Origin of the sequence: Pseudomonas sp. B10 (assembly GCF_900156235.1) — a bacterium.
Lineage (GTDB): Bacteria > Pseudomonadota > Gammaproteobacteria > Pseudomonadales > Pseudomonadaceae > Aquipseudomonas > Aquipseudomonas siliginis.
The window spans coordinates 744,828-860,170 of record NZ_LT707063.1 but is presented as its reverse complement, the minus strand read 5'-3'; the positions used below and the strand labels follow the sequence as shown (position 1 = coordinate 860,170).

Sequence of the window (115,343 nt, the reverse complement as noted above, 5' to 3'; positions counted from 1 at the left end):
CGCAGCGCTATTTGCTGCGGTTTCATCCCGACGCCGGGTTTGTCGGGCTGCTGGGTGAAGGCCTGCTCAGCTTCGACGAGAGTGCGCGGATCTGTTCGGTGAATGCGGCGGCGCTGGATCTGTTGGGCCTGAGCCGCGAGCAGATGGTCGGGCAGTCGTTGACGATGCTGCTGGAAACGCCGATGGAGCAGTTGCTCGATCAGGCCAGTGCTCAGGCGCACGTCTGCTGGCCTATGCGCCTGGCCGACGGGCGCTTGTTCTACGGCCAGTTGCGCGAACCGATCCGCTCCGCGCCGTTGACCCTTGCGCCTGTCCCGCCAATCAAGGATGAGCGCGTGTGCCTGGAAGACCCGCGCCTGCAACGCGGATTCGCTCGCGCGTTGCGTGTACTGGAGCGTGACGTGCCGGTGTTTCTGCAGGGTGAAACCGGCACCGGCAAGGAGGCCTTTGCGGCAGCGCTGCATCGCGCCAGCTCCCGCGCCGGCCAGCCGTTTGTCGCGATCAACTGCGCGGCGATCCCCGAGACGCTGATTGAAAGCGAGCTGTTCGGCTATCGCGGCGGCAGCTTCACCGGCGCGCGCAAGGACGGCATGGTCGGCAAGCTTGAGCAGGCCCATGGCGGCATTCTGTTTCTCGACGAAATCGGCGACATGCCCCTCGCGCTACAGACCCGTCTGCTGCGCGTGCTCGAAGAGCGCCAGGTTGTGCCGCTGGGCAGCGCAACGCCGCGACCGCTTGATGTACGCCTGATCAGCGCCAGTCACCAGAATCTGCCAGCCTGCGTGGCCGACGGACGCCTGCGCGAGGACCTGTTCTATCGCATTGGCGGTTTCGCCGTGGAACTGCCGCCGCTGCGCGAGCGTTCCGACAAGGGCCGTCTGCTCGACCTCCTGCTGCGCGAAGAAGCGGCGGGCGCCACTGTGCGGCTGCAAGCGGGAGTTCGAGAGCGCTTGCTGGCGCAGCCTTGGCCGGGCAACGTCCGGCAACTGCGCACCTGTTTGCGTACGTTGGTGGCGTTGGCAGTGGAAGGCCGGGTCACGCTGGAGGACGTGCACGAGTTACTGCCCGCAAGTGACGACCAACCTGTTGACGATCCACTGGGCGTATCCGAACGGCAAACTCTGCTCAGCATGATCGAAGCTGAACACTGGCATGTCGCGCGAGTTGCCCGTCGTCTGGGGATCAGCCGCAATACGCTGTACCGCAAGCTTCGTCAGCATGGGATCACCCGACCTGGTTGAAGACAATCGCGATCATTTGCGTTCATTCGCTGTTGATTGCGCGTATTGCCGGGAAATTGCTTGGATCCAATCATTGACTCACTATATCGCTCGCCGACAAGCGGTAGGCTCAGGCTATTGCTAGAAGTGATGGCGCAATGACATATTGCAGCACCTTTCCTCACTTCAAGATGTACCGAAAATGCGCCCCCTCAAGTCACTTGTTGCAGCGTCGTTGCTGCTCAGCGGGTGCAATGGAATGCCAGTCGCTTTTGTTCAGGATCCTGTTTTAGACCAAGCCTTTGTCGTTCACTCCGGCGCGCCTTTGCCTTACGTGCTGATGGGTTCGGCTGTGCAATGGAACGAAGACTTCGCTGTGACGGTGAAGCACATTCCTTACTTGTCGGGCACGGTTTTCCAAGGGCAGGCAGACGTGCAGTTCTTCCGCCACAAGGCCAATAGCGTGCCGGCGTGGCGCGGCTACAAGCCGGGCGAGGAGCTGACTTCGGTGGGCTTCAATTCGCTGTACATGTCGGTCAAGGGCACCGGCCAGGCGTTGCCGGCGATGGTTCGCCTCGACGTCAAAGAGGGCAACGTGCTTTACGGCACCCACAATGGCGCGCTGGCCAAAGGCATGTCCGGCGGGCCGGTGTTTTCCGCCGATGGCAAAGTGGTTGGCATCAACGTGGCGTTTCTCACCCGCGATGATGTCAGCCGCCTCAAGCGCAAGGACTTGCTCGATCAACCGCGCGTGAGCATTTTCCTGCCGTACGCGGAGATCAATCGCGAGTGGTCGCGCTATCAGGCCAGCATCACCCCGACAGCGCCTCCGGCGACCAAACTGGCCAGCCGCTGATCAGCGTTCGCGCAACGCTTCGCGGGCGCGGTTGAGTGGTTTGATCAGGTAGTCGAGCACGGTTTTTTCGCCGGTACGGATGTCCACCGTGGCGATCATTCCGGGCACGATGGCGAAGCGTTTGCCGGCCTTGTTGCGCAGTTCATCCGAAGCGGTACGGATAAACACGCGGTAGTAGAAGATCTCGGGCTTGGCTTCGTCCTGAATGGTGTCCGGCGAGATCGTCACCACCTCGCCGTCGAGGCTGCCGTAGATCGAATAGTCATAGGCGGTGATTTTCACTTTCGCCGCCTGGCCCGGGTGAATGAAGGCGATGTCGCGCGGCGAGATACGCGTCTCGATCAGCAGTTGTTCATCGAGCGGTACGATCTGCATGACCTGGCCGTTGGGCGCAATGACGCCGCCAATCGTGCTGACCTCGATGTCCTTGACGATGCCGCGCACCGGCGAGCGCAGGGTCAGGCGCGACAGTGAATCGGTGCGCCCACGGATCACCGCTTCGAGCATCTGCGCTTCGGCGTTGGCCTTGGCCAGGTCTTCGCGGGCGCGGACCATGTAATCGGAGCGGGCTTCGGTGGCCTTCAATTCCAGCTCCGAGCGCTGACGGGTCAGGCGCAGCACTTCGACCCGACTCGAGGCGCCGATCTTCGCCAGATTCTCGGTGATCGCCAGTTCGCTACGTACCAGTTTCAGCGAGCTCTGAATGCCGTCGAGGGTTTCCGCCAGACCTTTGCGCCGGGTCTGGTAAAGCTCGGTTTCGGCGCGGATCAGATCGGGAAATTCCTGCAGCGATGCGTCGAAGGTCAAGGGCTTTTCGCTGACTTCGGCCTGCAAGCGGTCGACGCTGGCCAGCGCCGCGCGGTACTTGGCCGCGCTTTCGCCGACGTTGGACTGGTTCTTCACCGGGTCCAGTTGCGCGAGGATCTGCCCGCGCTCGACCAAAGCACCTTCGCTGACATTGAGCTGTTCGAGAATGCCGCCCTCCATCGACTGAATGACTTGCTCGCGCGAGCTCGGCACCACTTTGCCGGTGCCGGTCGAGACCTCGACGATCTCGAACCACGCGGCCCAGGCAATGAAGCAGGCGAGCATCAGCGCGCACCCCCAGATCACCTTTGCGCCACCGGCAAGAGCGCGCTCATCGCGGCCGTCGAGGTAGGACATCGGGTCCGGCACGTCGGTCATCATCGGCTTCATACCGCCACTCCTTTACCCGGTGCGCGCAGCCGCGCGAGGGCCGCGTCGCGATGGTCATCGATGACGATACGTCCGTTGTCGAGAACGATGATCCGCTCGACCAGTTGCAACACACTGACCCGGTGCGTGGCGACCACCAGCGTTCGGCCCTGGGTCCAGGTCGCGAGTTTTTCCAGCAGCAAACGCTCGGTGACGTCATCGAGCGCGGCGGTCGGTTCGTCGAGCAGCAGCACTTGTGGCTGGCGGATCAACAAACGCGACAGCAACAGGCTTTGACGCTGACCTCCAGACAAACCCAACCCACCTTCAAGTACCAGATGATCCATGCCTTTGGGCAACTGCCGAGCGAAGTCCAGCGCACCGGTAACGGTCAGCGCGGCGATGATTTCCTGATCGCTGGCCTGACCAGCGCCGAGGGTGATGTTGTCGCGCAAGGTGCCGTGAAACAGTCGCGCCTGTTGCGACAGCAGGCCGACGTCGCGGCGCAGGTCGGCCGGATCCAGATGCGCCAGGGCGATGCCGTCCAGGGTGGTTTCACCGCTGCTCAGATCCATCGCGCCGCCCAGCGCTTGCAGCAACGTCGACTTGCCGGCGCCGTTGCGGCCGAGCAGGGCGATGCGCTCGCCGGGGCGAATGCTCAGGTCGATGTTGTTGAGCGCCGGGGTCGCTTCCTCGCTGTAGCGAAAACTGGCCTGACGCAGGCGGTAGTCGCCGCGAATCGCCGGCAGGTGCACGCGCTGACTGCCTTCGGGATGATCCACCGGCATCTGCATGATCCGGTTCAAGCCTTCGAGCGCGACCTTGGCCTGCTGCCATCGGGTGAGCACGTGGGTCAGTTGCGCCATCGGCCCCATCATCCGCGACGACAGAATCGACGCCGCGACCAGACTGCCGGTGGTCAGGTCGCCGGCAATCACCATCGGCGCGCCGAACACAATGACCACCGCAAACACTCCGCCTTGCACATTCTGCGTCCACGCCACCAGGCTGTTAGTCAAGGTGCGCAGGCGCAGGCTGCTGTCCGCCGAGGCGGCGTTGTACTGGTTCCACTGTTGCTGAAAACGCTGCTCGGCCTGCAATGCCTTGATGTCGTCGAGGCCCTGAATGCTTTCCACCAGCATGGCGTTGCGCAACGCCGCCTCACGCATTGATGCATTGGCCAATCGCGCCAGACGCGGTTGCGCGATGATCCCGGGCAGCAACATGAACACCAGCGCCACCAGTGGAATCAGCACCAGCGGCCCGCCGATCAAATAGAACACCAGCAGGAACAGCAGGAAAAACGGCATGTCCGCCAGTGCCGTGGCAGTGCTGGAGGTGATCAGATCGCGGATCTGCTCCAGTTCGCGCAACTGCGAAATGAACGAACCGGTGGATTTCGGCCGTGCGGAATTGCGCAGACGCAAGGCGTGGCCAAAGACCAGATCGGAGACGCGCAAGTCGGCGCGCTTGCCCAGCACATCGGTGATGCGCAGACGCAGAATGCGCATGAGGAAATCGAACAGCAGCGCCAGCATCACCCCACCGAACAACACGTACAGGGTCGGCAGCGACTCGGCCGGAATCACCCGGTCGTACACCTGCATGGAAAACAGGACCCCGGCCATGCCCAGCAGGTTCGCGACCAGTGAGGCGATCATCACTTGGCTGTAGGGCCGCAGATCGGTGAGGACGATGCGCCGGAACCAGTGCTCGTCGTAGGGCTTGATGTAATCGTTGGTGCGCACGTCCGCCACTGGTTGCGTCGGACGCAGAATCACCGTGCGCAGCGCCTGCTCGGCGAGCGCGCCAGCCTCCATGCGGCTCTGCAAACCCTGGTCGCCACTGAAGCAAATGCCCAGCTCGCCGGTTTCGCCGATGCTTTCGAGCACGCCGACCTGACCATCGCGCAGTTGCACCACCAGCGGCGTGCGCCAGCGGCTCAGGCTCTTGTTGTCGAAAACCGCAAACTTCACGCTCAAACCGGCCTGACGCGCCATGTGCCGAACCACTTCTTCGACGCGGCCTTCGCTGTGCACCGAGGCCAGGCGCACGCTTTCCGGCGAGACGTCGAGTCGGTAGTGGCGGGCGACCTTGAGCACCGCTTCCAGCCATGGCGAATAATCTTCGCGAGCTTCGGCAGCAGCGGGTTCGGGAACAGTGATGCTGGCATCGGTCATGGCAGGATCTCGACATTCTGGATGGCGCTGTGGTCGATGCCGAAGACCCGGCGAATCGCACCGCTGTTGTAGAAGCAGTCGATCTGCAGACGTTGCAGATCAGCCTGGGTGTTGACCAGATCGAAGCGCGACTGATGGATTTCCTGCTCGGCGTTGAGCAAGTCCAGCAGCGGCCGCGTGCCCAGTTCCAGGTACTGGCGGCCATACAACATGCGCGCCTCGGTGATGCTGGTCTGGCGAAATTCCAGCGAGCGCAGCCGCCGGTTCAGGCCCGAGGTTTGCGCCTGGGCTTCGGCCAGACCCTGGCGCGCTTGCAGACGGGCGAAGTCTTCGGCCGAATCCGCTGCGGTCAGCGCATGCCCGGCGGCGCGGCTGCGCGCACTGATCGCACCGCCCTGATAGATCGGCACTTCGAGGTTGAGGAAGATCCCGACCTGAGTGCGATCGGCCCGCGAGTTTTGATCGTCGTAGTGGTCGTCCAGGTATTGGTTGACCGACGGTTGCAGCGACAGGGTCGGGTAGGCCTCGGCTTTGGCCTGGGCCAGCTCGGCCTGGGCCTGGGTGCGTTGCGCAGCCGCCTGGAGAACGGCGGGCAGGGTGTCGGAGATCTGCGAGGCGTCGCAGGCCTGGGTCAGCGTCGGCGCGGCGGCATCGCTGACTGCTGGCGGCGTGCGCCGTCCGAGCAGACTGGTCAGAGTGGCTTGCCAGCGTGCGTATTGCGCCTTGAATTCCTGCAACGTCGCCGTCGCGCCTTCTGCGCGGGACTGCGCCTGGACCATATCGGAGCGGGTGCTGGCGCCCATGTCGCTGCGCTGTTTGGCCAGATCAACGATGCCGCCGATGCCCTGAATCTGCTCGCGGGCAACCTCGAGCAGACGCTGATAACGCTGCACTTCGATGTAGGCCCTGGCGGTGTCGCGGGCGATGTCGTCGATCGCCAGCAGAATTCCGGCCTGACTGCGCGCCACCCGGGCGCGGGCGGCGTCGACCGAACTGGAAACCTTGCCGAAGTCATACAGCATCTGCTTGAGGGAAATGTTCACCGACTGGCTGCCGGCATCGCTGCCGTAACCGCTGGTGTAGCCACCCTTGATGCCGCCGGTGACCTGCGGGTAATAGCCGGATTCGGCGACGTTGACCCCTTCGCCTTGCTGGAACAGGGTGCCGATGGCCTCGCCGATGCGTGGGTGCCAGTCCACGGCGAGCCTGACCGCTTGCTCCAGGCCCAACGCGTCCGCATCGGCAGACGCTTTGGAAGCAAGGGCAGGGCGCTGACGATTGTCATTGCCTGCCGGTTGTTGCAGTTGCGACGGGCTGATGCTGCGCAAGCTGCTGTCGAGATTGTCGTCGGCGCGAACGCCGGCGGTGAAAGCGGGGTAGAGGCCGATGGTCAACAGGACCACCGGCCATTTCTGGCGAAAAACTGACTCCACAGACTTCCCTTACTGTTGAGAGACCAACGTTCGATGTCTTGTTTCAAACCACTTGAATGCCGTTCTGTACCCACAAGTGGTGGCTCGGATCCTCCTGCGCCGTGTATTGAACATAGTCGATGCCGTCGGCCTGTTGCGTGCCATCGGCGACCCAGCCATCGGTCATGTGCACGCTGTCCCTGTCGTCACCCTTGATCAGCAGGGTGTTGTTGTCCGAGGACGTGATCGCCAGCAGATCGCTGAGATTCAGTGTCAGCGCAACGGCACTGGAATGGTTGAGGTCAAGGATTTCGACGTTGTGGATCTTGCTCTGCAGATCGCCGAGGTTGATCGACACGTCGCCACCGGCCCAGAGCAGGGTGTCAGTGCCGCTGCCGCCGTCCACCGAGGTGAATTGCTGATCGGCGATGATCAGCGTGTCGTCGCCACCGCCACCTTGCAGGGTCACGGCGCCACCGTGCGAGCCGTCGAGGGTGTCGTTGTCCTCGGTGCCCTGGATCAAGTCGCTGCCAGTGGCATGGGCCAGACCGAGGTCATCGCTGGCCAGTGCCGAGAACGCGGTGCTGGCGAATGCGCCGGCATTGTTCAGGTCGATGGTCAGCGTGGCGGTATCGACCGTGCCGTTGGGGTGGGTGAGCTGATAGGTAAAAGTGTCTTCCTGACCGATCACTGCATCGGTCAGGCCGGCCTTGAGCGTGTAGGTGTAGTTGCCGTTGGCCTGGACCACCAGGGTGCCGTAGTTACCGACCAGCGAGACGCCGTTGTAACCCGGCGCAACGTAACTGCCGGCGACCAGCACGCTGAGCAAGGTGTAGACCGAGCCCAACACATCGGCTCCGCCGCCAGCGGTGTCGGTGAGCAGATTGCCCGATACCGGCGTGTAGCTGCCGACCACGAACTGATTGTTGTAGGTCGCGACGTTGATCAGGCTGGTGTTGACGCTGGTCAGCAGGCCGAGGCCGCCCACTGCCACCCGCACCTGATAACTGCCGGCGGTCTGGTCGTCGAACTTGATCCCGTAGTTGCCGCCGCCGAGATTGACCAGCGCGTTGCCGCCGTAACTCTTGACCAGCACGTACTGGTTGGTGGCGGTGTTGAGCTTGTACAGGCCCACCGTCATCGAACCGAGCAGCGCCAACAGGTTGCTCGAATTGACCACCACGGTCAGGTCACTGACGGTATCGGCCGCGACCACGGTGTTGTAGTTACCGCTGCCGCCGCCCAGCAGCACATTGAACGTGCCAAGGGCAGAGTTGGTGGTGACTTCGCGGTTGATCAGGGTGACGTCAGTCGAGGCGATGTCCGCTGTGGCATCCACCACCAGTGCCGGGCTGCCAAGGTTGGCGTCATTCCACACTTCGCTGGCTTGCGGGCTGTCGATGCGCACGTACAGATTGGCGGTGTCGCTCAAGCCGTTCGGGTGCACCAGTTGATAGTTGAACACGTCGACTTTGCCGACGCTGCCGACACTGCCGTTCGGTTTGTAGCTGTAGTTGCCGTTGGCGTCGATGGTCAGCGTGCCGTACAACCCTTGCACCGTGGTGCCGGCGCCGGCGCTGACCCAGGCGCCGTTCTTGAAGATCTGCAACTGCGCGCCGTTGTCCGGGCCGGTCTGATCGGCCGTGCCATCGACGCCGACGTTGGTGATGACGTTGCCGGTCACCGCTGGCCCGGCAATGCCGTTGAACTGGGTCAGGCTGCTGACATCCAGTTGCAGCTGGGTATTGACCGTGGTCAGCACGCCTATACCGGTGCTTGAAACCGTCAGTCGATAATCGCCTGACAGCAGGTTACCGATGTCGACCCGCACGCCTTGGCCGGCGAGCGCGATCAGGTCGAGCAGGCCGCCGCTGCCGTTGACATCCAGAGTCACCCAGTTGCCGCTGGCATCCTTCACTTGCAGGGTGTAGACCACGCCATCGATCAGCGAAATCAGGCTGCTGGTGGTCAGCGTCAGGGTCGGATCAAGACGCGTGCCGCCGGCGACGGTGAAAGTGAAGGTTTTCGAGAATCCGGCCAGCAGCGTGGTGAACGAATCGTTGAAGGTCTGCGAGGCGGTGACCGGTGCCAGGGTGACGGTGCCGACGGCGAGGTCATCGCTGGCGATCACTGGCGCGTTGACGTCGACGTCCGGCGCAATGACGTTGGCGGCCACCGAAACGTTGCCGCGTGCGTCGCTGAGGTTGACGGTGAGGTTTTCACCGTTGATCTGCGCACTGCTCAGGGTGACGGTAAACACGCCGAGGTTGTTGACCGTAGCGGTGCCCAGGACGGTGCCGCTGGCCGACTTGATGGTCACGGTTGCGCCGGCTTCGCCGGTACCGGTGACGGTCAGGCCGTCGGCGCCGACCAGCAGCGCGGTGGCCGCCGCTGGAGGCGTCAGGTCTGGCGCCGTCGCGTTCGCCGCAGCCGATACGTTGCCGCTCGGATCGGCCTGGGTGACGCTGAGCACCTGGCTGTTGATCTGCGCCGAGGCCAGTGCCACCGAGAAACTGCCGTTAGCGGCGACGGTGGCGGTGCCGAGCACCACGCCGCCGACGCCTCGCACGCTGATGGTCGAACCGGGCACGCCGACGCCAGTGAGCACGGTGCCGCTGCCATTGACGCTGACGCCGGTCGGCGCGCCGGGCGCGGTAATGTCCGGCGCTGTCAGGCTGGCGTTGGGCGACAGATTGCCGGCCGGGTCGACCAGACGCACGGTCAACAGCTGCCCGTCGAGTTGCGCGGTGTTCAGGTTGAAGCTGAACGTGCCGCCACTGCCCACGGTGGTAGTGCCAATCAGCGCGCCGCCCGGGCCGTAGACGTTGACCGTTGCACCGGCTTCGCCCGTACCGCTCAAAGTCAGACCGTTGGCAGCGAGCGTCAGACCGCTGGCTGCAATCGGCGCCTGCACGTCAGGGGCCGTCAGATTGAAGACCTGCGACAGATTGCCCGTCGGGTCGGCCTGTTGGACGTTGAGCTGTTGGCCGTTCAGTTGCGCGCTGGACAGTTGCACGGTGAAGGTGCCCCCAGCATTGACCACGGCGGTGCCGAGGACGGTACCGGCTGCGTTGGTCACGCTGACGGTCGCGCCGGCTTCACCCGTGCCGCTGACCGCCAGCCCGGTGCCGTTCAGGCTGACATTGCTCAGCGGCGCCGGCGCGGTGGTATCGGCGACGCTGAGATTGGTAACCGGCGAAACGTTGCCCGCCGCATCGCTTTGCGTGACGCTCAGTTGCTGGCCATTGAGTTGGGCGGAGGACAAGGTCACCGAGAACGAGCCATTGCCCGCCACCGTCGCCGTGCCCAGCACCGTGCCACCAGCACCGCGAACAGTGACGGTGGCGCCGGCTTCACCGAGCCCGCCGAGCACCAGACCGGCACCGCTGAGGACCAGCGCCGTCGGAGCGGCCGGGGGAGTGATGTCGGGCGCGGTTACGTTAAGCCCCGGCGAAGTGTTGAGTGCCGCATCGGTCTGAGTCGCATTGAGCACCTGACCGTTGACCTGCGGCGTATTGAGCTGTGCGCTGAAAGTGCCATTGGCGCCAACCGTCGCATTGCCCAGCACCACGCCGCCAGCGCCGGTGATGGTCACCGACGCGCCGACTTCGCCGCGACCGGTAACCAAGGTGCCGTTGGCGTTGACCGCCAGATCGCTGAGTGGCGCCGGCGCCGAGGTGTCGCCTGCGGTGATTTCAGTCGGCAGCGAGGCACCCCCCAACGCAGTGTTGGCGGTGACTTCGAGGCTTTCGCCGTTGGTTTGCGCAGGCGTCAGCACCACGCTGAACGTGCCATCCCCGCCAGTGACGCCGGTGCCGATCAGGCTGTTATCCGGCGCGTAGACATTGATGATGGTGCCAATGGCCGCCGTGCCGGTCAGCGTCAGACCATCGGCCGTGAGCGCCAGATTGGCTGGAGCGTCCGGGGCCGGAACAGCCGGAACGATCAGGCTGGCATCTGCCGAAATGTTAGTCGCCACGTCGATCTGATTCACCGTAAGCACCTGGCCGGCAGTGATGCCCGGATCCAGATCGATCAGGAACGTGCCGTTGGCGGCCACTGTGCCGCTGCCGACAATGTTGCCCAGCGCATCGGTCACTTCGACACTCGCGCCGGCTTCGCCACGACCGGCGAGTTGGCTCAGATCGCCGCTGATGGTCAGACCGGTGACGGCATCTGGAGCGGTAGTATCAGCCGCCGGGTAGAGCAGCACTGGCGATGCGTTTTGCGCCTCGTCCGTCGCGATCACCGACAACAACTGACCGTTGGCCTGAGCCGGATTCAGCGTAACGGTGTAGGTGCCATCGCCCAATGTTACCGCCGTGCCGAGCACGGTGCCGGTGGCGGACAGCACAGTCACGGTGCTGCCGGCCTCGGCGGTCCCGGCGAGCAAGGTGCCGGCGCCGGTCAGCGATGTCACCGTTGGTGCGATCGGTGCAGTGCTGTCCGGCGTGTCGACCAGAACGGGCTCGGACTGGTTGGTTTGTGCGTCGGCCTGCACGACCGACAGTGCGCGGCCATCGAGTTGCGCAGCCGACAACGTGACGCTGAAACTGCCATCTGCCGCCACCGTCGCTGTGCCGAGCACCACCGCGCCGTCAAGCACGGTGACGGTTGCGCCGGGCTCGCCGGTACCGGTGACGGTCAAGCCGTCCTGGCTGACGTTGAGGTCGGCCACCTCCAGTGGATCGGTGATATCGCCCGCTTGCACGGGCGCTGTCGGCGATGTGTTGGATGCCAGATCGGTCTGATTGACGCTCAACAACTCACCGTTCACCTGCGGCGGGTTGAGGGTCACGCTGAACGAGCCATTGCCGGTCACGGTTGCCGAGCCCAGTACCGTGCCAGTCGCACTGAGCACGCGCACCGTGGCGCCGGCTTCACCGGTACCGGTCAATGTCACGCCGTCGGGCGCGAGAACGAGGCCGGTGGGCGCAGCGGGCAGGGTGATGTCCGGCGCAGTGACGGGCACGATCGGCGAAGGGTTGCCCGCGGCATCGCGCTGGATCACCGACAAGGCTTCACCGTTGAGCCGAGGCTGATCGAGGATGACGCTGAAACTGCCATCGGCCGCGACGGTGCCGGTGCCGACGATGGTGCCCACCGCGTTGGTGACGACCACTTGCGAGCCAGCCGCACCGGAGCCGGTGATCAGGCTGCCGCTGGCGTCGATATCGACATCGGTCAGCGCGGCAGGAGGCGTGCTGTCCGGTGCGGTCAGGGTGCCGGCAGGCGAGTTATTGCCGGCCGCATCCGCCAACACCACGAACAGCGCTTGGCCATTGGTCTGTGTTGGGGTCACCGTGACCTCGAAACGGCCATCGCTGCCCACGGTGCCGGTGCCCAGTTCGGTGCCATCGGCCGACGTCACGCGGACAATGGCGCCGACTTCGCCGGTACCGGTGAGCAGACCGCCATCGGCATTCAGTTGCAGATCGGCCGGCGTCGCTGGCGGGGTCAGATCCGGTGCGGTGACCGTCACCGGGGCGCTGACGTTGCCGGGTGGATCAGCCTGTTGCACGCTGAGGATCTGTTCATTGATCTGCGGCGGATTGAGGGTGACGCTGAAGGTGCCGTCGCCGAGTACCACACTTGTGCCGAGCAAAGTGCCGTTGGCATCGCGCACGGTCACGGTCGCGCCGGGTTCGCCAGTACCGATGACCAGCGCGCCGGACGAGTTGATATCGACGTTGTCCAGTGGATCAGGCGGGGTGAAGTCCGGCGTGGTCAGGTTCACTGCCGGCGAGTCGTTGCCCGCCGCGTCGGCCTGAACCACGGTGATCACTTCGGCGTTGGTCAACGCCGGGTTCAGTGGCAGGGTGAAGGTACCGGTCGCGCTGACCACGGCGGTGCCGAGCACGTTGCCGTCGCTGTCGATGACCCGGACCTGCGCGCCGGGTTCGCCGCGCCCGGTCAGGCTTGCGCCGTCGCCGCCGATGCTCAGTTGCGAAACGGCCGCTGGCGGTGTGCTGTCGACAGAAGTGAACGGCGTGGCTGCCGAGGTGTTGCCCGCCGCATCCGTCAGCGACACGGTCAGCGCCTGACCGTTGGCTTGTGGCGTAGTCAGGGTTATCGCAAACGTGCCGTCGATGCTCACGGTGCCGGTCCCGACCAGCGCTCCGGCGGCGTTGTACACGTTGACCGTGGTGCCGGCCTCACCGGTACCCGACAGCAAGGTGCCATCTGTGCTTGCCACCAGCGCCGCCGGCGCATTGGGCGCGATCAGGTCCGGGGCGATCAGGTTGACGCTGTTGGATTCGTTGCCGGCGGTGTCGGCCTGGCTCAGGCTCAAAGTCTGACCAGAGGTCTGTGCCGGGCTGAGGGTGACGCTGAAGGTGCCATTGGCCGCCACCACGGCGCTGCCGAGAACCACTCCACCCGTGCCGAGCACGGTCACCGTGGCGCCGGCTTCACCGCGCCCGGTCAGGGCCGTGCCGTTCGGTGCCAGGCTCAGTTCGCTGAGCGGCGTTGGCGCGGCGATATCGGCAGCGGTGTAATCGGTCGGGGATGAATTGATACCGGTGCTCGAGGTTGCCACGGCAGACAGCTCTTCACCGTTGAGTTGCGCGGCGTTGAGGGTGACGCTGAAAGTGCCGTTGGCCGCCACCAGCGCGCTGCCGAGCAACACGCCCGAGGCATTGCGAATGCTCACGGTGCTGCCGGCGGTGGCCGAGCCGGTGAGGGTCAGACCGTCGACGCTGAGGGCCAGATTGGTCGGTGCACTTTCCGCCAGATTGCCCGGTGCAGTCACCGGCGCCGCCGGTCCGGTGTTGCCGGCAGCATCGATCTGCACCACGGAAAGATTCGATCCAGCCACCGCTGCCGGGGACAACGTGACGCTGAAATTGCCATTGCTGGCAACGGTCGCAGTACCCAGCAAAACACCGCCGGCATCGCGAACTTCCACGCTGGCGCCGACCTCACCAATGCCGGTCAGGGTGGCACCATTGGCGCTCACCGCCAGATCGCTCGCTACCAACGGCGCCGTGCTATCGACGGCATTGACGATTGCCGGGGATGACGGATTGCCTGCCGCATCGGTGGCCGTCACGTTCAGCGACTGGCCGTTGGTTTGCGGGCTGTTGAGGGTAATCTGGAAAGTGCCGTTTGCGGCCGCCGTGGTGGTACCGAGAAGATTGCCCTGACTGTCGCGCACGGTCACCGTGCTGCCGGCCTCGGCGTTGCCCGACAGTTGCACGCCGGCAGCATTGAGCGTCAATGCGCTCGGAATCGCCGGCGCGGTCAAATCCGCGGCGATGACTTCAACCGCCGTCGAAACGTTGCCCGGCGGATCTTCCTGAGTGACGGTCAGCACTTCGGCATTCAGTTGTGCTGCGTTGAGGGTGACAGTGAACGCGCCGCCACTGCCGACCTGCGCGGTGCCGAGCAAGGTGCCGTCGGCGCTACGCACAGACACCGTGGCGCCCGGTTCGCCGTGGCCGGTGACGGTAACACCGTCGGCATTCACCGCGACTTGGGTCAGTGCAGCTGGTGGGCTGATGTCGGGCGCATTGACGCTGGTCGACGGCGAGACATTGCCGGCAGGGTCGGTCTGGCTGATCGCCAGCGCCTCGCCGTTGGTCGGCGCTGGCGCCAGGGTCACGCTGAACGCGCCGTCCGCGCCAACCACGGCACTGCCGAGCAAGGTGCCGTTGGCGGTGGTGACATTGACCGTCGCGCCAGCTTCACCCGTGCCGCTGAGGGTGCTGCCATCGGCGCTGATCAGTGGATTCTGCACGGCGGCCGGCGGGGTGCCGTCGACGGTGATCACGCCAGTGGAAGTCGAGGCGTTGCCATTGGCGTCGGTCAGGGTGACCTGCAGGGTTTCGCCGGTGTTCTGCGCGTTGGGCAAGGTGACCTGGAAGTTGCCGCTCTGATCGACCACGCCGGTGGCCAGAACATTGCCGGCGGCATCGCGCACGGTCACGGTGCTGCCGGCTTCGCCCTGGCCTTTGACCACGGTGCCGACGTCATTGATCGTAACGCCAGTCGCTGCAGCTGGCGGTTGCAGATCGGTAGCGATGATGCCCGCGGGTTGCGACAGGTTGCCGGCGGCGTCGCTTTGGATCGCGGTAAGCGCCTGGCCATTAAGTTGTGCCGGCGTCAGCGTCAGGCTGAACGTGCCATTGCTGGCGACCAGTGCAGTACCGAGCACGGTACCTGTGGCGTCGGTGACAGTGACCGTCGCCCCGGCCTCTCCGCGTCCAGTGAGTGTCGTGCCGTTGGTATTCAGCGCCAGATTGGTCACAGCGTCCGGCGCCGTGCCATCGACCGCCGTCACCGTGCCCGGAATCGACACGTCACCGTCGGGACTGGTGGCCGTCACTTGGAGAACTTGCGCATTGATCTGTTTGCTGCTGAGCAACAGGGTGAAGCGGCCGAAGCTGTTGATCAGACCTGAGCCGAGCACCGTGCCGCTGCTGCTGGTCACCGTCACGGTGCAACCGGGCGTTCCGGCGCCGGTCAGGGTGAAACCATCGGCACTCAAGGCCAGATCGGTCGGGGTCGCGACCTGGCTACCGTCCAGTCCTGCCAGCGGCACGACGGGCGAATCATTACCGCCGCCATCCGTGCTGATGACTTCCAGATTGCCGCCAGGCTCGGCCGGTGGACTGAGGGTCACGACGAAGCGGCCGTCCTCACCCGCCGTTGCGGTACCCAGCACGAGACCGCCGCCAGCGATGCTGACGGTGACCGTCGTGCCCGGTTCGGCAAGTCCCGACACTTGCGTGCCGGCGGGGTTGAGCGCGAGATCGCTGACCGGCGCCGGCGGCGTGCTGTCCGGCGCGGCAACGGTGCCTGGCAGCGAACTGTTGGCGCCGTCCGACACCACGACTTGCAAGGCTTCGCCATTGGTCTGCGCCGTATCGAGGTCGACCGTGAAGGCGCCCGTGCCGTCAGCGGTTGCGGTGCCGATGACGTTGCCGCCGGCATCCAGCACCTGCACCGTGTTATTGGGCTGCGTGGTGCCGGTGACCGTGGCCCCTGCAGGATCGACGACCAGCCCGGTCGGTGCAGGCGGGGCGGTGATGTCCGGTGCGGTGACCGGCGTGGCTGGCGAGGGCAGGGTGCTCGCGTCGGTCTGGATCACGTTCAGCACCTGACCGTCGAGCTGAGCCGGGCTCAGGTTGACGCTGAAACTGCCGTCGCTGGCGACCACCGTAGAGCCGAGCACCGTGCCGTCGGGCGCGCTGACGGTTACGGTGCTGCCCGCTTGCCCGGTGCCGGTCAAGGTCACGCCGTTACTGGCGAGCACGACATTGTCCGGCGCCAGCGGCGCGGTGGTGTCCGTCGCCGTCAGTGGTGTGCTGGGGGAAACGTTCACGCCATCCGATTGGCTGACTTGCAGTTGTTGGCCTTCGATCTGCGGGCTGTTCAGCGGCACTGTGAAGGCGCCGGTGCCGTCGACGATCGCGGTGCCCAGCACATTGCCGGCCGAATCCTTGACCGACACGGTGGCACCGGGTTCGCCGGTGCCGCTCAGTTCAGTGCCGCCTGCATTCAGCGACAGATTGGAAGGGGCAGTGGGGGCCTGGATATCCGGCGCTTCAACTGGAACTGCCGGCGAGCCTGAAGGCGAGCCATCGGTCTGCACAACGCTGAGGTTCTGGCCATTGGTTTGTGGCGAGGACAGGGTGACTTCGAACCGGCCGTTGCTGCCGACCAAAGCTGTTCCCAGCACGGTCCCGTTGGTGTCAGTGACAGTAACGGTGGCGCCGATCTGACCCGCGCCTGAGACTACGGCGCCATTGGCGGAAATGCTCACATCGGTCACGGCTACCGGTGTGGTCAGATCGGGTGCGATCACGTTGACCGGCGCCGATGGATTGCCATCTGCGTCGGTCTGGATCACTTGCAGCTGTTGCGCATCGGTCTGTGGTGTGGAAAGTGGAACGGTGAAATTGCCGTCGGCGCCCACCGTGCCGGAGCCGATGATATTGCCGGCCGGATCGCGCACAGTGACCGACGCACCCAACTCACCCTTACCGGTGAGCGTCTGCCCCTGAGCGTCGAGCGCAAGATCGGAGACGGCCGTCGGCCCTTGGGTGTCAGGCGTCACGTAGTTCAGTGGTGCGGAAGTGTTGCCAGCGGCGTCGCTGGCACTGATCTGCAGTGTTTCGCCATTGTTCTGCGGACTGCTCAGTTGCAGGCTGAACGTGCCGTCCGCCACGACAACGGCCGTGCCGAGCAGATTGCCGTTGGTGTCACGCACCGTCACGGTCGAACCGGCCTGGCCGCGTCCGCTTAACTGCGCGCCATCGATGCTCACTGCGATGTCACTTGGTTGGGTCAGCCCGTCGAGGTCAACCGCGATGATAGTCACTGCTGGCGAAGGGTTGCCGGCGGCGTCGGTGACCAGCACGCTCAGCGCTTCACCATCGATTTGCGCGGCATTGAGTTGCACAGTGAACGAGCCATCGGCGGCGACCAGAGCCGTGCCGAGCAGCGTGCCTTGCGCATTGGTGACGCTGACTGTGCTGCCGGGTTCGCCACGGCCGGTGACCGAGAGGCCATCGCTGCTCACTGCCAGATCCGTCGCAGTGCCGGGGCCGGTGATGTCCGGTGCATTGAAGGTCACGGTCGGCGATTGCGCACCGGCGCTGTTGACCGCCACGATACTGAAGGTTTCACCGTTGGCCTGCGCACGAACCAGCGTCAGCAGGAAAGTGCCGTCAGCAGCCACCGCCGCACGCCCGAGCAATTCGCCGTTGGCGGCACGGACCTCAATGGTGGTGCCGGCTCGGGCGGTGCCGGTCAGTTGGCTGCCGTCGCTGCTCAAATCGAGATTGCCTGGCGTCGTCGGTTCGACGATCTCCGGCGCGCTGACCGTTGCGCCGGTCGAGATATTGCCTGCCGCATCGGTTGCATTCACGGTCAGCGGCTGGCCGCCGGTTTGCGCGGGGCTGAGGGCGACGCTGAAAGTGCCATCCGCCGCCACCACAGCGCTACCGAGTAGCGTGCCATCGGCGGCGCGCACCTGGATGGTCGAGCCGGCTTCACCGGTCCCGCCGAGTTGCGTGCCATCGGCGCTCACGCTGAGATTGCCTGGTGCGGTGGGCGCGGTGGTATCCGGCGCAGTGACCGTACCCGGTGTCGAAACGTTGCCCGCAGGGTCGGTGAGCGTCACGTCGAGCGGCTGGCCATTGTTCTGCGGCGTACCCAGGTCGACCTGGAAACTGCCATCGGCGCCAACGGTTCCGGAACCCAAAATGTTGCCGGCTGCATCGCGTACCTGAACGACACTGCCAGCTTCGCCAAAACCACTCAGTACCCGGCCATCGGCCGACAAGGTTAACCCGGTCGCGGGCGCAGGAGGCGTCGCGTCTCCACCGCCACCACCACCGCCGCCGCCCCCACTTCCGCCGGCAGCGGCTGCCGCACCACCCGCCCCCAACAGGCCAAGCCCGGCAATCGCCCAGGCCGGCGTTGCGCCATCCACCACACCGACGCCAGCGATCAGCTCGTCCAGCGAATTGATTTCCTCAAAGGTAAAGCCATTGAACGGCTCGGCGCTGTAGCGCGCCTGCCACAGCGTCGCGTCGTCGCCCTGAAAGACAATGTCATTGGGCACGCCGTCAGGGCTGGTGACAAAGAAATTGGAGATTTTGATTTGCTCGCCAGACTTCAGATTGACGATCAAATCCTGACCGCTGCGACTGGTCGACGCCAATTGATCGGGCCGAACCGGCATTTGTACAACTGAAGGCTGACTGAGCTGAACATTGCCCCAGTTCTGGGCAGTGAGCTGAGAATTGGCTTTGTCGGCAATGACGATGTTGTCCATTACTACTCCCTGTAAATGGGTGGGGCGGACGTCCACGGATGGTTTTAAAACCATAGATAGGGAGTGTCGAATGGGGCTGCCTGATTTTTGACGAGCGTATGGATGGGCCATTTGCCCACGTTTATCTATCTGAAAATATGCTCTATTCAGGTCGTTACCGTTTGTCGGGACGTTGGATCCAAGCGGTTTTTAGGTGCAACAAAATGTGTCGTTTTCGACATTATCCAAAGGTGCGCTGGAAAAGGTCCGGGCGGAATCGCCGAGGGTGATGGCTAAGCGATATTGAATTTCTCAAAGCGCAGGCCACCCTCCGCAGTTGCCTGTCTGCGAAGGTATTAATCAAAAAGCGTAGAAGGGGAGGAAGGCTTTGTATAAGAAATCCCGTTGTACCGTTTCAGCTGTTCTTTCTATCCCTCAGCAGTTAATGCGCTAGCTATCGATCGCCGAAGTGATCGGACGATATCCAGCGCAGACTGATCGCTAACGCTGCCGGGGCACTGATCAAACATATGTGGCGCCCCAGGGTAGACATGCAGTTCGACGGCAACCCCGGCGCGGGACAGGCGCAGGGCAAATGCAATGTCCTCTTCCAGAAACAGATCCAGCGCCCCGACGGCCAGAAACGTCGGTGGCAAGTCACGCAGATCGTCTTGCAGGGCCGGCGAAAACCAGCCAATTGGCAGATCATCCAGCGCTTGGTCAGCGCGCAGGCACTCCCAACAGAACTGGTTGGCTTGCGCCGGCCAGCCAATCACTCCGGTCGTGCTGTTCTGCTGAGGCGAGGCTGCGCTGCCCGAACGGTAATCGAGCATCGGATAAACCAGCACCTGACTGGCGATGGGATATTCGCCGCGATCCCGCGCCACAATGGCCAGCGCTGCTGCCAGCCCGGCGCCGGCACTGTGGCCCATGACGATTACTTTGTCGGCGTCAATGTTGAGCGTTTGCCGGTGGGCGAAAACCCAGCCGAGGGCCGTGTAGCAATCCTCCAGAGGAATAGGGAAGGGGTGCTCTGGCGCGAGACGGTAATCGACGGCGACGATGATCGCCTGAAGTTCTTCGGCGAGCTCAGCCAGATAGTCATCGGCCATTTCGGGGCAACCGAGGACGAAACCTCCACCGTGGATGTACAGGATCACCGCAAAATTACCGTCCGCTGCTGCGGCGGCGGGCCGGTAAAGACACAGGCGCAAATCCTCACCGTCGTGGGACTTTATCCATAGGCTTTCACCGCGCGCTTGTTCTCGGGATTTGAATGTCGCGTGAACACGCTCCCTGATCGCGGGCAGCGTTTCCAACGTCCAGGCTTCTGCGCCGGGGGTTAAAAAGCTTTTGAAGTCGGGATCCAGCAGTTCATGTGCTTTCACGTTCTGCCTCCTGTTTTCGAATGAACGAGCGCCTCGGATGGAGGCGCCGCTCACGGTGGAGTTACAGCCAGGCTTTGATCTGCGCGCAAACGGCCGGCGTCGAAATGCCGTAGCGATCATGCAGCGTCGGCAGGGCACCGGCGTCGAGGAACGCGTCGGGCAACGCGATCTGTCTGAAGGTGGGCGTCACGCCATTGCGCAACAACAAACCGGCAACCGCCTCACCCAAACCGCCGATGATCGAGCTGTTCTCGGCTGTGACCACCAGACGCCCGGATTTGCGCGCTTCGGCGAGAATGGTTTGTTCATCCAGCGGCTTGATGGTCGGCACGTGCAGCACGGCCACATCAATGCCGTCGGCCTGCAATTGCTTGGCCGCTTCCAGTGAGCGCATGGTCATCAGCCCGGTGGAGATGATCAGCACGTCGTTGCCCGTGCGCAGAGTCTTGGCCTTGCCGATCTCGAATTTATAACCGTACTCGTCCAGCACCAACGGCACATTGCCGCGCAGCAAACGCATGTAGACCGGGCCTTGGTGAGCGGCGATGGCCGGCACGGCCTGTTCGATTTCCAGCGCATCGCACGGGTCGACAATCATCAGATTGGGCATGGCGCGGAAAATAGCCAGGTCATCGGTGGCCTGGTGGCTCGGCCCGTAACCCGTGGTGAGGCCGGGCAAACCGCAGACGATTTTGACGTTAAGGTTTTCCTCGGCGATGGCCATGCAGATAAAGTCGTAAGCACGCCGCGAGGCGAACACCGCGTAGGTGGTGGCAAACGGCACGAAACCCTCACGCGCCATGCCCGCCGCAGCGCTCATCAGCAACTGTTCGGCCATGCCCATCTGATAGAAACGCTCCGGATGCGCCTTGGCGAAAATGTGCAGGTCGGTGTACTTGGACAGGTCCGCAGAGAGACCGACGATGTCCGCGCGCTGGTCTGCCAGCGCTGCGAGCGCATGGCCGAACGGTGCCGAGCGGGTCGCCTGGCCCTCGGAGGCAATCGAGGCAATCATCGCCGAGGTGGTCAGGCGCTTTTTCACCGGCGCGCCAGTAGCAGTCGAAGGCGCAGTGTTGGCGGCGTTGCTCATTGGTCTTTTCCTTCTTCAAGGTTGCTCAGTGCCAGGTCCCATTCGTGCTCTTCGACGCGAATGAAGTGGGTCTTCTCCCGGTTCTCCAGAAACGGCACGCCTTTGCCCATTTTCGTGTCGCAGATGATCACGCGCGGTTGGCCGCCGGGGTGATTGCGCGCGGCATCGAATGCAGCGACCAGGGCGTCGAGGTCATTGCCGTCGACGCGCTGGGTGAACCAGCCGAAGGCTTGCCAGCGATCGACAATGGGTTCGAACGAGAGAATCTCGCTGGAATGGCCGTCGGCCTGCTGGTTATTCACGTCGACGATGGCGATCAGGTTGTCCAGCTGCCAGTGCGAAGCCGACATCACCGCTTCCCAGGTCGAGCCTTCATTGAGTTCGCCATCGGACAGCAGGTTGTAGACGAAAGATGAAGAGCCTTTGCGTTTGAGGCCCAGGCAGGCACCGACCGCGATACCCAGGCCCTGACCCAGCGAGCCGCCGGTGATTTCCATCCCCGGCGTGTAGGCGGCCATGCCCGACATCGGCAGGCGGCTGTCATCCGAACCGTAGGTTTCCAGCTCGTCGAGGGGAATGATCTCGGCTTCGATCAGCGCTGCGTACAGCGCGATGGCGTAGTGGCCGATGGAGAGATAGAAGCGATCGCGTTGCTCCCATTCGGGATCTGTCGGGCGATGGTTCATCGCATGAAAGTAAGACACCGCCAGCAGGTCAGCCGCGCCGAGGGCCTGGCCCACATAGCCCTGGCCCTGAACCTGGCCCATGCGCAGTGCATGGCGGCGAATGTTGTGCGCGCGCTGGGTCAGGCTCAGCGATGCAGCGTGTGCAAGATTAGTCGTCATGATGAAACTCCGTTGACTCAACGATTGACCAAAGCGGCGGGAATACGCAGGACCAGGCTCGCGCCGAGGAACAGCACGCTGGTGATGAGGTACATGCCGATGGCGCTGGAACCGGTCAGGGTGGTGATCCAGCCGATCAGATAGGGCGAGCAAAACCCGGCGAGGTTGGCGAAGCTGTTGACCGCCGCGATGCCGGCGGCCGCAGATACCCCGCCAAGCAGCGTGGTGGGCAGCATCCAGAACAACGAGGTGGCGGAGAGAATGCCGGAGGCGGCCAGGCACAGGCTTAGGATCGACAAGGTCGGATTGCCGCCCATCAGCGCTGCCAGGCTCAAGCCGATCGCACCGGCGATCATCGGCACGATCAGGTGCCAGCGGCGCTCGCGATGTTTGTCGCCACTGCGGCCGACCAGGAGCATGGCGGCGATGGCGCACAGATAGGGCAGGCTGGTCAGGAAACCGATGTGCAGCGGGTCGGAAACCCCTGCATTACGTACCAGTGTCGGCAGCCAGAAGGTGATCGCATATTGGCCCATCACCACACAGAAGTAGATCGCCGCCAGCAGCCACAAGCGCCGGTCGCGAATGAACTCGCCGACCGAGGCATGGGTGACCTTTTGCTGGTCGTCTTCGGCCAGCTCGCGAGTGATCAGCGCTTTTTCCTCGTCATTGAGCCAGGTCGCCTGATGCACGCCGTCCTTTAGATAACTCAGCACCAGCAGGCCGACGACCACGGTGGGCACCGCCTCGAGAACGAACATCCACTGCCAGCCGGCCCAGCCGTGCACGCCGGCAAAGTGGTTCATGATCCAACCGGACAGCGGGCCACCGACCATGCCTGACAGCGGAATGGCGATAAACCACAACACGGTCATGCGCGCCCGCCGATAGGACGGAAACCAGTAGGTGAGATAGAGCAGCAGGCCCGGCGCCAGACCGGCTTCGGCAATCCCCAGCAGAAAGCGCAGCGCGTAGAACTGCCAGGCGGTTTCGACGAAGGCGAACAGCGCCGAGACGATGCCCCAGGTGATCATGATCCGCGCAATCCACACCCGTGCGCCGACCTTGTGCAGGATGATGTTGCTAGGCACTTCGCAAAGGAAATAGCCGATGAAAAACACCCCCGCGCCCAGTCCGTAGACCGTTTCGCTGAGGGCCAGATCGTTCATCATTTGCAGCTTGGCGAAACCGACGTTGACCCGGTCCAGATAGGCGCACAGGTAGCACAGCATCAGGAACGGCATCAGCCGCCATGCCGTTTTGCGATAGGCAGAAGAACGCACGGTCGAAACCGCTTCGAGCGACAGGGTAGTCATGATGGTCTGATCTCTTGTTTTTATTGACCGCCAGGCCATCAGGCCCGGCTGCATCATCGATCCAGAACCGCACGGGCCACGCAGGCCCGCCCAGAGTTACTCAGTGAATCAGCATGCCGCCGTTCACATCGAGGGTGATGCCGGTCAGATAAGCGGACAGGTCGCTGGCCAGAAACAGCGCGGCGTTGGCGACGTCCTGCGCTTGACCCAGGCGCCCGAGCGGAATGCCTTCGATGATGGCGTGGCGGCGGTCATCCTGCATCAGGCCGCCGGTGATGTCGGTGTGAATCAGGCCCGGGGCGATGGAGTTCACGCGGATGTTGTCCGGCCCCAATTCCCGCGCCATGGCCTTGCCCAGCCCCAGCACACCGGCCTTGGCCGCGCTGTAATGCGGGCCACCGAAGATGCCGCCGCCGCGCTGGGCAGACACAGACGACATGCAGACGATGCTGCCGGAAGACTGTTGGCGCATCAGCGGAATCACCGCCTGGGACATGAGCAAAGTGCCGCGCAGGCTGACGTCCAGCACCTTGTCGTAGTCCGATGGGCGAATATCCAGAGTCTTCAGTGGCTGGGTGATGCCGGCGTTGTTGACGAGAATATCGATGCGCCCGAAGTGCTCGATGATGGCGGCGACGGCTTGCTGAACCTGCGCTTCGTCGGCCACGTTGGCCGCCAGGCCCAGATGACCTTCGCCCAGTGCTGCGGCGGCGTCACGTGCTGCGGATACATCCAGATCGAGGATGACCACGCGAGCGCCGTGTTGCGCAAATGTGCTGGCGGTAGCGCGGCCAATGCCACGGGCAGATGCGGCACCGGTAATGATTGCGACTTTGCCTTGAAGAAGCATGGAGGATTCCCTCGAATTGTTTTTATTGGGTCGGTGTGTAAGTAACCGATGACTCAGCTTGTCCTCCGGGGCGAGCGTGAGCAATAACGCGGAAGTCACTCAATGCTGAAAAAAATTCAGCACTCGTCAGGCCGTTTCGCAAATGCTTGAATGAAACCGGTCCGTACATCACAAGAAATCACCACGGAGTCCCCATGCGCTCAGACACTGAGGCATCGATCATCCTGCCACCGCTGAAAGCAATTCAGGCCTTCGAGCAAACCGCGCGCTTCGGCAACGTCGCCAGGGCAGCAGAAGTGCTGGACCTGACGCCCTCGGCAGTCAGCCATCAACTGGCGAAACTCGAAGGGATGATCGGCCGGCAATTATTCGTTCGCGCTGCTCGGGGCGTCTCGCTGACGCCGGTCGGCGAGCAATACCTCAAGGAAGTCTCCGGGATTCTGCACAGCCTCGCCGTTGCCACCGAGCGTGCGGCCAGCGATGTCAGCCTCGATTGCCTGCGCTTGCACTCATCGCCAAGCTTCGGCCTGCTCTGGCTGATGCCGCGCCTGGAAGCGTTTCGCGCCAGTCATCCGGACATACAGATCAACCTGTCGTGCTCGTATGAATCGCTGCACTTCAGTCGCGACAAGATCGACGTCGATATCCGCCATGGTCTGCCGAACTGGCCAAGCTATGAGGTGCGCACGGTCAGGAATGAGACGTTCGCGGTGCTGACTTCACCGAAACTGCTCGCGCAGCGCCCGGTGCGCGGCGCGGCGGATCTGCTGGAGTGCGATCTGATTCTGTCGGAAGCCACTCTGCTCAAATGGCCGCAATGGTTTGCCCAGCATGGTCTGGCGCGTCCGGAACGGCCATACGCATTGAGCTTCGATCGTTCATACATGTCGCTGGAAGCGGCGAGTCATGGCTTGGGTTTCGCGCTGGAAAGCACATTGCTGGCGCAGAAGTATTTGGCCGCGGGCACGCTGGTTGAAGTCGCGCCTGAATCACTGAGTGCTGCGGTGGCGGCGCACCATTTGGTTTTCCCCAAGGCGCACTCCAGCTTTCCACGGGTCAGGCGTTTTCTGGCGTGGATGGAGAGCGAGTTGGGCCACGAGTTCGCGTATTGAGTCGGGATTAATTCTTTCAAACTCTCTGAACCGCTCAAGGTCAATCCATTATCGGTCTTGATCATTCACGCAAGAACGCACTTTACCGCGCACTGCCCGCGAAAAACCGAAGGTTGAGCCGCCTGTTCTGCTCTGTGTTCATCGTTTCTTCACGAGAGTCTGATTTATGGTCATTGCACGTCTGGGATGGGGATCACTGATCTGTAAGCCGGGGAAGCGATGAGCACCCGCAGCCAGGCGCAGATTGCCGCGATCTTTGATCAGCTGTTGGCACTGCGAGAAAGCGTGGACATTCTTCAGCACGTGGAGGGCGATAGCGTCGAGTCGCTGCGTGGTCATCAGACCGTGGACGCCCCCGAGTCGCTGGATCTGGTGTTTCAAAAGCTGCAAGAAGACATCGCCAGCATGGAGGAAACCTTGGCGACGATTGCCGAGGCTACCGGGGATGTGTCGAAGTTGTGAGGCGCGCGCGGGGTGGCATGCAGAGATGATTTGCCTGGTCTGGCGTCTTCGCGAGCAGGCTCGCTCCCACATTGGATTTGTGAATCGATTGATTTCCGGGATCTGCCGCAAAACCCTGTGGGAGTGAGCCTGCTCACGAAAGCGCTGGGTCAGGCACTTACTCTGTTGGATGTGCCGACGCTATCGCGAGCTGGCCCGCTCCTACAAAGGGGCTGGGTCTCTCACCACGCGCAACGCATCCACTACCAGTGAAAACGCTGGCGACGGTTGTCGGCGGCTTGGGTAGTAGAGGTGGAAGCCGCCGAACGGTTCGCACCAGTCTTCCAGCACTCTGACCAAACGCCCTTCAGCCAGATGCGTACCGAACTCGTCTTCAGGCAGGTAGGCAATCCCTAACCCGTTCACAGCCGCGTCGGCGATGTGCACGGTGGAATTGAACACTAGTTGCCCGTCGACCCGTACTTTCAGCTTTTTGCCCTGGCGCTCGAATTCCCAGGCATCGACACCGTCGTAGGTCGGAAAGCGGATGTCGATGCAGCGGTGCGCCGCCAGATCGCGCGGATGTTGCGGGGCGGGGTGCTGGGCGAAGTAGCCGGGCGAAGCGACCACGGCCATGCGCAGTGGCGGGCCGATCGGTACGGCGATCATGTCTTGGGCGACGGTATCGCTGAAACGCACGCCGGCATCGAAGCGGTCGGCAACGATGTCGCGGAAACCGTAGTTGATATCGAACTCCAGTTTGATGTCCGGGTACTGCAGCAGCAGCGGTGTCAGCTTCGGCAGCAAAGTGGTCTTGATGATGTTGTCGCCGCAGGTGATGCGCACCGTGCCAGCGGGCTTGTCGCGCAACTCGGTCAGCGCGTCCAGCTCGGCTTCGATTTCATCGAAACGATGACCCACGGTGTGCAACAGGCGTTCGCCGGCCGCCGTCAGTGAAACGCTGCGCGTAGTGCGGGTCAGCAGGCGAATTTTCAGGCGCGCTTCCAGCGCCGAGACTACCTGGCTCACCGCCGATTGCGTCACGCCCAGTTGCACCGCCGCGCGGGTGAAACTGCCGCTGCGGGCAACGGTGACGAAGGCGAGCAGGTCGTTGAAATTGGGTTTGGCCATGGGTGCGCGCTCGGGTTTATTGATTAGCAGTGTTTATAACCGCATTAAGCACTCATTAGCTAATCAAAGCCTCGAGCCTGCGCAACAATACCTTCATCCCGGCCACGCCTGGCTTCTCGATCAAGGACGCCCCCATGAAACGACTGTTCATACTGCTCGGGTTTCTCCTGAGTTCATTCACTGCATTCGGAGCTGACATGTCCCACGGTGCCGACAATTTCTTCAAAAGCGACAAGGTGACCGTTCAGAAGGTCAGCTTCAAAAACCAATATCAACTCACCGTGGTCGGCAACCTGTTTGTCCCCAAAGGACTCGACCCGGCAGCGCGCAGCGCGGCGATTATCGTTGGCCATCCGATGGGCGCGGTAAAGGAGCAGAGCTCCAATCTGTACGCACAGAAACTGGCGGAGCAGGGTTTTGTCACCCTGTCGCTGGATCTGTCGTTCTGGGGCGAAAGCGAAGGCGCGCCGCGCAATGCCGTGCTGCCGGACATGTATGCCGAAGACTTCAGCGCGGCCGTCGATTACCTCGGCACACGGCCATTTATCGACCGCGAGCGCATCGGCGTGTTGGGCATCTGCGGCAGCGGCAGCTTCGTGATCAGCGCGGCGAAAATCGACCCGCGCATGAAAGCCATCGCCACGGTCAGCATGTACGACATGGGCGCAGCCAACCGTGACGGCCTAAAGCATTCGCAAAGCCTTGCGCAGCGCAAGCAGATCATTGCGCAAGCGGCCGAGCAGCGTTACGCCGAGTTCACCGGCGGCAAGGTCGAATACACCGGCGGCACGGTGCTGGAGCTGAAGGCCGACACCCATCCGATCCAGCGTGAATTCTTCGATTTCTACCGCACCCCGCGCGGCAAATTCACCCCGGCCAGCTCGACGCCGCAACAGACCACGCGCCCGACGCTGAGCAGCAACACCAAATTCATGAACTTCTATCCATTCGTCGATATCGAGAGCATCTCGCCGCGCCCGATGTTGTTTATTGCCGGTGCCGACGCGCACTCCCGTGAGTTCAGCGAAGAGGCGTTCCGGTTGGCGGGGCAGCCGAAAGAACTGGTGATCGTGCCGAATGCCGGCCACGTCGATCTGTACGACCGGGTCGAGCTGATTCCTTTTGCCAAGCTGACGCAGTTCTTCAAGAGCAACCTGAAGTAACTTTCAACGCGACGGAGCCAAGCGATGCGGTTTTTTGCCCACGGCTGGAAGGGATTCGTACTGATGGCATGGCTGCCCGTTGCTCTGTCTGCACCAACCGCTATGGAGGCCAGCAGGATGTGGATGACCGTCGGAGAACAGCGTTTTGCCATTGCACTGGATGACAACCCGAGTACGCGGCAATTGCTCACGCGATTGCCGCTAAGCCTGGACATGAGCGACCTGCACGGCAATGAAAAATACGCCACCGTGCAGCCGCCATTGCCCACCCAGCCCTACCGTCCGGGCACGATCCACAACGGCGATTTCCTTTTGTATGGCGACGATACGTTGGTGGTCTTCTACAAAACCTTCGATTCGTCCTACCGCTATTCGCGTCTTGGCCGCATCGAACGCCCGCAGGACTTGGCCGAAGTCTTGGGGCGCGGCGATGTGCGGGTGACGTTCACTCTGCATGAGTGAGGAGAGTCATTGATGAACCAGAAATCGTTAAATCAAGGGCGTCTTTTGCGCATCGTGGCCCTCGGCTGCGCGGTCCTTGCCAGTGCAGCCTGCGTGAATCCCCTCTGCGCCAATCCTTCCCGATCACCAGAGAAACCGATCATGCAAGAACAGCCTCTGACGCCTGAACAACTGGCGATCGCCCCGATTGCCGCCAACGCTGCAATCGGCGACATGCCGCGTTTGCACGACGCACTCAATCGTGGTCTCGATGCCGGGCTGAGCATCAGCGAGACCAAGGAAATTCTGGTGCAGCTGTACGCCTACGCCGGGTTCCCGCGCAGCCTCAACGCCCTGTCATTGCTGATGAAGGTTTTGCAGGAACGCGCTGCTCGGGGCATCGAAGACGTGCCGGGACGCGAGCCGGGTCCGGTTCCGTCGGGCTATGCGCTCACTGAACTCGGCACCGACAATCAGACTCGTCTGGTCGGTGCGCCAGTGTCCGGCCCCCTGTTCGAATTCGCCCCGGCGATCGATCAGTTTCTGAAAGCGCACTTGTTCGGTGACATCTTCGCCCGCGACAACCTGGCATGGACGGATCGGGAACTGGCGACGGTTGGCGCGCTGGCGGCAATGGCTGGGGTGGAATCACAGCTGGAGTCGCATTTGAAGATCAGTCTGAATGTGGGATTGACGGTTGAGCAGTTGCGGCGAGTGGCGCAGGAGTTGGAGGCGCGTGGGGATTTGCAGGCTGCTGAGCGGGTGGGCGCGGGGCTGGGGAAATTGGGGGGCTGAAGTCCATAAGGTCAGTCATCTGGATTTTGCCTTTCAACAGCTCAGCGATTTTTGCGGGTTTGATGGTCCATCTGACATCCTTCGACAGATGTCCAAGTCGTAACGCCAGCTTACGTTTACTTCGCAGTCTGGAGTGCAGCTCTTTGCGAAATGCCGCCTCCCTGGACCTGGAAAAATCCACAGCTTTTTTGCTTATTGGGTTGTGCTGTTTGGTGTCCAGTGGGGGGCAGTCATAAAAGAAGATACGGTAAAGCTCTTTCCTGGCTCGTTGTCGTAGCTCTCGAATGGCGCCCGTTGGACGGGTCAAGGTTTTATTGAGGAGGTGGGCGGTTGCCCATCGATGGACCAGATCGGCCGCGCGTTCAGCGTTGAAGGCGTTTTGAGGTTCGATTCGTCGAAAGCGTTTGATGAAAAAGGCGCCATCGACTAACACCGCAGTGGGCATGTTTTTTACCTAAAAAAACGCCCAAGGGTTTGGCATGTTCTGGATGATTAGAACGGCGTACTGCCTTGGGCGGGATGGGAGCAGATTAGGTAGGAGTGACGGATACGTCAACAACACCTTTTTCGTCTGACCTGTTTGCACAAAGTCGAATGTGCCCAGCGCTTTCAACTCTCAGGTGGCGACGGGGAAACGATAAATTGCGGAGGGTAAGCCGGCAAGACAGCGACTTCCGTAAGATTTGTAGGCAAAAGCGCTGTGTCTCGTAGGCTCGGTTATCCGTGAGCGGGCGAGCGCGGTGTTGGGCAGAATCCGGGGGGGGGGGGCACATAATGAGAGCGGCTCTGTTACGGCGATTCTCGTCTTCAGCGCTGGCGCCGACTCGCTCCCGGTGAGCTTCCCGTTATCCGCTTGAACGCACGACTGAACGCCGCTTGGGAGGTGTAGCCCAAGCGCTGCGCCACTTCTTCGATCGGCAGTCTTTCCAGGGTTAGCCACTGACTGGCCAGGCGCATGCGCAGTTCAGTGGCGTAGCGCAGCGGCGGGGTGCCGAGGGTGGTCTGGAAGCGTTCGGCGAAGACCGAACGTGAGGTGTTGCACAGCGTTGCCAGTTCGGCGACGCTCCAGTCGCGCCCCGGTTGTTGGTGCAGGGCCAGCAAGGCCTGCGCCAGGCGAGGGTCGCGCAGGGCGGCGACGAGACCGGAGGCATTGCCGCAAGCGCATTCGACCCAGCCGCGAACAATCATTGCCGCCACTACGTCGGCAAGGCGCGCGAGAATGCCGGCGAAGCCAATGCGCGCTGCGCTGACTTCGCGTTCCATGGTCGCGAGAATCGGCATGAGTCCCGGATAGCGCTGGCCGCCGGCGTCGATCAGCATAAGACCCGGCATCAGCCGACCGAGGCCTTGCAGGCTGCCGAGTTCGAACTCCATACAGCCACTGAAGAGCAGGGCGCTATCGGGCGAATCGGCGCTGTGCCCGACCTGCATCGCGCAGACCGTATCGCCGAGTGGCGCGGCGACGGCGCTGTCAATGTCCTGCACTTCAGCTCCGGCGTGTGACAGCAACTGGTGCGCGGCACCATGAGCAATGAATACCGCATTGCCTGCTGACAACTCGTACAGGCTGCCGTCCTCCAGTCGCAATACCGTCGATCCAGCGGCGACGAAGTGGAAATACGCATGGCCCGATTTGTCGCTGAAACCCAGACCATACGGCGGACCGGCGTGGATCCGACGATATTGCACGCCACGCAGACGCATGCTGCGCAGCAACTCGGTGATGAGGTCTGAGGACACAGAGAAGGAATCAATGCTGCTCATATTCGGGGTTTCGATCAAAAGTTCAAGACTGCGCATCATAGATCATCCGGTTTGCCGCCAATAGACTGCCCTCTCGAAATGTCCGAGGGAGTCTTGAAATGAATGAACGTGTAGGTGATGGGCGAACTGACGGGGAGCCGCTGGTGCCTGCGTGGATGGCGGTGTTTTCACTGGCGATGGGTGTGTTTGGTCTGCTCACGGCGGAATATCTGCCGGCCAGCCTGCTGACGCCGATGGCGCTCGATCTTGGCGTCAGCGAAGCGCTGGCCGGGCAAGCGGTGACGGTGACCGCAGTGGTGGCGCTGTTCGCCGGATTGCTCGTACCTGGATTGACGCGCAGTCTTGATCGGCGCCTGGTCTTGCTCGGTTTCTCGGCACTGATGATCGCATCGAATCTGCTGGTCGCGTTGTCGTCCAGCCTCGCAGTGTTGCTGATCATGCGCATCCTTTTGGGCATAGCTCTGGGCGGATTCTGGAGCATGGCGGCGGCCGTGGCGATGCGCTTGGTGCCGGCGGCGCTGCTGCCGCGTGCGCTGTCGATCATCTTCAGCGGGATCGCCGTGGGGACCGTGGTCGCGGTGCCATTGGGCAGTTATCTCGGCGGTCAGTTTGGCTGGCGCAGCGCGTTTTTCGCAGCTGCGGCGGTTGGCGTGGTGACGCTGGTCTTCCAAATATTCACGCTACCCAGTCTGGCGCCGCATCGTCCGTCACGCCTGCGCACGGTGCTTGAGGTGTTGCTGCGACCGGGCATTGCCATTGGCATGTTTGGCTGTGTATTGGTGCACACCGGTCACTTTGCGTTGTTCACCTACATCAGGCCATTTCTGGAAAGCACCACCGGCGTCGGCCCGCAGACGCTGGCACTGATGCTCCTTGGTTTCGGCGTGGCAAACTTTGCCGGCACGCTGTTCGCCGGCTGGCTGTTGCAGCGCAATCCACGCGCAACACTGGTGCTGATGCCGGTGTTGGTGGGCGTTGCTGCTCTGGCGTTGGTCGGGTTACCGGCGTCGGTCACCGGGCAGGCGTTGCTCTTGGCGCTGTGGGGGATGGCCTTCGGTGGCGTGCCGGTCGCATGGTCGAACTGGGTGGCGCGCTCGATACCCGATCAGGCCGAAAGCGCAGGCGGCATGGTCGTCGCATCGGTGCAGTCGGCGATTGCCGCAGGCGCCGCCGCCGGCGGTTCGGTGTTCAGTTTCAGCGGTATCCATGGTGTGTTTGTAGCGGCTGGAATTCTGATGCTGCTGGCCGCGCTGCTGATTGCACTGAAGGTCAATGTCGATGTGCCGGAGCCGGGTTCGGCGCCGGTGGCACCGGTGCATTTGTGATTTGATCAATCCGCCTTACGCGTGGCGGCAATGTCCCAGGTTTGCATGACCTGAGTGATAGCAGCATCAATGTTATCCAGCGCGGTGTTGTCTCTGGCGAGGATGGATATGCCCTGCAGGAAACTGTCGAATACCGTCGCCATCGCCGCCGCACTTGTGCCGCTGGCCAGCTCGTCGGCATTCACAGCGCGTTCGACGCAGGCTTGAATGCCGGCACGGGTGCGCTGCCTTGAGTGGGTCAGGGCTTGCGCCACATGGGCGGTTTCCGGGCTCGGTGCGCTCATGACGCCGAGGGTAACCATGCAGCCCTTGGGGTGTGTGTCGTCGCACTGCATGCGTGCCGACTGGCGCAAAGCGGTCTCGATCGCCTGGCGTGGTGGCAGGCTGTCGTCCCACAGGCACTCGGTGACTTGCGCATAGGTGGTTAAATAACGCTGCACGCATTCATCGAACAACGCTTCCTTGGAACCGAACGCGGCGTAGAAGCTCGGCGCAGAGATACCGCCACCCAGGCCTGCCTTCAATTGGGCCAGCGATGTCGCGTCGTAGCCGTGTTGCCAGAACAGTTGCAAAGCCTGATCGACGGCGTCGTCGCGATCAAACTGACGGGGGCGACCGGTTCTCGCCATGACCTGACTCCTCATTGATTTAATATAAAGACTAGTCGATACAGAAATTGTTGACAACGCTGCGCATGCACCCTCAGGATCTAGATCGATCGGTATTTAAATCTGAGTCGTTTTTTTCGAGGAGCTTCCAGTGACACCTTCAATCACGTTAACGGCTACGCCAAAAGGTCTGCCCATCGGCGCTTTGCTGGCGCTGGCCATGACTGGCTTCATCTGCATCGTCACCGAAACCCTGCCGGCGGGCCTGTTGCCGTTGATCAGTGAAGGCCTGGCGATTTCGCCGTCCATGGCCGGGCAAATGGTTACCGCGTACGCATTGGGTTCCGTACTGGCGGTGATCCCGATGACCATCGCCACCCGGGGCTGGCGGCGCCGCAACGTGCTGCTGCTGACGATTGTCGGTTTCCTGCTGTTCAATTCGATTACCGCGCTGTCGTCGCATTACGGCGTGACGCTGGTCGCGCGGTTCTTCGCCGGGGTTGCGGCGGGTCTGGCATGGAGTCTGCTGGCCGGCTATGCGCGACGCATGGTTGAGCCCGAACAGCAGGGCAAGGCGTTGGCACTGGCGATGGTCGGCACACCGATTGCGCTGTCGCTGGGCGTGCCTCTGGGTACGTGGCTCGGTGGGCTGGTCGGTTGGCGCACTACATTCGGCCTGATGTCGGCGCTGACCTTGGTACTGATCGTCTGGGTGCTGGTGAAAGTGCCCGACTACCCGCCGCAGCCGGCCCATCAACGCCTATCGCTGAGCAAAGTCTTGACTACCCCGGGCGTGCGTCCTGTGCTTGCAGTGGTGATCAGCTGGATGCTGGCGCACAACATTCTCTACACCTATATCGCTCCGTTCGTGGCGCCGGCGGGCATGGCCGAGCGGGTGGATGTGGTGTTGTTGAGCTTCGGCATCGCCGCTCTGGTCGGGATATGGCTGACGGCGAAGCTGGTCGAGCCGCTGCTGCGTTCGACGGTTCTGCTGAGTTTGGCGACCTTTGCCGCCGTCTGCGTGGCGCTGGGATTTGGCGGAGGCAGCCCAGAGGTGATTTATCTCGGCGTGGCGGCATGGGGTTTAACCTTTGGCGGCGCGGCGACGCTGTTGCAAACGGCGCTGGCTGATGCGGCGGGCGACGGAGCGGATGTCGCCTTGTCGTTGAACGTAGTGGCGTGGAACAGCGCGATCGCTGGCAGCGGTGTCGTCGGCGGCGTGCTGCTCGATCAGTGGGGCGTTACCTCATTTCCGTGGGCCATGCTGGCACTGGTCGCTATCGCCTTCGCCATTGCCTGGGGTGCCCGGGCCCACGGTTTCAAGTCGGGCCCGCGCTCTGTAGAAGCTTCGGTGGTGGCGGGGCATTGAACCCCGCCAGCAGTTTCTTCAACCGCGCTTCGGCAGTTTCCAGTTAGGCCGGATGAAATGGCAGGTGTAGCCGTTCGGAATCCGCTCCAGGTAATCCTGATGCTCGGGTTCCGCTTCCCAGAACGGGCCGGCCGGTTCTATTTCCGTAACCACTCGGCCCGGCCACAACTTCGATGCGTCTACATCGGCGGCGGTGTCTTCAGCGACGGCACGCTGCTCGTCGTTGAGGTAGTAGATCGCCGAGCGGTAGCTCGGGCCAAGATCGTTGCCCTGACGGTTAGGCGTGCTCGGGTCGTGGATCTGGAAGAAGAACTCAAGGATCTGCCGGTAGCTGATCACGGCCGGATCAAACTCGATCTCGATGGCTTCGGCGTGGTTGCCGTGGTTGCGATAGGTCGCATTCGGCACATCGCCGCCGGTATAGCCGACGCGGGTTTTCAGCACACCCGGGTAGCGGCGCAATAAATCCTGCATGCCCCAAAAGCAGCCGCCGGCGAGAATGGCAGTTTCGGTTTGAGTGGTCATGGTTTGTGCTTCCTCTCGAGACGATGTGGGGATACCCACTGTTATGAGGGCGGGTTGAGAGAATCCAAGGTTACGCTCATCAGAATCGACCACTGGCCACCTGATCAGGCGACATGCAGGCGACTGCGATGTTAGTCAGTACGTATTCAACCAAAGCCAAAGAACGAACGCAGCTTGCTCGGTGACTTGCGCTCGTAGAACGGTTTGGTCTCCCTGAGGAAGTAATCACTCAGCCCGGCTTGTCCCGTCAGCACGCGGCAAAAATCAACCGGCCCGCCATCAGGGGCTGTGTCCGCAGCGACATTGCCGGCTTCGCGCATGACCTGTTCGATATCGCCATCCGCTTCGATGCCGACGATCAAGTGCGGTTTTTCATCAACCGAGGGGTCGTGCATCAGCGCCAGGAACGCGCGTTTCACATTGGCGTGTTTGGCCAGCAGTTGCGAGAGCGAATGGACCATCGTCGATGGGTAGTCCGAAGGCTGTCCAAGCAAGACGTTGGTTTCTTTTTCAACGGTACGCTGCGTGGCGGGCCGGCCGATTTCGCCTGAGAGCAGGCGTTGCACTTCCTCCGGAAAGAATTCCTTGCCGTACGGCGACTTCGGATTGAGAAAGAGCAGCGCGCCCAGCGTGATTTCGAACAATGATCGGGCAGGGATTTCTACATAGCTCTGCTCGCTGTCGATGGATTGTTGCAGCGTTGGCAGTGAGGAGAAGAACGGAATGACTGGCGTGCCATCGGGCTTCTGCCAATGAGCGATGCTGATATTGCTGCCGGCTTCGAGATTGACATGGCCTTGCGCCGCACCGGCGGTGCCGAGGATGTAGACGGTCGAGTCCAGCAGGGTGTGATAGAACTCAGGGCGATGCGCGGGTTCGTCCGCGGCGAGTCGGAGCGATGTTTCCAATGGGTTTTCTTGGGAAGTATCCATGAGGTCAGTCCGTTATTTTCAATGGAGAGCGATGATTATCTGGTCGGTTCGAGGGTACGTGCTTTCACGAATATACTCGTCCAAAGATTCGAATCCTGCGCCGTTCTAAACAACACCACAAAGCCAAATGTGGGAGCGAGCCTGCTCGCGAAGGCGTCGTGTCAGTCGAAACGATTCACGGCTGATACACCGCTTTCGCGAGCAGGCTCGCTCCCACATTTGAATTTCGCGTTGGGTCTTATAGCAAACTCCACGAAACCCCAACATAAACCCCCATCCCTTCACCCGGGGTCGACCGCGCGGCGTCCACTCCCTTGTCGTCATACCCCGGCGTGACCGTTGCCGCATAACGCTTGCCGGTCAGGTTGCGCATGTCCACCCAACCTTGCCAGTCGCCCTTCGGCGCGTTGTAGCCCAGGGTGGCGCCGAACAGGGCGTAAGGGTCGGCGTAGTAGCTGTTGGCGTAGTCCACGGCAACTTTGGACACCAGTTGCGTGTTCACGGCGGCGAAGAAGCCCTGCGGCCAGTCGTAACGCAGTTCGCCCTGGTAATAATGCATCGGCAGGCCCGGCAGGCGGTTGTCGCCGAAGCGTTCGTCGTCGCGGTAGTGGAAGTCGCTGAAGGTGTAGGCCTGGCGCAAGCTCAGTTGGCGGCCGTCGGCGGCGGTCCAGAGTTTGCTGTTGAGGCTGGCCTCGATGCCCTGGTGCACGGTCGGGCTGGCGTTGAGTTCGTAGGGCGTGACGGCGTTGGCGTCCGGCAGCACCGAGAGCAGTTCGTGACGAACTTGGGCGAAGTACCAGGCCAGGCTCCATTCGCCCAAATGGCTGTCGCCACGGCCGCCGAGTTCCAGAGTGGTTGCAGTCTGGTTTTGCAGCTCGACCGGGTCGCGCTGGGTGCCGGTGGCGGCGCCGTTGCCGGCAGGGAAGCGCACGTTGGAGCTGTAGATCAGCGACCACGGGTGCGGTGCTTCGACGGAGCGGCTGAGGTTGCCGAACACTTGCACGTCCGGGGTGATCTGGTAGCGCAGGCCGATGCGCGGTGCATAGTCCCAGTCGCTGAGACTTGTTTTGCCGCCGCCCTGCGGATAGGTCACGGCGCTTTCGCGGCGGGTGTAGATGGCGGCGAGGCCGGTGGTCAGCCAGAGGTCGTCGGCAATTTCCAGGTCGTTACCGAAATGCAGCACGGTGTCCGAACCCTGATAAGTGAAATTGCGCATCCGCGTGCCCGGGGCATAGCTGGCGGTGTTGCCACTCGGGATGCGCACGAACTCGCTGGCGCCATCGTTGGGCAGGTGCTTGGTCACGCGCAGGCCGACATTGCTGCGGCTTTCCATCCCGAACAAAGTGTCGCGGCGCTTGTAGTCGAAGGTGCCGCTAACGTCGGTATAAGCCACCTTCAGCCGGTTGGGGCCTTCGCGCAAATCCATCGGGTAGTCGTGGTAGGCGAGGCCGGTCTGGATGCTCGAATCGTCATCGAGGTAGAACGTGGTCTTGTTGCCGATGAAGGTACTGCCGGGTTGCTTGCGGCTGTCATCGCGGGCCACATACGCCGGGTTGGCTGCCCGTGGGCTGTGTTCGATGGAATGCTTGGTCACGCGACCGGCGAGGTCGTTGTCGGTTTCGCGATAGCGGAAATAGAAGCGGGTTTCCAGATTCGGGTTGAAGCGATAACCGAAGTTGGCGATCAGGCCTTTGCTCTCGCTGGCGGTGTGGTCCTGATAGCCGTCGGCGTTGGCATCGGTCAGGGACACGTAGTAATCGAAATCTCCCAGCACTTGCCCGGAGCTGACCTGGCGCTGCTGATAGCCATGGCTGCCGGTGGCGTAGCGCACTTGCAGCTTTGGAGCGGTGTAACCGGTGTGGCTGACGTAATCGATAGCGCCGCCCAGTGCCAGCGCGCCGCGATCAAAGCCGTTGGCGCCGCGCAGCACTTCGACATGGTCGACCCACAGCGGCTCGAGCAATTCATACGGCGTGCCGCCGGGGCCGGTCAGCGGCAAGCCATCCAGCATCGTGTAGAGCCCCGAGGCGTGGGCACCGGGTGCGCGGTTGATGCCTGAACCACGGATGGAAATCTTTACGCCTTCGTTGCCCGCCGACTGGGCATACACCCCCGGCTGATAGGCCAGCACATCCTGATTGCTGGCAACACGGCCCTGCAACGGCTGGCGCGTGTCGACCACGTTGGTGCCGCCAGGAACCTGCTCAAGGCGTTGCCGCGCTTCTTCGACCGCTGCATCGCTGCCACTGCGCTCATCTGCCGAAATCAGCACTTGCCCCAGCTCCAGACCTTGGGTCTCGGCCATCGCCGGGCAGGCCAGGGCCAGACCGAGCAGGGCAGTGGGCAATGATTTGGGCGACGGCATCGAAAAAACTCCAGCAAACAGGGGATCGGGCAATGAACAGTGCGACGTCGGAACAATCTCAGGAAACACATGGCGACAGGGCTTTTTTGCCCGGCAATGGCAAACAACCGGGCGTGAACTAACCTCACGGATCAGGCCCTTCGGGTCAATAAACAAATTCAGCGGGCTGTTGAAGCGCGAGGACAGGTTCATGGCGAAAGACAAGAAGAAACCTGCAAAGGCAATCGAACGTCCGCGCTTGAAAAACAAGGACTATCTGGAACAGCTGCGCAAGCTCCACGTTGAGCTGGTCAAGCTGCAGGAGTGGGTCATCGCCAAAGGTGTCAAGGTGTGTATTGTTTTCGAAGGCCGCGACGGTGCGGGCAAGGGCGGGGTGATCAAGGCGATCACGGAGCGCGTCAGCCCACGGGTGTTCCGCGTGATGGCATTACCGGCGCCAACCGATCGAGAAAAAAGTCAGATGCATGTACAGCGCTATCTGCCGCATCTGCCGGCGGGCGGCGAGGTGGTGATTTTCGACCGCAGTTGGTACAACCGCGCCGGTGTCGAACGGGTCATGGGTTTTTGTACGGAGGAGCAGGCCGACAAGTTTCTCAAGTCGATTCCTTGGGTGGAGAACGCCATCGTTGATTCGGGGGTGATCCTGCTCAAGTACTGGCTTGAGGTCAGTCCGGAGGAACAGACCCGCCGGCTCGAAGCGCGAATCAATGACGGGCGCAAGATCTGGAAACTGACACCCATGGATCTGAAGTCCTACAGCCGCTGGTATGACTACTCACGGGCGCGGGACGAGATGTTCAAGCATACCGACACCGATTGGGCGCCGTGGAGGGTTGCCGACTCGAATGACAAACGTCGTGCGCGGCTGAACATCATCACTGATCTGCTCAGTCGCATCCCCTATGAAGAGGTGAAGCGCGACAAGGTCGAGTTGCCGAAACGGCAGAAGCCGGGCAAGTATCGGGAGCCGGATTATCCGTACAAGCGGGTGGCAGAGCGGTTTTGACATTTGCGGGGTTTTTGGGGGCTTGGCGGCCTTTGGGCCGACCAGGCTCTTGGGGTTTTGGGTGTATATCCGTTTTTTCGGGTGTTGCGGCTGGCGGTTTCGCCCTTACGGCGAGTCACCTTTTCCAAACGCCGAAAAGGTAACCGAAAAGGCTTGCTCCTACGTTCGGCCCCTCGCGGGCTCGGGGTTCCTTCGCTGCGGGATCGATCCGGGCGCAGCGGCTCCGGTTTGCTTCGCTGCACCTACACTCGCTGTGTACAACTGCGTCGTACGGTCGCTGCGCTCCCACGCCCGGATCAATCCCTCCACTCAGCCTTCCGACGTCGCCGGTGGATCAAAAGCAAGATCAAAAGCACTCGAGCTTGCGCTCATTGTTGAGTGGGGCGGCTGCGCCGCGGGCAGATGCGCTGCTTTGCTTTTGTGGGAGCGAGCCTGCTCGCGATGACGGAGGCACATTCAAATTTAATTTGACCGATATACCGCTATCGCGAGCAGGCTCACTCCTACAAAAGAATTCCGCTTAAACCGTCCATCCGTCGTCTGCCCTGAACCTCTGTCGCGCTGTTTTTTCTACCGGGTAAGTCCCTCAGGAGATACCCGTATGTTCGATCAGCAAAAGAAGGCATCACTGGCGGCATGGCGCAAAATGGCGGAGCAGGCCGAGGGCGATCTGGATCCGGAACAGCAATATGACGAGTTGCTCAAGGCTGCGGATCAGATGGAGGAGCAAGGCCTGATCACCAGTGCCGAATGGCGCCAGTTGGTGCGTGACGCCGGCAATGTTTTTACCCTGAATGAGGAACAGCCACAGCGCTGACAGCTGCCATCGGAGGACATCCCATGCTCAGTTATCTGTTTATCGGCGCCAACGATGTCGAGCGTTCGGCAGCTTTTTACAAGGCGATTCTGACGCCGCTTGGCTACCGGCATGATCGCGAAGAACACTACTGTTTCTACTTGCCCGATTGCGCCGACAAGTCCAACGGGCCCGGGAGTGTGCACATCTCGCAACCGTTCAATGGTGAGCCGGCGACACCCGGCAACGGCATGATGCCGGCATTTCGCACCGACTCGCGGCACCAGGTCGATCAGGTGCACAAGGCCGGGCTCGACCATGGCGGCAGCGACGAAGGCGCGCCTGGCACGCGCGAAGCCTATACGCCGGACTTTTACGTAGCCTATCTGCGCGATCCTGAAGGCAACAAGCTTGCTGTGTTCTACAGCGGCTGATGGATGGAGCCTGTTGATTCGGCCCTGATGGCCGCCCGCGCCCAGTTCGCGATCACGATCAGCTTCCACATCGTGCTGGCGGCGTTCAGCATCGGTCTGGCGAATTTCCTCATGGTGCTGGAAGCGTTGTGGTTGAGGACCGGGCGCCAGGTTTATCTGGATGTCTATCGCTACTGGCTCAAGGTATTTGCGCTAAATGTCGCAGTGGGCACGGCGTCGGGATTGATTCTGGAGTATCAGTTCGGTCTCAACTGGTCGCGGCTGTCGGTGCAGGCCGGTGATGTCATCGGCCCGCTGATGTTCTATGAAGTGATGGCGGCGTTTTTCATTGAAGCCGGATTTCTCGGCATCATGCTGTTCGGCCTGAAGAAAGTCGGTCCGCGTCTGCACTTTTTTGCCACGTGTGCGGTGGCGGTGGGCTCGCTGATCAGCGCGTTCTGGATTCTTTCCGCCAACTCTTGGATGCAAACCCCCGCCGGCTATTCGATTGGCGCGGACGGGCGTTTCCTCGCTGAGGACTGGTGGGCAATCATCTTCAATCCTTCGTTTCCCTATCGACTGGCACACATGCTGCTCGCCGTGTTCATCGGCAGCGCGACGCTGATTGCCGGGATCAGCGCTTGGCAATTGCGCCAGGCCCGGGAAAACCCGCGCGCTCGCCTGCAATTTTCCATGGCACTGTGGGTGATTGCGCTGCTGATGCCGGTGCAGATTGTTGTCGGGGACCTGCATGGCCGGCACAGTTTGCAAGCCCAGCCGCAGAAAGTGGCGGCGATCGAAGGCTCATGGACGCGCCCGGCCCAAGGGGCTGGGGAGCCACTGCGCCTGTTCGCATGGCCCGATATGCAAGAGCGCCGCAACCACTGGGAGGTGGCGATTCCGCGCATTGGTTCCCTCTACCTGCAGCATGACCTGACCAGCACCATCGCCGCGCTTGATGAATTTCCGGCTGAGGACATCCCGCCCGTGGCGCCGGTGTTTTTCGCATTTCGGCTGATGGTCGGACTGGGGCTGTTGATGCTTGGGCAGGGTGTGGTCAGCCTGATCCTGCGCCGACGTAATCGCCTGTACACGGCGCGGCGCTGGCTGGGCGCGTGCGTGCTGCTGGCACCGGCCGGATTTCTGGCGATGCTCAGCGGCTGGGTCGTCACCGAAGTGGGGCGACAGCCGTTTACGGTTTACGGATTGATGCGCACGGCGGACAGTCTGTCGTCGGTGTCCAGGGCTCAAGTCGTCGGGTCGACGTGGCTGATTCTGCTGTTTTATCTGCTGATCTTCGGCATCGGTCTGTGGGTGTTGCTGCGTCTGTTGCGCGAGCCGCCGCAGCAGGACCAACCCGGGCCGCAGCCCACCCTTGCCGACGAAACCGGGCACTGAGGAATCGCAGACATGGACACGGACTGGCTGACTCTGTTGTGCGCCGCCGCACTGGCGTTCTCGGTGATGAACTACGTGGTGCTCGACGGCACCGATCTGGGCGTCGGCATGCTCATGGGTCTCACGGCTTGCAGCAAGCAGCGCAGGGTGATGGCGGTGTCGATTCTGCCGGTGTGGGATGCGAACGAAACCTGGCTGGTGCTCGGCGGCGGAGGGCTGCTGGCGCTGTTTCCGCTGGCGTACGCGATCTTGCTGCCGGCCCTGTATGTGCCTTTTATCTTGATGTTCCTCGCCTTGATTGTGCGGGCCATGGCGCTGGAATTTCGCGATTACGCACCGAACGAGCGACGCAAGCGCATCGTCGACGGCGTGCTGGCGCTGGCTTCGCTGCTGACCGGGTTTGTCCAGGGCATGGTGCTCGGTACCCTCGTGCAAGGCGTTGCGCATCAGGGCGGTCAGTACATTGGCGATGGCCGCGACTGGCTGAATCCGTTCCCTGTGTTCTGTGGTTTGGTGCTGGTACTCGGTTACGTCTGGCTGGGGACGTGCTGGCTGTACTGGCGCAACCTTGATGAATTGCAGCGGCGCTCGGCCCGCCAGGCCCGCGTGCTGTCGCTGGTCGTTGTGGCGTTATTGCTGGTGCTGATCGCATGGACGGCGACGTTGCAGCCGCAATACGCCCGGCGGCTTGCCGAAATTCGGCTGTGGTTGCCGGCAGGGGGCATCCTCTGTGCTCTGGGATGGGTATTCAGCAAAGGCTTTCACAGCCGCTTCGACTTCATCCCGCTGTTCGCCGCACTGGGCGTTTTCGTGCTGGCTTTCGCGGTGATGCTGGTCGCGCTGTATCCATTCATCATTCCGCCGGATCTGACTTTGAGCGAAGCAGCCTCAAGCCCCACCAGCCAGATCTTCATGCTGGTCGGATTCGCCGTGCTGATCCCCATCACGCTGGCCTACAACACCTTCGGTTTCCGCGTGTTCAGCGGCAAGGTGCGCGTTGCCAACGATGGTTGAGATTCACGTTACCCGACCTTTTTTGCTCACCAGCGACAGTCGCGAGGCTCGTAGCAGATCAGCAAAAGCCGCCTTGTCGATCGGCCGACTCATGAAATAACCCTGCACCTCGTTGCATTGATCCTTGCCGAGAATCGCCAGTTGCTCCTCGGTCTCGACGCCTTCGGCCGTCACCGTCAGCCCCATGGCTTTGCCCAGACCGATGATCGCTTGCACCACGGCACGGTCGTTGGTGCCGCTGCTGATTGAGGCGATAAAGCGTTTGTCGATCTTGATTCCGTCGAACGGATAGGCGCGCAGATAACCGAGCGACGAATAGCCGGTGCCGAAGTCGTCCATGTTCAGACGCACGCCGAGCTCTTTGAGCTGATTCATGGTGGTCAGCGCGCCGTCGGTGTCGTTGAGCATCACGTTTTCGGTGATCTCCAGCTCCAGACGGCTGGCCGGGAAACGCGTATCCACCAGCACTTCACGAACATCCTCGACGACATCGCTGAGGGCGAACTGCGCAGGCGAGAGGTTGACCGACAGCAGAATGTCATGGGGCCATTCAAGCGCGGTTTCGCAGGCTTCGCGCAGCACCCAGCGGCCCAGCGGGACGATCAGGTCGGTCTGCTCGGCCAGCGGAATGAACACGTCCGGTCCGAGCAACCCTTGGGTCGGATGCTGCCAGCGCACCAGCGCTTCCACCGAAACGATGTGTTTGCCATCGACCTTGTAGCGCGGCTGATAGTGCAGGACGAATTCGTTGTGCTTGAGCGCATGGCGCAGGTCATCTTCCATTTGCCGGCGCGTCTGGATCTGGTCGCTCATGTGCGCTTCGAAATAGCACCAGGTGTTCTTGCCGTCGGACTTGGCCTGATACAGAGCGATGTCGGCGTAGCGGATCAGATCGCTGGCGACGAAACCGTGCCGACGACTCAGGGCGATGCCGACACTGGCACCGATATGCAGTGGATGCTGTTCGTAGAGGATCGGCTGATGCAGGCTGCCGATCAGCCGTGTGCAGAATTTGTCGATCTCGTTATGGCTGTCCATGCCATTGAGCACCACGACGAATTCATCACCACCGAGGCGGGCGACGAGGTCGTGCTCGCGGGTGCATTCGCGCAGACGCGTGGCGACTTCCTGGAGTACCGCGTCACCGGCAGGATGGCCGAGGGAATCGTTGATCGGTTTGAAGTTGTCCAGATCGATCATCAGCAGCGACAGCGGTGGCGAGTGTTCTTTCAATATCAGCACTTCATCCAGATAACGCGCCAGTTTGTTGCGGTTGGGCAGACCGGTCAGGGCGTCATGCATCGACAGGTGCTGGATCTGCGCATGGGCGGCGACTTCGTCGGTGATATCGCTGGCAGTACCGCGATAGCCGACGACGCTGTCCTTGTCGAAAATCGGCCGCGCCGAGAGCCGGCAGTGGCGTGGCTGCCCGGAGTGATCGCGATAAGTGCAGCGCAAATCGCCGGCGCTGTTTTCTTCGCTGAGTTTGCGCAGCCACAGCTCCAGTGGCGTGGTGTCGCAAGTCAGTAATTCGCCGATGTCCTGGCCCAGCCACAGGGCTTGCGGGTAGCCGGTGACTTCGCTGAAGCGCGCCGACAGATAGGTCAGCGCCAACTGATCATCAACTTCCCAGATCCAGTCCGACGCCGCTTCGGCCACGGCGCGAAAGCGTTCTTCACTGGCTTCGAGCGCATGATTGGCGGCTTCAAGGGCCTGATTCGACGCCTGCATCGCATGGATACTGTTGTCGACGTATTGCGAAGAGCGCAGGGCGTGGCGGAAAAAGTATGCCGTCAGCAGCATCAGCACCAGAAACGTCGCGCCGAGCGGCGGCACCAGCGTCCACAACAATTGCTGACCGGGCCGTTGCAGGTCGGCGACCAGGCTGTACCCGGTGCTGTCGAGCGGCACGCTTGGATGGCCTTTCTCAATGGTGTCGTCCGGGACCAGGGTCAGGTTCGTCAGGCCATAACCGCTGCCGATCTTGCGCAGTTTGGTCGGGGTCAGCTTGTCGACGAACACCAGCACCGAGGTGTTTCTCAGTTCATCCAGCGGGCGCTCGTCGTTGGGAATGATCGCGGCAGCGGTGATCAACGCCGGCCAGCCTTCGAACAATGAATAGCGGTTGATCGGCTTGGTCAGATCAGGCTGGCTCAGCACCTGCTCGACCAACGCCGAGGCGGGCGCTTGCAGTACGCTGGATACGTCGGTTTCAACCATCTGCCCGCGAATCACCGCGTACTTGGTGCGATTGCGATCAAGGACGAACACGCCGTCGTAGCCGTCGCTGGTGAACAGGGTCTTGCCCATGTTCTGTTCGGTGTAGGCCCAGTTGACGTCGATCGGCCCGCTCAAGGCCTCATAGGCGCGGGTCCAGTAGGCATAACTGGTGATGTAGTTTTTCGACGCGGTGATGCGGTTTTCCACGGCGCGCACGGAATAGAACTGGTTCTGTTCCAGATCCTTCGCGTCAAGGGTATTGGCGATGCCAAGCAGGGTGCTGATCGCGGCGATGACACCCGCAACGAACAGTGCGCCAACGGCGATGGCCAGGCGCCGGGTCACGGCGCGTTGCGGGGTGGGGATTGGCTGCGCAGGGAGAGTAACGGCCATGTGCTCGTCCTTGATCCGGTGTCTTCTGAATCTAGAACAATGGCGAGCGCACAATGTTCAGATTGTTGTTATTGGTATCGCCTGGATTTTTTCAAAGTGTAGCGAATCCGATGGAATTTCCAGAACCGCCGGCCAGCGGCGAATCCCGAAAGGGCGAGACTTCCCGCACAAAAACCGGATAATGGCCGCCATTCGTTTAGCCGTATTCTGGTAATCCCGCATGGAAATCAAGGTCAACTTTCTCGACAACCTTCGACTTGAAGCCAAGTTCGACGACTTCACGGTGATCGCCGATCAGCCAATCCGCTACAAGGGCGATGGCTCGGCACCGGGGCCGTTCGACTACTTCCTGGCGTCGTCGGCCTTGTGCGCGGCTTACTTCGTCAAGCTGTACTGCGACACGCGCAATATTCCGACAGAGAACATTCGCCTGTCGCAGAACAACATCGTCGACCCGGAAAACCGCTACAACCAGATCTTCAAGATTCAGGTCGAATTGCCCGCCGACATCTCGGACAAGGATCGCCAGGGCATCCTGCGTTCCATCGACCGCTGCACCGTGAAGAAGGTGGTGCAGACCGGCCCCGAGTTCATCATCGAAGAAGTCGACAACCTCGACGCCGATGCCCAGGCCTTGTTGATGCCGCAGTCCGATTCGACGGCGGGCACCTACATCGCCGGCAAGGACCTGCCGCTGGAACAGACCATCGCCAACATGTCGAAGATCCTTGCCGACCTCGGCATGAAGATCGAAATCGCTTCGTGGCGCAACATCGTGCCCAACGTCTGGTCGCTGCACATTCGCGATGCGCATTCGCCGATGTGCTTCACCAACGGCAAGGGCGCGACCAAGGAAGGCGCACTGGCGTCGGCGCTGGGCGAGTTCATCGAGCGCCTCAATTGCAACTTCTTCTATAACGACCAGTTCTGGGGCGAAGACATCGCCAACGCCGAATTCGTCCATTATCCGGACGAGAAGTGGTTCAAGCCGGGTCCGAAAGACGAATTGCCAAGCGAGATTCTCGACGACTACACCCTTGGCATTTACAACCGCGACGGCGAACTGCGCGGCTCGCACCTTTACGACACCAACTCCGGCAACACTCAGCGCGGCATCTGCTCGCTGCCGTTCGTGCGCCAGTCGGACGGTGAAGTGGTGTACTTCCCGTCGAACCTGATCGAAAACCTCTACCTGAGCAACGGCATGAGCGCCGGCAACACTTTGGCCGAAGCGCAGGTGCAGTGCCTGTCGGAAATTTTCGAGCGCGCGGTCAAACGCGAAATCCTCGAAGGCGAAATGGCCCTGCCGGATGTGCCGCAGCACGTGCTGGAGAAATACCCGAGCATCCTTGCCGGCATCAAAGGCCTGGAAGAGCAGGGCTTCCCGGTGCTGGTCAAGGACGCCTCGCTGGGCGGTGAATTCCCGGTGATGTGCGTGACCCTGATGAATCCGCGCACTGGCGGCGTCTTCGCTTCCTTCGGCGCGCACCCGAGCCTGGAAGTCGCGCTGGAACGCAGCCTGACCGAACTGCTCCAGGGCCGCAGCTTTGAAGGCCTCAACGACTTGCCGCAGCCGACGTTCTCGGGGCAGGCAGTGACCGAACCGAACAACTTCGTCGAGCACTTCATCGATTCCAGCGGTGTGGTGTCGTGGCGCTTTTTCAGTGCCAAGCCAGACTTCGAATTCGTCGAATGGGACTTCACAGGCCAAGGCGAAAACTCCAACGCCGAAGAAGCCGCGACCCTGTTCGGCATCCTCGAAGACATGGGCAAGGAAGTCTACATGGCGGTCTACGAGCACATCGGCGCCAAAGCCTGCCGCATCCTCGTGCCGGATTACTCGGAGATCTACCCGGTCGAAGACCTGATCTGGGACAACACCAACAAAGCCCTGCAATTTCGCGCCGACATCCTCAATCTGCACAACCTCAGTAAGGTTGGCTTGCGCAACCTCGTTCAGGGGTTGGAACGCAGCGAGCAGGACGACTACACCGATATCACCACGCTGATCGGCATCGAGTTCGATGACAACACACCATGGGGCAAGCTGACGATTCTGGAACTGCGCCTGCTGATCTACCTCGCGCTGCAGAAGTTTGACGAGGCCAAGGATCTGGTTGAGGCATTCCTGCAATACAACGACAACACTGTTGAGCGCGGCTTGTTCTATCAGGCTGTGAATGTGGTGCTGGAGATGGAGCTGGACGAGGATCTCGAGCTGGAAGACTACGAGGCTAACTTCCGCCGGATGTTTGGTGACGAGCGTATGGATGCGGCGATTGGTTCGGTGAATGGCAGTGTGCGCTTTTACGGTTTGACGCCAACGAGCATGAAGCTGGAAGGGCTGGATCGGCATTTGCGCTTGATCGAAAGCTATAAAAAGCTGCATGCGGCGCGGGCGGGTGTGGCGGCTTTGTCGCGTTGAAGAGCTGGCTCAGAACGTTTCGCTTTCGGCTTGAGTGTGGCTGCGTGGCTTGAACCGCAGCCCCTCACCCCAGCCCTCTCCCGAGGGAGAGGGAGCCGATTTTCAAGCTTTTCAGAATTTGAGTTCGACTCGGTTTCCCAGGCCGGCGTATCTGCACCAAGCACGGCGGTCAGTTCCCTCTCCCTTTGGGAGAGGGCTAGGGTGAGGGGCTTTGGCTTTAGCGGCCATGCGCTGCATCCGCCAACTGCCCCGTATCCACCCGCACAAACACCGAATCACCCACTGCTGTCAGCACTTCCCCTGCATACACCTCGCAAATCACCCGGGTCTTGCGCCCGACTTCACCTTCGACCCGTGCGCGCAAGAGCAGCGGTACGCCCATCGGCGTTGGCTTGATGAACTTGATCCCAAGGTTAACGGTGACGCAGTCGATGCGCGGCAGGCTACCGGCTTCGCGGTTTTCTGCGCGGTAGTGCCAGGCCATGGCGGTCCAGTTGGAGTGACAGTCGACGAGCATGGCAATCAGCCCGCCGTAAACCAGATCCGGCCAGCCGCAATATTGAGCTTCGGGCAGATGCTCGGCGATGACGTGGCTGCCGTCCTCATCCCACCGACTTTTCACGTGCAGGCCTTGCGGATTGCGGCCGCCGCAGCCGTAACAAACGCCTTCGGGGGCGGCGAGGTCTTGCAGCGGGGTGGCGTGGCTGGACATGGCTGGGGTCATCCTGGAGTGGCGAGGCCGGACAGGCGCAAGCGGTTGCGTCCGCCGCGTTTGGACTCGTAGAGCGCGGCGTCGCCAAGTTCGATCAGCGCCGCGAGACTGGCCGGCGGTTTGTCGAACAGGGTGGCGCCGATGCTCAAAGTCACCGCAGCGGACGTGGGATAGGTGTGCGACGCCAAGGCCAGAAACTGTTCGCGCAAGGCATTGCCCAGTTCAAGGATAGCTTCGGCTGAGGCATTGTTGAGCAGCATCAGAAACTCGTCGCCACCCAGCCGCGCCGTCAGCGCATGGGGCGGCAGCTGGGCGCGGATCATCTCGCTCAGAGCAATCAGCAAGCGATCACCGGCGATATGCCCGTACTGGTCGTTGACCAGTTTGAAGTTGTCGATATCGATCAACAGCAACGCACCCGGTCTTTGCGCGGAGACACCGGCCAACAGGCGTGGCGTGCGTTTTTCCAGCGCCCTGCGGTTGTAGAGGGCCGTGAGCGGATCGCGCTCGGCGAGGCGGGCGATTTGCTTTTCCCGGCGATAACGCTCGGTGCCGGTCATCGACAGGGCGATCAACATGATCGCCATCGCGCCTTCGACCAGCGAGATCTGAATGATCTCGCCACGAAACGCCGCCAGATCGATCAGCGTGCCGGGGATCACCACGGTCAGGGCCTTGGCCACATAAAAGATGCCGTGGCCGAGCAGCACATAACGCAATTGCACCGCGCCAACGCTCAACGACTTGCCGTGTGGACGCAGCAGCGAACTGGCCTTGAGTGTCGGGATCGCCACCAGCAGCGAGTTGGCCACCAGCATGGCCTTGGACCACAGCGGGCCGTCCGGCATCATCAACATGAGCAGCCACGTCGCGAAAATCAGGTACCACGCCGGCGACAGTCGGGTCTGGGTGAAGCGCGCCACACCGAGCAGGAAAAAGAAATGCGCGGTCACCAGCAAGCCGTTGGCGAACCAGATGCCCAGCAGCAGAAATCCGCTGCTGCGCAGCAGAGCCAGGGTGGAACCGATGGTGATGGTGGCGAAACCGGCGCTCCAGAACAGTAGCGAAGGCTCACGGATGCTGCGCCACTCGACCGCCAGGTACAGCGCGGCAGCGGCTGCGAGGGCGATCGTGATGGTCAGCATCGTTGGCGGGTCGAGCGGCATTTCCGGGCAAGCCTGTCTGTATGGCAATAGGCCTGCGATTGTAAGCGTTTGGTCAGGTTTTTCGCAGGGCGCGCGTTGCCGGGCAGACCACTGGCGCTCCAGCGGTCACTCTTGCTGGCTTAGCCAGGTGTCTACCACGCGGCGATCGAGCTCTTCCCAATAGGCCATGCCCAGCACCCGCGTGGTGTTGAGCCCGCGCAGATAACCGCGCAGTTGCTGGGCAGTGTCGCGAATCAATTGCGCATCGCGGGTGTTTTTGTCCAGCAGGACGCTTTCGTACTGCACCAGGTAGTCGGCCACGCGCTCGCGGAAATCGGGCAGCACGGCGTCACGGATCAGATCGAACGTTCTCAAGGCGAGACCCTCATCATTTTTCTTGGATGTATCCAGTGTGCATCAGTCTGCGCGACACGCAACTATTGCTGGAAGTAATAGTGACCATCAAGAAACGCAAGTTCTGCTTTGCCGGCGAACGGCGGAAAATCGCCTCCATCGAAGACGCAGCTCAAGGAAATTGCGCGATGAACATTCTGACTCGACTGGCAATGATCGCCCTGCTGATGGGCGGGGTAGTTACCGCACCGGCTTACGCAGACGACGCCCGGTCGTGTCACCTGCAACCCATCGTCGCCAGCGCCTCGGCGTTGCAGCACACGCAGACAGTGGGTGTGTTGTTGAGCGAAAACACGTTGCAGAACCTGCAATACCTGGAGCGCTACCACGACATGGCGCTCAACGGCGCCAAAGACGCACTGGATTCGCGAATCCGCGACGCCTTTGTCGGCAGCTCCGACCCGGAACTGGCCCTCGACTGGCTGGTGAGTTCGCTGCAACAGCAGTTCGTCTCGGTGACCGTCTACGACAATCTGGATGCGCTGGTTAAGGCCCATCCGGACGTGGTGGTCAAGCTCGACACCTTCAACCGTTTGCTGACCCAGCGCAACAGTCTGGTCGAAGCGCGCTTCTCTGCGCGGTTCTACGACGCCGATCTGCAGTACATCGGCAAGGCCGAGGGGGCGATTGAGCAAGAGTTGCCTTCGGTCTGGGTGCACAACCAAGCGGCGCCGCAAATCGCCGCGCAGATCAATCAGCAACGTGATCTGCAACTCAATGCGCTGAAGCAATTCGATGTGTCGCTCAAGGCCCTGGTGGCGTCGAGCTGATTCTCAAAACGTAAATGGCAACGGCGGCGCCGTGAAGTCGAACCGTTGCCGGTTGAACCGAACCTTTATTTTCAGGATTTACCCCATGCGTCCTTTATTCGTGCCAGCCATGGCTTTTGTTTCCCTGTTGCTCGCCGGTTGCGCTTCGGCGCCGAACGATCCGACCCTGACCTTGCAGACCAGCAAGACGCCGGCGCAGTACGCCGATTGCGTGGTGCCGAAGTTGCAGGACAGTGCGTTGAATCCGACGGTTTCGCAGAGTCAGCGCAGTTATCGGATTGTGGTGCCGAGCAAGGTGTCGGCGGACAACGTGCTGGAGGCGTACAAGGCGGGGAAGGGCGGCAAGGTGTTCATTTATGAGCGGCATTTGCTGGCGTCGAATTTGTTGCCTTCAAGTTTTGAGCGGGCGGCTCAGGAGTGTATTTGATCTGAGTGCTTGACGGGTTTTGACAGAGCTCCTTTGGTTGGCCGCAACCAACCAATTTTTTGGCCCCACACTGGTTTTCGGTTGTGGGGCTTTTTTTTGGACTTGGCGGCCTTTGGGCCGACCATGCTTTGGGGGTTCTGGGTGAATATCCGTTTTTTTTGGTGTTGCGGCTGGCGGTTTCGCCCTTACGGCGAGTCCCTTTGGCAAACGCCCCAAAGGAACCAAAGGTCTGCGCCCTGACGTTCGGCCCGCTCGCTGGGGCTCGGGGTTCCTTCGCTGCGGAATCGATCCGGGCGCAGCGGCTCCGGTTTGCTTCGCTGCACCTCCTTCCGCTGTGTACGACTGCGTCGTACGGTCGCTGCGCTCCCACGCCCGGATCAATCCCTCCGCTCAGCCTGCCGACGGGCTCCAAGATCAAGAGCCACTCGAGCTTGCGCTCATTGTATTGAGTGGTGAAAAGCGATGGGGTCTGCTTTTGCTTTTGCTTTTGCTTTTCTGTGGGAGCGAGCCTGCTCGCGATGGCGGCCTGACAGCCGACCGATTTCTCACTGAATGCATCCGATCAAAACTGTAGGAGTGAGCCTGCTCGCGATAGCGTCATACCAGACAACGTATCGCTGACTGACCCGCCGCCATCGCGAGCAGGCTCACTCCTACATTGGATTTTGGGTACTGGTGGATTCCTGATCACGCCACTAATGCTGGGGGGCCCCGCTCACGATGGCGGTGTGTACTGCAATCGTGAACGGCGCTGCATTACGCGTTCACCCAGTCACACACCCAACCGGCACTTTCCCCGCAAACGTATCAACCAGACTCGCCACCACCATTTCCCCCATCCGCGTGCGAGTCTGCAATGTTGCGCTGGCCCGATGCGGTTGCAGCACCACCTGTTCATTAGCAAACAACGCTTCCGGCACATTCGGTTCATCAACGAATACATCCAGCCCAGCCCCGGCAATCTCGCCAGCCGCAAGCGCGGCAACCAGAGCCTTCTCATTCACCAGTTTGCCCCGGGCGACGTTGATCAGATAACCGTCCTTGCCCAGCGCTTGCAGCACTTGCGCGTCAATGATCGCTTCGCCCTTGTCCGCCGCGGCGGCGAGGATCAGGGCGTCGCTGTCGCGGGCCAGTTGTTTGAGGTCGGCGACGAAGGTGTGGGGGACGTCGCTCATCGGTTGCAGGTCGGTGTAGCTGATCGGGCAGCCGAAGGCGGTGGCGCGGGTGGCGATGGCGCGGCCGACGCGGCCCATGCCGACGATGCCGATGCGCATGCCGGAGACTTGTCGGGCCAAGGGCAGCGGGGCGAGTGGGGTCGGGCTTTGTGGCCATTGGCTGGAGCGCACGTAGCGGTCGCTGGTGCACAAACCGCGACAGACCGAGATGAGCAGGCCGATGGCGAGGTCGGCGACGTCTTCGGTGAGGGCGCCGATGGTGGCGGTGACGCGGATGCCGCGATCGCGGGCGTAGGCCAGATCGACGGCATCGGTGCCGACGCCGTTGACCGCGACGACTTCCAGGTTCGGCAGTTGCGCCATCAGCGCCTGGCTGATGCCGGTGTGACCGCCGGTGATCACGCCACGGATGTTGGCGCCGTGTTCGTTTATGTAGGCGGGTTTGTCCGTTTGCTGGAAGTAGCGGCGTACGGTGAACAGTTCGTCGAGACGCGCGTTGATTTCCGGGATCAGGATCGGGCTCAGTTGCAGGATTTCTGGCTTCATGGCTACCTCGTTACGCAATAAAAAGGCCGGCTCAACCGCGGCCGGCAAACGGCATGGCGCTGGCCATGACGATCATGTTCAGGACGTTGGCCGACAGCGGCAGGCCGGCGATGTAGCGCACCGCATCGGAGACGTGTTTGACGTCGACCATCGGCTCGACGGCGATGCTGCCGTTGGCCTGGCGTACGCCTTTGGTCATGCGTACCGACATTTCCGTCAGGGCATTGCCGATGTCGATCTGGCTGCAGGCAATGTTGAATTCGCGGCCGTCCAGCGCCAGGGATTTGGTCAGGCCGAGCACGGCGTGTTTGCTCGCGGTGTAGGCGCTGCTGAACGGGCGCGGGGTGTGTGCGGAAATCGAACCGTTATTGATGATTCGTCCGCCCTGCGGCTGTTGTTTGCGCATCAGCCCGAACGCGCCGCGAGCGCAGAGAAAGACACCGTTGAGGTTGGTGTCGATCACGTTGCGCCACTGCTCGAAGGTCAGCTCGTCCAGCGGCACGGCGGGGGCGTTGACGCCGGCGTTGTTGAAGACCACATCGAGGCGCCCGTAGACCTCGGCAATGGTCGCGAACAGCACGTCGACACTGGCCGGGTCACGCACGTCGGTGGGCACCGCCAAGGCTTGATAACCCTGGCTCTGCGCTAGTTCGGCCAGCGCTTGCAAGGGCTCGGGCCGGCGACCGGCGAGCACGAGGGTGAAGCCGTCGGCCATCAGGCCCAGCGCCACGGCGCGGCCGATGCCACTGCCGGCGCCGGTGACCAGCGCGACTTTCAAAGAGGTCGTCATATTGTTGTTCTCCTTTTTTCTCAATCCGTTGGAATCAGGGCCGTGGGCCGACGCGCATTTCCAGGTGGCCGATGCCGTCTATGCCAGCGCTGATCACGTCGCCCGGTTGCAGGCTGTCAACGCCGGCGGGGCTGCCGGTCATGATCAGGTCGCCGGCGCGCAGGGCCACGGATTGCGAGATGCGCGTGATTACTTCACTGACCGACCAGATCTGGCTGTCGAGATTGTCGCGCTGGCGTTCTTCGCCGTTGACGTTCAGCCACAACTCGCCCTCGGGATGGCCGCTGCGGCTCACCGGGACGACGGCAGTCATCGGCGCGGCGCCGTCGAACACCTTGGCGCCTTCCCACGGCAAGCCGTTGCTCTTGGCTGCGCGTTGTACATCGCGGCGGGTCAGGTCGAGGCCGGCGGCGTAGCCCCACACGTAGGCGAGCGCTTGATCCTCGGGGATATTGGCGCCGCCTTCACCGATGGCGACGACCAGTTCGATTTCGTGAACGAAGTCCTCGCACACCGTTGGGAAGGCGATGTCGCCGACGGCATCGACCACGCAGCTCGGCGGTTTCATGAAAAACACTGGCGGCTGGCGCGACTGGCCTTGAGAGTCCGGCCATGGGTAGTTGCGGCCGACACAGAACACCCGGCCAACGGGGAAGCGCTGCTCGGTGCCGAGCACCGGCAAGGTCACGGGCAGATCCGGGGTAAAGACGTATTCAGTCATGTTCATCCTGCGGGTCATCCTGTTTTGAAAGGGCAGCGTACGGCGGCTGGCGTCGGTGAAGTTGGACGAAAGCCGCCTGCGTTTGGACAAATCCGGGTTCTTGCCTCAGCGCACCTTCAGCTCGATGCGATACAGGCGTCCGAGCAGTAACGAATAGGAGAGGGTGCCGATCAGCGCGACGCCGCCAATAAACCAGAAGGCATAGGCGAAGGTGCCGGTGGCGTGGACGATGGCGCCGATCACGATCGGTGTGACAATGCCGCCGATATTCGCCGCCAGGCTGGTAATGCCGCCGGTGAGGCCGATCAGCTCTTTCGGCGCCACTTCCGATACCGCCGCCCACGACGAGGACGCGATGCCTTGGGCGAAGAAGGCGATGGTCAACACGGCGATGCAGATCAGGTTGGAGTCGGTGAAATTCACCAGCACGATCGACATGCCCAGCATCGAACCGACCACCAGCGGCAACTTGCGCGCAAACGACATCGAGTAGCCGCGACGGATCAGCAAGTCGGAAACGATGCCGGCCAGCAGAATCCCCACCGTCGCACCGACGAACGGCAGCACGGCGAAGATCCCGGCCTTGATCATGGTCAGTTTGCGTTCTTCGATCAGGTAAGTCGGGAACCAGGTGAGGAAGAAGTACAGCGCCGAGGTGCTGGCGAACTTGCCGATGCAGATCGCCCAGATCTGCCGATAGCTGAACAGCTCGGCAATCTGCCGCCAGTTGAAGCGGGTGCGCTCCTGGCTGCTCTTGACCAGACCGCCGCCGGTTTCGATGTACTTCAATTCTTCCTGGCTGACCTTCTTGCAGTTCAGCGGATCGCGATACAGGTACAGCCACAGCACACCGAAGACGATGCCGAGTGCGCCGGTGCTGTAGAACACGTGGCGCCAGTCGAAGGTGGTCGCCAGCCACAGCAGCGCGCCGGTGAACAGCGCTGTGCCGAGGTACTGACCGCACACGTAAATGCTGCTGGCCATCCCGCGTTCCCGCGCCGGGAACCACACCGTCACGGCGCGGCTGTTGGCCGGAAAAGCCGGGGCTTCCATGGCGCCGACCGCCAGGCGCAGGCCAAACAGTGAAGCAAATCCCGTGGCGAAACCCTGGCAAACGGTGACAGTCGACCAGCTGATCAGCGAAACGCCGTAGGTGAAGCGCGAGCCAAACCGGTCGGCAATGAAGCCGGCCGGCACCAGCGCCAAGGCATAGGTCCAGGCGAACGCGGAAAAGATCAGGCCCATCTCGATCTTGTCCAGGCCCAAATCCTTGGCCATGAACGGCGCGGCGATCGAGATGTTCACCCGGTCGATGTAATTGATGATCGTCGCGATCAGCAGCAACGACAGCATGAACCAGCGCCGCCGGGTAGGCAGACGCTGCGCCGAAACAGCATCGCGTGCACCGGCGATCACCGGCGGCACCGTGGCACTGGAAGAATGGGAGTTGGACATGCGGAGACCTCGTTATTGTTAGAAGAGTCGAGATTTTTCGAGCAGCCGATGCCGTTGCCCGCAACGTGTGGGGCAAGGCAATCGGACGGGTTGCAGCGCGGGTTTCAGACGTTCAGGAACGTCTTTGTGCAATTGGTTTCAAGGGGAGGTCGGGCGGGGCGGCGAGGGGAAATAGCAGGATCATGACGTGCGCACCTTTGATTGTTTTTGAAAGAGGTTGGGCTGCGTTGGTCATTACAGTGGTCGTACAACGGTTCTAAATCAACCGATGGGTTAGAACGTTTTCTCTTCAAAAAAGTGGATTTGGCGAACGAGTCCAAAAAGAAAAATACAAATTGTCTTGAGAATAAAGATCAGGTTTAAATCCCAAACGACTGAAAAATAACGACTATCTTTATTTTTATAGTGGTGCGGTTTTTGGACAGGCTCATCGCGAGGCTTCTTTCAAAAAAGACAATGTCATCGTATGACTCATTGCCGCCCACCGCCCAACCCTGCAAGATGACAGGCGCCACCTCACTGCCCGGAGGACCTCCCGCCCATGTCTTCACCCAGCCGTATCCCGACTTACGTCATGCAGCAACGCAGCGAATTGACCGATTTCTACATTCGCGACAAAAAGGGTCGGCGCGCTGAAACCGCGCCTCACCGGCATGAGTATTTCCAGATCCAGATCAACCTCGGTGGCGACACCGTGCAGCACATCGGCAGCGTGCAGCGGCCGTTCCCGCGCAACACTCTGGCGTTCATCCTGCCGCACCGCGTGCATGTGATTCCGCATCCCGCAGACAGCAATTTCATCGTCATCAATTTTTCCCAGACGTTCCTCTTGCCGCATCTACAGTGCGACCCGATGGATCTGGAAGAGGTGTCCATCCTGCTCGCGCCTGAGCTGTCGCCGTTCCGCTTTCAGGAACATCTGGATTTCATTTTGGGCGATGAGGATTTCGCTCAGGTCTGCGGCCTGATCGAACAGATGCGCGCACTCGATGAGAACCGTCAGTTCGGCACGCGGGAAATGCTCAAGGGCTTGTTGCTGCAGATGATCGGTAGCGTGTGTTTTCTCTATGCCGAGCCGCTCAAGCGCCTGGCGGAAGAGAATGCCGCCGAGAACAGCCGTCGCGACGCTTTGAGCCGGATGTTCGAATACTTGCGGAAGAACATCGCCGATCCTGATCTCAACCTGATCAAAGTCGCCGCTGCGACCTATCTGTCACCGACCTACCTGACGCACTGGCTGCGCAAGGAGATCGGCAAGACCTTCACCGAGCTGGTGCTGGAGCGGCGCATGCACGCGGCGCGCAACTTCCTCCTCAACAGTACGCGCTCGGTGGGCGAAGTGGCGCGGTTGTGCGGGTTCGCCGATGAGGCCTATTTCTCCCGGCGGTTTCGCCAGATTCATGGCCAGCCACCGGGGCAGTTCCGCCGCCGCCAGCTCAACCCGGACACGCCGCAGACGCCACTGAATACTTAGAGCGGCGCTCAGACCCACTTGAAGCGGGCAGGGAAGCGCGCGACAAAACAGGTGCCCGTTTCACGGTCGGATGTCACGGTCAATGTGCCGTTGTGCGCATTGGCAATCTGCCCGGCGATGTACAAGCCCAGTCCCAACCCTTCATGACGCTGGCCTGCTTCGGAACGGGAAAACGGTTCGAACAGCAGCGGCATCAGCGCAGGCGGGATTGGCGTGCCCTGGTTGGTCAGCGAAATGACGATCTCGTCGCCCTCGGCAAACGCCTTGAGCAAGATCGGCTCGGCAATGGAACCGTGAGTTACGGCGTTGCCCAGCAGATTCGATAACAACTGGCTGATCCGCAGCGGGTCGCAATAGACCCCGGCAGGCACCTCCAGCGAATCGATAAACTTCGCCTGCGGATACGCCACCTGGATTTCTTCAAGGGTCTGGCGCAGCGTTTGCTGCAAGTCATCGACCAGTTTGCGCTGCACCGGGATGCCACTGCCGAGCCGACCCCGGGCGAAGTCGAGGATGTTTTCGATCAGCACGCCCATGCGCACCGAGCTGGTGCGAATCGCCGACAGTAGCGTGCGCGAGCGCTTGTCCTCGACTTTGCTGTCCAGCAGATCTGCACTCATGCGGATGGCACTGAGTGGCGTGCGCAAGTCATGGCCCAGTACGGCGATGAACTGCTCGCGCAGACGGCCCATTTCGTTGGCATCGGCCAGCGCGGTTTTGGTCGCGTGCAAATGGCCTTGGGTATCCAGGCTCATCGCAATCAGTTGGGCGAAGAGGGTGAGGGTCTTTTCGATGGCCGGGTCGTCGAGGTTCGCCGGAACCGAATCAATGGCGCAGAGTGTGCCGAAAAACTCGCCATCGGCCTTGATGATCGGAATCGAAATGTAGCTTTCCAGACCATAGGTTTTCGGCGTGTGGTGCGTGGAGAACAGCGGGTGCTGGCTGGCATGGCCGAAGATCACCGGCTGATGGTGCTGACGGATCTCATGACAAATCGTCGATTCGAGCACCAGTTCGCCGCCGGGCAACAGGCCGAAGTCAATCGAATCATCCACGGCGCAGGCGATCCACTTGCTCTCGGTGACCCGCGCTACGGCGGCGAAGCGCATACCGGTGATGTGCTTGACCATGCTCAGGATCACCGGCACAGCGTCAATGCTGCCGATGGCCTGGAGGTCGGAGGAGAAATCTGTCTGGGGCATGGCCGGTGCTTCGCGAAAGTGTCGCCAGAGACTATCGGTAATTGCCGGCCTTGCCTAATGAACCTGCAAAAAAGGGCACCGGGAAAACTCCCCGCGCTCTGTGTGGTGATTGCTGAGCGCTATCGCCTCAGAACTTGTACTTGGCCGTCATCATGTAGCTGCGCGGGGTGCCGTAGTTATCGGTCGAGCCCCAGGTTACGTCGGTGCCGATGGAGGAATAGTACTTGCGGTCGAAAATGTTGTTGGCGTTGACCTGCAGGTCGAGGTGCTTGTTGACCTCGTAACCGGCCATCAGGTCGGTGACCGCGTAGCCGCCCTGTTCGAGACGATAGCTGCCGCCATTGGCCAGAGCGATGTCGTTGTACATGCGGCTCTGCCAGTACACGTTGCCGCCCACGCGCAGTTTTTCCAGCGGGCCTTTGAAACGATACACGGTGGAGACCTTGAACAGGTGCTCGGGCATGTCGGTGTCGAATTTCTGGTTATTGTTGGCCGGGTTTTCGTCCTTGATGTAGTGGGCGCGGGTGTAGGTGTAGCCGGCGCCGACTTGCCATTGCTCGGTCAGCGCACCTTGCAGTTCCATGTCCACGCCTTGGGCGCGAACTTTGCCGGAGGTTTCGTAGCAGGTCAGTTCCGGGCAGCCGAGCTGCGTTGCTGCCTGGGTGGCGCGGTTGGTCTGGTCCATCTGGAACACCGCCACGCTGCCGTTCAGCGCGCCGTCGAAATATTCGCCCTTGATACCGACTTCGTAGTTTTCACCGACGATCGGCTCGAGCACTTTGCCGCCGAGATCTTTCTGGGTTTGCGGGGTGAAGATGTCGGTGTAGCTGGCGTAGACCGAGTGATGGTCATCGAGTTTGTAGATCAGGCCGGCGTAACGGGTCAGGTTGCGGGTGACTTTGAAGTCGCCGTCGGCGCTGCGATCGTCGTAGTCATACCAGTCCAGACGACTGCCGAGAATCAGCGTCAGCGGGTCGGCCAGGCTCAAGCGCGTGGTCAGGTAAACCGCGTCCTGAGTGGTGACGTTGCGCGATTTGCCGCTACGGACGAAGTCAGGTTTTGGCGCGGCGATCGGCAGGCCGGTGTCGTAGGGCGAGTATTCCTTGGTGGTGGCGTCGTACACGCGGTTGCTGGCGCCGACTACCAACTCGTGGGTACGGCCGAACGCTTCGAACGGGCCGCTGGCGAAACCGTCGAAGGCGCGTTGCTTGTCGGTGTGGTGCGATTGGTAGGCGGTGGTTTCCAGCGGGCCGTCGTAGCGCGACAGGTACGTGCCGGAGAATTCGCCTTCGGTTGTCGAAGTGGAACCGCCAACATGCAGTTTCCAGTCGTTGTCGAAACGGTGTTCGACTTCACCGAATACGGTGTCGACTTGCAGCTTGCGGTTTTCCCAGTCAGTGCCCGGGTAAGTGGAGCGGGGCAGGTCGAGGTGGTGGCCGTCTTCGCCGATCGGCAGGCCGCCCCAGAAATAGTTGGTCTGATCGTTCTGCCGGGAGAAACCGAGGGTCGCCGTGGTGCTGTCACTCAGGTCGGCTTCACCGATGGCGTAGAACAGGCCGTGATCGTTTTCTTCCTTGTCGCGGAAGCTGTCGGCGCCCTGATACGACGTCACCACCCGGCCGCGCAGGGTGCCGCTGTCGTTCAGCGGGCTGGAGGCATCGACCTCGCCACGGTAGTCATCCCAGCTGCCGGCGGCGCCAGTGAGGGTCACGCGCTGATCAGCGGTTGGACGCTTGCGCACCATGTTGATCGCCGCCGACGGGTTGCCGGCACCGGTGACCAGACCGGTCGCACCACGGACGATTTCCACCCGGTCGAACATCGCCAGGTTCGGCTGCACCGCCAGGGTGAACGGCGAATACGAGCTGGGCAGGCCGTCGTACATGATGTTGTCGATGTCGAAACCGCGCGCCTTGTAAGTCTGCCGCCCCGGGCCGCTGGCCTCGCTGAGGAACAGCCCCGGCGTGCCGCGCACCACGTCGTTGACGCTGGTCATGTTCTGGTCGTCCATGCGCTGGCGAGTGATCACCGTCACCGCCTGCGGCGTTTCGCGCATGGTCAGCGACAGCTTGGTCGCGGTCTGCATCGGGCCGGTGGTGTAGGACTGCGTGTCTTCGGTGGTGCTGCTCATCTGCGTAGCGCCGATTTCGGTCGCTTGCAGTTCCAGCGGGCCATTGGTGGGCGCAGTGGCTGCGGTTTCTTCAGCCAACGCAGGAGCGATGCTGGCCATGCCGATGGCGATTGCGAGGAGGTTAGGTGAAAGGTTCGAACGGCGGTGAATGGTGTGAAACGACATCTATCTGCTTCCCCAAGATTTACCCAAACGAAACTAATGCGAGTGCATGTAAGAATTATTCGCATTAGTATGTCGGAAGTTTCCGGGGGAATAAACCCGTACGAGTCAGTTAGTTAATGATTTTTTCACAATTGGATTTGATGGCGTTCGGACGCAAATGTGGGAGCGAGCCTGTTCGCGAAGGCGGTGGGTCATTCAACAGATGCGTTGTCTGATACGACGCTTTCGCCAGCAGGCTCGCTCCCACAGGGTTATGCGGTTTTTTTGAAATCAGTCCAGATCCTTCGCCTCATGCCGCTCCGGCACCTGACTGTCTTCATCACCCCAGGTGCGATTCACTCGCTGCCCACGGATGACCGCTGGCCGCTTGGCGATGTCTTCCGCCCAGCGCTGCACATGGGTGTACTCGTGCGCGGCGAGAAATTCCGCCGCCGAGTAAACGTTGTTGCGCACCAGTTGCCCATACCAGGGCCATACGGCGATATCGGCGATGGTGTAATTGTCGCCGGCCAGATAGGCGTTGTCGGCGAGACGGCGGTTGAGCACATCCAGCTGACGTTTGGCTTCCATGGTGAAGCGGTTGATCGGATATTCGAGCTTCTCCGGCGCATACGCGTAGAAGTGCCCGAAGCCGCCGCCCAGGTACGGCGCCGAGCCCATTTGCCAGAACAGCCAGTTGAGGGTTTCGGTGCGACCGGCCGGATCCTTGGGCAGCAAGGCGCCGAACTTTTCCGCGAGATACAGCAGGATCGAGCCGGATTCGAACACCCGGATCGGTGGCTCGACGCTGCGATCCAGCAGCGCCGGGATTTTCGAGTTCGGGTTGACCTCGACAAAACCGCTGGAGAACTGATCGCCTTCGCCAATGCGGATCAGCCACGCATCGTATTCGGCCTCGCTATGCCCGAGTGCGAGCAGCTCTTCGAGCATGATGGTGACCTTGACGCCGTTGGGCGTGGCCAGCGAATACAGCTGCAACGAATGCTTGCCGACCGGCAGCTCTTTGTCATGGGTCGGCCCGGCGATCGGCCGGTTGATGCTGGCGAAGTGGCCGCCGGAAGGGGCTTCGTGTTTCCAGACCTTGGGCGGAACGTAAGACGCATTGCTCATGAAACGGACCTCGTCGATGCTGGGAGAGAACAGGTAGACACCGTATCTCGAAAGGATTGAGAACACTACCTTGTGGGAGCTGGCTTGCCAGCGATGACGACGGCACATCCAGCATCAATATTGGCTGAGCCACCGCAATCGCTGGCAAGCCAGCTCCCACAGGTTCGGAGTCAGGCACAAATCTCCCGTGGGAGCGAGCCTGCTCGCGAAAGCGTCGGCAGGGTCGCCGCGCCTAACGGCTCCAATACCGCCCAACCGCACCCCCGAGTCCCTGCACCGGATCACTCTCAGGAAACCCAAGCCCCGCAATCCGCGCCAACTGCGCATCACTCGGCGCGGCCCGGCAAATATCCGCCTGCTGCCCCGGCGGATAAGCACCCACCACCAGAAAATCCTCACTCGATCCCAGATTGCAGTGCCCGGTTCCCGCCGGCAGCAACAGCACATCCCCGGCGCTGACGTCGACGACTTGCCCGTCAGGCCCGCCCAACATCAACCGCGCCTGACCGGCCGCCACGCCAAGCACTTCGTGGCCTTCAGTGTGGTAGTGGTGATAGTCATAAATGCCGTAGCGCCACTGCGCCGGCCAGCCATTGGCGCCGAAGGTCTGCTCGAAGCGCGCCGCCGGATCGTTGCCCTCGACGGCCACCGCATGGCGGTAGATCAGCACCGGCAGACGCGGATTGTTCGGCACCCAGCCATTGCGTTCCAGCAGCAGGGTTTGCACATCAGTCATGGCCAATCCTCCTTCGCTCGATTTATCAGTCGACCGCAGCGCAGGGCAATCGCCTCAAAAATCATTGCCGCGCAAACACGGCGCCGGAGTTCATGCCCGTACAATCCAGCGAAACTTCATCGCGCACCGGGCTGTCCAGACCCTTACATGTCCATGCAGCGGTAAATGGCGAGGGTCAAGATGACGATGACAGTTGGTGATTTTCTGGTTGAGCGGCTCAGCGAATGGGGCGTGACGCGGATTTTTGGCTATCCGGGGGATGGCATCAACGGCGTGTTCGGCGCCATGAGTCGGGCCAAAGGCAAGATCGAATTCGTTCAGGCACGGCACGAGGAAATGGCTGCGTTCATGGCCTCGGCCCACGCCAAGTTCACCGGCGAGCTGGGCGTTTGCATCGCCACCTCGGGTCCCGGCGCTTCGCACCTGATCACCGGTCTCTACGACGCGCGCATGGATCACATGCCGGTGCTGGCCATTGTCGGTCAGCAGGCGCGCACGGCGCTGGGCAGTCACTACCAGCAGGAACTGGATCTGGTGTCGATGTTCAAGGATGTCGCCGGTGCGTTTGTGCAGCAGGCTTCGGCGCCGTCGCAAGTGCGCCATCTGCTTGATCGCGCGGTGCGCACTGCGGTCGGCGAACGCCGCGTCACCGCGCTGATTCTGCCCAATGACTTGCAGGATCTGCCTTACGAACAACCGGCGCGCGCCCATGGCACCGCGCATTCCGGCGTCGGCTACAGCAAGCCGAAAGTCGTTCCTTATGCCGCCGATCTGCAACGCGCCGCCGAGGTACTGAACAGCGGCGAGAAAGTAGCGATTCTGGTCGGTGCCGGTGCGCTGGAGGCGACCGACCTGGTCATCGCCGTGGCAGAAAAACTCGGTGCCGGTGTCGCTAAAGCCTTGCTGGGCAAAGCGGCACTCCCCGATGACTTGCAGTGGGTCACCGGCAGCATCGGCCTGCTCGGCACCGAGCCCAGCTACAAGCTGATGAGCGAGTGCGACACCTTGCTGATGATCGGTTCAGGCTTCCCGTATTCCGAGTTTCTGCCCAAGGAAGGCCAGGCGCGCGGGGTGCAGATCGACTTGCAGCCGGACATGCTCAGCCTCCGCTATCCGATGGAGGTCAATCTGGTCGGAGACTCAGCGGAAACCCTTGCCGCGTTGCTGCCCTTGCTGGAACAGAAAACCTCGAACAAATGGCGCAAGAAAATCGAAGGCTGGCGCAGCAGCTGGGAAAAAACCCTGGAAAAGCGCGCCATGGCCAAAGCCGATCCAGTCAACCCGCAACGAGTGGTCTACGAGTTGTCACCGCGCTTGCCTGAGCAGGCAATCATCACTAGCGATTCCGGCTCCTGCGCCAACTGGTTCGCCCGTGACCTGAAAATCCGTCGCGGCATGAAATGCTCGTTGTCCGGTGGCCTGGCCTCGATGGGCGCGGCGGTGCCCTATGCGATCGCGGCGAAATTTGCTTACCCGGAACGCCCGGTCATTGCCTTGGTCGGCGATGGCGCGATGCAGATGAACAACATGGCCGAGCTGATCACTGTCGCCAAATACTGGCGGCAATGGCAAAGCCCGAAATGGATCTGCGCGGTGTTCAACAACGAAGACCTCAATCAGGTCACCTGGGAGCAGCGGGTGATGGAGGGCGATCCCAAATTCGAAGCGTCGCAGAGCATTCCTGATGTGCCGTATCACCTGTTCGCGATTTCCATCGGCCTCAAGGGCATTTTTGTTGATCGTGAAGAAGAGGTCGCCGCTGCGTGGGAACAGGCGCTCGCCTCGGAAGTGCCGGTGCTGATTGAGTTCAAGACCGACCCGAACGTGCCGCCACTGCCGCCGCACATCAAGCTTGAGCAAGCGAAGAAATTCGCCACGACCCTGCTCAAGGGCGATCCGGACGAAGCCGGGGTGATCGTGCAGACCGCCAAGCAGGTGTTGGGCGCCGTGTTGCCCGGGAAGAAATAACGGTGTGCGCTTGAACGAGTCAACCATCTACATCGGTTGCGCCGGCTGGAGTCTCGCTCGCGAGCACTGGCCGGCATTCCCCGCCGAAGGCACGCACCTGCAACGCTACGCCGCGCGCTTCAACTGTGTGGAGATCAACAGCTCGTTCTACCGCCCGCATCGCCGTCAGACCTACGAGCGCTGGGGCGACTCGGTGGCGCCGGACTTTCGCTTCGCAGTCAAAGTGCCCAAGCTCATCACCCATGAACAGCGGCTGGCGGACAGCGCGGCCGCGCTCGATGAGTTTCTCGGACAGTGCCAGGGCTTGGGTGATCGACTCGGCTGCCTGCTGGTGCAATTGCCACCGAAACTGGCGTTCAATGCGCCGGTGGCCGAGGCGTTTTTTCATGCCCTGCGCGAGCGGTTCAAGGGCAGTGTGGTGCTGGAACCGCGCCACGAATCTTGGACTGAGGCTGAGGCAGTGCTGGTGGATCTGCAGATTGCCCAGGCGGTGGTCGATCCTTCGCGGATCAGCAGCGACACCGCGCCGGGTGGCTGGCAAGGCCTGCAGTATTGGCGCCTGCACGGCTCGCCACGGATTTATCACAGCGCTTATGAAGCGGCCTATCTGCAACAGCTGGCTCAGAACCTGCGGCGCGCGAAGGCCGACGGCAGAGACATCTGGTGCATCTTCGACAACACCGCCAGCGGCGCCGCCACCGCCGATGCGCTGGCTTTGAGGGCGTTGATCGAAGGCGGTGAACGCTGAACGACGACACTCTCGCCACCCACACAAACGATCCGGCTACAGGTAAACTCCGCGCACTTTTTCAAGGAGTTCACATGAGTTACTACCAGCCGGGCATTCTCGCCACCCCTGTTCCTGCGCAAGCACGTCATCTGTTTTTCGCCCTGGCGTCGGTTGAAGCCTTGCCGCAAGCGATCGACAGCCTGCTGATGCTGGTGGATGGCAAGTCGGCGGTGGTTGGCTTTGGTGAGTCGTTGACCAAGGCGCTGAATGTCGAAATCGCTGGCCTGCGCAGCTTCCCTGCGTTGACCGGCGTTGGCGTGAACAACCCGTCGACCCAGCATGCCCTGTGGATCTGGCTGCACGGTGTCGACCGGGGTGAACTGCTCAACCGCTGCAACGCTATCGAAGCCGCGCTGGCCCCGGCCTTGCGTCTGGTCGAGATGCAGGAAGCCTTCCGCCACATGGAGGGCCACGACCTCACCGGTTACGAAGACGGCACGGAAAACCCCCACGATGACGCCGCTGTCGCCGCCGCACTGCTAAGCAGTGGCGCGGACGGGCTGGTCGGTGGCAGCTTCGCCGCGATCCAGCAGTGGCAGCACGACCTCAAGGGTTTTCATCGCCTGTCTGCTGGCGCCAAGGACGACATCATGGGACGGCGCTTGAGCGATAACGAAGAAATCGACGATGCGCCGATCTCCGCCCACGTCAAACGCACCGCGCAGGAAAGCTTTGCGCCGGAAGCGTTCGTGGTGCGTCGCTCGATGCCATGGATCGAAGGCGATCGTGCCGGTTTGATGTTCCTCGCTTTCGGTTTCTCGCTGGATGCTTTCGAAGCACAACTGCGGCGCATGAGCGGCCTGGAGGACGGTATTGCCGATGGCTTGTATCAGATCAGCCGACCAATCACCGGCGGCTACTACTGGTGCCCGCCGCTCAAGGACGGACGCCTTGATCTGCGCGCGCTGCGCATCGGCTGAGGACTGCATATGAACGTGGTGCGCTGGGGCATGATCGGTTGCGGCAGTGTCGCTGAACGCAAGAGCGGGCCGGCCTTCTACAAGGCGCCCGGTTCGGCGCTGATTGCGGTGATGGGCCGTCGCCTCGAAGCGGTGACCGACTACGCTGCGCGCCACAGCATTAGTCGCGTCTATACCGATGTCGATGCGCTGATCAACGATCCCGAGGTGGACGCGGTGTACATCGCCACGCCGCCCGACAGCCACCATGCCTACAGCCTGAAAGTCGCCGCCGCCGGCAAGCATTGCTGCGTGGAAAAGCCCATGGCACTCAACGCCGGGCAAAGCCGCGAGATGCAGCAAGCGTTTGCCGCTGCCGGTCTGCACTTGTTCGTCTCCTATTACCGCCGCTCGCTGCCGCGCTTCGCTCAGGTGCGGCAATGGCTGGAGGAGGGGCGCATTGGTGATGTCCGCCATCTGAGCTGGACACTGACCAAAGCGCCGTCGCCGGCTGATCTTGAGGGTCGCGATAATTGGCGCACCGACCCGGCGGTGGCGGGCGGCGGCTACTTTGCCGACCTGGCCAGCCATGGCCTGGACCTGTTCCAGTATCTGCTTGGCGACATCGTTGAAGTCGCCGGTTTCACCGCGCGTCAGGCGGGTCTGTACGCGGCGGAAGATGCGGTCAGCGCCACTTGGCGATTCGCCTCCGGGGCGTTGGGCACGGGCTGCTGGAACTTTGTTGCGGACCGCCGTGAAGATCGGGTCGAGATCATCGGCGGCAAAGGGCGGATCGGGTTTTCGGTGTTCGATGAACATCCGGTGCAGCTGTTTGCCGACGAGCAGCTCAGCCTGGAGATTGCCCACCATGAGCATATTCAGTGGCATCACGTGCTGGGGATGAATGCGCATATTCGGGGTGATTCACAGCATCCCGCCGTGGCCGAGCAAGCCGTCAAGACCGATTGGGTCATGGACGAGATCCTCAAACGCTGAATAGACCACGACCCCTTGTGGGAGCGAGCCTGCTCGCGAAAGCATCCTGTCAGTCACTATTTTGGTGATTGACACACCGCCTTCGCGAGCAGGCTCGCTCCCACAGGTGTCCCGGCGCAACACGCATCTAAGGTTATGCCCAAACAATATTTCTCAACCTCCTCATAACGTCTCTAAGATCACGTCATAACTCGTTATAACAAGTGATCCGACGATGACCGATAACGTTCTCTCCCTCAGTAGCGTTCCGCTGCACACCCAACTGCGCGACGTTCTGCGTGCGCGGATTCTCGACGGTGAATACCCGCAAGACAGTCAGATGCCTTCCGAAAGTGAGCTGGGTGCGCTGTTCAAAGTCAGCCGCATCACCGTGCGCCAGGCACTCGGTGATCTGCAAAAGGAAGGACTGATCTTCAAGATCCACGGCAAGGGCACCTTCGTCGCCAAGCCGAAAACCTTTCAGAACGTCAGCAGCCTGCAAGGCCTCGCCGAGTCGATGACCGGGCGCGGCTACGAGGTGATCAACCGCCTGCGCAGTTTCAAATTCATTCCGGCCGACAAGCGTGTCGCCGAGCGTCTGCAGGTGGCCGAAGGTGAGATCGTCGCGCAGATCAAACGCGTGCGCCTGATCAATCGCGAGCCGATCTCGCTGGAAATCACCTACCTGCCCAAAGCGGTCGGCGAACGGCTGGAGAAGGCCGATCTGGTCACTCGCGACATCTTTCTGATTCTTGAAAACGACTGCGGCATCGCCCTCGGCCACGCCGATCTAGCCATCGACGCAGTGCTGGCCGACAGCGACCTGACCCAGGCGCTCAACGTCGAAGCGGGCTCGCCGATCATGCGCATCGAGCGCCTGACCCACGATGCCCACGGCCAGCCGCTGGACTTCGAACACCTTTATTACCGTGGCGATGCGTTTCAATACCGCCTGCGGATCGACCGGCAAAAAGGGGAGCAGGCATGACCCGCAACGTTCTAGAACAGGAATACGACATCGTCGTGATTGGCGGCGGTACGGCCGGGCCGATGGCAGCGATCAAGGCCAAGGAGAAGAACCGCGATTTGCGCGTGTTGCTGGTCGACAAGGCCAACGTCAAGCGCAGCGGCGCGATCAGCATGGGCATGGACGGCTTGAACAACGCGATCATCCCCGGCCATTCGACGCCAGAGCAGTACACCAAGGAAATCACCATCGCCAACGACGGCATCGTCAATCAGGCGGCGGTCTACGCCTATGCGACGCACAGTTTTGAAACCATCGAACAACTCGATCGCTGGGGCGTGAAGTTCGAGAAGGACGAGACCGGTGACTACGCGGTAAAAAAGGTCCACCACATGGGCGCCTATGTGCTGCCGATGCCGGAAGGGCACGACATCAAGAAAGTTCTGTATCGGCAGTTGAAACGTGCGCGGGTGAGCATCACCAATCGCCTGGTCTGCACGCGTTTGTTGACCGACGACGAGGGCACGGTCAACGGTGTGATGGGCTTCGATTGCCGCACCGCCGACTTCCATGTGATCAAGGCCAAAGCGGTGATTCTCGCCTGCGGCGCGGCCGGGCGCCTCGGCCTGCCGTCGTCGGGCTACCTGATGGGCACCTACGAAAACCCGACGAATGCCGGTGACGGCTACGCGATGGCCTACCATGCTGGCGCTGAACTGGCCAATCTCGAGTGCTTTCAGATCAACCCGTTGATCAAGGATTACAACGGCCCGGCCTGCGCCTACGTCACCGGCCCGCTGGGTGGCTACACCGCCAACAACAAGGGCGAACGCTTCATCGAGTGCGACTACTGGAGCGGGCAGATGATGTGGGAATTTCACCAGGAACTGGAAAGCGGCAACGGCCCGGTGTTCCTCAAACTCGATCACCTGGCCGAGGAAACCATTCAGAACATCGAGGAAATCCTGCACAGCAACGAGCGCCCGAGCCGTGGCCAGTTCCACGCCAATCGCGGCACTGACTACCGTACGCAGATGGTCGAAATGCACATTTCGGAAATCGGTTTTTGCAGCGGCCACTCGGCGTCCGGCGTGTGGGTCAACGAGCGTGCCGAGACTTCAGTCAAAGGCTTGTACTCGGCCGGCGACATGGCTGCGGTGCCGCACAATTACATGCTCGGCGCGTTCACTTACGGCTGGTTCGCCGGGCACAACGCCGCGGAATTTGTCGCCGGCCGCGAGTTTTCCGCACTGGACAGCGAGCAGATCGCCAAGGAGAAAGCCCGGGTCTACGCGCCGCTCGATCGCCAGGAAGGTCTGCCCCCGGCGCAGGTCGAATACAAGCTGCGGCGCTTCGTCAACGACTACCTGCAACCGCCGAAAGTGACCAAAAAAATGCAGATCGGCCTGCAGCGCTTCAGTGACATCGAGCGCGATCTCGAGCAGATGAAGGCCAACAACGCTCACGAACTGATGCGAGCGATGGAAACCAGCGTGATCCGCGATTGCGCCGAAATGGCCGCCCGCGCTTCGTTGTTCCGCGCCGAAAGCCGCTGGGGCCTGTACCACTATCGCGTCGATCATCCGCAACGCAACGACGCAGAATGGTTCTGCCATTGCCATCTGAAGAAGGGCGAGGACGGCAAGATGACCAGTTTCAAGAGGGCCGTCGAGCCTTACATCATCCCGCTCGATGCCGAAGAAATGCAGGCCTACGACCGCCTGCGGGTCGGCGCCTGCGCCGCTTGATGCATCACTAGAAAGAGAGTCCGAACCATGGCTTATCAAGCTCAGGAAATCTTCTTCCGCTCCAACGCGCCGGTCACTGTCGATGAGGACAAATGCATCGCGGAAAAGGGCTGCACCGTGTGCGTCGACGTCTGCCCGATGGACCTGCTGGCGATCAACCCGGCCACGCAAAAGGCCTACATGGCGTTCGATGAATGCTGGTACTGCATGCCGTGCGAGAAGGATTGCCCGACGGGGGCGGTGAAGGTCGACATCCCCTATTTGTTGCGTTGACCCCAAATCCATTGTGGGAGCGAGCCTGCTCGCGAAAGCAATCGTTCATTCAACAATGATGGTGACTGACCCGCCGCCTTCGCGAGCAGGCTCGCTCCCACATTGCAATTGTGATTATCCAATAGCCATCCGGTGAACCCCGGACGCTGAAGTGCAAAACACCCCTCGTTTCCCACCGCGCCCCGATCGCGGCGGAGACGAACTTCAAACCAATGATTCGAGGGGAAACACTCATGTTGCGTGCAGCACTCGCCGGTCTGGTACTGGCTTCATTCACCTTGTCAGCCTCGGCCGAAACCATACGCATCGCCATCGGCACCCAGGACACCACCATCAACTGCGCCGCCGGTGGCCTGTTGATCCGTGAACTCGGTCTGCTGGAAAAATACCTGCCCCACGATGGCGCCTACAAAGATGCGAAGTACGAGGTGCAGTGGAAAAACTTCACCAGTGGCGCACCGCTGACCAACGAGATGGTCGCCGGCAAACTCGATTTCGGTGCGATGGCCGATTTCCCCGGTGCGTTCAATGGTGTGGCGTTCGAAACGGCGGGCAAGCACAGCCTGTTCATCAGCGTGCTGTCGGGCAGCATCAAGGGCAGCGGCAACGGCATCGTCGTGCCGAGCGCCTCGTCGGTGCAAAGCCTCAGCGAACTCAAGGGCAAGACCATTTCGGTGCCGTTCGCCTCGACGGCTCACGGCATGTTGCTGCGCGCCGTGGCAGAGCAGGGCTGGGACCCGCTCAAGGATGTCAACATCATCGCCCAGCCACCGGAAGTCGCCGGCTCGGCATTGCAGGCCGGCAAGATCGACGCCCACGCAGATTTCGTGCCCTTCGCCGAGCTGTTCCCGAGCCGTGGTTTCGCCCGCAAGATCTACGACGGCGCCCAGGCCAACGCGCCGACTTTCCATGGCGCACTGGTGGATCAGGCCTACGCCAAAAAGTACCCGGAAATCGTCGTCGCCTACCTGCGCGCCAGCATCGAAGCCAACCAACTGCTCGCCACCGAACCGGAGAAGTACAGCGAACTGATCGCCAAAGTCACCGGGGTCGATGCCGAGGTCAACTACCTGTTCCATGGCCCGTTGGGCGTGCAGACCCGCGACCTGAGCTGGAAGCCTGAATACCGCCAGGCCGTCGGAACCGCCATCGATACCCTGAAGCTGCTGAAGAAAGCCGATCGCGGGCTCGACCTGAACAGCTTCATCGACGACCAGTACATCCGCGCCGCCTTCAAGGCCTCAAATCTAGATTACACCGCGCAACTGGCCAACTACGCGCAGACGCCATTGCCGGGCGTGGATGCGGCGACGGGCAAAGCCATCACCGACGTCAGCCATGTCGCGGAAATCTGGGTGCGTGGCGAGGAAAAAGTCCGCCGTTACGGCTCGGCTGAAGCGGCGTTCACCGCGCTGGCGGGGTTGAAGCAGGAGGGCAAGAACATTCGTGCGGTGTATGCGCAGGCCAGTGACAGCGGGATCAAGTTGTTCGCCGAACAAGCGTGGTTTGCCAGCGATGCCAAGGGTCGCCTCAGCGCATTTCTGCTCAGGGGCCAGGCCCAGCAATACGCTGCGGCGCAGGGTGGCAAGGTGTTCGACTTCAGCGATGCCACTGCGCAGGTTGTCGCCAATCGTTAACTCAAACGTAGATCGTTCCCACGCTCTGCGTGGGAATGCCTCAATGGGCGCTCTGCGTCCGCTTTGGATGTGACGCGGAGCGTCACGGGATGCATTCCCACGCAGAGCGTGGGAACGATCAGAGGTGATATATGTTTCCACGCTGGATCCCCCGGGCCGCCTCACTGCTGCTCTGCCTGCTCTTCTGGCAACTCGCCGCCAGCCATCACTGGAACCTCGGCCTGGTCACCTTTGCCAACGTGCCGACGCCACTGGCGGTGATCGAAGTCGCGCTGGGCCTGGGCGACTCGGGCAAACTCTGGCAGCACCTGAGCAGCAGCCTCGGCCGCGTCTTCGCCGGTTACGTGGCGGCGTTGATCATCGGCATCGCCCTGGGCCTGGCCATCGGCCGGTCGAAATGGGCCGAAGACATTCTGCTGCCACCACTGGAGGTCCTGCGCCCGATCCCCGCCGTGGCGTGGATTCCGCTGGCGATCCTGATGTTTCCATCCTCGGAATTGTCGATGGTCTTTATCACCTTCACCGGCGCGCTGTTCCCGATCCTGCTCAACACCGTGCACGGCGTCGAAGGCGTCGATCCACGCCTGATCGCCTCGGCAAAAAGCCTCGGGGCAGGGCGTCGGGCGATTCTGCTGGAGGTGATTCTGCCAGGCGCTGCGCCGAGCATCATTACCGGCCTGGCGATCGGCATGGGCACTTCGTGGTTCTGCCTGGTGACGGCGGAAATGATCTCCGGGCAGTTCGGCATCGGTTACTACACCTGGGAGTCCTACACCATTCAGAACTACGCCGACATTGTCGTCGGCATGCTCCTGATCGGCGTGTTGGGCATGGGCAGCAGTTGGCTGATCAAACGCCTGGGCGGCTTGTTCACGCCTTGGCATCGACCGCGAGGCAAAGCCTGATGAGCGTGATGCAAACCCCGGAAGGGCGGATCGACATTCGCCAGTTGTCCATCGTCCTCGGCCAGGGCCGCGAGGCTTTCGAAGCGGTGCAGGGCCTCGATTGCCAGATCGAACCCGGGCAGTTCGTGTGCATTCTCGGCCCGTCCGGTTGCGGCAAGTCGACCTTGCTCGGCGCTCTGGCCGGGCACTTGAATGCCAGTACCGGCAGCTTGAAAGTCGACGGCAGCGCGGTGACCGGCCCGTCGCCGCAGCGCGGCATGGTGTTTCAGCAGCACACGCTGTTCCCGTGGCGCACGGTGCGCGACAACGTCGCCTTCGGCCTGAAGATGCGCGGCGTCGGCAAGGCTGAGCGCCGTCGCGCCGCTGACGACATCCTCAAACTGGTCGGCCTCGAAGGCTTTGCCGAGCGCTGGCCTGATCAGCTCTCCGGAGGCATGCAGCAGCGGGTGGAGATCGCCCGGGTGCTGGTCAATCGCCCGCGCCTGTTGCTGATGGACGAGCCGTTCGGCGCGCTGGATGCGCTGACCCGCTTGAACATGCAGGAACTGCTGCTGGACATCTGGACGCGCATCCGCACCACCGTGGTTTTCGTCACCCATGACATCGACGAGGCGCTGTTTCTAGCCGATCGCTTGCTGGTAATGAGCGCGCGACCAGGGCGAATCATCGAAGACTTGCCTCTGGACTTTCCACGCCCGCGTACCAGTGAACTGGTGACCAGCCCCGAGTTCGCTCGACTGAAACGCCACTGCCTCGACCTGCTGCGCCACGACAATGACCGACCGCTGCCGCGCCTCAATCCGCTCGGCCTGCCTCCTGAAAACCCTTTGCCGCGATTTGCCCTATGACCTCTATTTTTGCTGTGACCGACAACGAAGACATCCTCGCCCTGCAACCGCGCCTGACGGCTGAAGACGCTGGCGTGCGGCGCATTGCCCTGATTGATCTGGCCGATCTGGAGGAGCCGGATGGCTTGCTCTTGCTGGTTGATCGACTGCGCCAGGATCCCGCCGAGGACGTTCGCGCTGAAGCCGCACGATTGCTCGAAGCGTGGGAGGATGAAGCGGTCGTGCAAGCCTTGTGCGAAGCGCTGACGGATCCGGCGCCCGCCGTGCAATCGGCGGCGGCGCAAAGCCTGAGCCTGCTCAAGACTGCGGCGGCGGGGCGGGTCATTCTGCCGTGGACCGCACATGCCGATGTCAGTGTGCGCATCGCCGCCTTTCGGGCGTTACGCGAATTGCGCTTCGCCGAGGCCGCGTCGGCTGCCGTCGCCGCGTTGGAGGACACCGATGCCAATGTCCGTCGCGAAGCGGTCGGTGTGCTCGGCTGGCTCAAACAGCTCGACGCGCTGCCAGCCCTGGCGCGCCTGGCCAGCGACGACTCGGACACCGAAGTGCGCCGCGCCGCGACCGGCGCGCTCGGTCTGGCCAGTGGCGCCGAAGTATTGCCGGCGTTGCGCCAGGCCTTGCAAGATCAGGCTTGGCAAGTGCGCGAAGAAGCCGCGACCACGCTGGGCAAGGTTGGCCACAGCGACGCCGGCCCGGCCTTGGTCGAAGCGCTGAGCGATGATTACTGGCAAGTGCGCCTGCGCGCCACTCGCAGCCTCGGCCGCTTGCGCTTCGTCCCGGCGCTGGACGCGCTGATCGACACCCTCGGCCACCGCATCAGCAATCTGCGCAAGGAAGCCGCGCTGGCCCTCGGTGAATTGAACGATCGCGGCGCCGTGGCCGCGTTACAGGCGGCGCAGGACGACGGCGACCCGGAAGTGCGCAAAGCCGTGCGCATCGCACTGAGTCAATTGCAATGAACCCACTGTCGGTGGGCAACTCGCAGAGTGCGCGCACGTTGCGCCTGAGCTGGCCGGACGGGCGCGAATCGCTGCTCAAGCATGCCGATCTGCGCCGGCAGTGCCCATGCTCGCAATGCCGCGCATTTCGCCTGCGCGGCGTCACGCCGCTGGTTGATGATCGCGTGCGCCTGATCGAGGTCAATCCACAGGGTTATGGTGTGCAACTGGTATTCAGCGACGGCCATCAACGCGGGATTTACCCGTGGGAGTATCTGGTGCAAATGGGTTCCTGACTTTTCCTGGCCCCCTGTGGGAGCGAGCCTGCTCGCGAAAGCGCAGTGTCAGGCGACGATGATGTGAATGTGCCGACGCCTTCGCGAGCAGGCTCGCTCCCACAGGGACTGTGTTCACAGATTGATCCGATTGCAGCTCCCTGCGTCGGCTTGCGCCGACTGGCGGTTCTTGTCAGGCATTTCCCACAGGAGTACAAATGTACTCCATGACCAATCTGACTCCCCGCCGTACCGCCATTCTGACCTTTATCCGCGATCGCATCGCCGAGCACGGTCAGCCCCCAAGCCTCGCTGAAATCAGCGAGGCTTTTGGTTTTGCCTCGCGCAGCGTGGCGCGCAAGCATGTGCTGGCGCTCACTGAAGCCGGTTTCATTGAGGTCAATCCGCATCAGGCCCGGGGCATTCGTTTGCTCGGGCAGCCGCCGCGTCCGGAGCTGCTGGAGATTCCCGTACTCGGTCGCGTGGCTGCCGGCGCACCGATTGGCGCCGATGCCGATATCCATAACCGTTTGCTGCTCGACCCGGCGCTGTTCTCCCGCACCCCGGATTACATGCTGCGGGTGCAGGGCGACTCGATGATCGAAGACGGCATTCTCGATGGCGATCTGGTCGGTGTGCGGCGCAATCCCGAGGCGCTGAACGGCCAGATCGTCGTTGCGCGTCTGGACGGTGAAGTCACCATCAAACGCTTCGAACGGGTCGGGGATGAAGTGCGCCTGCTGCCGCGCAACCCGGCCTATCAGCCCATCGTTGTGCGTAACGATCAGGATCTGGCCATCGAAGGCGTGTTCTGTGGTCTGGTGAGGCAAGGCTGATGGGCGCCGTCGTTGCGTTGGATACGCTGTTCAATGGCGGCCAGGTCTGGCGCGGCAGGCCTGCGCCACCGGCGGCGAGCCCGCAGCCGACCGGGCATGCGGCATTGGACGCGGCCCTGCCCAGCGGCGGCTGGCCGGAAGCGGCGCTGAGCGAAATCCTTCTCGCCGGCCCCGGTGTCGGCGAGTTGCAACTTGTCTGGCCGACCCTGGCGCGATTGTCCGCGGCCGGTGAGCGCATCGTGCTGGTGGCGCCGCCGTTCGTGCCGTACCCGCAGGCCTGGGCCAATGCCGGAGTCGATCTGCGCCAGTTGTCGGTGATTCAGGCCAGCGAGCGCGATGCCTTGTGGGCGGCGGAGCAATGCCTGCGCTCGGGCAGTTGCGGCGCGGTGCTGTGCTGGCCGAACAAGGCCGATGACCGAGCCTTGCGGCGTTTGCAGGTAGCGGCGGAAACCGGCCAGACCCTGGCTTTTGCCTGGCGCCCGTTGAGCGAAGCGGTCAACCCGTCACCGGCAGCGTTACGGATTGCCATCGATGCCAAACCGGCGCAGCTACGCGTACTCAAATGCCGTGGCGGCCTGGCGCGTGCTACGCCGATTGCCTTTGCCGTGGGGCACTGATCGCCATGCGCTGGGTATGTATCCTGTTTCCGCAATTGGCCCTCGACGCCGTGCTGCGTCAGCGGCCCGACCCTGAAGAGCCGCTGGTCCTGCTCAGCGGCCCGGCCCAGCGGCGGGTGCTGCAAGCGGTAAATCCGGCGGCACGCAAGCTCGGCCTGCGCCCTGGCATGTCGATGACCGCCGCGCAAGCCATGAGCAAAGGCTTTGCCACCGCCGATTACGAGCTGGCCGAGGTCGAGCACTGGCAGCAGTTTCTCGCCGCGTGGGCCTATCGCTTCAGCGCGCAGGTCAGCGTGCATTACCCGCGTACCGTGGTGTTCGAGATCGAATCCAGCCTCGGCCTGTTCGGTACCTGGCCGCAATTTGAAGCTCGCCTGCGCCAGGAATTGAAAGATCTGGGCTTTCGCCATCGAATCGTCGCCGCGCCGAACCCGGTGGCGGCGCGAGTGCTGGCCAATGCCTACGATGGCCTGGTGGTGCCGGACGGCGAGGCTCTGCAGCATCATCTCGGGCAATTGCCGGTCGACCGCGTCGGGCTGGAACCGAATGTCGCTACGGCGTTGTCGCGCATGGGCCTGCGCAATCTCAGCCAGGTGCAAAGCCTGCCACGCCAGGCACTGGCCCGGCGCTTCGAAGCGCAGATGCTCAAGCACCTCGACACGCTGTTCGGCGCACGCCCGCTGGCGCTGGCGTTCTATCTGCCGCCCGACCGTTTCGATATCCGCATCGAACTGAATTTCGACGTGCAATCCCATCAAGCCTTGCTGTTCCCGTTACGGCGCTTGACCGGCGATTTGTCGGCGTTCCTCTGCGGGCGCGACAGTGGCGTGCAGCGATTCGACCTGCATCTGGAACACGCCGGGCTGCCGGACACAGTGGTCAAGGTCGGCCTGCTCAGTGCCGAGCGTGACGCGGCAATGCTGTTTGAACTGGCCCGTGGCCGGCTGGAACAAGTCCAGGTCGAAGCACCGGTGCGTGGTTTTCGCCTGCGCGCCGAAGACCTGCCGAGTTTCATTCCGCAGTATCAGGAGCTGTTCGACGACCGCCCGCAGCAGACCTTGCCCTGGGAGCAATTGCGCGAACGTCTGCGCGCACGGCTGGGTGATGACGCGGTGCAGGGGCTGCGCTTTCAGGCCGATCATCGCCCTGAGTGCGCGTGGCAGAACGCTGCCGATAAACAGCTTTGCACGGGGTTGCCCAGCGTGCAGCGTCCGGGCTGGCTGCTCAACGAACCGCAAAGCGTGCCGGAAGGTTCGGCGCGGATTCTCATGGGGCCGGAGCGCATCGAATCCGGTTGGTGGGACGGTGGCGACGTGCGGCGTGATTACTACCTCATCCAGAACCGCGCCGGTCAGCAGGGCTGGGCATGGCGGGCGGTGGGTGAGGGCGGTCCGCTGTGGCTGCAAGGCTGGTTCGCATGAGTGCCGATTACGCCGAACTGCATTGCCTGTCGAACTTCAGTTTCCAGCGCGGAGCCTCGAGCGCGCTGGAACTGTTTCAGCGGGCGAAAAAGCACGGCTATCAGGCGCTGGCGATCACCGACGAATGTACCCTGGCCGGAATCGTCCGTGCTTGGCAAGCGGCGAAGTCCGTTGAGTTGCCGCTAATCATCGGCAGCGAGATCCGCATCGACAACGGCCCGAAACTGGTGCTGCTGGTGGAAAACCTTGCCGCTTATCAGGCCTTGTGCGGCTTGATCACCCGCGCCCGGCGGCGTACGCAGAAAGGCCAGTATCAGGTGCTGCGCGAAGACTTCGCCGAAGCGCTGCCGGGTTTGCTGGTGTTGTGGGTGCCGGATTCAGTGGATGACCGGGAAGAAGGGCGCTGGCTGAAACAAACCTTCGGCGATCGCCTGTGGCTCACGGTGCAACTGCATCGCGGGCAGAACGATCAACAGCGGCTCGCGGCATTGTTGGCTCTGGCGGCTGAGTTGCAGATTCCAGCCGTGGCCAGCGGCGATGTGCACATGCACGCCCGGGGGCGCCGCGCCTTGCAGGACACCATGACCGCGATCTGTCATCACGTCCCCGTGGCCGAAGCGGGTCTGCGCCTGCACCCCAATGGCGAGCGGCATTTGCGTTGCCTTGATGTGCTGCGCGAATTGTATCCGCCGGCCTTGCTTGCAGAATCGGTCAACTTGACCCGGCGCTGCACTTTCGATCTGAGCGAGCTGCGCTATCAGTACCCGAAAGAGCTGGTGCCCGAGGGGCACAGTGCCAGTTCCTGGTTGCGCCATCTGACCGAGGAGGGCATTGCCTGGCGCTGGCCGAAAGGGCCTCAGGCCAAGGTGCTCAAGCAGATCGATGACGAGCTGCAACTGATCGCCGAGCTCGGCTACGAAAGCTATTTTCTCACCGTGCACGACGTGGTGCGCTTTGCCCGCACACAGAACATCCTCTGTCAGGGCCGTGGTTCGGCCGCCAACTCGGCGGTGTGTTTTGCCTTGGGCATCACCGAGATCGATCCGGATCGCACTACGCTGCTGTTCGAACGCTTCATGTCCAAAGAGCGCAACGAGCCGCCGGACATCGATGTCGATTTCGAGCACGAGCGCCGCGAAGAAGTCCTGCAATACGTGTTCAACCGTTACGGCCGGGGACGTGCGGCGCTGACGGCGGTGGTCAGCACCTATCACGCCACCGGTGCCGTGCGCGATGTGGCCAAGGCCCTCGGCCTGCCGCCGGATCAGATCAACGCGCTGGCCGACTGCTGCGGGCGCTGGAGCGATGAGACGCCGCCGCTGGAACGTTTGCGTGAAGGCGGCTTCGACCCGGACAGTCCGGTGCTGCGCCGGGTGCTGAGCCTGACCGGGCAACTGATCGGCTTCCCCCGGCACCTGTCGCAGCATCCCGGCGGTTTTGTGATCTCCGAGCAGCCGCTGGACACCTTGGTGCCGGTCGAAAACGCGGCAATGGCCGACCGCACCATCATTCAGTGGGACAAGGACGACCTCGATGCGGTCGGCCTGCTCAAGGTGGATATCCTCGCCTTGGGCATGCTCAGTGCGATTCGCCGCTGCTTCGACCTGCTGCGCCGGCATCGTGATCTGAACCTGACGCTCGCGACGATCCCCGCCGAAGACAAACCGACCTACGCAATGATCAGCCGCGCCGATACTGTCGGGGTGTTCCAGATCGAGTCGCGAGCGCAGATGTCGATGCTGCCACGCCTGAAACCGCAGACGTTCTACGATCTGGTGATTGAAGTGGCGATCGTCCGCCCGGGGCCGATTCAGGGCGGCATGGTTCATCCCTATCTGCGCCGACGTAACAAGGAAGAGGCGGAAACCTATCCGTCGCCAGCGCTCGAGGTCGTACTCAAAAGAACCCTGGGCGTGCCGCTGTTTCAGGAGCAGGTCATGCAGATCGCCATCGTCGCTGCCGACTACAGCCCCGGCGAGGCCGATCAACTGCGTCGTTCCATGGCCGCGTGGAAGCGCCATGGCGGACTGGAGCCGCACAAGGAACGTCTCGCCGCCGGGATGAAAAAGAACGGCTACACGCCGGAATTCGCTGCGCAGATCTTCGAGCAGATCAAGGGCTTCGGCAGTTACGGCTTCCCCGAATCCCACGCCGCCAGTTTCGCTTTGCTGACCTACGCCAGTTGCTGGCTGAAATGCCACGAGCCGGCGGCGTTTGCCTGCGCACTGATCAACAGTTGGCCGATGGGTTTCTACAGCCCTGACCAGATTCTGCAGGACGCGCGGCGGCACCAATTGCAGATCCGTCCGGTGGACGTGCGCGCCAGCGACTGGGATTGCAGCCTCGAGCCGCTGAGTACCGGGCAACCGGCGATTCGCATGGGCCTGCGCATGATCAAGGGGTTTCGCGAAGAAGATGCCCGGCGCATCGAAGCCGCGCGCCGCCACGGAGCCTTTGCCGATGTCGCTGACCTGGGTGAGCGCGCCGCCCTCGACAGTCGTGCGCAGGCCTTGCTGGCAGACTCCGGCGCCTTGCGCGGTCTGGCCGGGCATCGGCATCGTGCGCGTTGGGAAGTGGCTGGGGTGCAGAAACAACTCGGCCTGTTCGCCGGCCTGCCCAACGAGGAAGAAGTCAAAATCGTCCTGCCCAAACCCAGCGTTGGCGAAGACCTGCATGCTGATTACGCGACCGTGGGGACGACGCTGGGGCCGCATCCACTGGCGTTGTTGCGTGGCGAGTTGCAGGCCCGGCGTTGCCGCAGCTCGCGGGAATTGATGGATATCGAACATGGCCGGCCGGTCAGCGTGGCCGGTCTGGTCACCGGCCGACAGCGCCCCGGTACGGCCAGCGGGGTGACGTTCGTGACCCTGGAAGACGAGTTCGGCAACGTCAACGTAGTGGTCTGGCGTGAGCTGGCCGAGCGTCAGCGCCAAGTTCTGGTGGGGTCGCAATTGCTCAAGGTCGACGGCCGCTGGGAGCGCGAAGGCGATGTGCGCCACCTGATCGCCGGGCGCATGAGCGACCTTAGCCCGCTGCTCAACGGCATTCATGTGCAGAGCCGGGATTTCCACTGAGCCTTGTGGGAAAGAGCCTGCTCGCGAAAGCGCAGTGTCAGGCAATGACGATGTTGAATGTGCCGCCGCCTTCGCGAGCAGGCTCGCTCCCACAGGTTTTGGCTGTTTATTCAAAATCGAGATAAATCAAAAGGCTGCACCTTTGGGCCGAAGGCAGATATTCTGCGCTTCACACCGGTACGGGAACCCGATCAACTCCATGGCCAGCCACTGCCAGGATGAATTGCCCGACGCCAAAGGAGTGTTCGAATGAGCGAAAAGAAACTGGAAACCACGGTCGATCGCGTCTACCAAGGGGTTTACGCGGCGATCAGCAAGCGTTCGTTGCGCCCGGGCATGAAGCTGGGTGAGGCCTCGCTGGCCGAGTTGTTCAATGTCAGCCGCACGTCGGTGCGTGCTGCGCTCAAGCAGTTGGAAGCCGATGGTCTGGTCACCACTGAGCCCAACAAAGGTGCATCGGTGTCGCTGCCCAGTGACGCAGAGCTGCGTTCGCTGTTCGAAACCCGGCGGCTGATCGAAATAGGCATCGTCACCGAACTGTGCCGGCGCAAAGACACCGTTGCGATGCAGGATCTGCGTGAGCACTTGTTGCTGGAGGATGCCGCCCATGCGGCCGGCGACCATGAACGGCTGATCCATCTGCTCGGCGAATTCCACCTCAAACTTGCGCGCAGCCTGAACAATCCGGTGCTGCTCGACTGGTTCCAGAAGCTGATCTCGCGCGCTTCGCTGTATGCCGCCGCGCTCGATGACGACAGTCACCAGGCCTGCCGCGACGATGAACACCTGCGTTTGCTCGAGTACATCGAGGCCGGTAATCAGAGCGCCGCGATCGAGCTGACCTGCACGCACCTCAACGGAATCGAGAAGGCGATTCTCGACGTTGCTGCAAAAATGAAAACCGGCTATCACCCACTCAAACACTTGATTGGCGTCTGAATGGCTCTGCGTCGCAAATCGGCTATACCTGCAATGAAACCAATGCGCTTTCAGGGCCTCGAAACACACGGGCGTCGCGTCGTTGTAGCGTTGCGATAGATCGGAAAACCGCAAAAAAGGACACTGAGTCAGGCGATGCAGTTTTTATCCGAAAGCCACGGCTGTGAGGGCTGGAAAGGCGAAATGGCCGAACGCATCCGTGCGTTCGACTGGAGCCACACCGAACTGGGCGCGCTCGCCGAATGGCCGGCCAGCCTGTGTAGCACCGTGCAGCTGATGCTGGCTTCGCCGCTGCCGATGGTGATGCTCTGGGGCCACGCCGGCTACATGATCTACAACGACGCCTACTCCGAATTCGCCGGTGGCCGCCATCCCTATCTGCTTGGCGTGCCGGTAGAGCTGGGCTGGCCGGAAGTCGCCGAGTTCAACCGCCACGTCGTTGACACCTGCCTGGCCGGCGGCACCTTGTCCTATCGCAACAAAGAGTTGGTATTGCTGCGCGACGGCGTGCCCGAAGACGTCTGGATGGATTTGTATTACAGCCCGGTAGCCAACGACGAAGGCGTGCCCGGCGGCGTCATGGCGATGGTGGTCGAAACCACCGAACTGGTGCATTCCGAGCGCCTGCGCCAGGCGGCCGAAGATGCCTATCGCGCCGACAACGAGCGCGTGCGGCTGGCGCTGAATGCCGGCGCACTGCTTGGCTCGTTTGTCTGGGACATCAAGAACAATCGCTTCTCCGCTGACGAACGTTTCGCCCGCACCTTTTCCTATCCGCCGGATCAGGACCTGAGCGATCTGCAACAAGAGATCGCCGAATCACGCATTCATCCTGACGACCACCCATGGGTCCAGGAACGGGTCGCCCATTGCGTGCGCACTGGCGAGCCGTACAACGCTGAATACCGTGTGCAGCGCGGCGATGGCCAATATCTGTGGGTGCTGGCCAGTGGTGCTTGCGAGTTCGATGAAGACGGAAGGCCGTTTCGCTTCCCCGGGGTGCTGATCGATATTCATGAGCGCAAGAATGCTGAAGAGTCGCTGCTCAAATTCACCCGCAACCTCGAACAGCGCGTGGCCGCCGAGGTGAATGCGCGGCTCGCGGCCGAGGAACAACTTCGCCAATCGCAGAAGCTCGAAGCCATCGGCGGCCTGACCGGTGGTGTTGCCCATGACTTCAACAATCTGCTGCAAGTCATCGCCGGCAACCTGCATCTGCTAGCTCGGCATGAGCCCAACAATGCCAACGTGCAGCGCCGGGTCGGGGCTTCGCTGGCGGCGGTCGAGCGCGGGGCCAAACTGTCTTCGCAATTGCTGGCCTTTGCCCGGCGGCAACCGCTTTCACCCGCCGTGTGCAACCCCGAGCAGATTTTCGAAGGCGTTGGCGAGTTGCTGCAACGCGCCTTGGGCGAAACCATTCAGATCGACGTGCAGTTGCCGCCGCAGCCGTGGCATATCAATGTCGACCGCAACCAACTGGAAAACGCGATTCTCAATCTGGCCATCAACGCCCGCGACGCGATGAAAGGCGAGGGCGTCATCGGCCTCAGTGCCGCCAATGTCAGCCTGGACAGCGAATACTGCGCCGGCAAGGGCATAGCGGCCGGTGAGTATGTTCGCGTGGCGGTCACCGACACCGGCGTGGGTATTGCCCCACAAATGCTGGAACAGGTTTTCGAACCGTTCTTCACCACCAAGGCCGACGGCCAGGGCACCGGGCTCGGTTTGAGCATGGTCTTCGGCTTCGTCAAACAGAGTGGCGGTCACGTCGAGATCGACAGCAAGCTCGGCGAAGGCACGCGGGTGCAGTTGTATTTCCCACGCAGTCTGCGCCCGGTTCGCGAAGAGACCGCCAGTGTCGGCGAACGCAAGAGCGGCGGCCACGAGACGATTCTGGTGGTGGAAGACAATGACGCCGTGCGCGCTTCGGCGGTGGAGTTGCTGCGCGAAGAAGGCTATCGGGTGATGACCGCGTGCAATGGCGACGTGGCCATGCAGATGTTGCTGGAAGGCATCGAGATCGATCTGATCTTCACCGACGTGGTCATGCCCGGCCTGATCAAGAGCTCCGATCTCGCTGCCTGGGCCAAGGTGCAGACGCCGCCAGTACCCGTGCTGTTCACCTCCGGGCATACCCGCGACATCATTTCCCGCGACCACCAACTCAGCCCCGATACCCATCTGCTCGGCAAACCGTATAGCCCGCAAGCGTTGCTGCAGATGATTTGCGAGGTGCTCGGCACCTGAAGCCGAGCGCCGCCCCAGTTTCCAATCAAGGCAGGTCGATGACTTCCAAGCGCAATTCCAAAGCACCCGCCGGCATGGTTCGTGTGCGCGGCGCCCGCGAACATAACCTGAAGAACGTTGATGTCGATATTCCGCGCGATGCGCTGGTGGTGTTCACCGGTGTCTCCGGTTCGGGCAAGTCGTCGCTGGCGTTTTCCACTCTGTATGCCGAGGCCCAGCGTCGGTATTTCGAATCGGTGGCGCCGTACGCGCGGCGGTTGATCGATCAGGTCGGCGTGCCGGATGTCGATTCCATCGAAGGACTGCCGCCCGCCGTCGCTTTGCAACAGCAGCGCGGCACGCCGAGCGCGCGTTCGTCGGTGGGCAGCGTGACGACGTTGTCGAGCCTGATCCGCATGCTCTATTCCCGGGCCGGGAGTTACCCGCCGGGGCAGCCAATGCTGTATGCCGAGGATTTTTCACCGAACACGCCGCAGGGCGCCTGTCCGGAGTGTCATGGACTTGGTCGCGTCTATGAAGTCACCGAAGCGCTGATGGTGCCGGACCCGAACCTGACCATCCGCCAGCGCGCCGTGGCGTCGTGGCCCTTGGCGTGGCAGGGGCAGAACCTGCGCGACATCCTGGTGACCATGGGCATTGATGTCGATATTCCCTGGAAGAAACTGCCGAAAAAGCAGCGCGACTGGATTCTCTTCACTGAAGAAACGCCGACGGTGCCGGTGTACGCCGGGCTGACCCCGGAAGAAACCCGCGTCGCCCTCAAGCGCAAGATGGAACCGAGTTATCAGGGCACCTTCACCGGCGCGCGGCGCTACATCCTGCACACCTTCACTCACTCGCAAAGTGCGCTGATGAAGAAGCGTGTTTCACAGTTCATGCGCGGTAGCCCGTGCCCATTGTGCGAGGGCAAACGGCTCAAGCGCGAGGCGTTGTCGGTGACCTTTGCCGGCTACGACATTGGCGAGTTGTCGCAGATGCCGTTGCTGCAAGTGGCCGAAGTGCTGCGGCCTGTAGCAGCAGCAAATTATCTGGAACAGGCCGAGGAGAGCGGCGACACCCTCAGCCATGCGCAAACCCGCGAGGCCCGTCAGCAGCGGGTCGCCCATGGCGCGAGCGGTCACGCCAGCGCGCCGGACGTGCGCCATACGCCGAACCTGTCGCTGGAAAAGCGTCTGGCGGCGCAGCGCATCGCTGAGGATTTGCTGGAGCGGGTCAGCACCCTGACCGATCTCGGCCTGGGTTATCTGGCGCTGGAACGCAGTACGCCGACGTTGTCGTCGGGCGAGTTGCAGCGTTTGCGCCTGGCCACGCAATTGGGTTCGCAGCTGTTCGGGGTGATTTATGTCCTGGACGAACCGTCTGCCGGCCTGCATCCGGCGGATGGCGAGGCGCTGTTCGAGGCTTTGCAGCGGTTGAAGGCGGACGGCAACACGCTGTTTGTAGTCGAGCACGATGTCGAAACCATGCGCCGCGCCGACTGGCTGATTGACGTCGGTCCGGCGGCGGGCGAGAAGGGCGGGCGCGTGCTGTACAGCGGTCCGCCTGCGGGACTCGCTGATGTTGCAGATTCGCAGACCCGCGCCTATCTGTTTGCCGAAAACCAACGCCCTGAGCGCGCCGCGCGCAAGCCCAGCGGCTGGCTGAAGCTGGACGGCGTCACGCGCAACAATCTGAATAATCTCAGCGCCGAATTCCCCTTGGGCTGCTTCACCTCGGTGACCGGCGTATCAGGTTCTGGCAAATCGAGCCTGGTCAGTCAGGCCTTGCTGGAACTGGTCGGCGCGCAGTTGGGCCGTCCAGTGGCCGAGGCCGAGTCGGAAGAACCGAGTCTGGAAGATGACACGCCGCCGCCCAGCACTGGCCAGATCAGCGCCGGCCTGGAGTCGATCAAACGCCTGGTGCAGGTTGATCAGAAACCCATCGGACGCACTCCGCGCTCCAATCTGGCGACTTACACCGGGTTGTTCGACAACGTGCGCAAGCTGTTCGCCGCAACTCCCGAAGCGCAAGCGGCGGGCTATGACGCCGGGCAGTTTTCTTTCAACGTCGCCAAGGGCCGTTGCGCTACTTGCGAGGGTGAGGGGTTCGTCAGTGTGGAATTGCTGTTCATGCCAAGTGTGTATGCGCCGTGCCCGACCTGTCATGGCGCGCGGTATAACCCGCAGACGCTGGCGATTCTCTGGCAGGGCTTGAGCATCGCTCAGGTGCTGCAACTGACTGTCGATGAGGCGGTGGCGGTGTTTGCCGAGCAGGCGGGGATTCGTCGTTCGCTGGAGGTGCTGCGCGATATCGGTCTGGGTTACTTGCGCCTGGGGCAACCGGCCACGGAGCTCTCCGGCGGTGAGGCGCAGCGAATCAAACTGGCGACCGAGTTGCAGCGCAGCCAGCGTGGCGCGACCTTGTATGTGCTGGATGAGCCGACCACGGGATTGCACCCGAGGGATGTCGATCGCTTGCTGGAACAGCTTGATACGCTGGTGACGGCGGGGCACACGGTGATTGTGGTCGAACACGAAATGCGCGTGGTCGCGCAGAGTGACTGGGTGATCGACATCGGCCCAGGGGCCGGCGATCAGGGCGGCAGGATCGTCGCCGCCGGCACACCGCAGAAAGTCGCGACGAGCAAGAAGAGCAAGACTGCGCCGTTTCTGGCTCGGGCTTTGAGCCGATAACTGCAGCGCCTTGCTGGCCGCCATCGCTGGCAAGCCAGCTCCCACAGGAATTCAAGTTGTTGCCGAAAGTGTGCGCACACTGATGCCCCCTGTGGGAGCTGGCTTGCCAGCGATGGCGCCAGTTCAGGCGCCATCCAGCGTGCGGCGGACCTTGTCGAGCAGTTCGCTGATCTGGAACGGTTTGACCAGCATGTCCATGCCGGTGCCGAGGAAGACCTGGCGGTTGAGCGCGGTTTCGGCGTAGCCGGTCATGAACAGGATCGGCAGCCCTTCGTGCCAGCCACGGGCAACATCCGCCAGTTCACGGCCGCTCATGCGCGGCAGGCCGACGTCGGTCAGCAGCAGGTCGATCGACGGGTCATTCTGCAAGCGCTCCAGCGCCGATTCGATATCCGCCGCTTGCGTGCAGCGATAGCCGGCATCTTCCAGTACTTCGGTGACGAACAAGCGCACCGTAGCCATGTCCTCGACGATCAGCACATGCTCGCCACTGCCTTTGGCATCAGGTACCGGCACAGGCGCGTCGGCCCCGGTCGGGTCGTTGGTGCCGGGCAGCATGATCGTCACTTCGGTGCCACGGCGGGCGACGCTGCGAATGTGCGCGTCACCGCCCGACTGACGGGCAAAACCGTAGATCGTCGACAGCCCGAGCCCGGTGCCCTGGCCCAAAGGCTTGGTGGTGAAGAACGGTTCGAACACCTTGTCGATCACATTGTGTTCAATGCCGGTGCCGTCGTCGCGTACCGACAGCGCCACGTACGCGCCATCGGCCAGATTCGGATCGCCGTGGGAATAAGCGGCGTAAGTATTGACCCAGATATTGCCGCCGGAGGGCAGGGCATCGCGGGCGTTGATCACCAGGTTGAGCACGGCGCTTTCCAGCTGCACCGGGTCGACCAGCGCAATCGCCGGTTTGTTGGTCAGTTCCAGCTTGAGGGTGATGCGCTCGCCGATGGTGCGCACCAGCAATTCTTCCAGCGAGCGGACATGCTCGTTGATGTCCACCGGCCTGGTATCGAGCGGCTGCTGACGGGCAAATGCCAGCAGACGATGGGTCAGCGAGGCCGCGCTCATCGCTGAGTTCAGCGCTGCTTCGGTGTAGAACTGCACCTTGTCCAGACGCTCATCGGCCACGCGTTTCTGGATCAGTTCCAGACTGGTGATGATCCCGGTCAGCAGGTTGTTGAAGTCGTGGGCGATACCGCCGGTGAGCTTGCCCAGTGCATCCATTTTCTGCACTTGCAGCAATTGCGCTTCGGCGTGCACGCGCTCGGCGACTTCCTTGGCCAGCTGCGTGGTGGTGTCATCCAGCCGCGCCAGATGCGAGCGCTCGCGGTGGCGGTGTTCGGTGACATCCTCGACGAACACCAGGCTGAGCTCAGGCGTGCGATACGGCGAAATCTGCCATTGCGTCTCGCGAATCTCGCCCTGCACGCGCATGTTCAGCGTGCCTTTCCAGCGCTCGCCGTCGACCAGACGCAGACGCAGTTCATCGAGGATCGAGCATTGATCTTCGGCGAAGCATTCACGCAGCGCCTGCGGGTCGCGGTTATCGACGATCAATTGGGCAAATGCGTGATTGCATTCATGCACTTTCAGATTGGCATCGAGCACGGCGATCGGCGCCGAGACGTTAGCGAAGATCTCGCGGAAACGCGCCTCGCTTTCGCGCAGGGCATTTTCCGTGTCGCGCACCCGCAGCAGGGTACGCAGCGTCGCCAAGAGCACATCCGGGTCAACCGGGTGAATCAGATAGGCATCGGCGCCCGCATTGAGGCCGGTGATGATGTCGCCGGTCTGGATCGACGCCGCTGACACATGAATCACCGGCAGCAGCGCAGTGCGCGGGTCGGCGCGCAACAGGCGGACGATGTCGAAACCGCTCATGTCCGGCAGGTTGACGTCGAGGATCAACGCATCGAGGGCTTCGCTCTCGATCAGGGCCAGGCCGTCGCTGCCGGTGCCGGCTTCGAGCACCGTGTAGCCATGGCGCTCCAGGCGTCGGCGCAGGGCGTAACGGGTGGCGACGTTGTCATCGACGATCAACAGGCGGATGTCACGATTCATCGACGTTCTCCAGAGCGATCGCCAGCGGGATGATGACAAAGAACGTCGAGCCCACGCCCGGCGTACTGTCTACCCCGACTTCACCGCCGAGCAGGGCGGCGAAACGCTTGCACAGTGACAGGCCCAGGCCGGTGCCGCGCAGGCGTTTCTGCAGCGGTGAATCGACCTGGGAGAAGTCTTCGAACAGCGTGTCATGCAGCTCGGCCGCGATGCCGATGCCGGTGTCGCTGACAGCAAAGCGCACCTTGTCTTCACCTTCCAGTCGCGCCGACACGCGCACTTCACCACGGGTGGTGAATTTCAGCGAGTTGGAAATGAAGTTGCGCAGGATCTGCCCGAGCTTCTTGTCATCGGTATACAGGCGCGGCAGGCCCAGCGGCTCTTCGAAGATCAGATCCACCGCCGAAGCATCGACGATTGGCCGGAACATCCCGCGCAGGGCCGAAAACAGGTCGAACATGTCGAACCAGGCTGGCGAGATGCTGATTCGCCCGGCTTCGATCTTCGCCAGATCGAGCAGGTCATCAACCATGTCGCTGAGCTCGCGGGCAGCAGTGCTGACGAAGGCTACCTGCTTGTGCTGTTCAGGGCTGAGCGGGCCGTCGAGTTCGTCGGCCAATAAACTGTTGATGCTCAGAATCGAGCCCAGCGGTGTACGAAATTCATGGCTCATGTACGACAGGAAACGGCTCTTGAGATCCGATGCCTGACGCAGTTCTTCGGCCTGATTGTCGAGCTCGGCGTACAGCGCCAGAACACCCTGGTTGGTTTCATCGAGTTCTTCGCGCAGGGCAGTGGTTTCGCGCTGCAACTGAGCGATGAGCGCCGCCTGTTCAGCAGGGCTCAGGGTTGTCGATTCAGCCATGGGTGGCCTCCAGGTCAACGACCAGCACCGTCACGTCATCGCGGCCACGACAGAAATCGCGGTGCAGGACGCTGGCTATCACGGCAGGATGGCGATGCACCAGGCCGGGGTAATCTGCAAGATTCCAACGGGACTGTAGGCCGTCGCTGTACATGATCAATAAATGTCCGTTCACGTGAGCATAGTCAAAGGGTTTGGCTTTACGGTACTGGCCGCCAACGATACCGGGGTGTGAGGCCAGACCGCGGGATTTGCCAGGCTCCAGCAGACTGGCGCCGATGTTACCGACACCGGCGAACGTCAGGCCGTCGCGCTGGCTGTCAAACTGGGCGAACGCCACGGCGCCACCGCGGGTGCCGAGCATTTCCTGATGCAGGTCTTCCATCAATACCACAGGATCGGCAAACGGTGCCCGGGCGAATGCCCGGGCACCGGCCTGGCCGGCACGTTCGGCGTCCTCGCCGTGGCCGAGGCCATCGACCACCAGCGCGCTGATCCGCGAACCTTCATACGCCAGATGCCAGACATCACCGCAGGCCGGATCTGCATGCAGCGAATGCTGGCTGACGCCGAAGCGGATATCCGTCTGACGATCGTTGCGCGGAAAAATTCGCGCCAGCAACACCGCGCCACGGTGGTCGGCGTAGACATCGAAGACATTGGTCTGCCGCGATACGGCGCCGAGGCCGATGCCCTGCGTACCGCCAGTGGAAAAGCCATCCGCCAGACAGGCATCCAGATCAAAGCCCTGCGCCCGATCCACGGTCTGCATTTCGATGCCGAAGCCGTTATCCGGCCGAGCCAGTACACGCAGGTGAAATTCACCACGCTGGGCATGCTTGAGCACGTTGCTCGCCAGTTCGGTCGCGACCAGCGCCACGCGGCCGGCATCGTTTTCGTCGAAGCCATGCTGCTCGGCGAGTTTCTGCGCGGTGCGCCGGGCGTGGCCGATCTGGCTGCTGTCCTCGATCGGTAGAACCTGGGTCAACGACCCGGTGATATTCATGTCCATCGTGTGATCGTAATGCGCGTGCCTTTGCCGGGCTCAGTGTCGAGTTCGAATTCGTTGACCAAGCGCTTGGCGCCGGTCAGGCCGAGGCCTAGTCCGCTGCCGGAAGTCCAGCCGTCGGTCATCGCCAGTTTGATGTCGGGGATACCCGGGCCTTCGTCGCGGAACGTGATGCGCAAACCGATCCGGCCGTTTTCCTCGAGGATCTGCCAGTCCATGTCGCCGCCGCCGCCGTAGACCATGGTGTTACGCGCCAGCTCGCTGACAGCGGTCACCAGTTTGGTCAGGTCGATCAGGCGCATGCCGCATTCGGTGGCGAGTTTGCGCGTGGTCTGGCGGGCCAGCACTACGTCCTGTTCAATGAGAATGGGTTGCGTACCGCTACTGCGCACGGTCATTGTGCAAGTACTCGTTCCCGCAGCAGTTTCATCCCGCGTTCGACGTTCAGGGCGGTGCTCACGTCTGGCAAAGTCATGCCCAGCTCAACGAGCGTGATCGCCACTGCCGGCTGCATGCCGACCAGCACGGTTTTGGCGTCCATGATTTTCGACAGCCCGGAAATGTCGCCGATCATGCGCCCGATGAACGAATCGACCATGTCCAGCGCCGTGATGTCGATCAGCACGCCCCGGGCGGATGTCCGGCTGATGCGCTCGGACAGATCGTCCTGCAGGGTCAGGGCGAGTTGGTCATGCATGTCGACCTGAATAGTCACCAGCAAGATATCGCCCATTTGAAGAATCGGAATACGTTCCATGGTCAAGCCGTCTTGACGAGGCTGACACCCAAGCGGGTCAGGGCCAGTTTCAATGCGTCAGCCAAGTTGGCCTTGGTCACTACGCCTTGCAGATCCAGACCCAGGTGAACGATGGTTTGGGCAATCTGTGGACGCACGCCGCTGATGATGCAGTCAGCGCCCATCAGGCGGATCGCGGTCACGGTTTTCAGCAAGTGCTGGGCGACCAGGGTGTCGACGGTTGGCACGCCGGTGATGTCGATGATGGCGATTTCCGAACCGGTGTCGACGATGCGTTGCAGCAGCGATTCCATGACTACCTGGGTGCGTTGCGAATCGAGGGTGCCGATCATTGGCAGGGCGAGGACGCCATCCCACAGCTTGACCACCGGAGTCGACAGTTCCAGCAATTCTTCCTGCTGACGCTTGATCACCGCTTCGCGGGATTTCTGGAAGGTGCCGATGGTGTGCATGCCGACCGTGTCGAGCAGTTCGGAAACTTCCAGCAGTTGCTCGGCGAGCAGTGCCGGCTGGTCCTGATAATGGTTTTGCAGCAGGGCGAACAGCGGACCTTTCAAGGCGAAGATGAAGTTGGCGGTTTGCTGGGAATCCTGGCCGAGCAGGGCGCGGCTCTGCGACAGCTTTTCAAGGAACTGACGGGTGTCTTCCCAGCCTGCGGCGGCAATCTTGCTGCCGTTGCCGTTTTCCAGACCGGCCAGCAGCAGGCCGAGCAAGTCGCGGGTTTGCTGCGCGAGGTCGTGTTCCTTGAGATTGCGCGTGGCGCCGCTGGCTTCGAGGCGTTTGGTCCACTCGCTCAACAGCTGAGTCTGGTTGTTCTTGATTGCTTCAACTGTGCTGTTCTGCAGTGCTGCCATGTGCGTGTCGCTCCGTTACGTGTAGGGGCCGGCTCGGCGAAATGAGCGGCGCGAATTGACTGACATTTGCCGCTTGAAATAGTTGTTCGTCTGACGCTGGATTTTTCTGCCTGCCGCGTTTGAACGCCCCGCTAACTCTAATCGGCGTAGCAACAGGTAACGATCTTTTGAACGAATCTGCGGCGTCAGGCTTCGAATCTGCATGCCCAACGTTTTCCAGTCGTGCTGGAAGAAGGAGGCAGGACTATGAATGAGGTGGATATGAACGAGCAAGCGCCGCAACAGCAAAATCAGTCCTCAGAGTCAATTAACCGCAACGACCCGGCCATCGACCCGCAGACACCGGGACAAAATACCCCCGCGCCGGCTGAACAAGGACAGGCGGACAGCGCGGCTGCCGAGGTCGATCAGAAGCAGCATCACAATGACAACAGCAACGACTTCAGCCCCGGCTTCAAGCCTGACCCGGACCGTCCTGAACCGGGCGAGAGCACCGACGCCGATATCGACACCGATGGCGGTTGATCGCTGAAACGCAGAAAGGCCGCATCGAAGGATGCGGCCTTTTTATTGCCGGGCGGTTACTTGCTCGGATGTTTGGCTTGCAGCTCTTTGGCGTGGGCCAGGTGTTTTTCCAGCGCTGGCAGCATCTTCTGCGCGAACGCTTTCAGTTCAGTGGCGCCTTTGGCCTTGTCATCGGTCACGGTGTTCGCCTGTTTCTTGAACAGCTCGATGGTTTCTTCGTGAGCCTTGACCTGGTTGTTGGCGTAGGCCGCATCGAAGGATTCATCGCGCATGTCGAGAATCTTTTCCTTGGCCTGCTTGACCAGGGTGGTGTCGTCAGGGACTTCGATGTCATTGGTGGTCGCGATCTTCTTCAGCTCTTCATTGGCCTTGGTGTGATCAGCGATCATTTGGTTAGCGAAGGCTTTGATGTCGGCTGACTGGCTTTTTTCCAGTGCCAGCTTGCTGGTTTCGATTTCGGCGATGCCACCAGCGGCGGCATTGTCGACAAAGTCGTTGTCGGTCGCGGCAAAGGCGCTGCCCATGCCGGCAGACAGTGCAACAGCCAGAGCGAGATGACGCAGGTTGAATCCGTCCATTGGGTATCTCCACGCAGGTTTTTGTGAGCGTTATCCAATGGAGCGAAGGCACAAGCCAAAGGTTTTATCGCATTTACGAGAGGGCGACGAACGGCAACCGCTGGTCTGACGGGGTGTCGACAGAAGCCATTGCGCAAGGCCATGCTGATAAAGAGTCAGCGCATCGGTCGCGCTGGTTGTCGATCAATTTGATGGAGGTGTTTCATGCCGGTTTCACATGATCTGTATCAGGACCTGGGCTGCAAGAAGGAAGAGATCGAGCAGAAACGCTCCGAGGATCCGAAGCTGGATTCGCTGCTCAACAAGTATTTCGACGTGGATAAAGCCGTGGTCGAAGCCGAGAACGCCCAGTCAGACGCCCCCACTGACGACGAATTGAAAAAGCTCAAAGAGAAGCGCGTGATCGTCAAGGAACAGATCGTTGCTCAACTCGCCGGGCAGCCGCTGACGGGACAGTAGTCCCCCGACCCGTGGTCATTTTTTGAAGGGAACGGCTACGGCCAATGGCACCTCCAATGTGCAGAGTCTGCAAACCATCGACTCGTTGCGAGGTGCCTTATGAACGACCCCAAATTCCCCAGTGAAGAGCAGGGTGGTTTCGACCCGATACCTACCCGTCCTGAACCGAACAGCCCGGCGCATACCACTGCGCATCCGGAAAAAACCGTGAAGGAACTGCCGGAGGATGAAGATCCGGAGAAGTTCGACCGGTCCGGCAACTGACAGACCGCTATCGCTGGCAAGCCAGCTCCCACAGGTTCATCTGGTGAACACATATTTGGAGTTCACACGGACACTGTGGGAGCTGGCTTGCCAGCGATAGCGTCGGTCCATACTGCGAAAATTTTGCTGTTTTACTTCAGCGCCGCATCCAACCCCATTCGCCCCATATGCATGGCCTTCAACGAGCCGAAATACAACCACTGCCCATACTCGCGCACCGTGGTAATCGGCGAATAATTGCCTTCGCTCGCGTCCTGCAGATTGGCAATCACCTTGCCGTCCAGATCCAGTCCTAGTACAAACCCGCGCTTTTCGACAGGCTTGGGCAAAACCGTCAAAGCCCGCACGATCATCTTGCGCAAAAACGGATGTTCAGCCGTGCCGTCGAGCAAGGCATTGCGCGGCGCATACAGCGCTACCCAAAAGCGATTGCTGCCATTGAACGAGAGGTTGTCCGGAAGCCCCGGCAAGTTGTCAATGAACACATCATGGGTACCGGCCTTCGGCCCGCTCAGCCAGTAGCGGCTGATGCGATAAGCGCCGGTTTCATTGACCAGCACATAGGCTTCGTCCGGACCAAGAGTAACGCCATTGGCGAACTGCAACTTGTCGAGCAAGACGCTGGTCTTGCCGGTTTGAAAGTCGTAGCGCAGCAGACGTCCGTCGGCGCCGTGTTCAATGATCGCCTCACCGTCATGGCCATAGCCCCAGCGGCTCGAGGCATCGCTGAAGTAGGCGTAGTGGCCTGACTTGTCGACCGCCACATCATCGGTAAATCCAAATGGCACGCCGTTGGCCTCGGTGGTCAAGGGGATCACGCGGCCTTGTGCATCCAGCGACAGCAAACCCTTGATCGCATCGGCGATCACCAGCATGCCGTTCGGATGACGCGCCAGGCCCAATGGACGGCCACCGGTGTCGGCCAGGACCTTGCGCTGCGTGCCGTCGAGGCTGCTGCGGATCAGCCGGCCGTCATGCAATCCGGTGATGAGGAATTCGTCTTCCAGCAGCAACGCCTCAGGCCCTTCGATGTCGCTCGGCCCGACCTTCACCACAGCTTTGAGGCGCTGGTTGTCCGCGTAGATGCCTTCTTTCAGCGAGGGCGCCGGTGATGGTGTCCATGCTACCGGTTCGACTTTGGTTGGCAGCAACAATAAGAAGGCGATGACCAGAGCGATCAGCAGGCACAGCACATAACGTAATTTCACGCGCTGGCCCTCGCCGCGCCGATGTACTGCGCGGTCGTGTCGCGCAGGGCAAGCATGGACGCGGCAGACTCGCGCTCGATACGCCGCCTGAGCAGCAGGCGATTGGCGAGACGCATGAGCAAACGGTCAAAGCGATATTCCAGCGTGCGCACGAAACGCGTGCCGCCAGCCTCCGCCGAGCACTCGTAAGTCAAACGCAGGGAGAGGCCCTGATCACTTTGCGCGCGTGCGCACCAGCGCCGGCCCGGCAGGTATTCAGTGACTTCCCAGCGCAAGTGGCCGGCACGTCCGCCGGCATGGATGTCCTCTTCGAAACGCGCACCGGCATGCAGTGGACCGTGCGGACCGTCAATCTTCAATGAGGAGGGATGCCAGTCCGGCCAATGACTGACGCTGGCGGCATAAGCCAGCACGGCGACCGGTTCGCCGGCGATATCGATCTGGTGCTGCATGCGCGTCATGGGCATTTTCGAATAACTCAGAGGGGCGGGTTCCGGCTCGCGGTACAGCGTGCCGAACAGGTAGTCCATCAAGGGCAGAACGATGTTGAAATTACGCTCCTGCATGCGCTCGCGGCGGTGATGCAATTCGTGCAGACCGCGCATCTGGCGGATCCATGGCAAGCGGGTCAACGGATTTTGCGGTGGCAGATGTTCACAGGCATGGAATACCTCATAGAGCAAATAACCGAGCACCATGCACCCGGCAAACAGCCCGGCGACATTGGCGTTGACCTGCGCGAGCAGCCACCAGAGGGGCAGGGTGATCAATAGCGTATGAATGACGATCAGCCAGGCTGGAAACAGAATCACTCGCCAGTCCCGCGCGCTGTCGTAGGTCATGTGGCCGGGGGTGAAGAAACTGTGATGATCGCCGGCATGCCGTGCATAGAACATCTTTGCGAAAGCTTTTTTGTGATGGCCCAGATGACGATGGACCATGTACACGCCGAAGTTGAACAACAACAGGCTCAGCGGCACGGTCAGCCATTCCAGCCAGCTCACTGAATGCACCGTGCGCCAGAACGCAGCGACGGCGAAAACGCCGAACAGCAACACGAACGCGCCATGCAACCACGGGTTGTATAAAGGATGAATGGCCGCACGGTAGCGGCTGCGGAATGCCTCGGTGGTCTGCCTCAACGCTTTCACCTGCGGGTATTGTTGTTATACCCGGCAGATTAGCCGATCCGCTGACTTGTGCAGGGCGAACCTTGCGGCCTTAAGCGCCATGCTCTGGACTGAAGCTGTCCGTCAGCTCAACGGATTCCAGCGTTGCGACCAGTCGTCATCGGTGCGGATCACTTCGCGCAACAGATCGAAGGCCTGTTGCAGCACGGCCGAGTCGCGATCACGGGAATACACCAGATAGGTCGGATAACCGAATTCCGGCGCTTTGGTGACGGCTTCCAGCGCGCCGGTCTCCAGATAAGTGCGCACGACCCGGGTGCGGAAATAGCCGCTGCCGCCATGCTCGAGGATGTATTGCAGGGCCAGCGGGCCAAGGTTGAAGCTCAGCGCGGCTTTGGCTTTTTCCGGCAGGGCGGCGTCGTGCTGACGACGAAAGTCCGGTCCCCAATCGATGTAGACGTAAGGCTCCGGACGCTCGGGCGCGCGCACCAGAATCAGTTTTTCCTCCAGCACTTGCTCGACCTGCAATCCCGGCCAGTATTCCGGTTGATAAACCAGCGCTGCATCAAGCACACCGAGCTCAAGCTGGCGCAGCAGATTCTCGCCGTCGCGAATCTCCATGCGCAGAGCGTGCCCGGGAATTTTCTCGCGCAGCTCCGCCGCCCAACTGAGCATCAAAGGGTTGCACAGGCTGACCTCGCCACCGATGTGCAGAACGTTGTGATAACCCTCGGGCAGCGGCAAGTCGCGGCGCGCGGCTTCCCAGGTCTGTACCAGTTGATTGGCGTACACCACGAACGCTTCGCCATTAGCCGTCAACTTCGCCCCGGCGCGATTGCGCACGAACAGCGTGCTGCCCAGCTGGCCCTCGAGTTTCTGCACCCGTGCGGTGATCGCCGTTTGCGTGACGAACAACTTCTGCGCGGCGGCGGCAAGACTGCCGTGGCGGACGATTTCGAGGAAAGTGCGGGCGAGGTCGATGTCCATGGGGCGGGGCCGATATCTGAAGGTGGGGCGCATTGTAAGTCAAAAGTCCCTCTCCCCAACTTGAAAGCAACAACGGATTGAACCGCTGAAAATTGCGTTTAAGTCCTACGGAAACAGGAACGTTTTGATCAGATGAGGGGATATTTCTGACGACTTTTTCAGGTTGGTCGTCGGACGCCGGATCTATAGGATCAGTCCTGACATTGAAGTCATCGAGCGCACAGATCGCTCTGGACCTGGACAAAGGATGGACTATGCGAATCCCACTGATTGAAAGCCATACACCTGCTTACTCGCCTCGCCATTACTGGCGCGACGACCGCGCGAGATGCCCCTCGGAGGACGTCGCCATGCCGACCGTCAAAGCGCCCCGGCTCACGGGCTTGAGGAAGCTCGAGGGCAAGCCTCTGGAACTGCTTTTGCGTGGGCAGGACACCGGCGACGACCCGATGCTCATCCTGCGCTGCACAAGCGAAGGATTTGAGCTGCTCGATGTGGTCAACATGATCGCAACCTGCGAGCTGTACCAACAGGGAGAGATGGTCAAACGTATCACCGGCAAATCTGTGAGAACCGTGCGACGTCTGCTCAAGGAAGGCGCGTCGGTGCGCCTGGACACGCCGCAGAGCATCATTGCCTACCAATATGCCGCTGCGCTGGAACTGGCCATCGAAGTATTCGGGCGTCAGGCCAAGGCCGAATCATGGCTGCAGCAACGCGCTACTTACTTCTACGGTTATGTGCCGCTCGATCTGGTTGGAAATGCGTTGGGCTTCAGGATGGTGGAGGAGTATCTGAACCAGATCAAATACGGGGTTTATCAATGAATCCCTTGCCCTGGGATGATCGCTGGTACGCGTGGCGGCTGGATCGCGAGGTGTACAGCGAGACCTGGGACAGCGGCCTGGGGTCGAAACGGGACGGCGGTCGCTGGAATACGCCCGGCCGCAGAGTCGTTTATGCGTCGGTCGACCCCTCCACGGCGATACTGGAGGTGGCCGCCCATGGCAGCTTCGATGCACTTGATCAGGAGCCCTATGTATTGACCTGTTTTGAAATCACCCACGACGCCAGCGTCAGAATCGTGCAACCGGAAGATGTGCCCAATCCGCATTGGCTCACCCCGATCAAAACCTCACCCAACCAGCGAAAGTTTGCCGATGCACTGTTGGATGAACATCCATTTATTCTGGTGCCTTCGGTGGCCACCCGACACTCGTGGAATTTGCTGGTGAGTTGCGATCTGGCGGAGGGTCAGTTCAGGATGGTTTCGCAAGAGCGGTTTGGGCTGGATACGCGGTTGTTGCAGGAGGGTTGATCGTACCTACGCGAACGGAGAGCGAAGCCGAGGCCTGCGCTGATCCCCTTGCATGAACGACAAATCCCGCCAGAAGGGCGGGATTTGTTTGAACCAGGCTGCTTCTTACGAAGGGAACAGCTCGGACAGTTTCATCGACAGCATCATGTCGCCTTCAACGCGCAGCTTGCCGCCCATGAAGGCCTGCATGCCGTCGGTTTCGCCGCTGACGATGTCTTTCAGGGTCTGGCTGTCCAGCACCAGCGTGCAGTTGGCGTCCGGGTTTTCGCCTTCCTGAATGTTGCAGGTGCCGTCTTTGACGATCAGTGCGTATTGCTTGTCTTCGTCGGTGATGTTGAAACCGAAGACCAGATCCAGACCGGCAGCGGCGGCTGGGTTGAACTTGGCTTGCATTGCTTTTACGGCATCAGCTACGGAGGTCATGGTTCGATCCTTTCTTGGTCATGGGAGCTGGGTGGTTACAGCCAGGGTCACAGTAAGCCGGACTCAGCGAAAAGTGATGAGTTCCGGGGCCTTCAGCAGTTGCAGGTGTGCGTGACTGTTGAAGGAAGCCAGGGCCACCTCGCGACCACGAAACTTCAGTTGGTTGAGCGAGGTGTTGACGATTTGCCAGTTCAATTCAAAGGCCTGTCTGGCAGGCATTTGCGTAATCAGATGGAGCAGGGCAGTGATGGTGCCGCCGGAGGTGAACACGGCGATTTTCTGGTTCTTTTCCGCCAGGTCTAGGATGCGGTGCAAACCGGCCTGAACCCGCTCGACGAAACCCAGCCAGCTTTCCAGTCCGGGTGTGTCGTAGGTGCCGGCGAGCCAGCGCTCGACGATCAGGGCGAAGATGCGCTGGAATTCACCACGGTTTTGCGCGGCGTTGCGCAGGATGTCGAGGGCCTCCGGTTCTTCCGGCAGCATGGCCGGGAGCAGGGCGCGGATCACCGCATCGGCATCGAATTCGTTGAAAGCGGAATCGGTTTCAAGGACTGGAACCGGCAGGCCTCTGGCGCTGAATTGCTCCAGTGCACTGCTGGCGGTGTGCTGTTGGCGGCGCAGATCACCGGCAAGGCAACGATCGAAGCTGATACCAAGGTCGGCGAGGTGCTGGCCGAGGATTTCTGCCTGACGCACACCGGTCGGCGACAGCACGTCGTAATCGTCTGCACCAAAGGAGGCTTGGCCATGTCGTATCAAGTAGATGCTGCCCACGTCCGCGTCGTCCCGGTACGTTGAAGGTCAGGCGAGGTTATGAGGATGGCGTAAGGCTGTCAATGAAAAAACATACGCTTGTTTGAAATGCCCGTTACAGGCGTGTTGCCAGAGGTTTCACGGCTGGCCGACGAGCCGACGCATGGGTATGCTGGAGCCATTCCGCGTGTAATACACCGTCACGCATTGCTTTGAGGAGTCTCTGTGGATTTTTTCACCGAATACGCCAGCTTCCTGGCCAAGACCGTCACGCTGGTGATCGCCATTCTCGTGGTGCTGGCCAGTTTCGCTGCGTTGCGCAGCAAGGGCCGGCGCAAATCGGCGGGCCAGTTGCAGGTCAGCAAGCTCAACGATTTCTACAAGGGGCTGCGTGAACGCCTTGAGCAGACCTTGCTCGACAAGGATCAGCTCAAAGCGCTGCGCAAGGGCGAAGCGAAAACGGAAAAAAGCGCGAAGAAGCAAAAGAACAAGCCTGAGACCAAATCCCGGGTGTTCGTGCTCGACTTCGACGGCGATATCAAGGCTTCCGCCACCGAGAGCCTGCGCCACGAGATCACCGCACTGCTGACCCTGGCCACGCCGAAGGACGAAGTAGTCCTGCGTCTGGAAAGTGGCGGCGGCATGGTGCACAGCTACGGTCTGGCGTCGTCTCAACTTGCGCGAATCCGTGATGCGGGCGTGCCACTGACAGTTTGTATCGACAAGGTCGCAGCCAGTGGCGGTTACATGATGGCCTGCATCGGCGACAAGATCATCAGTGCACCCTTCGCCATCCTCGGTTCGATCGGCGTGGTCGCGCAATTGCCTAACGTCAATCGCCTGCTGAAAAAGCACGACATCGACTTTGAAGTGCTGACCGCAGGTGAATACAAACGCACACTTACCGTGTTTGGCGAAAACACCGAAAAGGGCCGCGAGAAGTTCCAGGAAGACCTCGACATCACCCATCGCTTGTTCAAAAACTTCGTCGCCCGTTATCGCCCGCAACTGGCGATCGATGAGGTGGCGACCGGTGAGGTGTGGCTCGGTATCGCTGCGCTGGAAAACCAACTGGTGGACGAGCTCAAGACTAGCGACGAATACCTGGCGCAGAAAGCCAAACAGGCGGAGGTCTATCATCTGCACTACGCCGAGCGCAAAAGCTTGCAGGAACGCATCGGCATGGCCGCCAGCGGTTCGGTAGACCGCGTGCTGTTGAGCTGGTGGAGTCGCCTCACTCAGCAACGCTTCTGGTAAACACCAGGCATAAAAAAACGCCGGTCAATGACCGGCGTTTTTTTGTCCGCAATAAACCCGCTGGCTTAGCGCCGACGGAACAGCGGCAGCGGTTCGTCACTGGCGGCCTGGTAGGTCACCGAGAAGTCCTTCAGACCTTCCAGTGCTTCGTACGGGTCTTTATCCGCGCGAATGGCAAAAGCGTCGAAGCCACAGCGGTGCATGTAGAACAGCTGGTCCCGCAGCACGTCGCCAATCGCGCGCAGCTCGCCTTTGAAACCATAACGGTCACGCAGCAGACGGGCATTGGAGTAACTGCGGCCATCGGTGAACGCCGGGAAATTCAGCGCGATCACTTGAAACTCACCGACGTCTTCACCGATTTCTTCGGCTTCCTCGTCAGCATCCAGCCACACGCCCAGACCGCCGTCGCGGGCCTTGAGCATGCGGCTGTGCTCGCGCCACAGCTGCAGCGGCACGATCAGATCGTCGCAGTTGCTGATTTCATCGATATTGAAATCCTTCGGCAACAGGTGCCAGGTTTCGTCGACGACTTCGTTGTTCTTAATGATTCGCTGCATAGACGCGTTCCTTGAAGAGGTCGATGCCAATACGCTGATAAGTGTCGATGAAGCGCTCGTCTTCGGTGCGTTGTTCAACGTACACGTCGATCAGCTTGGAGATCACGTCAGGCATGGCTTCCTGTGCGAAGGACGGGCCGAGGATCTTGCCCAGGCTCGCATCACGGCTGGCGCTGCCGCCGAGGGAGACCTGATAGAACTCTTCGCCTTTCTTGTCCACGCCGAGAATGCCGATGTGGCCAACGTGGTGGTGACCACAGGCGTTCATGCAACCGGAGATGTTCAGGTCCAGCTCGCCGATGTCGAACAGGTAGTCCAGATCGTCGAAGCGACGCTGGATCGATTCGGCAATCGGAATCGACTTGGCGTTGGCCAGCGAGCAGAAGTCACCACCGGGGCAGCAGATGATGTCAGTCAGCAGGCCGATGTTCGGCGTGGCAAAACCGCCTTCACGCAACTCGCCCCACAGGGTGAACAACTGGCTCTGCTCGACATCGGCAAGAATGATGTTCTGCTCGTGGGAGGTGCGCAGTTGACCGAAACTGTAGCGGTCGGCCAGATCGGCGACGGCGTCAAGCTGCTTGTCGGTAATGTCGCCCGGGGCAACGCCGGTCGGCTTCAACGACAGCGTCACAGCGACATAGCCCGGCTTTTTGTGCGCCAGGGTGTTGCGGCTGCGCCAGCGGGCGAAACCGGGATGCTCTTGGTCCAGATCGGCCAGTTGCGTAGTCTGGTTGTCGAGGGTTTTGTAGTCCGGGTCGACGAAATGCTTGGCGACGCGATGCAGTTCAGCCTCGGTCAGCGTGGTCTGGCCACCGCGCAGGTGCTCCATTTCCGCATCGACTTTCTGCGCGAACACTTCAGGCGTGAGCGCCTTGACGAGGATCTTGATCCGCGCCTTGTATTTGTTGTCGCGACGGCCGTAGCGGTTGTACACCCGCAGGATGGCGTCGAGATAGCTCAGCAGGTCTTGCCACGGCAAGAATTCATTGATGAATGCGCCAACCACCGGCGTACGACCGAGGCCACCGCCGACCAGCACGCGGAAGCCGAGCTCGCCAGCAGCGTTATGGACAGGTTCCAGACCGATATCGTGGACTTCAATGGCAGCGCGGTCACTGGTCGAACCGTTGACGGCGATCTTGAATTTGCGCGGCAGGTAGGCGAATTCCGGGTGGAACGTGGTCCACTGACGGACGATTTCGCACCATGGACGCGGGTCGATCACTTCATCGGCGGCGACGCCGGCAAACTGGTCGGTGGTGACGTTGCGCAGGCAGTTGCCGCTGGTCTGGATGGCGTGCATCTGCACGGTCGCGAGTTCAGCGAGGATGTCCGGGATGTCTTCAACCGCCGGCCAGTTGAACTGCACGTTCTGCCGCGTACTGATGTGGGCATAGCCCTTGTCGTAGTCGCGGGCGATCTTCGCCATCATGCGCACCTGGCGCGAAGTCAGCTGGCCGTAAGGCACGGCCACGCGCAACATCGGCGCGAAACGCTGGATATACAGGCCATTTTGCAGGCGCAGGGGGCGGAATTCTTCTTCGCTCAGCTCACCTGCCAGATAGCGTCGGGTCTGATCACGGAACTGCTTGACGCGGTCCTCGATGATCCGCTGATCGTACTCGTCGTATACGTACATATAAGTCCTGTTCTCAGGCTTGGGCTTCTCGGAAAACGCTGCGTTTTCGCTTGCTGGAGTCCGATATTGCCTCTGCAATTCTGCGCGCACGGCCGCGCACTCCGTCACGGAGCCGGGGCAATATACCCGTTTGCAGTTATGCGCAAAAGTGATGTTTGAGTATATGTAAAGAACCAAATCGCCTAACGCGAATGCCGGTCACCTAACCCACATTTGTCGTGCGGACAATCATCGTCTTAACTGTGATCGAGTCTTTGTGCAATCACCGATAAAACCGACAAGAGGCGATGCAATGAGCAACCCGACCAAAGCCAGGAAAAGCGACAGCAGTGTCGACGCGTGGGCCATTTTGTTCCTGATCATTCTCGTTGTAGGAACAGCGGTCTTCTGGGTCAGTCACCAGTGACATCCGCGCTTCCGGGCCGTTGTCCCAAGGCCCGGATAACCTGCAGCAGATACCTGTTCAGTGCCATCACACCCCGGCCAGATACAACACCAGCTTGACGATGGCAAACAGCGTCAGGCCGAACACCGCCGTGAACAAAACGCCGAGAATCACAAAGTGACTGGGTTTGCCGTGGGTAAAATCCCTTTCCCGGTTCTTGCCGCTCTGCACCCCGAAAGCCGCCGCCATGACGCTGTGCAGCATCTGCCAGAAACTCGGCGGTTTGTTGTCGATTGGATCGTCCATAAATCTCTCTGCTAAAAGTCATCCTCCTGAAGCATAGCCAATCCGCTGGGGCCGGGATGCCATCGAAGCAGCCCGGACAAGTTTGAGCGATACCCGGATAACGCAGAAGCACTAACGCGACATGGTTTGCTGACCGCTCCATGAAAAAGGAGTGACCATGAACGCTATCCCCCCCAAACCAGTGTCGACGCGGCCTGCGTCGACCGCTCAGCCGGCAGACCCCAACCGGTCTGCAAAACTCATCGCAACACAAAGCCTGCACGGCGAGTTTCTCGAGGCCTCGGCCCCGCAATGGCTGACCAGCGCTTCGCCGCAACGGCGCGAAGCGCTCAAGGCGGTCCCGACCGCGTTGCCGGCCTGGTACCAGAATGCGACGCCGGCCCAGCGCAAAACCCTCGACGAGACTTTCAAGGCCAGCGTTATCGCCCAGAACAGTCTCGACAAAAGCATGGCGAAATTCGTGGATGTCGAAACATTCGCCAGGCCGTTGTTGATCAAAGCCTTGAAGGACCAATACGCGCTGGACATCGATGTAGACAAAACCCTGTTATGTCTGCGGCGCCCGGTCGAAATGGGTATTCAGAGAACCGTATTGGCCTCGTTCGAGGTTCTCAAGATCACGCTGCTGGAAGCCTCGCTGCACAACTTCGAAGCTGACGAATGCGAGGGGACCTATCATTCGAGCTCCGGTTTTGTTGTGGCGACGCCTGCTGCGGACACATTCAAGCACGTCGACACAGGCCTCACGGTCAGCCAGTTTTTGCACCTTTGCCGCAATCTGGATATCGGCCAGCAATACCAGACATACCTGGAGGGTTTTTTTCATCCGGGGGACGCGGTGGCAGAGGCGGTGCTCAGCGAACGCTTCATCGCCAGCCAGAAGGCAGCGATGCGCGCCGCAGCCGAACAGGCGCTATTGCGCAATGACATCGAGGTGGCAGATCACGCGATGATCCTCTCGGTCATCGACGGCGAAATGCACCCGTGGATGGGTCGCAAGCAAGTCTGGTTCCAGGATCTCGGGCTGATGAAAAAAAGGCTGACCGGGTGCGTGGCTTTCGTCATCTGCGAAAAATACCGTTACACCGATGAACTGATCCTTTACATCCCCAACGACCCGGAACATCCGCTCAAGCGCTACACGTTCGAGCAAATGCGCGAAGAGCTCAAGCGCTTGCTCACCGCACGTGATGCGTCGCAACCGACAAGCGCAGAGCCCACCGCCTACCAGCGTTTTTTAAGCCAGTTCCTGCCCTATGATCAGCGCCCGTACTATTTCAGCCAGTTCAGGCAAAAGGCAGTCGACTCAGCGGGCGATGCTTGGGATCTGCTGCGCTCGCCATGGCTGTCGGTGCTTCAGGGCTTGGCCGGCGGTTCAGCCTTTACCCGGATTCAGCAGGTACCACCCGAACGCCAGGACAAATGGGAGCCAGTGGCGGATCCTTACATCGCGCCGTCAACCGTTGGACGCAAGGGGCGAGGGCTTTGGGCTGCCAACGAGGACTTGTGGCAATACCTTTATGCGCAGAATCGCGCCAAGGTGTTGGCCGACGCGAAAAGTCACGCGGTACCCACTGCCGATGTCGATGCGAAAGCACGAGACGTCAAACTGGCCCATCTGATGCAGCTCGGCATGCTTGGTCTGAACATGGTTTCGATGTTCGTGCCTGTGTTGGGTGAAGTGATGTTGGTGGTGATGGCCGGGCAATTGCTCTCTGAAACGCTCGAGGGCGCAATTGAATGGGCCGAGGGCGACCGTCGTGCGGCCAAGGATCATTTGATCGATGTGGCAGAAAACCTGGCGCAGATTGCGCTGATGGCAGGTGTGGGCGCGGGAGTGCGGAAAATCGCCAGCGCCCAAGCCGTGCCGGCCATTGAAAGGCTGCATCCGGTGAAGTTGCCCAACGGCGAAACCCGACTGTGGAAACCCGACCTGAAGGCTTACGAGTCCGCTGTCGCGCTGCCAGTCAGTCCCGGTCCGAACAGTGCCGGCCAGCATGTGCTTGACGGCAAAACCTATATTCGCCAGAGCGGCAAGGTCTACGAGCAGTTTTTCGATGATTCGATCGGCAAATGGCGGCTCAGCCATCCGACCGACGTCAATGCTTGGCAGCCGGTGCTCGACAGCAATGGACGCGGTGCCTGGCGACATACGCTGGAGCGTCCGCAGGATTGGGATCGTCTGACCCTGCTGCGGCGTATCGGCCATGCAACCGAAGCCTTCTCCGATGAACAGCTGATCAAGGCTGCCGATATCAGCGGTGTCAGTGACGCCGCCCTGCGCAAGATGCACATCGATTCTGCGCTACCGCCACCGGAACTGACCCAGGCCATGCGCATGATGCAAGCAGACGGCGACGCGGCGTTGGTCGTTGAGCAGTTGCGCGGGACAAAACCGATCGATGAACTGTACCTCTATGCATTGCCGCTGATCACCGAAATGCCGCGATGGCCGGAGAACCGGGTGCTGGAAGTCTTCGACGGCGAGCAATTGTCCGGCAAGTCCGTCAGGTATGGCTCCGCGCGGCGGTTTCGCGACGTCGGCGTCAAGCCACCCATTCAGATATCGCGGGCCGATATCTTCAGCGGCGAACTGCCAGCACGTATTCTCGCAGCGCTGGACGAGGCAGAAATCATTCGGCTTCTCGGCGAGCAGGGAGCACGCGTGGGCGATGCCCGACCTGTAGAGTTTGGCAAGCAGATCGGCGAATACGCAGACACCCGCCAGCCGGCGATTTACGACAGCATTTATCTGGGGACCGACCCCGTTGATCCGCAGGTTGTGCGTTTGCAGAAGGCCTGCCCCGGACTCAGTGAGCCTGCGGCGCAAACGGTGCTGGCCCATGGTCGCCCCGATGATCTTGAGCGGCTCGGTTCAGGGCAACGAGTACCGTTGCGCCTGCTGGAGGAAGCCCGCTGGTACGCGCATCAGAGTCGACAGGTAGCGGCATATGCCGGTCTGCGTAGCGAAAACGTCGCTTCTGCGGACAGCCGGCGTCTGGCGTTGCACACGCTCGAGCAATTGGCGGGGTGGCCCGACAGTATTCGCATTGAAGTTCGCGAAGGCCATGGCGCCGGCATGCTGCTTGACAGCATCGGCAGTGAAACAGCCGGCGAGAAAAAATACCTGATCAAAAAAGGCGTTCAGTTTCAAGCATTCAACGAACGCGGCGAGGCACTCAACAGCCTGCCTCGCAATGGCGACAACTTTTACTCGTCGATCATGCATGCCCTGCCTGATCACGCGCGCCGCAGCCTCGGTGTGCCTGAGGTCGGGCAGTCTGCCGGGTTGCAAGCAAAGATCATCGATTACGCCGACCAGCACCAGGCGGACGCACCCGCGCTGCTGGCGCCGCAGGTCAAGTGGATAAAGCCGCCGGTGCGGGTGAACGCTACCTTGATCGGTTATCCCGCCAGTGGACGCGGCGCGGGATCGGCCCCGAACCTGCTGGCTCATGTGCAGGATCTCTACCCGCAACTGAGCGACGAACTGGCTCACGGCTTCCTACTTGACCAATACCGGGCAGGAAAAGACAACCGCGCCATTTTCGAGCTGTTGCAATCACGTCGGCGTGAGTGGGAACAACTGAAGGCGACACTGGATGAATGGGCAGGCACAGCGGCTGCGGCGCCCTGGGAACGCTCCGGAACAAATTACAGGTTTCTCGCCGCGCAAGCGCTGAAAGCCTGCTGGCGCAACGCTTTGTCCACTGGGCTCGCGGGTGCCGATCAGCTGTCGATTCTCACCTACGATCCTCTACCAGAGCTGACCGCCGACTTTGCTCATGTGCGTGAACTTTCGATTGGTGGTGGGGGCCTGACCGACGCCAATGCTGACGCCTTCCTGGCGCGATTTGCCAACGTCGAAAAGTTATCGCTGGGAGAGCGAGGCAGTCTGTTTGGCGCGTACATGGAGCAGGAGCAGTCATTGACGACCTTGCCCCTGAGCGTGACGCGCATGTCTGGGTTGAAAAAGCTCAAGTTACGAACCCCAGCCAGGGTGATGGCTGCCGATCTGTCGACAAGATTGCGCAGCTTGACCGCCGTTGAGGAGCTTCATCTTGATTTTCCCGGCGGCGCAGGCAGCCCGCTTGACCTGGATCTGGCTCCCCTTGAACGACTGAAAAAACTCAAGATTGAAGCGCCGGGCCTGACGCAGTGGCCGGCTTATGTGGAACGACTGCCTGAGCTGGAACGTCTGGATCTGACGCAGACCGCCATCGCGTCCCTTCCACAGACCCTCTATGTCGGGCACGAGAAACTCTGGGCCGGTTTGTCCCTGGACTGGTCGAAGTTTTCCCATGAAGCGTTCAAACCTGCTTACGACTACGTGAAAAGCTACATGGGGGAGTGGGGGCATCTGGTTGATCTGCACTCGATGGTCCGCCGCTACTGCGCCGGGGAACTGCAGTTCCTCACAGGCGAGGCCGGCCGTCTCAATCCATTACCTCAGCGCATCATGAGCCTTTGGAATACTCCGGAAACCCGGCTCAAAGCCGTGGAGATTCTGCGAGTGGAGCACAGCGCAATTTTCCGCCAGTTCTACGAGGCCACCGCATCCGGAGGATTGCGTAATGCGACGCCGGCAGCACGCTGGCAGACGCCACCCAATGCCCGGGTGGTTCGTGCCCTGGAAAAAAACTGGCGCGCCGCCATACGCAGGCGTTATCGCTTGAATGACGATGTTCGTCCATTCAATGCGATGGACTGGACATCCGGCAGCGATCTCGACGACGCAAGTGTGTTTGAGCTGGTCGACACCGCTTGGGCGCAGGGCGCGGAGTCGGTCAGTGAGCTGCCGCAATTGCCGGCCGGTACGTTTGCTCATGTGCAAAACGTTCGGCTGGACCGGTTGACTGTGCCGATCGAACAGATTCGCGGCTTTCTCCAGGCATTCAGTGGCATCACAAGCCTGGAAATCACCTCCTGCGGATTGAGCGAAGTGCCGGTTCGGCCAGCCGATTTACCGCAGCTCGCACAGCTGGACCTGTCTTTCAACCGTATTGTCGTGACCCCTGAGGTTCAAGGCCAATTCGACGCGCTGAGCAGTCTGGAACATCTCAATGCCCGGCTCAATCGGCTCGACACACTGGACGTTTCTCGCCTGACCGGGCTGAAGACACTGAATCTTAGCTCAAGCGGGCTCAATGAATGGCCCAAGGGGGCGGAGAACCTGGCGCATTTGCAGGCCCTGGATTTGCGTCATAACACCATCGGTTCGCTCCCCGAACAGGTGCTGGCCAACGACGCGGTGCTGCTCAAGACCCGCCTGTTGAACAACCTCTTCAGTGGCAACGGCGAAGCGAGCTTAAGGGCGGCGCAGACACGTATTGAAAAGGCCCTGGGTTTGCCCGAAGGCGCTTTGCAACGGTTCGAATCGCAATCGGCATCGTTACTCGCCAGTTCCAGCAGTGCCACGCCTGACACGGCACTGAATCGCGCCGCTCATCTATTGCCGCTGCCATCTGCCACGGCCATTACGCAAGGCGCCGACATGCGCCGTACCGTGGTGGAAATCTTTCCGTCACTTTCGCTTGAAAATGCCCAGGCCAGCGTTGAGCGTTTGCGCAATGAGGGTCTGTCCACTGAGCAGATGTTGGGCAGACTGACCCAGTGGCGAGCGAGTAACGAGACGTTGACGCGTGAGTTGAACGGCTGGATCTTCAATCCGGCGCAAGGGTCTGGTGAAAGGGTATCGCCATCTGCAAGGTTCTTCGACGCGACCAGGATCCGCGCTTGCTGGCGGGACGGGCTTACTGGCCACACCGAATCCGCCGGGCGGACGCTGAGCCTTTCTGCGAGCGGCATGGGTGATTTACCCGTGTTGTCAAACGTGTTTTCCCATGTGCGAACGCTGGACCTGACCGGGGCAAAATTTTCCGTCGAGAGTTTCAACCTCTTCTGCCCGGCGTTTCCGGAGTTGACCACTCTGATGCTCAATGGCAATGGACTGGCACGTCTGCCGGAAGCTGTCGGCAGTCTGAACCGGCTCGAGCGGCTGGAATTGAGCGGTAATCGCCTGGCCGTGGCGCAAAGCGTGTATCAGCACGCGAGCGGGGCGCGGCTGCGCTGGCTCGACCTCAGCCACAATCAGCTGGAAGAGTTCAGTGCCAGAACCTTCAGCCGTCTGGAAACCCTCAACCTCGCCCAGAACGGTCTGGATTTCTGGCCTGAAGGCGTACTTGAACTGGCCCCTCTGCAAAGGCTGGACCTGTCGGGCAACAACATCATGGTCTTCCCGGACCGGCTGTTGGGCGGCAATCACGAGGCGCTTGTGGCGGGCACCGATCTGTCGGAAAACTCGCTGTCACTTAACGCATTTGAGCAGATCAGGGACTACAGCTTCGCGCATGGCGCAGGTGATGTGCTCGGCTACACGCCCGAGTCATTGCAGCGTTTGATCGCCGAGCGTATGAGCGACTCGGAAAGCGCTACCAGTTCCGAATCGGATTCGGACTCGGGCTCAGGCTCGGGCTCCGATAGCGACGACGGCGATGATCCGCGTGGCGGAGGTGGTGGGGCTAGCAGGTCCGTGGATGCGCATGCCGCTGTGGAAGCAGCGGAGGTGATTGCCAATCCGGCGCAGGATGTGGCGGCGCCGGCGATGGAAACCTGGATGACCTATACCCATGCAGATGCGCGTGCAGCGCGGCAAGCGCTATGGCTGCAATTGGCTCGACAGGCCAACCATGAGGCGTTCTTTCATTTGCTCTCGACCCTGCCCGACACCCTGGAATTCAGGTTTGCCGGCGCCGAACTGACCCATCGGGTCTGGCAGGTGATCCAGGCTGCCACGCAAAACGCTGAACTGCGCGAGCTGTTGTTCCTCAACGCCGAAACCCACGGCACGTGCCCCGATGGCCGGATCCTGTCTTTCAGCGAACTGGAAACCCGCGTCTATGAGTTCAACGCCCTGCGCGACATTCCGCGGCATCGTCCGCTGCAACGCGGCAGAGCGTTGCTTGACCTGACTCGACGGCTGTTCCGCCTGGAAAGGGTGGATCGATTGGCCGAAGCCGCCGCCAGGAACAAGGATCGCGCGGAAGTCCGCCTGCAATACCGCATCGGCATGACACGCGGCTGGCCGGACGACCTTGAGTTGCCGGCGCAACCCGAACACATGTTGTACGCCTCACCGATTCGCGGGCAGCGATTGCTCGACGCGCGAGCCTCGGTTCTCGCGGACGAGGCATCGCCGCTGTTTCTGGAAGATCTGATTGCGCGGGACTACTGGATCCGCTATCTGCAGGATCGCCACGTCGCGGCGTTCGAGGCTCTCGAGCGCGACGCCACCCAGCGGCACGAAGCGGTCGAGGATGCCTACCCCGATAAAGAAAACAGCGATTATCTGGACGCGATGAGAGTGCTTGAAATCGAAAGGGCGGAGGCGCGTATCGAGAAGCTCAAGGCTTTGACTCGCACAGAACTGGAGCGCTTGGCGTCGCCGGAGGAGGGGGCGCTGCCATCGGCCCCGTCTTCACCGAAACCCGGACCTTCGTGGCGCCGCGACTGATTGATCAAGCAGACCTGGGAGCAGGGCGCTCCCAGGTCTGCTCGACTCAGCTGTCGTAACCCAGATTCGGCGCCAGCCAACGCTCGGTGACGCTCAGATCCTGGCCTTTGCGCGCGGTGTAGCTCTGCACCTGATCCTTGTCGATCTTGCCGACGGCAAAGTATTGCGCCTGCGGATGGGCAAAGTACCAGCCGCTGACCGCAGCGGCGGGGAACATCGCGTAATGCTCGGTGAGGAACACGCCACTGCGCCCGGCGCGCATTTCGGCAGCCTCCGGGTCGAGCAGGGTGAACAGCGCGGCTTTCTCGGTGTGATCCGGGCAGGCCGGGTAGCCGGGAGCAGGGCGGATGCCACGGTATTGCTCTTTGATCAGCGCATCGTTATCGAGGGTTTCATCCTTGGCATAACCCCAGTGCTCTTTACGCACTTGCTGGTGCAGCCATTCTGCGCACGCTTCGGCCAAGCGGTCGGCGAGGGCCTTGACCATGATCGAGTTGTAGTCGTCGCCCGCGTCCTGATAAGCCTTGGCCACTTCTTCGGCACCGATGCCGGCGGTGGTGATGAAGCCACCGACATAATCGGTGACTTCGCTGTCCTTCGGCGCCACGAAGTCGGCGAGGCAGAAGTTCGGCTTGCCGTCGGTCTTGATGATCTGCTGGCGCAAGTGATGCAGCTTGGCCAATGGCTTGCCGTTATCGTCGTACAGCTCGATGTCGTCTTCGTTGACCTGATTGGCCGGCCAGAAACCGAACACCGCACGGGCGCTGATCAGCTTTTCGTCGATCAGCTTGGTGAGCATTTCCCGGGCGTCCTTGTACAGCGCAGTGGCGGCCTCACCGACCACTTCATCTTCAAGGATGCGCGGGAACTTGCCGGCCAGGTCCCAGGAAATGAAGAAAGGCGTCCAGTCGATGTACTCGGCCAGCACGTTCAAATCGATATTGTCGAGCACCTTGCTGCCGGTGAAAGTCGGTTGCACAGGCTGATAACTGGCCCAGTCGAATTGCGGCTTCTTGGCGATGGCGGCGGCATAGCTCAGGCGTTCGGTGCGGGCGCTGCGATTGGACGTGCGCTCGCGCACGTCGATGTATTCCAGGCGGGTCTTCTCGACGAAACCGGCCTTGAGTTCCTTGGACAACAACTGTGTCGCCACGCCAACGGCGCGCGAGGCGTCGGTCACGTAGACCACGGCATCGTTGCTGTACTTCGGCTCGATCTTCACCGCAGTGTGCGCCTTGGAGGTGGTCGCGCCACCGATCATCAGTGGCAGGTGGAAGTCCTGACGCTGCATTTCGCGGGCAACGTGGACCATTTCATCCAGCGACGGAGTGATCAGGCCGGAGAGGCCGATGATGTCGCACTTTTCTTCTTTGGCGACCTGCAGGATCTTCTCGGCCGGGACCATCACGCCGAGGTCGACAATGTCATAGCCGTTGCAACCGAGCACCACGCCGACGATGTTCTTGCCGATGTCGTGCACGTCGCCCTTGACCGTAGCCATGAGGATCTTGCCCTTGGCTTCCGGCTTGTCGCCTTTCTCCAGTTCGATGAACGGGATCAGGTGCGCCACGGCCTGCTTCATCACGCGGGCAGATTTCACCACCTGCGGGAGGAACATTTTGCCGGCGCCGAACAGGTCGCCGACGATGTTCATACCAGACATCAGCGGGCCTTCGATCACTTCGATCGGCCGCGCAAACGACTGCCGGGATTCTTCGGTGTCTTCAACGATGTGCGTGGTGATGCCCTTGACCAGCGCATGTTCCAGACGCTTGTTGACGTCCCAGTTGCGCCATTCTTCGGTCTCGGCTTCCTTGACGCTGCCGTCGCCCTTGTACTTGTCGGCAATGGCGAGGAGGGCGTCGGTGCCGTCCGGGGTGCGATTGAGGATCACGTCCTCGACGGCGTCGCGCAGCTCGACCGGGATCTGATCGTAGATCTCCAGCTGGCCGGCATTGACGATGCCCATGGTCAGCCCGGCGCGGATGGCGTAGAGCAGGAACACCGAGTGAATCGCCTCACGCACCGGGTTGTTGCCACGGAACGAGAACGACACGTTGGACACGCCGCCGGAGCTCAGCGCATACGGCAGCTCGTCGCGGATGTAGGCGCAGGCATTGATGAAGTCGACGGCGTAGTTGTTGTGCTCTTCGATGCCGGTGGCGACGGCGAAGATGTTCGGGTCGAAGATGATGTCTTCCGGCGGGAAGCCGACTTCGTTGACCAGAATGTCGTAGGAGCGTTTGCAGATCTCTTTCTTGCGCGCTTCGGTGTCGGCCTGACCGGCTTCGTCGAAGGCCATCACCACCACCGCAGCGCCGTAGCGCTTGCACAGCTTGGCGTGGTGGATGAACTGCTCGACGCCTTCTTTCATGCTGATCGAGTTGACGATGCCCTTGCCCTGGATGCACTTGAGGCCGGCTTCGATGACTTCCCATTTCGACGAGTCGATCATGATCGGCACGCGCGAGATATCCGGTTCGCCGGCGATCAGATTGAGGAAGGTCACCATGGCCTTCTTCGAATCGAGCATGCCCTCGTCCATGTTGATGTCGATGATCTGCGCGCCGGCCTCGACCTGCTGCAGCGCGACTTCGAGGGCTTCGGTGTAATTGTCTTCACGGATCAGGCGGGCAAATTTTGCCGAACCGGTGATGTTGGTGCGCTCGCCGACGTTGACGAACAGCGAGCTGCGATCAATGGTGAACGGCTCCAGACCCGAAAGGCGGCAGGCCTTGGGAATGTCCGGAATCTGCCGCGGCGCGCAACCGGCCACAGCTTTGGCAATCGCTTCGATGTGCCCCGGTGTGGTGCCGCAGCAGCCGCCGACGATGTTGAGGAAACCGCTCTGGGCGAACTCTTCGATGACTTTCGCGGTTTGCGAGGGCAGTTCATCGTACTCGCCGAACTCGTTCGGCAGGCCGGCGTTGGGGTGCGCGGATACGTGGGTGCTGGCCTTGTTCGACAGCTCTTCCAGGTACGGGCGCAGTTCGCTGGCGCCGAGGGCGCAGTTCAGGCCTACGGAAATCGGCTTGGCGTGCGCTACCGAGTTCCAGAACGCTTCGGTAGTCTGCCCCGACAGGGTTCGGCCGGAGGCGTCGGTGATGGTCCCGGAAATCATGATCGGCAATTCGATGTGCAGCTCTTCGAAAACACCTTGCACGGCAAAGATCGCGGCTTTGGCGTTGAGGGTGTCGAAAATGGTTTCGATCAGGATCAGGTCGGCGCCGCCCTCGATCAGGCCTTTGGTGGCTTCGGTGTAGTTTTCCACCAGCTCATCGAAGGTGACGTTGCGGTAGCCGGGGTTGTTGACGTCGGGCGACAGCGAGCAGGTACGGCTGGTCGGGCCGAGCACGCCGGCCACGAAGCGCGGCTTGGCCGGGTTTTCGGCGGTCTTGGCGTCGGCAATCTTGCGCGCCAGACGTGCGCCTTCTACGTTTAACTCGTACGCCAGCTCTTCCATACCGTAATCGGCCATGGAAATGCGCGTGGCGTTGAAGGTGTTGGTTTCGAGAATGTCGGCGCCGGCGTCCAGATAGGCTTTTTCGATACCGCCGATCACGTCCGGACGGGTGATCACCAGCAGGTCGTTGTTGCCCTTGACGTCGCTCGGCCAGTCCGCGAAGCGCTTGCCGCGATAATCCTGTTCTTCGAGCTTGTAGCTCTGGATCATCGTGCCCATCCCGCCGTCGAGAATCAGGATGCGCTCTTTGAGGGCTTGCTTGAGAGCTTGAAGGCGGACGCTGCG

86 protein-coding genes and 2 pseudogenes (2 of these 88 cut by a window edge) are annotated in these 115,343 nt (G+C 61.4%); 44 read left to right on the top strand and 44 right to left on the bottom strand.

Annotation, left to right across the window (positions count from 1 at the left end; all coding sequences use genetic code 11):
• On the top strand, positions 1–1,241 hold the 3' portion of the coding sequence (locus BXA01_RS03740; RefSeq protein ID WP_073474928.1) for a sigma-54-dependent Fis family transcriptional regulator. Its footprint begins 649 nt before the window's first position; 1,241 of the gene's 1,890 nt are visible here — the last part of the coding sequence; the start codon falls outside the window, past its left edge; its stop codon occupies positions 1,239–1,241.
• A 238-nt stretch (positions 1,242–1,479) separates the two neighbouring features.
• Positions 1,480–2,076: a trypsin-like peptidase domain-containing protein gene (locus tag BXA01_RS03735; RefSeq protein ID WP_122750270.1), complete on the top strand. Its 597-nt coding sequence runs from the start codon at positions 1,480–1,482 to the stop codon at positions 2,074–2,076.
• Here the strand turns inward: BXA01_RS03735 and BXA01_RS03730 are convergent, their stop codons facing one another.
• The 9 genes from BXA01_RS03730 to BXA01_RS03690 all read right to left on the bottom strand — a co-directional run bounded on the left by BXA01_RS03730 (position 2,077) and on the right by BXA01_RS03690 (position 24,097).
• The gene (locus tag BXA01_RS03730; RefSeq protein ID WP_442961911.1) at positions 2,077–3,264 is read right to left on the bottom strand and encodes an HlyD family type I secretion periplasmic adaptor subunit; all 1,188 of its coding nucleotides are present in this window, start codon (positions 3,262–3,264) and stop codon (positions 2,077–2,079) included.
• 5 nt (positions 3,265–3,269) lie between these two features.
• Entirely contained in the window at positions 3,270–5,432 is a 2,163-nt protein-coding gene (locus BXA01_RS03725) for a type I secretion system permease/ATPase (RefSeq protein ID WP_076563257.1), read from the bottom strand.
• Complete coding sequence (locus BXA01_RS03720; protein ID WP_083957533.1) at positions 5,429–6,865, bottom strand: TolC family outer membrane protein; 1,437 nt, start codon at positions 6,863–6,865, stop codon at positions 5,429–5,431. Before BXA01_RS03720 ends, BXA01_RS03725 begins: the two co-directional genes overlap by 4 nt.
• A gap of 43 nt (positions 6,866–6,908) precedes the next feature.
• The gene (locus tag BXA01_RS03715; RefSeq protein ID WP_076563256.1) at positions 6,909–18,629 is read right to left on the bottom strand and encodes a BapA/Bap/LapF family large adhesin; all 11,721 of its coding nucleotides are present in this window, start codon (positions 18,627–18,629) and stop codon (positions 6,909–6,911) included.
• Positions 18,630–19,036: 407 nt separating this feature from the next.
• Positions 19,037–19,996: an alpha/beta hydrolase gene (locus tag BXA01_RS03710; RefSeq protein WP_076563255.1), complete on the bottom strand. Its 960-nt coding sequence runs from the start codon at positions 19,994–19,996 to the stop codon at positions 19,037–19,039.
• Between the two features lie 61 nt (positions 19,997–20,057).
• Complete coding sequence (locus BXA01_RS03705; RefSeq protein WP_071171997.1) at positions 20,058–21,086, bottom strand: transketolase family protein; 1,029 nt, start codon at positions 21,084–21,086, stop codon at positions 20,058–20,060.
• Positions 21,083–21,931, bottom strand: coding sequence for a transketolase (locus BXA01_RS03700; RefSeq protein ID WP_073474917.1), 849 nt, complete (start codon positions 21,929–21,931; stop codon positions 21,083–21,085). Before BXA01_RS03700 ends, BXA01_RS03705 begins: the two co-directional genes overlap by 4 nt.
• A gap of 17 nt (positions 21,932–21,948) precedes the next feature.
• Positions 21,949–23,247 carry an MFS transporter gene (locus tag BXA01_RS03695; RefSeq protein WP_076563254.1) on the bottom strand — a complete coding sequence of 433 codons (1,299 nt, stop codon included), beginning with the start codon at positions 23,245–23,247 and terminating at the stop codon, positions 21,949–21,951.
• Between the two features lie 100 nt (positions 23,248–23,347).
• The gene (locus BXA01_RS03690; RefSeq protein WP_076563253.1) at positions 23,348–24,097 is read right to left on the bottom strand and encodes an SDR family NAD(P)-dependent oxidoreductase; all 750 of its coding nucleotides are present in this window, start codon (positions 24,095–24,097) and stop codon (positions 23,348–23,350) included.
• Between the two features lie 194 nt (positions 24,098–24,291).
• Between BXA01_RS03690 and BXA01_RS03685 the strand changes: the two genes are divergently transcribed.
• Both BXA01_RS03685 and BXA01_RS03680 read left to right on the top strand, forming a co-directional pair.
• Entirely contained in the window at positions 24,292–25,209 is a 918-nt protein-coding gene (locus BXA01_RS03685; RefSeq protein ID WP_024012668.1) for a LysR substrate-binding domain-containing protein, read from the top strand.
• Between the two features lie 219 nt (positions 25,210–25,428).
• The gene (locus BXA01_RS03680; protein WP_076563252.1) at positions 25,429–25,671 is read left to right on the top strand and encodes a hypothetical protein; all 243 of its coding nucleotides are present in this window, start codon (positions 25,429–25,431) and stop codon (positions 25,669–25,671) included.
• A 201-nt stretch (positions 25,672–25,872) separates the two neighbouring features.
• Here the strand turns inward: BXA01_RS03680 and BXA01_RS03675 are convergent, their stop codons facing one another.
• Positions 25,873–26,781: a LysR family transcriptional regulator gene (locus BXA01_RS03675; protein WP_056785081.1), complete on the bottom strand. Its 909-nt coding sequence runs from the start codon at positions 26,779–26,781 to the stop codon at positions 25,873–25,875.
• A 134-nt stretch (positions 26,782–26,915) separates the two neighbouring features.
• On the opposite strand from BXA01_RS03675, the gene BXA01_RS03670 reads away from it, so the two are divergent.
• The 3 genes from BXA01_RS03670 to BXA01_RS03660 all read left to right on the top strand — a co-directional run bounded on the left by BXA01_RS03670 (position 26,916) and on the right by BXA01_RS03660 (position 29,180).
• Positions 26,916–27,944, top strand: coding sequence for an alpha/beta hydrolase (locus BXA01_RS03670; protein WP_076563251.1), 1,029 nt, complete (start codon positions 26,916–26,918; stop codon positions 27,942–27,944).
• A 123-nt stretch (positions 27,945–28,067) separates the two neighbouring features.
• The gene (locus tag BXA01_RS03665) at positions 28,068–28,406 is read left to right on the top strand and encodes a cyclophilin-like fold protein (RefSeq protein WP_231991012.1); all 339 of its coding nucleotides are present in this window, start codon (positions 28,068–28,070) and stop codon (positions 28,404–28,406) included.
• Between the two features lie 141 nt (positions 28,407–28,547).
• Positions 28,548–29,180: a carboxymuconolactone decarboxylase family protein gene (locus BXA01_RS03660; RefSeq protein WP_231991011.1), complete on the top strand. Its 633-nt coding sequence runs from the start codon at positions 28,548–28,550 to the stop codon at positions 29,178–29,180.
• Between the two features lie 807 nt (positions 29,181–29,987).
• Here the strand turns inward: BXA01_RS03660 and BXA01_RS03650 are convergent.
• Positions 29,988–30,983 carry an AraC family transcriptional regulator gene (locus BXA01_RS03650; RefSeq protein ID WP_442961870.1) on the bottom strand — a complete coding sequence of 332 codons (996 nt, stop codon included), beginning with the start codon at positions 30,981–30,983 and terminating at the stop codon, positions 29,988–29,990.
• 59 nt (positions 30,984–31,042) lie between these two features.
• Between BXA01_RS03650 and BXA01_RS03645 the strand changes: the two genes are divergently transcribed.
• Positions 31,043–32,269: an MFS transporter gene (locus tag BXA01_RS03645; protein ID WP_076563249.1), complete on the top strand. Its 1,227-nt coding sequence runs from the start codon at positions 31,043–31,045 to the stop codon at positions 32,267–32,269.
• A gap of 5 nt (positions 32,270–32,274) precedes the next feature.
• Here the strand turns inward: BXA01_RS03645 and BXA01_RS03640 are convergent, their stop codons facing one another.
• A complete protein-coding gene (locus BXA01_RS03640) occupies positions 32,275–32,898 on the bottom strand; it encodes a TetR/AcrR family transcriptional regulator (RefSeq protein ID WP_076563248.1) in 624 nt (207 codons plus the stop codon).
• A 130-nt stretch (positions 32,899–33,028) separates the two neighbouring features.
• Here BXA01_RS03640 and BXA01_RS03635 point away from each other — a divergent pair, with 130 nt between their 5' ends.
• Complete coding sequence (locus tag BXA01_RS03635; protein WP_076563247.1) at positions 33,029–34,246, top strand: MFS transporter; 1,218 nt, start codon at positions 33,029–33,031, stop codon at positions 34,244–34,246.
• An 18-nt stretch (positions 34,247–34,264) separates the two neighbouring features.
• Here BXA01_RS03635 and msrA read toward each other — a convergent pair whose 3' ends face one another.
• The 3 genes from msrA to BXA01_RS03620 form a co-directional block, all read right to left on the bottom strand.
• The gene (gene msrA, locus BXA01_RS03630; RefSeq protein ID WP_016774420.1) at positions 34,265–34,771 is read right to left on the bottom strand and encodes a peptide-methionine (S)-S-oxide reductase MsrA; all 507 of its coding nucleotides are present in this window, start codon (positions 34,769–34,771) and stop codon (positions 34,265–34,267) included.
• 146 nt (positions 34,772–34,917) lie between these two features.
• Positions 34,918–35,703: an enhanced serine sensitivity protein SseB gene (gene sseB, locus BXA01_RS03625; RefSeq protein WP_076563246.1), complete on the bottom strand. Its 786-nt coding sequence runs from the start codon at positions 35,701–35,703 to the stop codon at positions 34,918–34,920.
• 238 nt (positions 35,704–35,941) lie between these two features.
• Complete coding sequence (locus BXA01_RS03620) at positions 35,942–38,068, bottom strand: TonB-dependent receptor family protein (protein WP_076563245.1); 2,127 nt, start codon at positions 38,066–38,068, stop codon at positions 35,942–35,944.
• 190 nt (positions 38,069–38,258) lie between these two features.
• On the opposite strand from BXA01_RS03620, the gene ppk2 reads away from it, so the two are divergent.
• The 5 genes from ppk2 to cydB all read left to right on the top strand — a co-directional run bounded on the left by ppk2 (position 38,259) and on the right by cydB (position 42,695).
• Positions 38,259–39,074 carry a polyphosphate kinase 2 gene (gene ppk2 / locus BXA01_RS03615; protein ID WP_041480441.1) on the top strand — a complete coding sequence of 272 codons (816 nt, stop codon included), beginning with the start codon at positions 38,259–38,261 and terminating at the stop codon, positions 39,072–39,074.
• Between the two features lie 601 nt (positions 39,075–39,675).
• Entirely contained in the window at positions 39,676–39,891 is a 216-nt protein-coding gene (locus BXA01_RS03610; RefSeq protein ID WP_073474890.1) for a hypothetical protein, read from the top strand.
• A gap of 23 nt (positions 39,892–39,914) precedes the next feature.
• Positions 39,915–40,304: a VOC family protein gene (locus BXA01_RS03605; RefSeq protein ID WP_076563244.1), complete on the top strand. Its 390-nt coding sequence runs from the start codon at positions 39,915–39,917 to the stop codon at positions 40,302–40,304.
• Positions 40,305–40,307: 3 nt separating this feature from the next.
• Positions 40,308–41,681: a cytochrome ubiquinol oxidase subunit I gene (locus BXA01_RS03600; protein ID WP_076563243.1), complete on the top strand. Its 1,374-nt coding sequence runs from the start codon at positions 40,308–40,310 to the stop codon at positions 41,679–41,681.
• A gap of 12 nt (positions 41,682–41,693) precedes the next feature.
• Positions 41,694–42,695, top strand: a complete 1,002-nt coding sequence (cydB, locus tag BXA01_RS03595) for a cytochrome d ubiquinol oxidase subunit II (protein WP_076563242.1) — start codon at positions 41,694–41,696, stop codon at positions 42,693–42,695.
• 3 nt (positions 42,696–42,698) lie between these two features.
• Here cydB and BXA01_RS03590 read toward each other — a convergent pair whose 3' ends face one another.
• Positions 42,699–45,308: a bifunctional diguanylate cyclase/phosphodiesterase gene (locus BXA01_RS03590; protein WP_076563241.1), complete on the bottom strand. Its 2,610-nt coding sequence runs from the start codon at positions 45,306–45,308 to the stop codon at positions 42,699–42,701.
• Positions 45,309–45,528: 220 nt separating this feature from the next.
• Between BXA01_RS03590 and BXA01_RS03585 the strand changes: the two genes are divergently transcribed.
• Positions 45,529–47,733, top strand: coding sequence for an OsmC domain/YcaO domain-containing protein (locus tag BXA01_RS03585; RefSeq protein ID WP_076563240.1), 2,205 nt, complete (start codon positions 45,529–45,531; stop codon positions 47,731–47,733).
• A 217-nt stretch (positions 47,734–47,950) separates the two neighbouring features.
• On the opposite strand, the gene BXA01_RS03580 is transcribed toward BXA01_RS03585, so the two are convergent.
• From BXA01_RS03580 to BXA01_RS03570, 3 genes are all read right to left on the bottom strand, one after another.
• Positions 47,951–48,445: a PaaI family thioesterase gene (locus tag BXA01_RS03580; RefSeq protein ID WP_076563239.1), complete on the bottom strand. Its 495-nt coding sequence runs from the start codon at positions 48,443–48,445 to the stop codon at positions 47,951–47,953.
• A gap of 8 nt (positions 48,446–48,453) precedes the next feature.
• Positions 48,454–49,611: a GGDEF domain-containing protein gene (locus BXA01_RS03575; RefSeq protein WP_076563238.1), complete on the bottom strand. Its 1,158-nt coding sequence runs from the start codon at positions 49,609–49,611 to the stop codon at positions 48,454–48,456.
• A gap of 105 nt (positions 49,612–49,716) precedes the next feature.
• Positions 49,717–49,965, bottom strand: coding sequence for a hypothetical protein (locus BXA01_RS03570; protein ID WP_076563237.1), 249 nt, complete (start codon positions 49,963–49,965; stop codon positions 49,717–49,719).
• Positions 49,966–50,132: 167 nt separating this feature from the next.
• Here BXA01_RS03570 and BXA01_RS03565 point away from each other — a divergent pair, with 167 nt between their 5' ends.
• Together BXA01_RS03565 and BXA01_RS03560 are read left to right on the top strand one after the other, a co-directional pair.
• Complete coding sequence (locus BXA01_RS03565) at positions 50,133–50,774, top strand: class II glutamine amidotransferase (RefSeq protein WP_076567643.1); 642 nt, start codon at positions 50,133–50,135, stop codon at positions 50,772–50,774.
• An 85-nt stretch (positions 50,775–50,859) separates the two neighbouring features.
• On the top strand, positions 50,860–51,201 hold the full coding sequence (locus BXA01_RS03560; protein WP_076563236.1) for a hypothetical protein: 342 nt from the start codon (positions 50,860–50,862) through the stop codon (positions 51,199–51,201).
• A 764-nt stretch (positions 51,202–51,965) separates the two neighbouring features.
• On the opposite strand, the gene BXA01_RS03555 is transcribed toward BXA01_RS03560, so the two are convergent.
• The 4 genes from BXA01_RS03555 to BXA01_RS03540 all read right to left on the bottom strand — a co-directional run bounded on the left by BXA01_RS03555 (position 51,966) and on the right by BXA01_RS03540 (position 55,888).
• Entirely contained in the window at positions 51,966–52,922 is a 957-nt protein-coding gene (locus BXA01_RS03555) for a 2-hydroxyacid dehydrogenase (RefSeq protein WP_076563235.1), read from the bottom strand.
• Between the two features lie 31 nt (positions 52,923–52,953).
• Positions 52,954–53,712, bottom strand: a complete 759-nt coding sequence (locus tag BXA01_RS03550; RefSeq protein WP_076563234.1) for an SDR family oxidoreductase — start codon at positions 53,710–53,712, stop codon at positions 52,954–52,956.
• Positions 53,713–53,746: 34 nt separating this feature from the next.
• Positions 53,747–54,439 (bottom strand): fumarylacetoacetate hydrolase family protein, encoded by a 693-nt coding sequence (locus BXA01_RS03545; protein WP_076563233.1) that lies wholly within the window; start codon positions 54,437–54,439, stop codon positions 53,747–53,749.
• A 99-nt stretch (positions 54,440–54,538) separates the two neighbouring features.
• Positions 54,539–55,888 carry an MFS transporter gene (locus BXA01_RS03540; RefSeq protein ID WP_056785134.1) on the bottom strand — a complete coding sequence of 450 codons (1,350 nt, stop codon included), beginning with the start codon at positions 55,886–55,888 and terminating at the stop codon, positions 54,539–54,541.
• Between the two features lie 541 nt (positions 55,889–56,429).
• Between BXA01_RS03540 and BXA01_RS03530 the strand changes: the two genes are divergently transcribed.
• A complete protein-coding gene (locus BXA01_RS03530) occupies positions 56,430–57,362 on the top strand; it encodes a helix-turn-helix transcriptional regulator (RefSeq protein ID WP_024012697.1) in 933 nt (310 codons plus the stop codon).
• An 8-nt stretch (positions 57,363–57,370) separates the two neighbouring features.
• On the opposite strand, the gene BXA01_RS03525 is transcribed toward BXA01_RS03530, so the two are convergent.
• From BXA01_RS03525 to BXA01_RS03510, 4 genes are all read right to left on the bottom strand, one after another.
• Positions 57,371–58,564 (bottom strand): GAF domain-containing sensor histidine kinase, encoded by a 1,194-nt coding sequence (locus tag BXA01_RS03525; protein WP_076563231.1) that lies wholly within the window; start codon positions 58,562–58,564, stop codon positions 57,371–57,373.
• Between the two features lie 127 nt (positions 58,565–58,691).
• Positions 58,692–60,860, bottom strand: coding sequence for a TonB-dependent siderophore receptor (locus BXA01_RS03520; protein ID WP_076563230.1), 2,169 nt, complete (start codon positions 60,858–60,860; stop codon positions 58,692–58,694).
• 270 nt (positions 60,861–61,130) lie between these two features.
• Positions 61,131–61,970 carry a glutathione-dependent disulfide-bond oxidoreductase gene (yghU, locus tag BXA01_RS03515; protein WP_076563229.1) on the bottom strand — a complete coding sequence of 280 codons (840 nt, stop codon included), beginning with the start codon at positions 61,968–61,970 and terminating at the stop codon, positions 61,131–61,133.
• Between the two features lie 232 nt (positions 61,971–62,202).
• A complete protein-coding gene (locus tag BXA01_RS03510) occupies positions 62,203–62,706 on the bottom strand; it encodes a cupin (RefSeq protein ID WP_076563228.1) in 504 nt (167 codons plus the stop codon).
• 180 nt (positions 62,707–62,886) lie between these two features.
• On the opposite strand from BXA01_RS03510, the gene BXA01_RS03505 reads away from it, so the two are divergent.
• From BXA01_RS03505 to BXA01_RS03415, 19 genes are all read left to right on the top strand, one after another.
• The gene (locus BXA01_RS03505; protein ID WP_041478664.1) at positions 62,887–64,674 is read left to right on the top strand and encodes a thiamine pyrophosphate-requiring protein; all 1,788 of its coding nucleotides are present in this window, start codon (positions 62,887–62,889) and stop codon (positions 64,672–64,674) included.
• A gap of 10 nt (positions 64,675–64,684) precedes the next feature.
• Positions 64,685–65,422: a DUF72 domain-containing protein gene (locus BXA01_RS03500; protein ID WP_172833994.1), complete on the top strand. Its 738-nt coding sequence runs from the start codon at positions 64,685–64,687 to the stop codon at positions 65,420–65,422.
• Between the two features lie 74 nt (positions 65,423–65,496).
• Entirely contained in the window at positions 65,497–66,384 is an 888-nt protein-coding gene (locus BXA01_RS03495; protein WP_076563227.1) for a Dyp-type peroxidase, read from the top strand.
• A gap of 9 nt (positions 66,385–66,393) precedes the next feature.
• Positions 66,394–67,359: a Gfo/Idh/MocA family protein gene (locus BXA01_RS03490; RefSeq protein WP_076563226.1), complete on the top strand. Its 966-nt coding sequence runs from the start codon at positions 66,394–66,396 to the stop codon at positions 67,357–67,359.
• Positions 67,360–67,573: 214 nt separating this feature from the next.
• A complete protein-coding gene (locus BXA01_RS03485) occupies positions 67,574–68,326 on the top strand; it encodes a GntR family transcriptional regulator (protein WP_076563225.1) in 753 nt (250 codons plus the stop codon).
• A complete protein-coding gene (locus tag BXA01_RS03480; RefSeq protein ID WP_076563224.1) occupies positions 68,323–70,053 on the top strand; it encodes a fumarate reductase/succinate dehydrogenase flavoprotein subunit in 1,731 nt (576 codons plus the stop codon). The genes BXA01_RS03485 and BXA01_RS03480 overlap by 4 nt, the downstream gene beginning before the upstream one ends.
• Before the next feature lie 27 nt (positions 70,054–70,080).
• Positions 70,081–70,326 carry a 4Fe-4S dicluster domain-containing protein gene (locus BXA01_RS03475; protein ID WP_003225615.1) on the top strand — a complete coding sequence of 82 codons (246 nt, stop codon included), beginning with the start codon at positions 70,081–70,083 and terminating at the stop codon, positions 70,324–70,326.
• A gap of 212 nt (positions 70,327–70,538) precedes the next feature.
• Positions 70,539–71,963, top strand: coding sequence for an ABC transporter substrate-binding protein (locus BXA01_RS03470; RefSeq protein WP_172833993.1), 1,425 nt, complete (start codon positions 70,539–70,541; stop codon positions 71,961–71,963).
• Positions 71,964–72,094: 131 nt separating this feature from the next.
• Entirely contained in the window at positions 72,095–72,868 is a 774-nt protein-coding gene (locus tag BXA01_RS03465) for an ABC transporter permease (RefSeq protein ID WP_076563222.1), read from the top strand.
• The gene (locus BXA01_RS03460; RefSeq protein WP_076563221.1) at positions 72,868–73,716 is read left to right on the top strand and encodes an ABC transporter ATP-binding protein; all 849 of its coding nucleotides are present in this window, start codon (positions 72,868–72,870) and stop codon (positions 73,714–73,716) included. Before BXA01_RS03465 ends, BXA01_RS03460 begins: the two co-directional genes overlap by 1 nt.
• Positions 73,713–74,675, top strand: a complete 963-nt coding sequence (locus tag BXA01_RS03455) for a HEAT repeat domain-containing protein (RefSeq protein ID WP_076563220.1) — start codon at positions 73,713–73,715, stop codon at positions 74,673–74,675. The genes BXA01_RS03460 and BXA01_RS03455 overlap by 4 nt, the downstream gene beginning before the upstream one ends.
• Positions 74,672–74,950 carry a DUF971 domain-containing protein gene (locus tag BXA01_RS03450; protein ID WP_076563219.1) on the top strand — a complete coding sequence of 93 codons (279 nt, stop codon included), beginning with the start codon at positions 74,672–74,674 and terminating at the stop codon, positions 74,948–74,950. Before BXA01_RS03455 ends, BXA01_RS03450 begins: the two co-directional genes overlap by 4 nt.
• A 197-nt stretch (positions 74,951–75,147) precedes the next feature.
• On the top strand, positions 75,148–75,765 hold the full coding sequence (gene lexA, locus BXA01_RS03445) for a transcriptional repressor LexA (protein WP_076563218.1): 618 nt from the start codon (positions 75,148–75,150) through the stop codon (positions 75,763–75,765).
• On the top strand, positions 75,765–76,382 hold the full coding sequence (gene imuA / locus BXA01_RS03440; protein WP_076563217.1) for a translesion DNA synthesis-associated protein ImuA: 618 nt from the start codon (positions 75,765–75,767) through the stop codon (positions 76,380–76,382). The genes lexA and imuA overlap by 1 nt, the downstream gene beginning before the upstream one ends.
• 5 nt (positions 76,383–76,387) lie before the next feature.
• Positions 76,388–77,803 (top strand): Y-family DNA polymerase, encoded by a 1,416-nt coding sequence (locus tag BXA01_RS03435; protein WP_076563216.1) that lies wholly within the window; start codon positions 76,388–76,390, stop codon positions 77,801–77,803.
• Positions 77,800–80,877, top strand: coding sequence for an error-prone DNA polymerase (locus BXA01_RS03430; protein ID WP_076563215.1), 3,078 nt, complete (start codon positions 77,800–77,802; stop codon positions 80,875–80,877). Before BXA01_RS03435 ends, BXA01_RS03430 begins: the two co-directional genes overlap by 4 nt.
• Positions 80,878–81,126: 249 nt before the next feature.
• Entirely contained in the window at positions 81,127–81,816 is a 690-nt protein-coding gene (locus BXA01_RS03425) for a GntR family transcriptional regulator (RefSeq protein ID WP_076563214.1), read from the top strand.
• 135 nt (positions 81,817–81,951) lie between these two features.
• The gene (locus BXA01_RS03420; RefSeq protein WP_076563213.1) at positions 81,952–84,063 is read left to right on the top strand and encodes a PAS domain-containing hybrid sensor histidine kinase/response regulator; all 2,112 of its coding nucleotides are present in this window, start codon (positions 81,952–81,954) and stop codon (positions 84,061–84,063) included.
• Positions 84,064–84,101: 38 nt separating this feature from the next.
• Positions 84,102–86,735, top strand: coding sequence for an excinuclease ABC subunit UvrA (locus tag BXA01_RS03415; RefSeq protein WP_076563212.1), 2,634 nt, complete (start codon positions 84,102–84,104; stop codon positions 86,733–86,735).
• A 123-nt stretch (positions 86,736–86,858) separates the two neighbouring features.
• Here BXA01_RS03415 and BXA01_RS27545 read toward each other — a convergent pair.
• The 7 genes and pseudogenes from BXA01_RS27545 to BXA01_RS03385 form a co-directional block, all read right to left on the bottom strand.
• Positions 86,859–87,569: pseudogene (locus BXA01_RS27545) on the bottom strand (response regulator); the annotation flags it as partial.
• A 249-nt stretch (positions 87,570–87,818) separates the two neighbouring features.
• Positions 87,819–88,802: pseudogene (locus BXA01_RS27540) on the bottom strand (response regulator); the annotation flags it as partial.
• The gene (locus BXA01_RS03405; RefSeq protein WP_076563211.1) at positions 88,792–89,667 is read right to left on the bottom strand and encodes a sensor histidine kinase; all 876 of its coding nucleotides are present in this window, start codon (positions 89,665–89,667) and stop codon (positions 88,792–88,794) included. The pseudogene BXA01_RS27540 and the gene BXA01_RS03405, both read right to left, overlap by 11 nt.
• Entirely contained in the window at positions 89,660–90,673 is a 1,014-nt protein-coding gene (locus BXA01_RS03400) for an ATP-binding protein (protein ID WP_076567639.1), read from the bottom strand. The genes BXA01_RS03405 and BXA01_RS03400 overlap by 8 nt, the downstream gene beginning before the upstream one ends.
• Positions 90,670–91,074, bottom strand: coding sequence for an anti-sigma regulatory factor (locus BXA01_RS03395; protein WP_076563210.1), 405 nt, complete (start codon positions 91,072–91,074; stop codon positions 90,670–90,672). The genes BXA01_RS03400 and BXA01_RS03395 overlap by 4 nt, the downstream gene beginning before the upstream one ends.
• Entirely contained in the window at positions 91,071–91,433 is a 363-nt protein-coding gene (locus BXA01_RS03390) for an STAS domain-containing protein (protein ID WP_056785183.1), read from the bottom strand. Before BXA01_RS03390 ends, BXA01_RS03395 begins: the two co-directional genes overlap by 4 nt.
• A 2-nt stretch (positions 91,434–91,435) precedes the next feature.
• Positions 91,436–92,287, bottom strand: coding sequence for an STAS domain-containing protein (locus BXA01_RS03385; protein WP_041478684.1), 852 nt, complete (start codon positions 92,285–92,287; stop codon positions 91,436–91,438).
• A gap of 261 nt (positions 92,288–92,548) precedes the next feature.
• Here BXA01_RS03385 and BXA01_RS03380 point away from each other — a divergent pair, with 261 nt between their 5' ends.
• Positions 92,549–92,812 carry a hypothetical protein gene (locus tag BXA01_RS03380; protein ID WP_038862096.1) on the top strand — a complete coding sequence of 88 codons (264 nt, stop codon included), beginning with the start codon at positions 92,549–92,551 and terminating at the stop codon, positions 92,810–92,812.
• A 56-nt stretch (positions 92,813–92,868) separates the two neighbouring features.
• Here BXA01_RS03380 and BXA01_RS03375 read toward each other — a convergent pair whose 3' ends face one another.
• Positions 92,869–93,390 carry a DUF4142 domain-containing protein gene (locus BXA01_RS03375; protein WP_056785185.1) on the bottom strand — a complete coding sequence of 174 codons (522 nt, stop codon included), beginning with the start codon at positions 93,388–93,390 and terminating at the stop codon, positions 92,869–92,871.
• 204 nt (positions 93,391–93,594) lie between these two features.
• Here BXA01_RS03375 and BXA01_RS03370 point away from each other — a divergent pair, with 204 nt between their 5' ends.
• Both BXA01_RS03370 and BXA01_RS27070 read left to right on the top strand, forming a co-directional pair.
• Positions 93,595–93,849: a DUF465 domain-containing protein gene (locus BXA01_RS03370; protein ID WP_041478686.1), complete on the top strand. Its 255-nt coding sequence runs from the start codon at positions 93,595–93,597 to the stop codon at positions 93,847–93,849.
• A 99-nt stretch (positions 93,850–93,948) separates the two neighbouring features.
• Positions 93,949–94,113, top strand: a complete 165-nt coding sequence (locus tag BXA01_RS27070) for a hypothetical protein (protein ID WP_016774471.1) — start codon at positions 93,949–93,951, stop codon at positions 94,111–94,113.
• Between the two features lie 131 nt (positions 94,114–94,244).
• Here BXA01_RS27070 and BXA01_RS03365 read toward each other — a convergent pair whose 3' ends face one another.
• The 3 genes from BXA01_RS03365 to BXA01_RS03355 all read right to left on the bottom strand — a co-directional run bounded on the left by BXA01_RS03365 (position 94,245) and on the right by BXA01_RS03355 (position 97,438).
• Positions 94,245–95,321 carry an SMP-30/gluconolactonase/LRE family protein gene (locus BXA01_RS03365; protein WP_076563209.1) on the bottom strand — a complete coding sequence of 359 codons (1,077 nt, stop codon included), beginning with the start codon at positions 95,319–95,321 and terminating at the stop codon, positions 94,245–94,247.
• The gene (locus BXA01_RS03360) at positions 95,318–96,463 is read right to left on the bottom strand and encodes a sterol desaturase/SRPBCC family protein (RefSeq protein WP_076563208.1); all 1,146 of its coding nucleotides are present in this window, start codon (positions 96,461–96,463) and stop codon (positions 95,318–95,320) included. The genes BXA01_RS03365 and BXA01_RS03360 overlap by 4 nt, the downstream gene beginning before the upstream one ends.
• A 111-nt stretch (positions 96,464–96,574) precedes the next feature.
• Positions 96,575–97,438: a LysR family transcriptional regulator gene (locus BXA01_RS03355; protein WP_056785192.1), complete on the bottom strand. Its 864-nt coding sequence runs from the start codon at positions 97,436–97,438 to the stop codon at positions 96,575–96,577.
• 350 nt (positions 97,439–97,788) lie between these two features.
• Here BXA01_RS03355 and BXA01_RS03350 point away from each other — a divergent pair, with 350 nt between their 5' ends.
• Positions 97,789–98,265 (top strand): MbcA/ParS/Xre antitoxin family protein, encoded by a 477-nt coding sequence (locus BXA01_RS03350; RefSeq protein WP_076563207.1) that lies wholly within the window; start codon positions 97,789–97,791, stop codon positions 98,263–98,265.
• A complete protein-coding gene (locus tag BXA01_RS03345) occupies positions 98,262–98,756 on the top strand; it encodes an RES family NAD+ phosphorylase (protein WP_076563206.1) in 495 nt (164 codons plus the stop codon). Before BXA01_RS03350 ends, BXA01_RS03345 begins: the two co-directional genes overlap by 4 nt.
• 105 nt (positions 98,757–98,861) lie before the next feature.
• Here BXA01_RS03345 and BXA01_RS03340 read toward each other — a convergent pair whose 3' ends face one another.
• Both BXA01_RS03340 and BXA01_RS03335 read right to left on the bottom strand, forming a co-directional pair.
• On the bottom strand, positions 98,862–99,179 hold the full coding sequence (locus tag BXA01_RS03340; RefSeq protein WP_076563205.1) for an SCP2 sterol-binding domain-containing protein: 318 nt from the start codon (positions 99,177–99,179) through the stop codon (positions 98,862–98,864).
• Positions 99,180–99,242: 63 nt separating this feature from the next.
• Positions 99,243–99,953: a histidine phosphatase family protein gene (locus tag BXA01_RS03335; RefSeq protein WP_041478696.1), complete on the bottom strand. Its 711-nt coding sequence runs from the start codon at positions 99,951–99,953 to the stop codon at positions 99,243–99,245.
• A gap of 204 nt (positions 99,954–100,157) precedes the next feature.
• Here BXA01_RS03335 and sohB point away from each other — a divergent pair, with 204 nt between their 5' ends.
• Positions 100,158–101,189, top strand: a complete 1,032-nt coding sequence (gene sohB / locus BXA01_RS03330; RefSeq protein WP_016774479.1) for a protease SohB — start codon at positions 100,158–100,160, stop codon at positions 101,187–101,189.
• A 65-nt stretch (positions 101,190–101,254) separates the two neighbouring features.
• Here the strand turns inward: sohB and BXA01_RS03325 are convergent, their stop codons facing one another.
• From BXA01_RS03325 to BXA01_RS03315, 3 genes are all read right to left on the bottom strand, one after another.
• On the bottom strand, positions 101,255–101,749 hold the full coding sequence (locus BXA01_RS03325) for a DUF934 domain-containing protein (RefSeq protein WP_041478697.1): 495 nt from the start codon (positions 101,747–101,749) through the stop codon (positions 101,255–101,257).
• Complete coding sequence (locus tag BXA01_RS03320; protein WP_076563204.1) at positions 101,733–103,391, bottom strand: nitrite/sulfite reductase; 1,659 nt, start codon at positions 103,389–103,391, stop codon at positions 101,733–101,735. The genes BXA01_RS03325 and BXA01_RS03320 overlap by 17 nt, the downstream gene beginning before the upstream one ends.
• A gap of 472 nt (positions 103,392–103,863) precedes the next feature.
• A complete protein-coding gene (locus tag BXA01_RS03315) occupies positions 103,864–104,082 on the bottom strand; it encodes a DUF2970 domain-containing protein (protein ID WP_041478699.1) in 219 nt (72 codons plus the stop codon).
• A gap of 157 nt (positions 104,083–104,239) precedes the next feature.
• Between BXA01_RS03315 and BXA01_RS03310 the strand changes: the two genes are divergently transcribed.
• Complete coding sequence (locus BXA01_RS03310) at positions 104,240–111,595, top strand: NEL-type E3 ubiquitin ligase domain-containing protein (protein ID WP_083957532.1); 7,356 nt, start codon at positions 104,240–104,242, stop codon at positions 111,593–111,595.
• Between the two features lie 46 nt (positions 111,596–111,641).
• Here BXA01_RS03310 and metH read toward each other — a convergent pair whose 3' ends face one another.
• Positions 111,642–115,343 carry the 3' portion of a methionine synthase gene (gene metH, locus BXA01_RS03305; protein ID WP_076563203.1) on the bottom strand. 9 nt of this gene lie beyond the right edge of the window, so 3,702 of the gene's 3,711 nt are visible here — the last part of the coding sequence; the start codon falls outside the window, past its right edge; its stop codon occupies positions 111,642–111,644.

Coding starts and splice junctions, on each gene's coding strand:
- BXA01_RS03735 (WP_122750270.1), top strand. CDS start 1,480: ATGCCAGTCGCTTTTGTTCAGGATCCTGTTTTAGACCAAGCCTTTGTC.
- BXA01_RS03730 (WP_442961911.1), bottom strand. CDS start 3,264: ATGATGACCGACGTGCCGGACCCGATGTCCTACCTCGACGGCCGCGAT.
- BXA01_RS03725 (WP_076563257.1), bottom strand. CDS start 5,432: ATGACCGATGCCAGCATCACTGTTCCCGAACCCGCTGCTGCCGAAGCT.
- BXA01_RS03715 (WP_076563256.1), bottom strand. CDS start 18,629: ATGGACAACATCGTCATTGCCGACAAAGCCAATTCTCAGCTCACTGCC.
- BXA01_RS03705 (WP_071171997.1), bottom strand. CDS start 21,086: ATGAGCAACGCCGCCAACACTGCGCCTTCGACTGCTACTGGCGCGCCG.
- BXA01_RS03700 (WP_073474917.1), bottom strand. CDS start 21,931: ATGACGACTAATCTTGCACACGCTGCATCGCTGAGCCTGACCCAGCGC.
- BXA01_RS03695 (WP_076563254.1), bottom strand. CDS start 23,247: ATGACTACCCTGTCGCTCGAAGCGGTTTCGACCGTGCGTTCTTCTGCC.
- BXA01_RS03690 (WP_076563253.1), bottom strand. CDS start 24,097: ATGCTTCTTCAAGGCAAAGTCGCAATCATTACCGGTGCCGCATCTGCC.
- BXA01_RS03685 (WP_024012668.1), top strand. CDS start 24,292: ATGCGCTCAGACACTGAGGCATCGATCATCCTGCCACCGCTGAAAGCA.
- BXA01_RS03680 (WP_076563252.1), top strand. CDS start 25,429: ATGAGCACCCGCAGCCAGGCGCAGATTGCCGCGATCTTTGATCAGCTG.
- BXA01_RS03675 (WP_056785081.1), bottom strand. CDS start 26,781: ATGGCCAAACCCAATTTCAACGACCTGCTCGCCTTCGTCACCGTTGCC.
- BXA01_RS03670 (WP_076563251.1), top strand. CDS start 26,916: ATGAAACGACTGTTCATACTGCTCGGGTTTCTCCTGAGTTCATTCACT.
- BXA01_RS03665 (WP_231991012.1), top strand. CDS start 28,068: ATGACCGTCGGAGAACAGCGTTTTGCCATTGCACTGGATGACAACCCG.
- BXA01_RS03660 (WP_231991011.1), top strand. CDS start 28,548: ATGCAAGAACAGCCTCTGACGCCTGAACAACTGGCGATCGCCCCGATT.
- BXA01_RS03650 (WP_442961870.1), bottom strand. CDS start 30,983: ATGATGCGCAGTCTTGAACTTTTGATCGAAACCCCGAATATGAGCAGC.
- BXA01_RS03645 (WP_076563249.1), top strand. CDS start 31,043: ATGAATGAACGTGTAGGTGATGGGCGAACTGACGGGGAGCCGCTGGTG.
- BXA01_RS03640 (WP_076563248.1), bottom strand. CDS start 32,898: ATGGCGAGAACCGGTCGCCCCCGTCAGTTTGATCGCGACGACGCCGTC.
- msrA (WP_016774420.1), bottom strand. CDS start 34,771: ATGACCACTCAAACCGAAACTGCCATTCTCGCCGGCGGCTGCTTTTGG.
- sseB (WP_076563246.1), bottom strand. CDS start 35,703: ATGGATACTTCCCAAGAAAACCCATTGGAAACATCGCTCCGACTCGCC.
- BXA01_RS03620 (WP_076563245.1), bottom strand. CDS start 38,068: ATGCCGTCGCCCAAATCATTGCCCACTGCCCTGCTCGGTCTGGCCCTG.
- ppk2 (WP_041480441.1), top strand. CDS start 38,259: ATGGCGAAAGACAAGAAGAAACCTGCAAAGGCAATCGAACGTCCGCGC.
- BXA01_RS03610 (WP_073474890.1), top strand. CDS start 39,676: ATGTTCGATCAGCAAAAGAAGGCATCACTGGCGGCATGGCGCAAAATG.
- BXA01_RS03605 (WP_076563244.1), top strand. CDS start 39,915: ATGCTCAGTTATCTGTTTATCGGCGCCAACGATGTCGAGCGTTCGGCA.
- BXA01_RS03600 (WP_076563243.1), top strand. CDS start 40,308: ATGGAGCCTGTTGATTCGGCCCTGATGGCCGCCCGCGCCCAGTTCGCG.
- cydB (WP_076563242.1), top strand. CDS start 41,694: ATGGACACGGACTGGCTGACTCTGTTGTGCGCCGCCGCACTGGCGTTC.
- BXA01_RS03590 (WP_076563241.1), bottom strand. CDS start 45,308: ATGGCCGTTACTCTCCCTGCGCAGCCAATCCCCACCCCGCAACGCGCC.
- BXA01_RS03585 (WP_076563240.1), top strand. CDS start 45,529: ATGGAAATCAAGGTCAACTTTCTCGACAACCTTCGACTTGAAGCCAAG.
- BXA01_RS03580 (WP_076563239.1), bottom strand. CDS start 48,445: ATGTCCAGCCACGCCACCCCGCTGCAAGACCTCGCCGCCCCCGAAGGC.
- BXA01_RS03575 (WP_076563238.1), bottom strand. CDS start 49,611: ATGCCGCTCGACCCGCCAACGATGCTGACCATCACGATCGCCCTCGCA.
- BXA01_RS03565 (WP_076567643.1), top strand. CDS start 50,133: ATGAACATTCTGACTCGACTGGCAATGATCGCCCTGCTGATGGGCGGG.
- BXA01_RS03560 (WP_076563236.1), top strand. CDS start 50,860: ATGCGTCCTTTATTCGTGCCAGCCATGGCTTTTGTTTCCCTGTTGCTC.
- BXA01_RS03555 (WP_076563235.1), bottom strand. CDS start 52,922: ATGAAGCCAGAAATCCTGCAACTGAGCCCGATCCTGATCCCGGAAATC.
- BXA01_RS03550 (WP_076563234.1), bottom strand. CDS start 53,712: ATGACGACCTCTTTGAAAGTCGCGCTGGTCACCGGCGCCGGCAGTGGC.
- BXA01_RS03545 (WP_076563233.1), bottom strand. CDS start 54,439: ATGAACATGACTGAATACGTCTTTACCCCGGATCTGCCCGTGACCTTG.
- BXA01_RS03540 (WP_056785134.1), bottom strand. CDS start 55,888: ATGTCCAACTCCCATTCTTCCAGTGCCACGGTGCCGCCGGTGATCGCC.
- BXA01_RS03530 (WP_024012697.1), top strand. CDS start 56,430: ATGTCTTCACCCAGCCGTATCCCGACTTACGTCATGCAGCAACGCAGC.
- BXA01_RS03525 (WP_076563231.1), bottom strand. CDS start 58,564: ATGCCCCAGACAGATTTCTCCTCCGACCTCCAGGCCATCGGCAGCATT.
- BXA01_RS03520 (WP_076563230.1), bottom strand. CDS start 60,860: ATGTCGTTTCACACCATTCACCGCCGTTCGAACCTTTCACCTAACCTC.
- yghU (WP_076563229.1), bottom strand. CDS start 61,970: ATGAGCAATGCGTCTTACGTTCCGCCCAAGGTCTGGAAACACGAAGCC.
- BXA01_RS03510 (WP_076563228.1), bottom strand. CDS start 62,706: ATGACTGATGTGCAAACCCTGCTGCTGGAACGCAATGGCTGGGTGCCG.
- BXA01_RS03505 (WP_041478664.1), top strand. CDS start 62,887: ATGACGATGACAGTTGGTGATTTTCTGGTTGAGCGGCTCAGCGAATGG.
- BXA01_RS03495 (WP_076563227.1), top strand. CDS start 65,497: ATGAGTTACTACCAGCCGGGCATTCTCGCCACCCCTGTTCCTGCGCAA.
- BXA01_RS03490 (WP_076563226.1), top strand. CDS start 66,394: ATGAACGTGGTGCGCTGGGGCATGATCGGTTGCGGCAGTGTCGCTGAA.
- BXA01_RS03485 (WP_076563225.1), top strand. CDS start 67,574: ATGACCGATAACGTTCTCTCCCTCAGTAGCGTTCCGCTGCACACCCAA.
- BXA01_RS03480 (WP_076563224.1), top strand. CDS start 68,323: ATGACCCGCAACGTTCTAGAACAGGAATACGACATCGTCGTGATTGGC.
- BXA01_RS03475 (WP_003225615.1), top strand. CDS start 70,081: ATGGCTTATCAAGCTCAGGAAATCTTCTTCCGCTCCAACGCGCCGGTC.
- BXA01_RS03470 (WP_172833993.1), top strand. CDS start 70,539: ATGATTCGAGGGGAAACACTCATGTTGCGTGCAGCACTCGCCGGTCTG.
- BXA01_RS03465 (WP_076563222.1), top strand. CDS start 72,095: ATGTTTCCACGCTGGATCCCCCGGGCCGCCTCACTGCTGCTCTGCCTG.
- BXA01_RS03460 (WP_076563221.1), top strand. CDS start 72,868: ATGAGCGTGATGCAAACCCCGGAAGGGCGGATCGACATTCGCCAGTTG.
- BXA01_RS03455 (WP_076563220.1), top strand. CDS start 73,713: ATGACCTCTATTTTTGCTGTGACCGACAACGAAGACATCCTCGCCCTG.
- BXA01_RS03450 (WP_076563219.1), top strand. CDS start 74,672: ATGAACCCACTGTCGGTGGGCAACTCGCAGAGTGCGCGCACGTTGCGC.
- lexA (WP_076563218.1), top strand. CDS start 75,148: ATGTACTCCATGACCAATCTGACTCCCCGCCGTACCGCCATTCTGACC.
- imuA (WP_076563217.1), top strand. CDS start 75,765: ATGGGCGCCGTCGTTGCGTTGGATACGCTGTTCAATGGCGGCCAGGTC.
- BXA01_RS03435 (WP_076563216.1), top strand. CDS start 76,388: ATGCGCTGGGTATGTATCCTGTTTCCGCAATTGGCCCTCGACGCCGTG.
- BXA01_RS03430 (WP_076563215.1), top strand. CDS start 77,800: ATGAGTGCCGATTACGCCGAACTGCATTGCCTGTCGAACTTCAGTTTC.
- BXA01_RS03425 (WP_076563214.1), top strand. CDS start 81,127: ATGAGCGAAAAGAAACTGGAAACCACGGTCGATCGCGTCTACCAAGGG.
- BXA01_RS03420 (WP_076563213.1), top strand. CDS start 81,952: ATGCAGTTTTTATCCGAAAGCCACGGCTGTGAGGGCTGGAAAGGCGAA.
- BXA01_RS03415 (WP_076563212.1), top strand. CDS start 84,102: ATGACTTCCAAGCGCAATTCCAAAGCACCCGCCGGCATGGTTCGTGTG.
- BXA01_RS03405 (WP_076563211.1), bottom strand. CDS start 89,667: ATGGCTGAATCGACAACCCTGAGCCCTGCTGAACAGGCGGCGCTCATC.
- BXA01_RS03400 (WP_076567639.1), bottom strand. CDS start 90,673: ATGAATATCACCGGGTCGTTGACCCAGGTTCTACCGATCGAGGACAGC.
- BXA01_RS03395 (WP_076563210.1), bottom strand. CDS start 91,074: ATGACCGTGCGCAGTAGCGGTACGCAACCCATTCTCATTGAACAGGAC.
- BXA01_RS03390 (WP_056785183.1), bottom strand. CDS start 91,433: ATGGAACGTATTCCGATTCTTCAAATGGGCGATATCTTGCTGGTGACT.
- BXA01_RS03385 (WP_041478684.1), bottom strand. CDS start 92,287: ATGGCAGCACTGCAGAACAGCACAGTTGAAGCAATCAAGAACAACCAG.
- BXA01_RS03380 (WP_038862096.1), top strand. CDS start 92,549: ATGAACGAGCAAGCGCCGCAACAGCAAAATCAGTCCTCAGAGTCAATT.
- BXA01_RS03375 (WP_056785185.1), bottom strand. CDS start 93,390: ATGGACGGATTCAACCTGCGTCATCTCGCTCTGGCTGTTGCACTGTCT.
- BXA01_RS03370 (WP_041478686.1), top strand. CDS start 93,595: ATGCCGGTTTCACATGATCTGTATCAGGACCTGGGCTGCAAGAAGGAA.
- BXA01_RS27070 (WP_016774471.1), top strand. CDS start 93,949: ATGAACGACCCCAAATTCCCCAGTGAAGAGCAGGGTGGTTTCGACCCG.
- BXA01_RS03355 (WP_056785192.1), bottom strand. CDS start 97,438: ATGGACATCGACCTCGCCCGCACTTTCCTCGAAATCGTCCGCCACGGC.
- BXA01_RS03350 (WP_076563207.1), top strand. CDS start 97,789: ATGCCGACCGTCAAAGCGCCCCGGCTCACGGGCTTGAGGAAGCTCGAG.
- BXA01_RS03345 (WP_076563206.1), top strand. CDS start 98,262: ATGAATCCCTTGCCCTGGGATGATCGCTGGTACGCGTGGCGGCTGGAT.
- BXA01_RS03340 (WP_076563205.1), bottom strand. CDS start 99,179: ATGACCTCCGTAGCTGATGCCGTAAAAGCAATGCAAGCCAAGTTCAAC.
- BXA01_RS03325 (WP_041478697.1), bottom strand. CDS start 101,749: ATGCAGCGAATCATTAAGAACAACGAAGTCGTCGACGAAACCTGGCAC.
- BXA01_RS03320 (WP_076563204.1), bottom strand. CDS start 103,391: ATGTACGTATACGACGAGTACGATCAGCGGATCATCGAGGACCGCGTC.
- BXA01_RS03315 (WP_041478699.1), bottom strand. CDS start 104,082: ATGGACGATCCAATCGACAACAAACCGCCGAGTTTCTGGCAGATGCTG.
- BXA01_RS03310 (WP_083957532.1), top strand. CDS start 104,240: ATGAACGCTATCCCCCCCAAACCAGTGTCGACGCGGCCTGCGTCGACC.